The organism is Serratia sp. ID 25-353 (assembly GCF_054792795.1).
Map to the genome: position 1 here is coordinate 2380528 of NZ_CM139236.1, position 115343 is coordinate 2495870.

Consider the following 115343-nt stretch of genomic DNA (forward strand, 5'->3'; position numbering starts at 1 on the left):
TGAACCAGACCGGTTCCTTCTATCTGGCGGCGCGCCCCTATGTTGAAGCCAACGGCGCCTTTATCAGCCAGGTCTTGACGGTGCTGACCCAGGCCGATGCGCTCACCCGCAGCGACCGGGCGCAAAGCGTGGCCCTGTTGGCCAACGCCATGGGGCTGCCGGAGCCAGTGATCGCCAGCTATCTGGATCACCGCCCGCCGACCGCCATCACACCGCTCGATGCGCAGACGATCGCCGCGCAGCAGCAAACCGCCGACCTGTTTTACGCCAACCGGCTGGTGCCGGTGAAGGTCGACATCTCGCAACGCATCTGGCGCCCAAGCGCGCAATAAATCATGGGAGAGCATTGACGATGAGCCTGAACGTTTTCTGGTTTTTACCCACCCACGGCGACGGCCACTATCTTGGCAGCGCACAGGGGGCGCGCAGCGTCGATCACGGTTATTTGCAACAGATTGCCCAGGCAGCGGATCGGCTGGGATTCGGCGGGGTACTGATCCCCACCGGCCGCTCGTGCGAAGACTCTTGGCTGGTGGCCGCCTCGCTGATCCCGGTCACCCAGCGGCTGAAGTTTTTGGTCGCGCTGCGGCCGGGCATCATCTCTCCTACGCTGGCGGCGCGCCAGGCGGCGACGCTGGATCGCCTGTCCAACGGGCGCGCGCTGTTCAATCTGGTCACCGGCGGCGATCCGGAAGAGCTGGCGGCAGAGGGGCTGCACCTTAACCATGAAGAGCGCTACGAAGCCTCAACCGAGTTCACCCACATCTGGCGCCGGGTGCTCGAAGGCGAAACTGTCGATTTCGACGGCAAGCATATTCAGGTGAAAGGCGCCAAACTGCTGTTTCCACCCGTGCAGCAGCCGCGCCCGCCGCTCTATTTCGGCGGATCCTCCGCCGCCGCGCAGGATCTGGCCGCCGAGCAGGTAGAAATGTATCTCACCTGGGGAGAGCCGCCCGCGCAGGTTAAAGAGAAAATCGAAGAGGTGCGCGCCAAAGCGGCGGCGAAAGGCCGCCAGGTACGCTTCGGTATCCGCCTGCATGTCATCGTGCGGGAAACCACCGAAGAGGCCTGGCGCGCCGCCGACCGGCTGATCGCGCACCTCGATGAGGAAACCATCGCCAACGCGCAGCAGGCCTTTGCGCGCTTCGACTCCGTCGGCCAACGGCGCATGGCGGCGCTGCACGGCGGCAAAAAGGATAACCTGGAGATCAGCCCGAACCTGTGGGCCGGCATTGGCCTGGTACGCGGCGGCGCCGGCACCGCGCTGGTGGGCGATGGTCCGACGGTCGCGGCGCGCATGCAGGAATATGCCGATCTGGGCATCGATACCTTTATTCTCTCCGGCTATCCGCATCTGGAAGAGGCCTACCGCGTCGGCGAACTGCTGTTCCCGCACCTCGATCTGGCGCAGGAGGAAACGCCCGTGCGCCTTCAGCCAGTGCGCCCGCAGGGCGAAGTGGTGGCCAACATCTATGTTCCGCAAAAAGTGTCGCAGAGCTGAGGAGCGCCCCGATGGCAAAGAACGCGCAACGCATCCTGTACCGGCTGGCCCCCTGGGCGCTGCCGCTGGCGCTGGTGATCCTCTGGCAGATCGCCGTCGAAACCGGCTGGCTATCCAACCGCATTTTGCCAGCGCCGAGCGCGGTGCTGGCCGCCTTCTGGAGCCTGAGCCAAAGCGGCGAACTGTGGCAGCACCTGAGCATCAGCAGCCAGCGCGCGTTGATCGGCTTTGGCATCGGCGGCAGCATCGGACTGATCCTCGGATTTATTACCGGGCTGTCGCGCTGGGGCGAACGCCTGCTGGACAGCTCGGTGCAAATGATTCGCAACGTGCCGCACCTGGCGCTGATCCCGTTGGTGATCCTGTGGTTCGGCATCGATGAATCCGCCAAGATCTTTCTGGTGGCGCTCGGTACGCTGTTCCCGATTTATCTCAATACCTATCACGGCATCAAGAACATCGATCGCGGCCTGTTGGAGATGGCCCGCAGCTACGGCCTGAGCGGTTTCCGCCTGTTTACACAGGTGGTGCTGCCGGGCGCGCTGCCGTCGATTATGGTCGGCGTGCGTTTCGCTCTCGGCTTCATGTGGCTGACGCTGATCGTCGCCGAAACCATCTCGGCCAATTCGGGCATCGGCTACCTGGCGATGAACGCACGTGAATTTCTGCAAACCGATGTGGTAGTGGTAGCAATCGTGCTGTACGCCCTGCTCGGCAAGCTGGCGGACGTGGGCGCGCAGCTGCTGGAGCGCGTCTGGTTGCGCTGGCATCCGGCCTATCAACTGAAACAGGGAGAAGCGCTATGACCCTTCCCGCTCGCCTTGCGCAAGGCACGCCGGTGACGCTGGAGTCCATCGGCAAAGGTTACGGCAACCGCACGGTACTGGACAATATTCAGCTGCATATCTCCGCCGGGCAGTTCGTGGCGGTGGTCGGCCGTAGCGGCTGCGGCAAAAGCACCCTGCTGCGCCTGTTGGCCGGCCTGGAACAGGCCAGCAGCGGCGCGCTGCTCAGCGGCAACGCGCCGCTTGCCGCCGCTAAAGAGGATACCCGGCTGATGTTTCAGGATGCACGCCTGCTGCCGTGGAAAACGGTGATCGACAACGTGGGCCTGGGGCTACGCGGCCAGTGGCGCGATGCGGCACTGCAGGCGCTGGACGCGGTCGGCTTGGCGGATCGCGCCCGCGACTGGCCGGCGGCGCTGTCCGGCGGGCAAAAGCAACGGGTCGCCCTGGCGCGCGCGCTGATCCATCGCCCTCGCCTGCTGCTGCTGGACGAACCGCTCGGGGCGCTGGATGCCCTGACGCGCATTGAGATGCAGGGGCTGATAGAAACGCTGTGGCAACAGCACGGTTTTACCGTACTGCTGGTCACGCACGACGTCAGCGAAGCCATCACGCTGGCGGATCGGGTGATCCTGATCGAAGAGGGGCGCATCGGGTTGGATCTCACCCTCGATCTGCCGCGGCCGCGCCGCAAGGGTTCTACCCGGCTGGCGGAACTGGAGGCCGAAGTGCTGGAACGGGTGTTATCGCCGCCGGTTACCGGGGCCAGCCCGCGCCAGGCGGCAAATTGAACGGATAAAAAAAGGGACGGCGCAGGCCGTCCCTTATCTATATCAGCGCGAAAAGATCAGGCGTCGAGCGCCTTGCTGATCTTCTCGTACAGATCGCCGGACAGGTTTTCCAACCCTTTCAGCTGTTCCAGCGCCTTGCGCATCAGCGCCTGGCGGCCCGCGTCGTAACGCTTCAGGCGAATCAGCGGTTCAATCAGGCGCGCGGCGATCTGCGGGTTGCGCTGGTTGAGATCGCTGAGGATTTCCGCCAGGAACTGATAGCCGCTGCCGTCCGCCGCATGGAACGCCGCCGGGTTGCCGGAAGCGAAGCCGCCGATCAACGAACGGGTGCGGTTCGGGTTGCTCAGGCTGAACGAACGGTGTTGCAACAGCGCGCGAACCTTGCTCAGCACGTCTGCCGCCGGGCTGCTGCCCTGCAGCACGAACCATTTGTCCATCACCAGGCCATCCTGATGCCAGCGCTCGTCGAACGCCGCCAGCAGCGCATCGCGACACGGCAGCTGGGCCGCGACCGCGGCAGACATCGCCGCCAGCGAGTCGGTCATGTTGTCCGCCTGGCGATACTGTTCGCTCACCAGTTGGTCAGCCAGCGCCACATCTTCGCCGAACGCCAGATAGCCCAGGCACACATTGCGCAAGGCGCGCTTGGCGATCTCGGCGTGCTCTACGCGGTAGCCGTCGGTCTTGTTGGCGTGATACACCGCCAGCCACTCATCGGCCAACTCCCGCGCCAGGCAGCGTACGATCGCTTCGTGCACCGCAGCGATCGCTTCCGGATCGATGGTGGTGAACAGCTCGGCGATTTCGTTCTCCGACGGCAGCGTCAGGATCTGCGCCGCCAGCGCCGGATCCAGTTTTTCGTCCAGCAGCACCGCGCGGAACGCATCGGCCACGTGCAGCGGCAGCGACAGCGGCTGCCTCTGCTGGTGCCGCGCCACGTTCAGCTTGATATAGGTCGCCAGCAGGCTCTGCGCCGCATCCCAACGCGCAAATTCATTGCGCGCGTGCTGCATCAGGAAGGTCAGCTGCTGATCGCTGTACGGATAGTCCAGCTTCACCGGTGCGGAGAATTCACGCAGCAGTGACGGCACCGGCTTGTGCGCCACGCCGTCGAACACGAAGGTCTGCTCCGCTTCGGTGACGTTCAGCACGTTGTTGACCGGCAGGCCGCCCTTTTGCAATGGAATGACGTTGCCTTCACTGTCGTACAGTTCGATATCCAGCGGGATATGCAGCGGCAACTTCTCCGGCTGATCGGCGGTCGGCGCGGTTTTCTGGCTGACATGCAGGCGATACTGCTGAGTTTCCGCGTCGTATTCGTCGCGCACCGTCAACAGCGGCGTGCCGGACTGGCTATACCAACGGCGGAAGCGCGACAGATCGACATTGGACGCGTCCTCCATCGCCTGCACGAAATCGTCGCAGGTAGCGGCGCTGCCGTCGTGGCGCTCAAAATAGAGCTGCATCCCTTTCTGGAAGTTCGCTTCCCCCAGCAAGGTATGCATCATGCGGATCACTTCGGAACCCTTTTCATACACCGTCAGGGTGTAGAAGTTGTTCATCTCGATCACTTTGTCCGGACGGATGGCGTGCGCCATCGGGCTGGCGTCTTCGGCGAACTGCGCGCCGCGCATCACGCGCACGTTATCGATGCGGTTGACCGAACGCGATCCCAGATCGGAACTGAACTCCTGATCGCGGAACACCGTCAGCCCCTCTTTCAGGCTGAGCTGGAACCAGTCGCGGCAGGTCACGCGGTTACCGGTCCAGTTATGGAAATATTCGTGGCCGATCACCGCTTCGATGTTCAGGTAGTCCTTGTCGGTGGCGGTTTCCGCCTTCGCCAGCACATATTTGGAGTTAAAGATATTTAACCCTTTGTTCTCCATCGCACCCATATTGAAGAAATCGACCGCCACAATCATATAAATGTCGAGATCGTATTCCAGGCCGAAGCGGGTCTCATCCCACTTCATCGAGTTCTTCAGCGAAGTCATCGCCCAGTCGGCGCGATCCAGGTTGCCACGATCGACGAACAGCTCCAGCGCGACCTTACGGCCGGAACGGGTGGTGAAGCTGTCGCGCAGCACGTCGAAGTCCCCCGCCACCAGCGCAAACAGGTAGCAAGGTTTCGGGAACGGATCCTGCCATTGCACCCAGTGGCGGCCATCGGCCAATTCGCCCTGGCCGATGCGGTTGCCGTTCGACAGCAGGAACGGATAGCGCGCCTTGTCGGCCACGATGCGGGTGGTAAAGCGCGCCAGCACGTCCGGGCGATCCTGGTAATAGGTAATGTGGTGGAAGCCCTCGGCTTCGCATTGCGTGCACAGCGCATCGCCGGACAGGTACAGCCCTTCCAGCGCGGTGTTTTTCGCTGGGTGAATGTCGTTGACGATGGTAAGAGTGAATTGTGCCGGCAACTCTTCGATGATCAGCTGGTTATCCTGCTGACGGTAGGCGCTCCACGGTTGCCCGTCGACCTGAATGCTCACCAGCGTCAGATCTTCGCCATCCAGCACCAGCGGGGCGCCGGCCGCGCCCTGACGTTTGATTTTACTGACGGCAGTCACGCGCGTGGTTTCCGCGTCCAGACTGAAGTCCAAATCGATATCGGTCGTGATGTAATCGGGCGCGCGATAATCGTGGCGGTATTTTGCCTGTGGCTGTTGTGTCATAAAAACCCTTAAACGTCTCAGTGAGTTATAGGAGCCAGGCCGCTTTTCTCCTTCGTACCGCAGGTGTGTTCCCCCTGCGGCGCGCGGCGGGCCTGAATTGTGAATAAACTGTATCACAGCTGGCCGAAAAGCCCAGAGCCGCCGGGCGACCACGAGAGAGAAATCAGAGGCAAATCATAAATCGCCCGCCAGGCGATAGCGCGGGTGACCAATGGCTAAATAAAAATCAGCATTTAATGCTAAAAAACCGCCATCGCGGCGCGCCGGCATAGTTGAGGCGACACCGGTGGCATGGTGGTATAATTGCGACATCAGGCTCAGGGATGACTCGCACTATGAAAATTAAATACGCAATCTATTTTTTTACCCTGTGCCTGATGACTTCCTTCTCGCTGTTCATCGTCGATGAGCTGCTCGAAGCCCATACCGACTACCGCGACAACCAGCTCAACCTGTACAAAATTGATCGCGCCAAAGAAATCTCCGAAGCCTTTCAGGCTGCGTTGCTGGCTCACCGCCTCAAACGATTGAGCCTGATCGATCCGCAAATCACCCGCGCCCAATGTTTGGCCGCCGATCGGGTGGCGCGCGAGAAAATCACCCGGATCCGCGAACATCTGGACGATGAAGTCGCCAGACAGCTCGGGGTTCGGCAAAAAATCGCTGCGCTGTCGATGATCGCTTTGATGAAACAACTGCTGGATAATGACAACCTGCAGCTTTCGCAGGTCAATAACACCAACGCCAATCTGTTCAACATCAATAGCGCCTATTACATCTCGCAAACCAGCAAGAGTTATTACCGTTACACCTACGATACCCGGATGGTGGATACCGACTCCTTTATGTTTCTCGAGGCCATCCGCCTCAATAACCGGCTGAATATGTCATTGACCGAATTGAGCGATCAGATTATCGACGTCAACGTCAGCCCGCTCGTTCGCAAAGACGCCTATCTGAAGTCCATTCAGCTGACCGGCGTGCTGAACGCGCTGAGCACCCGATTGATCTTCATGAAGATCAACTACGACGATGTACAAATCAACAACATCGTCAATCCGTTGCTCGCCCAAGTGTCCGCTGAGCGCCTCCAGCAGATTACCGATGGGCTGTACACCGCTATCGATACCCATAAGCCCTACCCCACAGCGCTTATTTCGGGCTATGTCAACGATGTGAGCGGGCTTTCGCAGGCGCTGTATCAACGCAGCTTCGAATTGGAAACTCTCGCCTCGCGCCACAAGATTTACGACAGCCAGACGACCATTTACGGCATGATCGCACTCGCCGGCCTGGTCGTGTTGCTGTTCATTTTGCCGGCGCTGGTGTTCTGCACCAGCATCAACCGCTGGCTGACCAAGACCCACAATAATATCGTGCGGCTGTCGCGCGGTGAGATGAATATCGATCGAAACGACGCCTTCTACAGCCAGGAATTGATCGCCATCAGCGACGCCATTCAGCAGCTCAGGCAATACCAGTTGGACAAGGTCTCGCTGGAAAGTGAGAAGCAACTGCTGATTAAAGAGCTCGAGGCCTCTTCCTTCCTCGATCCGCTCACCAATATTTACAACCGCCGTAAATTCTTCCTTGAATGTCAGCTGCTGGGCGACGGCAGCTACCCGCAGGCCTTTTGCCTGATCGACATCGACAACTTCAAACAGCTCAACGACAGCTACGGCCACGACGTGGGCGACCGGGCGCTGGTGGCCTTTGGCCACCTGCTGCAACGCGCGTTCCGCGCCAGCGACATTTTCTGCCGCTATGGCGGCGAAGAATTCGCGGTGCTGCTGGGCAACTGTTCGTTGGACAACGCGCGGGACATCATGGAGCAATTGCGCGCCCGCACTCATCGCCTCACGCTACATCTGGCCGACGGACGACAAGTGCGTTTCACCACCAGTTGCGGCATCGCGCCGGTCAACGCGTTCACCGCGCTGCAGGCGGCGATCAAACAGGCGGACGAAGCGCTCTATTTTTGCAAAAAGAACGGCAAGGATCGGGTCAGCGTGCATACCCAGGCCGGCTTTATCTGATTCGCTGTTTAAAATAATTAACATTATAATTTTTATGACTAATTAGGCTAAGTCATTCACCTTACAGGCATATCTGGCTTTTTTTCTTCCCCGTCGCCATCAGGCCGCCATAAAGGCACGTTTAATCCTCGACCCGCTTTGGTGATTTATGGTGTGATGCAGCTTCAATAACAGGATAATCCGGGTATACTCCACCCCCACTTTTATGATTATCCGGATTTGGACACGCGCCTGACGAGGATGCTGTAACGCGCTATGACTCAATACGCTTCCCCGATTTTGACATCACTGCTTGATACCGATGCTTATAAGCTTCATATGCAGCAAGCAGTGTTCCATCGCTATCCCGCGATCAGCGTGGCGGCGGAATTCCGCTGCCGCGGCGACGAACTGCTGGGCGAATATGCCGACGAGATCCGCGCGCAGGTGGCGCTGATGAGCCGGCTGGCGCTGACCGATGCCGAATTCGCTTATCTTTCGGGCCTGCCCTTCTTCCGTCAAGATTACCTGAACTGGCTGCGAACGTTCCGCTACGATCCGCAGCAGGTCACTATCGACAATCGCGACGGCAAGCTGCAAATCCGCATCGCCGGCCCCTGGCGTGAAGTGATCATGTGGGAAGTGCCGTTGCTGGCGGTGATCAGCGAAGTGGTGCACCGTCGGCGCTCTCCGCTGGCGACGCCGGAACAGGCGGTGGCACACCTGCAAACCAAGCTGGCGCAGTTCAAGACGTTGGCGGGCGATCTGGATCTTTCGCGCTTCAAGCTGATGGACTTCGGCACCCGTCGCCGTTTCTCTCAAGGCGTGCAACAGGCCATTGTCAGCACCTTGCAGGCCGAATTCCCGTACCTGTCGGGCACCAGCAATTACGATCTGGCGCACCAACTGGGCCTGGCGCCGGTCGGCACTCAGGCGCATGAGTGGTTCCAGGCGCATCAGCAGATAAGCCCGGTGCTGGCCAACAGCCAGCGTGCCGCATTGCAAGCCTGGTTGGATGAATACCCCGACCAGCTTGGCATCGCGCTCACCGACTGCATCACCATGGATGCCTTCCTGCGCGACTTCGGCCCGCAGTTCGCCGAGCGTTATCAGGGGCTGCGCCATGATTCGGGCGATCCCGTCGAATGGGGTGAAAAGGCCATTGCCCACTATCAGAAACTGGGCATAGACCCAATGAGCAAAACGCTGGTGTTCTCGGACAACCTGGATCTGGAAAAAGCGCTGGCGCTCTATCGCCATTTCTACCAGCGCATCAATCTCGGCTTCGGCATCGGCACGCGCCTGACCTGCGATATTCCCGGCGTCAAACCGCTGAATATCGTGATCAAGCTGGTCGAGTGCAAAGGCAAGCCGGTGGCCAAGCTCTCCGACAGCCCCGGCAAAACCATTTGTCAGGATCAGGCGTTCGTCAGAGCCCTGCGCAAGGCCTTCGATCTGCCGCTGGTGAAGAAAGCCAGCTGAGCCTTCTATATATAGAGAGAAAGCCGGCCCGGTCCACGCGTCGGCTTTTTTGTTTTTATCCCGACCGCCCTCTTTTCAGCCAGCCACGATAAATGTTGCGCCAATCCGATGATTTCTGCTTGTGCTCTGCACCGCGGCAAGTAACATAGCCATTACCCCCATATTCTTGGGTTGTAAGCTATTTCTAAACCAAATTATTAAAGAGAGAAATCTATGAGCGTAGTGCCTGTAGTCGACGTACTGCAAGGTCGTGCTGCGGTTGACAGTGAAGTCACCGTACGCGGCTGGGTACGTACCCGGAGAGATTCAAAAGCTGGTATCTCCTTCCTGGCCGTCTATGACGGTTCCTGCTTTGATCCGTTACAGGCCGTCGTTAATAATTCTCTGCCGAATTATCAGGATGAAGTGCTGCACCTGACCACCGGCTGTTCGATTGAAGTTACCGGCAAGGTCGTCGCCTCACCGGGCGAAGGCCAGAGCTTCGAACTGCAGGCCACCGCGATCAAAGTGGTCGGCTGGGTCGACGATCCGGACACCTACCCGATGGCGGCCAAACGTCACAGCATCGAATACCTGCGCGAAGTGGCCCACCTGCGCCCGCGCACCAACCTGATCGGCGCCGTGGCGCGCGTGCGCCATACCCTGGCGCAGGCGATCCACCGCTTCTTCCATGAAAATGGCTATTTCTGGGTCTCTACCCCGCTGATCACCGCCTCCGACACTGAAGGCGCCGGCGAGATGTTCCGCGTGTCCACGCTGGATCTGGAAAACCTGCCGCGCACCGACAAGGGCGCCGTCGATTTCAGCCAGGACTTCTTCGGTAAGGAAGCCTTCCTCACCGTATCCGGCCAGCTGAACGGCGAAACCTACGCCTGTGCGCTGTCCAAGGTATACACCTTCGGCCCAACCTTCCGCGCTGAAAACTCCAACACCAGCCGCCATTTGGCGGAATTCTGGATGATCGAGCCGGAAGTGGCCTTCGCGACGCTGGACGATGTCGCCGGCCTGGCCGAAAGCATGCTGAAGTATGTGTTCCAGGCGGTGCTGGATGAACGAGCAGACGATCTGAAATTCTTCGCCGAGCGCGTGGATAAAGACGCAATCTCTCGTCTGGAGCGCTTCGTCTCTTCCGATTTCGCTCAGGTGGACTACACCGACGCCATTGAGATCCTGCTGGCCTCGGGCCAAACCTTCGAAAACCCGGTTTCCTGGGGCATCGATCTCTCTTCCGAACATGAGCGTTATCTGGCGGAGAAACACTTCCAGGCACCGGTGGTGGTGAAAAACTACCCGAAAGACATCAAAGCATTCTATATGCGTATGAACGAAGACGGCAAAACCGTTGCAGCCATGGACGTACTGGCGCCGGGCATCGGTGAAATCATCGGGGGTTCTCAGCGTGAAGAACGTCTCGACGTGCTCGATCAACGTCTGGAAGAGATGGGTCTGAATAAAGAAGACTACTGGTGGTATCGCGATCTGCGCCGTTACGGTACCGTGCCGCATTCCGGTTTCGGCCTGGGCTTTGAACGTTTAATCGCCTATGTCACCGGCGTGCAAAACGTGCGCGATGTAATCCCGTTCCCACGCACACCACGTAACGCAAGCTTCTAATTCATACGATCAAACGTTTTTTAAACGATTTCGTTACAAAACAAAGGCCAGCCTCGCTGGCCTTTCGCATTTTTTAATATTGACGCACGTCACAAAGTTCCCGAAAAATTACATTTGGTTACACATACTTTCCTTTTGCAACCTGATTGGGACATTGGTATCATTTTCGTCCTAGATTAACCCGCCTGTGAATGGAACACTGCGTTCAGACACAGGACGACACCAATCTATCAACAATAGTTCCCAAAGAATTATTGGCGGCAGTGGCAAAGGTGTCCGAATAACACCAATGAGGGTAATAATGATGAAGCGCAACATTCTTGCAGTGGTTATCCCGGCTCTGTTGGCTGCTGGTGCAGCAAACGCAGCTGAAATCTACAACAAAGACGGCAACAAGCTGGATCTGTACGGCAAAGTTGACGGTCTGCACTACTTCTCCGACGACAAAGGTAACGACGGCGATCAGACCTATGTTCGTTTCGGCTTCAAAGGTGAAACTCAGATTACTGACCAACTGACCGGTTACGGCCAGTGGGAATACAACGTCCAGGCTAACCACTCCGAGTCTCAGGGCACCGAAGGCACCAAAACCCGTCTGGGCTTCGCTGGTCTGAAATTCGCTGACTACGGCTCCTTCGACTACGGCCGTAACTACGGCGTACTGTACGACGTAGAAGGCTGGACCGATATGCTGCCAGAGTTCGGTGGCGATACTTACACCTACTCCGACAACTTCATGACCGGCCGTACCAACGGCGTTGCGACCTATCGTAACAACAACTTCTTCGGTCTGGTTGACGGTCTGAACTTCGCTCTGCAATACCAGGGCAAAAACCAGAACGACGGTCGTAACGTTAAGAAACAAAACGGCGACGGCTGGGGTATCTCCTCTACTTATGACATCGGCGAAGGCGTAAGCTTCGGCGCTGCATACGCTTCTTCCAACCGTACCGACGACCAGAAACTGCGTTCCAACGAGCGTGGCGACAAGGCTGACGCATGGACCGTGGGCGCGAAATACGACGCCAACAACGTTTACCTGGCGGCGATGTACGCAGAAACCCGTAACATGACTCCGTTCGGCGGCGGTAACTTCGGTGCAGGCTGTGCAGCTACCGATGACAAGTGCGGTGGCTTCGCGAGCAAAACTCAGAACTTCGAAGTGACTGCTCAGTACCAGTTCGACTTCGGTCTGCGTCCAGAAGTGTCTTACCTGCAGTCTAAAGGTAAAAACCTGAACGTCCCAGGCGTAAGTTCTGACCAGGATCTGGTTAAATATGTTTCTGTTGGTACCACTTACTACTTCAACAAAAACATGTCCACCTACGTTGATTACAAAATCAACCTGCTGGATGACAACGAGTTCACCAAAGCAACCGGCACCGCTACCGACGATATCGTCGCTGTTGGTCTGGTGTACCAGTTCTAAGTTGTCTCGCTTAACGGCGGTTTACCGTCGGCTAAGTTAAAAAACAGGGCTTCGGCCCTGTTTTTGTTTGTGTCAGCCGGTAACTTTTTATCCTGCCGATTTCTCCTTCCCCATCATTTTTTCTGCCTAATACTCCCCCTTCACAAGATCGCGGTGTTTTTGTCGCAAACGGTTGGCAAAGCCGATAACTGGCGTTACCCTGATGCTTCTGTCTGCTTAACTCCGAGATTTGGAAGCACCTGACATGTTTGAAAAAATCACCGCCGCACCCGCCGACCCGATCCTGGGCCTGACCGACATTTTCCGCGCAGACGCCCGCCCGAATAAAATCAATTTAGGGATTGGCGTTTATAAAGACGAAACCGGTAAAACCCCGGTGCTGACCAGCGTAAAAAAAGCTGAGCAGTATCTGCTGGAAAATGAGACCACCAAAAACTATCTCGGTATTGAAGGCATCCCGGCGTTCGCCAGTTGCACGCAAGCGCTGCTGTTCGGTAAAGAGAGCCCGATCGTCGCCGATCGTCGCGCGCGCACCGCACAGACGCCAGGCGGCACCGGCGGCCTGCGCGTGGCGGCAGACTTCATCGCTAACCAGACCAGCGCCAAACGCATCTGGATCAGCAACCCAAGTTGGCCGAACCACAAGAACGTCTTTAGCGCCGTGGGCCTGGAAGTGCTGGAATACGCCTACTACGACGCCACCAACCACGCGTTGGATTTCGACGGCCTGCTGAACAGCCTGAAACTGGCCCAGGCCGGTGATGTCGTACTGTTCCACGGCTGCTGCCATAACCCGACCGGTATCGATCCAACGGCGGAGCAGTGGGCACAACTGGCTGAGCTTTCCGTGGCCAATGGCTGGCTGCCGCTGTTCGACTTCGCCTACCAGGGCTTCGCCAACGGTCTGGAAGAGGATGCGCAGGGCCTGCGTATTTTCGCCGCCAAACATCAAGAGCTGATCGTCGCCAGCTCCTACTCGAAAAACTTCGGTCTGTACAATGAGCGCGTCGGCGCTTGCACCATTGTGGCTGCCGATGCCGAAACCGCCGATCGCGCCTTCAGCCAGGTGAAAGCGGCGATTCGCGCCAACTACTCCAACCCGCCGTCGCACGGCGCGGCCGTGGTCGCCACCATTCTGGGCAACGACGCTCTGCGCGCAATGTGGGAACAGGAGCTGACCGACATGCGCCAGCGTATTCACCGCATGCGTCAGCTGTTCGTGAACACCCTGCAGGAGAAAGGCGCGCAACAGGACTTCAGCTTCATTATCCAGCAGAACGGCATGTTCTCGTTCAGCGGCCTGACCAAAGAACAGGTGCTGCGTCTGCGCGAAGAGTTCGGCGTATACGCCGTGAACTCGGGCCGGGTGAACGTGGCCGGCATGACGCCGGACAACATGGCACCGCTATGTGAAGCCATCGTCGCCGTGCTCTAAAAGCATCGACGCAGGCCATAAATCATAAAAAAAGGGCGCTCTATGCGCCCTTGATTATTTCTGCCGGGAAATAATCGCTACCACACCGCCGGCTCTTAGCGCAGGAACGGGTTGGTCTGGCGCTCGTGGCCAAAGGTCGACATCGGGCCGTGGCCAGGAATAAAGCGCATATCGTCGCCCAACGGCAGCAGCTTGGTGCGAATAGAGGTAATCAGCGCCTGATGGTCACCGCGCGGGAAGTCGCTGCGCCCCACGCCACCGTTAAACAGCACGTCGCCCACCAGCGCCAAACGCGCTTGCTCATTGATAAAGACGATGTGGCCCGGCGTATGCCCGGGGCAATGCAGCACCTTGAGCGTCATTTCGCCCACCTGCATCTCATCGCCTTCCGACAGCCAGCGAGTCGGCGTCAGCGGCGCGCACTCTTCCAGCCCGAACATCCGGCTCTGCGCCGGCAAACCATCCAGCCAAAACGCGTCTTCTTTATCCGGGCCGTAGATTGGCACCTGATAATGGTCCGCCAGCTCCGCCGCCGCACCGACGTGATCCAAATGGCCGTGCGTCAGCAAAATTTGGGTGATCGCCACCCCCTGCTGCGCGACTTCCGCTTTGATTTTTTCCGCTTCACCGCCGGGATCGACCAACGCCGCCTGCTGCGTGTTTTCGCACCAGATCAGGCTGCAATTCTGGCTAAAGGCGGTAACGGGAATAAGATGGTATTTCATAAGGCTCCAACGACAATAACGCCGCTTCCGCAAGGGGCGGCGTTATTCACTGACGGCACAGCGATTACCAAGTCCGAACCGGGCCGGTATCGATGTGTACGAAGTTGCTACGTGGGTAATATCCTACACCACCGGCGCGCATTTTTAACGCCGCTTTGCGGATATTACTCAATTGGATGCCTTCGATGTGGAAGTCCATCGCCTGGCCCTTGGTGTGGTAGCTGTGCTTGGCCACGCCGCGGCTGTGTGCGCGCAATTCGTTGTTGGTATCTACGGAGCGGTAACCGGAGATCAGCTGCACCGGCTTGCTGGTGCCCAGCAGCCCCTGCAGACGATAAAGGTGATCAAACAAGCGGGGATCGATCGATTTAACCTTGTTGGCGCGATAATCGCGGAACAGATGATTTAACCGCACCAGCTCTTCTTTATTGTACCCTTTGCCGTCAAAGAACTCGGCTTTAATAGATTCACCGGTATTCAGGTTATTCAGCACTAAAATACGCGGTCGAGCGGTGGAAAGACTGGCAAACGCCTGCCCTGGGAGCAGCGCTATGCCCATAGCGGCGCCACCTAGCGCCAGCCATTTACGGCGGTGATGATCAATTTTGTCCATGACTCTGTTAAACCCGGCAAGAATGTCAAAATAAATGCACAAAGCAGCGCACTGTCCGAACCATAACCGCCTGCGTATGCTGAGTCAACCCGCGATACGCCTAGGTTTACAGGCCCCCGGCGACGGGAGCCTGCGGTATAGCCAAACATTCTGACCGTTATTTATTTATAATTACTGCATTTACTGCATTAATTTTTTGGCCTGAGCCAAAATTTGTGCGCCCGATCGCACCGTATTATCATAATTGTAAATATCTGTACGGAATTGCGGTTGGCCGTCATCCGAAACCCAGGCGGTCAGATAATACAGTTTTACGGGAATGCGCTGGCGAATATTCACATAAGTGGTATTCCCCTCTTTCAGCGTGGAAGACACGCGGCTGTTGTTCCAGCCGGCGTCCTGCAGCAGCATATTCGCCAAATCGGAAGCCTTATTCACCCGCACGCAGCCGGAGCTGAGCGCGCGGATGTCTTTCTGGAACAGGCTGTGGTTCGGGGTATCGTGCAGGTAGATGGCGTCCGAGCTCGGCATATTGAACTTGAAGCGCCCCAGCGAGTTGGTCGCCCCCGGCGCCTGACGGACGCGATACGGGAAGTTGCGCGCAGAAACCATGCTCCAGTCGATCATCGCCGGGTTGATCACTTCCGCATCGTTGCTCCAGCCCGACAGTACCGTATAGCCGTGTTTCTGGAAGTAGTTACCGTCACGCATCGCTTTCGGCACAATGTCCTCACGCACCAGGGTAGTCGGTACGTTCCACGGCGGGTTGACCACCACGTTGTTCAACGCGCTGCTCATCAGCGGCGTCTTACGACTCGGCCGCCCGACGATAACGCGGGAAGACAGCACCTCATTGCCGTTCTGGTAGTAGGTCAGCGAATAGTTGGGAATGTTCACCATAATGCCGGTGCCGACATGCCCCGGTAAAATTCGCAGGCGTTGGATATTCAACGCCAACAGCGCGGCGCGGGTTTTCGGTGACACGTTGAGCCACTCGCGGGTGCGCACGCCGATCACGCCGTCCGCCGTCAGCCCCTGCCATTTCTGGAAGCGCTTGACGCCTTCCACCAGCTCGTCGGTATAGAGGTTGTCGCTCACCACGCTGCCAATCTGCGGCGGCGTCTGTTCCGCGGTCAGCTCCGTCACCGGCGCCGCCGATGGGCTGACCGTCACGCGGCTTTTCTCTTCGTCTACCGTCAGCCCGCCGTCGTCGGGCTCATTGATCTTCGCCGAGACCACCGCCGGTTCCGCTTCCGCTTCCGGCGCCGAGGCGGCCAGCATACCGGTGCGCGTCAGGATCTCACGCAGCGCCGGGATATCATTGCTCATTTGGCCTGGACGCAGGCTCGGTCCGCTGCCCACCTGGGGCCAGGGACGATTGTCCGCCAGCATGTCGCGCAGTGCCTGATGCATCTTGGCGTATTGCGGATGCTGCGGCGCGAGCGAATTCACGTAGCTCAGAGTACGCGCCTGACGCACCGCCAGCTGCCATTGGTTGATCACCGCGGTGGGCGGCAAGCCAAGCTTGTAGGGAATATTGCTGTACAGCCAGTTGTTGCCGTTGGCACCGATGGCGGAGACGAACTGCAAATAGCCCAGCATCGCATCGGACAGCACCGCATCGCGGCCCGCTTCACTGAGCGCCGGATCGGTCAACATCTTCACCCATTGGGTGAACTGCGGCTGCACGCCGGACATCGCCAGCTCGGCCAACTGCTGCTGAAACTGCTGAACGGCCTCGCGATCCTGCCACATCGGCTGCATGTGGTTCGCCGCATACAGCGGCGCCAGCGTGGACAGGTAGTGCAAATCCATGCCACGCGGCAACGCGGCCAGCAGTTCAGAACGGCTCTGCGCAACGGACATGCCTGCTGATGCCACCGGCAATGCCGTGACGGTGGCCGATGCGGAAAACGACGACACAAGACTACAGGCGATAGCGCCACTCAGCGCCAAACGTCGTAGAGAGTTTCCCTTTTTAAGCAACATCCCTTGCCCCCTGTATGCTCACAAAAAAAACGTCAAAAACTGCATATAGTTTCAGTATACAAACAGAAAGGCCGTTTCGCCCTGCGGGCGTCGAATAACTGTTTATGTGATTAAACTAACCGCTTTTCAACGGATAAAAAAGCAGGACTATCATCCACGCATACAAAAAAATAGCCACCCTGCGGCGGCTATTTTCGGATTTTTAGGGCGTTTTTCTGCCTTACGGCGTTTCAACCGGCGCAGTGCCCAGCGCCGGTGGCTCGCCGGCGAAACCGCGCAGCCCCACCACGTGCACATGCTCGTGGTTCTGGAACACCTTGCGCACCAGTTTATAGGTGGTGCCCTTCTCCGGACTGATGTTTTCCGGCGCCGCGATGATCAGCTGCATCTCCAGACGATCGCACAGTTCGAACAGCGTGGCGATCGACTTGGCATCCAAACGCGCCGCTTCATCGAGGAACAGCAGGCGGCATGGCGAGATGTCTTTACCGCGCAGGCGGCGGGATTCTTCTTCCCAGCTCTGCACCACCATCACCAGGATTGACATCCCGGTACCGATGGCTTCACCGGTAGACAACGCGCCGCTTTCCGCACGCAGCCAGCCATCGGAGCCACGGTACACTTCCACTTCCATCTCCAGGTAGTTGCGGTAATCCAGCAACTCCTCACCGATGGTCTGCGGCGTGCGCTGCCCCATGTCGATCTGCGGGTTCAGGCGCTGATACAGTTTGGCCAACGCTTCGGAGAAGGTCAGGCGGTTGCTGTTGAACAGATCCTGATGTTGCTCCTGCTGCTCGGAGAGCACGTCCAGCAGGGTGGCATGCGCTTCGCGCACATTGACGTTCAGCCGTACGCTCTTCACCTGGCCGAAGGAAACGGCCTGCAGCCCCTGATTCAACATGCGAATGCGGTTCTGCTCGCGCTGAATGGTTTTGCGAATGATGTTGGCCACGCTTTTCGAACTGATCGCCAGCTTCTGCTCACGCGCGGTCAGCTCTTCGGTCAGACGGCCCAGCTCAATTTCCATCTGCTCAATGGCCTCGACCGGATCGTCGGTGCGGATGATGTCCTGACGGATACGTTCGCGCAGATGCTGGTAGACCGCGATATAGAACTGAATCTTACGCTCCGGCCGCTTCGGATCTTCCGACAGGCGCAGCACGTCGCGCAGGTGTTCGTTGTCCGCCACGGCCAGACGCAGCGCGCCGAGCGCCTTATCCGACATCGAACGCAGTTCGTCGCCATCCATATACGCCAGCTCGCGGCGATGCAGGCGGCGTTCCACGCCGTTGTCTTTCACCAGGCGCATTACCGCACACCAGCCCGCCTTGGCGGTCACCACCTGCTCGCGCAGCTGATGATAATCGCGTTCCAGCTTGCGCAGTTTCTTCTGCAGGCCGTCCATTTCGGCTTCGCAGAAGGTCAGCTGTTTCTCCAACTGATTGCGGCGAGCGCGGTTGTTGCTTAGCGCCGCATGCAGCTCGTCGCGACGCGCGCGGGCGCGCGCTTCGGCGTTGGCGTCGGCCTGCACGCCGATGTCCACCAGCTCCTGGCTCAGCTCTTTCAGCATGTCGCGCTTGGCGTCATACGAACTTTTCAGCGAGGCCAGCACCTGGCTGTACTGGGTGAACTGGGTTTGATACTGACGCAGCTGCTCGCGGGCGCGGGCGCGTTCGGCTTCCGCCTGCTCCAGGCGCTGGCGCAGCTTGTCGTTGAGATCGTTGTTGGCATTCTGCATGCCGGCAGAGTCGGTGTAGCTGAAGTGCGCGCGACGCTGCACCACTTCAGTCAGCGCGAACGCCTGCTGTTTAGCCTGACGCTGCACGCTTTGCGCCTGCGCGTAGTCCTGCTGCAACTGTTCATGCTGCTGCGGATCGCTCTGCAGCACCGACAGCAGCGGTTCCAGCTTGGTCAGCGACACACCGTGCTGCTGAATATGACGCGCGGCGTCCTGCGCTTCTTCCAACTCTTCGCGGATCTCGTCGACGCGGTCCTGCAACGTTTCATCGTTCAGCAACGACACCAGCGGCATCAGGCGGTTGAGCGCGGAAATGCCCTCTTTGGCCTGATCGTACTGCTGACGCTGCTGCTGGTTCTGCGCTTCATGATTGTTCAGCGCGCGTTCGATCTCGCCACGACGGGCGTTCAGGCCGCGGATCTCCGCTTCCGGGTCGGCGTCGAACGCCACCGCCAGATGGGTACCGATAAAGCGGCTGAAAGCCTGGTGAGAGCGTTGGGTTTTCTGCACGTCGAACGACAGCGTGGCATAGCGCTCCGCCAGCGTTTCACGCTCGGCATGCAGCACTTCCAGGCGGTTTTCGCGCGCCGCGCGGCCGAACAACGGCACTTCCGGGTAGCGGGAATAACGCCACTGGCGATCGGCGATCTTCACCACCACCGCTTTGTCCTGCTCTTCGACGGCGAACACGCTGTCATCGAACGACTGCGGATCCCCTTCGATCAGGTACAGATCTTCCGGGCAATCTTCCAGCCCTTCGAGCATCTCGCGCACCAGCGACAGATCCGGCACCACGATAGCGTGGCGCGAAGGGCCGTACAGCGCCGAGAAGTAAGGCGCGTCGTCGATGGTGACGTCATCGTAAATTTCCGACAGCAGCACGCCGCCGAAACGTTCGGCCAGCGTGACCAGGCGCTGATCTTCCGCGCCGCCCGGCTGGCTGAGACGTTCGATCTGCGCTTCCACTTCACGTTTGCGGGCCGCCACTTCGTCGCGCTCGACGGTGGTTTCACGCTCGCGCTCCAGCAGTTGCTGCATGTATTCGGTCACCTGCTGGCTGTTTTCCAGCGGCTCTCCGCTCTGATCGCTGAGCTGGCCCAGGGCGTCCTGCGCCGCCAGCCACACCGGCGCGCGCGCCGTCAGCTCACGGATGCGCTGCTGGATCTGCTCCAGCTCCTGGCGCATCTCCATGCGGCGTTCACCGGCTTCGCTGACGTTCTGCGACAGCGCTTCCAGGCGCTCTTCCAGCTCCTGCTGCAGCATATCGAGATCGTCAGGCTGGTACTCTTGGCCATGGCGTTTGCAAAACTCTTGCAGCAGGCGCTCGGCATCCTGCTGCGAACGCAGGCGCTGTTCCAGTTCGCTCAGGCGCAGTCGCAGGGGCTGAACGCGCTCGGCGAGGTGTTGCTGCGAAGGCCAGTCGCGCAGCAATTCGCGCGCGCACTGCCAGGCTTCGCTGCGGCTGACCTGGCCGGCGATTTTCCCCACCAGCTGATAGGCCTGTTCAAACTGGCCATGCGCGGCGTCGGCCACGCTCAGCTTCTGTTCCAGCATCAGCAACGCTTCGGTCGCTTCCTGTTCGCGGGCCTGGAAGGTGTCCAGCCACTGTTCGGCGTTATCGGCGGTCAGATCCGGCAGTTGGCACAGGGCGCGTGCGCGCTCCAACGCCTGCAGCGCCTGTTGGTACTGAATGGCGCGGGTCTGCTGCACGTCGAGCGCCTGCTGGTAGTCGGCCAGTTGGCTCTTCAGTTCGTCCACTTCCAGCTCGGCCGCTTCGGCGCGCGCTTCGTTTTCGGCCTGTTGCTCGCTCGCCTCGGCCACCACTTCGTTCTGCTCTTCCAGACGGTAGGTCAGCTCTTCCAGATCGGCTTCATAGCGTTCGATCTTCTCCTGCTGACGCATCGCCGTTTGCACCAGATTCAGGTGGTCGCTGGCGGCCTGGTAATCGGTTTCCAGATCGGATTCGGCACCGCTCTGTTCGCTCAGCTCACGCGCCATTTCCACGTGGCGATACTGTTCGGCGGCCAGCTGCTTGCGGCTGCCCAACAGATCGCTGCGCAGCGCCAGCGCGCCGTCCAGGTGGATGCGGCGTTCGTTGGCGTGGCGCATATAGTCCGCCGCCACATAGGAAGTGGCCTCGGAGATCAGATGCTTGAACAAGTCGCGGTCCGACTGGGTGACGCGGATCGCCTCCAGCGTCATGCGGTTTTCGCGCAGCGCCGCTTCCATGTCCTGGAACGCCTTGCGCACGCCGCTGTTTTCCGGCAGCAGATAGTCGCGCAGCGAGCGGGTGATGGCGCTGGAGATACCGCCGTACAGCGACGCTTCAATCAGACGGTAGAACTTGCTGCGATCGGCAGACGAACGCAGGCGTTTCGGGATCACGCCCAGATCAAACATCAGCGAGTGGTAATCGGTGATGGAGTTGAACTGCTTGAACTGCACGCCCTCCATCTCTTCCACGCGATCCTTCAGCTCCTGTAGCGACAGCACGCGCGCCTGGCGCTCACCCACGGTCTGGGTCAGCAGCTCGGTCGGCTGCACCGCGGTCGGCAGGCCCTGGATGGTGAAGGGTTTGATGTCGACCTTGCGATCGCGCCCCGCCACCTGCTGCAGACGCACGCCCACCACCACGCGCTGGTGGCGCGAGTTGACGACGTCGAGGGTCGAATAACACACACCGGCGCGCAGCTTGCCGTGCAGGCCTTTATCGCGCGAGCCGCTGGTGGCGCCCGCCTCGGTGGTGTTACGAAAGTGCAGCAGCGTCAGATCGGGGATCAGTGCGGTGACGAAGGCCGCCATGGTGGTGGATTTCCCTGCCCCGTTACCGCCGGACAGCGTGGTCACCAGCTCATCCAGATCAAAGGTGCGGGCGAAGAAGCCGTTCCAGTTAACCAGCGTCAGCGAGCGAAATTTACCGCGTTCAATCATTCCTGTTCATCCTCTGCACCGTCAGGAGCGTTATCAACCTGCTGATCCTCAGCCTCATTCTCATCGTTCAGCGACAGGCTGGTTTCAACCGGCATCGCCTCGCCGTCGCGAATCATGCGCAGCTGCGCTTCACGCGGATCGTCGCCGCTGCGCACGTCGGCGCCGAAGCGGAACACCGCCTCGGTAATGCGGAACTTGCTGCTGTCATTGCCCATGAAGTAGACCATGCCGAGGCGGCGCAGGCGGTTCAGCGAGGTGCGCACCTTTTCGTGCAGCTTCTGCCGATCGAGATCCGAGCCGGTGGAGCGCTGGTTGACGAACTTCAGCAGCTTGTTCTCATCGGCCAGGCTCAGCAGCTCGTCGTACAGCTCCTGATGGCTGAAAATGCCCTCATGCGCCAGGCGCTCGGGGCTGAGATACAGGTAGCACAAGATTTTACCGACCATCATATCCAGTTCGGACAGCACCGAGCGCGGGATCAGCGTGGTGGAGCGCGGGCGCAAATAGAAGAAACCTTCCGGCGCCCGAATCAGCTCGACGCTGTAACGGGTGTAAAATTCTTCCAGCTCATCCTGGAAATCCATTAAAAAGGCGTGGTTGTCCAGCTCATCGATACCGATGTGACGACCCGCGCGCAGTTGGCTATCCAGCGCCGGGAACAGCGAGTTGGACAGTGCCTTGGCCAGTTTGACTGGCATTACTTGTTCAATATTTGTCGATGACATGGGCCTGGACCTTGGCTCCGTAATCATTGATTGCCTGCCATTCCGCCGGCAACCCTGAGAAATCTGCTTCAGCCACACCGAGGCGCACTGCCTGGTCGACCACTAAACGTGCCACGTCGAAATGACGCGCACGCGGATATTGCGCCAGATAATCGCGCATCACCGCTGCAAGGTTGAGCGGCATCTGCTGTTCCTGATACACCTTCAGCGCCTCTTCGATCATTGCCGCCAGCTGTTCGCGAATTTCGCTGAACTCTTCGAACTCCAGATCCGGCGGCAGTTCCCCGGTCACTTCCTCGCTGCGCAGCGCCAGTTCTTCGTCGCGCATGTCCAGCAGACGATCGGCATTGGCATGGGTCAGCGCCCACGGGTGGTCGAAATAGGTTTGCACCGACTGGCGCAGGCGTTGGGCGAACACGCGGTTTTTATCCATATCGATAGCGGTACGGATAAATTTATGTACGTGACGATCGTAACCGATCCACAGGTCGATCGCCTGCTGGCCCCAGCTGATGATGCGATCCAGCTTGCTTTGCAGATCGAACACCAGTTTGTCGACGAAGCCCAGCTCCACGTTGCCGAGGGTCGCATCCTGGATGCGCAGCAGGTTGGCCTGCAGCTTATCGCCCGCCGCATCCAGCGTATCCTGCAGCTCGCGCAGGGTGCCCGAGGTTTCCGACAGCAGCATTTCACAGCTGGAGATCGCCGCCCGCCAGTCTTTGCTCAGTAGCGCCGCAATGTCGTTTTTCACGCTCTGCTGCTGCTCGTCCATCACGCGTTGGGTCATGTCGATGCTGTCGAAAATTTCCGCCACCGAATATTTCAACGGCGCGAACACGTTGCGGTGCCAATGGAAATCGTCGCCGCCCTCGTCGGCGGCGTCGGCGGCGCGCTTGAGCTCCTGCGCCACGATCGACAGCTGCATCGACAGGCGCAGCGTGGAGAATTCGCGTTGGCGAATATAGTAATCGGTAATGCCGATACCCAGCGGCGTGAGGCGGTAAATCGCGTTGCCGTCCGCCAGTTCGCTGGTAAAGCGGTTCAACAGGCGCTGGCGCACCATGTCGTTGATCGCATTGTTGGCGCGCATCGCCACCGTTTCATGCGTCTGTTCAAAACCCTTGCTGACATGGCGAAATGCATCAACCAGCTCACCTTCGCTCATCTCGCCGTCCAGCCGTTCGCCGTTCAGGGTGGCGATGGCGAGCAGAAATGCGAGACGCTCCGTAGGGAGCGAAATAGAGAAATCATTTTTCCGTGCCCAGGCGACCAGTTCGGGTACTGTCTGGGAAAATTCACTCATAGTTCGTCCTTCAGGTTTGGTTTATGCGCCATGACGTGAATGTAGCGCCCCAAACTCACGTACGGCTCCTGCCGGCAATAGTGCTGTTCAAGCGCCAGTAACTCTTCAAATTTTTGTGTTTGCAGCTGTCTGCTCTGCAGATAGTCGTGGAACACCCGCACGCCGGTTTTGCCGCTGATACGCATGCCCAGCTGTTCCAGCCAACCGTAGACCAATAGCGGATCGTGCGGGTATTGCGGCGACAGCGAACGCTTGCGGCGGCGTCTGACCTCGGGCTCCACCAGTTGGAAATTACCCAACACCACGTTGCGCATCAAGAGGCCATTGGCGTTGAAGAACATCAGCGACAGCGCGCCGCCCGGCGTCAGGCAGTTATACAACGCCTGCAGCGCCGCTTCGGGCTCGGCGATCCATTCAAGCACTGCATGAAACAATATCAGATCAACCGGCTGTTCCAAATGTTGAGCGATATCCTGCGCAGAACTTTGTACGAATTGCATGTTCTGGCTCACACCTTTCTGCTCCGCCAGCTGCGCGGCGCGCTGGATCATCTCACCAGAAAGATCGCACAACAACACCTGATGTCCTAATTCTGCCAGCTGGCAGGCCATATGGCCTTCACCGCCCCCGGCGTCGAGGATGCGCAGCGGCCGCTGCGGCAACTGCGCCAGCAGCCCGGTCAGATCCTGCCAAACCACCGCCTGGCGGATTTTTCCTTTCGTGGTGCCGTAAATATTACGCGCAAATTTTTCAGCAATATCGTCAAAATTGCGATCCTGCATGGACAACGGCTCCGCTGAACTCATTATTGTCGGCGGCAAAGCGCACGCCTATTCAAACCTGCTATTTTGGCACAGACTGGCTTAGAATGTATCTTCTTGCGGCCTGTTTATGCCTGGATGCCGCTTTTTCACCCAAAAGGATCTGATTTTCGATGCTGTTCAACCTGAAAAAGTTCTTTGGCGCCCTGCTGATGCCGCTGCCGTTGTTGATGCTGCTGATGGGGTTGGCGCTGCTGCTGCTGTGGTTCACCCGCTGGCAAAAAAGCGGTAAGACGATTTTCACGCTGAGCTGGCTGTTTTTATTGCTTTTCAGCCTGCAACCGGTGGCCGACCGACTGCTGCGGCCGATCGAAGCCCAATACCAGACTTATCGCGGCAGCGATCCGGTCAGCTACATCGTGGTATTGGGCGGGGGCTATACCTACAATCCCGATTGGGCACCCAGCTCGAATTTGCTCGGCAACAGCCTGCCGCGCGTGACGGAAGGCGTGCGGCTTTACCTTGCACATCCCGGCGCCAGGATGGTGTTTACCGGCGCGTCCGCCGGAAGCATGCAAAGCAACGCAGCCACGGCGGCGCTGGTGGCCGAAAGCCTGGGCGTGCCGCGCAGCGATATGGTGATCCTGGGGGAACCGCGCGATACCGAGGAAGAAGCCGCTCAGGTCGCCAAGCTGGTCGGCGAGCAACCGTTCATTCTGGTGACCTCCGCCAACCATTTGCCGCGCGCCATGCGCTTCTTCGAGGCGAAAGGCCTGCACCCGATCCCGGCGCCGGCCAACCAGTTGGCGATCGACTCGCCGCTCAATATCTGGGACCGCGCCACACCGTCGTCGATGTTCCTCGGCCATACCGAACGTGCCTGGTATGAAACGCTGGGCAGCCTGTGGCAATGGCTGAAAGGCGCGGATCGCGCCGGCGCAGAGTAAGGCCCGTTCAACCGGCCAGCCAGGGCAGCAGCTGTTGCGACGCATAGTCGAACGGCCGCCGCTCCAGCTTGCCGGTATGAACCAAACGCCCTACCGCTTCCCACACCACATACAGCCAGCGCCGCGCCAGGAAAGCGTCGGCGACCGGCGCGCGCTGCAGATAGCGGAACAGCAGCTGGCTGGGCATACCCGCCTCGCACAGGCGGAAAAGATCGTATTCGCGCGGCGCCCACAGCACCACGCCGGGATTGAGCATCGCCAACAGCTGATCGCTTTTGGGATCCTTCAGCATGCTGCGCAGCGACAGATTACCGTGCACCAGAACACAGGGATCGTCGAAGCCGACGAAGAAATGGGTCAGCGCTTCGCGCGTGCGGTACAGCAAACGCCGATCCGCCATGGTCAGCTGCGGGGTAGTAAGATTGACGACCGTCGCCCACAGCACTTCGACCCGCTGTTGATACCAGCAAAACCAGTCGTTCTCCTGCGTGCTGTCAACGCTGCCGACGCTGCCGTGGCTGTCGATGCGGTGCCAGGCCAATACCCCGTCGACGATCTGCTCCATCAGCATGTTCCAGCGATCCGGCGAACGCGTTGGCGCTTCGGCCGACACGCCGCGCAGGCGCTCGATCAGCAGGATTTCCGTATACGGCGCCTGGTGGGTGCACACCACGCCGTACACCGTAGGCAGCCGAATATCCCCGTCGCGCGCCAGCATCGACAGCTTGTAAGCCTCCTGCTGGGCGATACCCTGACAGATAAAGCTTTTCGCCATCAGCGGGATCGCGTTGCCCTGCCGATCGTACAGCGAATACATATGCGCATAAGGCTGCTCGCTCACCCGCTCCAGCCGGCTGATGGACTCACCCAACACAATGCTCAGTTCAGCGCGTAACTGCTCCATAAGGCATTCACCTCAGGCTAATAAGGGGATACGTAACATCATCGAACGGTGAGCGGAAAAATTCTTCAACGCAGATCAACAAAACGGGGAACAATCATGGGGGGTGTTGCATCGTCGGCGCGTTGCGAGGCGCGCCGACGAACTCAGGCTCAGGGTTGGATGCTGTCGCGCACGCGCTGGAGATCTTCCGGCGTATCGACCCCCACGCTCGGGATCGCTTTCGCGACCGCCACGTGGATTTTTTCACCGTACCACAGCACGCGCAGCTGTTCCAACAGCTCGATCTGCTCCAGCTGGCTCGGCGCCCAGCTGACGTAGCGGCGCACAAAGCCGGCGCGGTACGCGTAGATGCCGATATGACGCAGCAGGCTGTCGCCGATGCTCTCTTTCGACGCGGCGAAACGCTCGCGATCCCACGGAATGGTGGCGCGTGAGAAATAGAGCGCGTAGCCCTGAGCGTCCATCACGACCTTCACCGCGTTGGGGTTGAAAGCCTCTTCGGCGCTCTCGATCGGCACCGCCAGCGTCGCCATACCGGCCTGGCTGCCCGCCAGGTTCTCCGCCACCTGACGCACGATCACCGGTGGGATCAGCGGTTCGTCGCCCTGCACGTTAACGATAATCTGATCGTCGGCAAAGCCGTAGTGCGCGATCACTTCCGCCAGACGTTCGGTGCCGGAATGGTGATCCGGGCTGGTCATGCACACTTCGCCGCCGGCGGCTTCCACCGCTTTGGCGACTTCAGGATGATCGGTCGCCACGATGACGCGGCTGGCGCCGGACTCGCGGGCGCGCTCCATCACGTGTACCACCATCGGCTTGCCGTGAATATCGGCCAGCGGTTTACCCGGCAAACGGGTCGAGGCGTAGCGGGCGGGAATTATAGCGATAAAACTCATGCGTGCTTCTCATCCAGCGACAGCGCGCGCGCTTCATTTTCCAACAGCACCGGAATGCCGTCGCGCAGCGGGTAAGCCAATCCGTCCGCTTTGCACACCAGTTCCTGGTTTTCTTTATTGAAATAGAGTTTGCCGTTGCATACCGGGCAGGCAACGATTTCGAGTAAACGGTGGTCCATGCATCCTCCGTAAGGGGATAGGTCATCTGGGAAAGGCTGTGAGGATAGCATAACGCCCGGCCTCAGGTTAATCACCGGTGGCACCAACCCACCGATATTTCCTCACCGCGCGGGGGCAACCGCTTGAACTGGGGCGCATCCCGGCGTAGAATTTTGTGATACAAATCACAAAAAGGCCGTAATACGTGATCAAACGTCTGCATAAAATCATCGCTCTGTTCGCTAACTTCAGCCACTGAGCCCCTTTGTAACGAGCGGCGCTGAACTTCGTTTTACCCCATCGACGGCGTCGCTCGTTATCCCACTTCCCAGCCGTCCCCCCATTCAGCGGCCAACGCCGCCGGAATGTCGCCCAGCGCAACGCGTTGCGCACCGTGCCATTTGGCCGTACGCGCGATGGCCAGCCGGATATCCTGGGCCCGCTGTTGGCCGAAGCGCACCCGCGGCTCCGCATGGAAGCTGATGATCTCAAACACTCCCTGGCGGCGGTGCGCCTTGGCGTCAATACGCCCCACCAGCTCACCGCGATGCAGCACCGGCAAGGTGAAGTAGCCATAGCGACGTTTTTCTTTCGGCGTATAACATTCCAGCCGATAGTCAAAGTTGAACAGCTCGAGCGCCCGACGCCGATCCCAAACCACGGGATCAAAAGGCGACAGCAGGCTGGTGACCGTCGATTTCAGTTTGCCCTGCTCCGCCAACGGCAGCAGTTCCGCCAGTGATTCATGCACATAGAACGGCCCTTCCAGCCCCTCTACCTGCAGCGGCGTAATCTCCCCCTGCTCCTGCAGCTCTACCAGCAAGGCTTTTGGCGCCACGCGTTTCAGCCGATAGTAGTCCGCCAACCACTCGGCGCGAAAAATGCCCAGATAGCGGCAGGTGCGGCGCAGCATCTGCCTGCGCGCCTGCTCCACAGGCAGCGTATGGCGCGCATCGTCCCAGGCCGGCAACAGCCTTTCGGTCAGATCGTAAACCCGGTGGAAGTTGCGACGCTCGGCCACCATCAGCTTGCCGGCAGTAAACAGGATCTCCAGATGTCGTTTCTCCGGTTTCCAGTCCCACCATCCGCTGTTGCCCTTTTTCTCGGCGCTGAAATCGGCGGAGCGCACCGGCCCCTGTTGTTCGATGTGCCGCAGCAGGCTGTCCATCGCCGCCTGGTGTTGCTGCACCCAGTCGGCGGAATATTTCCAGCCCATATCATGAGGCGCCAGCATGCGGTGCCGCAGCAGACCAAAATCCTCGATCGGCAGGAAACAGGCTTCGTGCGCCCAATACTCGAACAGCTTGCGGCCGGCGAGCGCCTGCTCCAGCCATTCCGGCTGATAGGCCCCCAAACGGCTGAACAACACCAGATACGGGCTGCGGGCGACGACGCTAATGGTATCGATTTGTAACAGCCCCATGCGCTGGATCGCGTTCACGACGTCATCGGGCCGAGCCTGGCGCTTAAGCCGAGAAAGCAGCCCCTGGGCGGCAAGGTGCAGCGCGCGAGCGGCGGTAAGGGAAATTATCGGGGTGGTCATCCTGATATCCGTGGCAAGTAGGCAATGGCCTGATAATAGTGGATATCGAGAGATTTATCTTCGCCAGTGCTTGCGGGTGGCGACACCGGCACTGGCGAGGAAGGAGGGTGCGATCAGAACGCGATAACGTCTGCCGCGGACAGCCCATGTGAGCTGCGATAGATCGAGAACTCTACGTTCTGACCTTCGTTCAACGACTTATTTTTGGTGTTGGCGATAGCGTTGCGATTGACATAGATTTCGTCGCTGCCATCGACCGGTGAAATAAAACCATAGCCTTCGGCCTGATTAAACCATTTCACGCGGCCCATTTTTAACACAGTATTTTTAAACATAACTTATATCCTTTTACTTGAGCATCCTTGACAACGTCATTTTTTATATTGTCTGGACGCTACCAGCCCATCCTAAAGTTTTTCGTAACAAACCTCTCGTGAGCAAAAAATAAAAAACCCGCACGAAGGCGGGCTTGTTGAACTTAATATCTTCCGCATGACTCAGCGCTGAGGCGTCACCATGGTTGTATTAAGATCTCTTATACGCGTTCCCTGTCTTCTTACAGAGCAACTACGTTGGCGGCAGCCGGCCCGCGCGGGCTGTCCTGGATGGTGTACTCGACACGCTGGCCTTCAGCCAGGGTCTTGAAACCGTCGGTCATGATAGCGGAGAAGTGTACGAATACATCTTTGCCACCGTCGTGCTGCTCAATGAAACCAAAACCTTTGCTTTCGTTGAACCACTTAACCTGACCCGTCTTCTTAGACATTACTTTTACCTTTAAATATATTTACAAAACCTGCCATAAGAGGCAATTGAGGCCATTTCAGAAACATTACTTATGGGAGGTACTTAGAAGGTTCGTCTTTGAAGCGGAATCGAATGATAACGTTTTTGGAGGAACTGCTTAACTCTAAACTCGAACATAAATAGGTCTGGATTACAGGCCGACTTGCATTTACTCATAAAACTGGCGAATGCACAAGAGGTTTATTGCATTAAATTCGCTATTACGCCCGATTTATTTTTATCCCCCTGAATACACATGACTTAATTTAACGGTCGCCGCGTCCGAACCACCGCGCCCCTCCGCTCACCAGGGCATCGTTTGCCCGCCTGTGCGCTGCAAATGAGAGCTAACGCATAAAACTCTAATATGCTTGCCGCGTCTATAACAAATCCCAAATCAGATGGCTAAACTTGAGGGGAAAACAAGGCAGACGGCTTTTTCGCCAGCACTTTTGCCGCTAAAAACACGATTTTTCAGATTATGCTGAATCAAGGAGCTATGCGCATGACCGCCCAGCAGTTCGTTTCACCTAATGAAATCCGCGCCAGATTCTCTCACGCGATGTCGGACATGTATCAAAAAGAGGTACCGCTGTACGGCGATCTGCTGGAGCTGGTGGCGGAAACCAACCGGCAGGTTCTGCGCGAAGACGCCGCACTGGCTCATCAACTGCAAATCACCGGCGAGATAGAACGCCTGGCCATGGAGCGCCACGGCGCAATCCGGGTCGGCACTGCAGGCGAGCTGACCACCCTGCGCCGCCTGTTTCGGGTGATGGGCATGGCGCCGGTCGGTTACTATGACCTGTCGGTAGCAGGCGTTCCGGTGCACTCCACCGCTTTTCGCGCCGTACACGAAGACGCTCTGCAGATCAGTCCTTTCCGCGTGTTCACCTCCCTGCTGCGCCTGGAACTGATAGAGGATCCCGCGCTGCGTGCGCTGGCCGAGCGCTTGCTGGCACGCCGCCGCATCTTTACCGATCGCTCGCTGGAGCTGATCGCGCTGCAGGAAGCGCAAGGCGGATTGAATGAAGTGCAGGCGCAGGAATTTGTCGAGCAAGCACTGGAAACTTTCCGCTGGCACAACCAAGCGACGGTCAGCGCCGAAGAATACCGGCAACTGCACGATCAGCATCGCCTGATCGCTGACGTGGTAGCGTTTAAAGGGCCACATATCAACCACCTGACACCACGCACGCTGGATATCGATCGCGTTCAGCAGGCGATGCCCGGCCGCGGTATTACGCCCAAAGCAGTCATCGAGGGCCCACCGCGCCGCCGCCGCGCGATCCTGCTGCGCCAAACCAGCTTCAAAGCGCTGGAAGAAAGCGTCGATTTCGTTGAGCACGACGGCCACGCCATCGCCGGTCATCACACCGCACGCTTCGGCGAGATCGAACAACGCGGCGTGGCGCTGACGCCTAAAGGACGCGAACTTTACGACCGTTTGCTGCAGGCGACCAACGATGCGCTACAGGCGCCGCCGAGCGAGAAGAATGCCGAGCGCTACTATCAATTGCTGGAGGAAAACTTCCGGGCGTTTCCGGACGATTACGCTACGCTGCGTGAGCAACAGCTGGCCTGGTTCCGCTATTTCCCGACCGAATGCGGCCTGGCGGCCAAAGAGTCGCTGGATAAGCACAGCACCCTGGAACAACTGATCGAGAAAGAACACGTTCGCTTCCAGCCGCTGGTGTATGAAGATTTTCTGCCGGTCAGCGCGGCGGGGATTTTCCAGTCGAATCTGGGGGACAGCCGCCACGCGCAATACAACGCGACTTCCAGCCGCGCAGCGTTTGAACAAGCGTTGGGCAGTGAGGTGATCGATGAGCTGGCACTGTATCAGCAAACCCAGCAGCGTTCGCTGGAAGCCTGCGCGCAAGCCCTGGGGCTTATCACGCTGGCGTCCTGAGATTATTTAGTCAGTAGAGATTCGATATCCTGCAGCAGTTGCTCAGCCTGAGCGGACGGTAGCACCGCATCAACCGGCAAATACCACCAATTAGGCTGGGCAAAGGCGCGACACTTCACCGCGTCCTTCTCCGTCATCAGCAGCGTCTGATCGGCTGCAGCCAGCGCCGCCAGCTGCGGCTGCTGATATTCCTGATGATCGGCAAACGCCACTTCCTGCACCACCTCGACGTTCAGTTTTTCCAACGTCGCGAAGAAACGCGGCGGATGACCGATACCCGCCATAGCCACCACGCGCGGCAGCTCGGCCACCGGGCGACGTTCACCGCTCAGCAGGTTCACCGCGTCACGCGCCTGCAGGCGCATGGCAATCTCTCCCGCCTGCGCCACGCCGCCATTGGCGACGCGCGCATCGACGCTGCCAAGCCGCGCGGCACGCTCGCGCATCGGCCCGGCCGGTAACCACCAGCCATTGCCGAAACGGCGCACGCCGTCGATGACCACCAGCTCGAAGTCACGCTGTAAGGCATAGTGCTGCAAGCCGTCGTCGGTGATGATCGCATCCAGCGGCTGGTGTTGCAGCAAGGCCTGCACCGCCTCGGCTCGCTTGGGCGCAATCGCCACGGGCGCGCCGGTGCGCTGATAAATCAGCACCGGCTCATCCCCCGCTTCGCGGGTTGAGGTATTCTGATTGAGCACCAGGGGATAGACCGCCGACTTGCCGCCGTAACCGCGCGAGACCACGCCAATGCGATAGCCCCGCTGCTGCAGGTGTTCCACCAGCCAGATCACCATCGGCGTTTTGCCGTTGCCGCCGGCAGTGAGGTTGCCCACCACCACCACCGGCACCGGTGCGCGCCAGCTTTTGCGCAGGCCGCAGCGATAGCTGAGGCGAATCAGCCAACTAAACAGGCCATACAGCCAAGAGAGCGGCAGCAGCGCCAGATAAAGCAGCGAACCGCCGGACCAGATGCGCTCAATCATTATTGACCAAACTGCATGCGGTGCAGCTGCGCATAGGCGCCCTGCCGTTCTAGCAATTCGGCGTGCTCGCCGCGTTCGACGATGCGGCCGTCCTCCACCACCAGGATCTCGTCCGCCTTCTCAATCGTCGACAGACGGTGCGCGATCACCAGCGAAGTACGGTCTTTCTGCAACTCGTCAAGCGCAGCTTGAATAGCACGTTCGGACTCGGTATCCAGCGCAGAAGTCGCCTCATCCAGGATCAGGATCGGACAGTCACGCAGTAACGCACGCGCGATGGCGATACGCTGACGTTGGCCGCCGGACAGCATTACGCCGTTCTCACCGATCACCGTATCCAAGCCGTTCTCCATCTTGTTGATGAAGTCCATCGCGTACGCCATTTCTGCCGCTTTCTCAATCTGCTCGCGGCTGTATTCGCTCTCGCGCGCATAGGCGATGTTATTGGCGATGGTGTCGTTGAACAGATGCACGTTTTGCGAGACCAGCGCCACCTGATTACGCAGTGAGGCCAGGGTATATTCGCGCAGATCGTGGCCATCCATCAGAATTTCGCCTTCCTGGATATCGTAGAAACGCGTCAACAGGTTGGCGATGGTGGATTTCCCCGAACCGGAACGGCCCACCAATGCAACGGTCTTGCCTTCAGCGATTTTCAGGTTGATATCACGCAGCGCCGGCGTTTCCTTGGATGGGTAGTAGAAGGTAACGTTACGGAATTCGATATCGCCTTTCGCACGCTTCACTTCGCGGGTACCGGTGTCTTTTTCCTGTTCCATATCCAAAATGGAGAACAGCGTCTGACAGGCCGCCATCCCGCGTTGGAACTGGGCATTGACATTGGTCAGCGACTTCAGCGGGCGCATCAGCGCGATCATCGACGAGAACACCACAGTAATAGTACCGGCGGTCAGGGTTGCCATCACGCTTGGGAAGCTGGCGGCAAACAGTACGAACGCCAGGGCCAGCGAAGCGATCAGCTGTATGATCGGATCGGAAATCGAAGACGCGGAGACCAGTTTCATGCCCTGTTGACGCATGCGGTTGCTGACCGAGTTAAAGCGCTCGGTTTCCACCTGCTGGCCACCGAAGATCAGCACTTCCTTATGGCCTTTCAGCATCTGCTCGGCGCTGGTGGTCACCTGCCCCATGGTGTTCTGCATGTTCTTGCTGATGTTACGGAAACGCTTGGACACCAGGCGAATGGCGATGGAAACGATCGGCGCCAGCACGATCAGGATCACCGACAGCTGCCAGCTGTAGTAGAACATCATGATGAACAGGCCAATGATCGAGGCCCCTTCACGCACCACGGTCACCAGCGCACTGGAAGAGGAGGAAGCCACCTGCTCGGAATCATAGGTAATGCGCGACAGCAAAGTCCCGGTAGACTGCTGATCGAAGAAGGCCACCGGCATTCTCATCATGTGGCCAAACAGGCGGCGGCGCATCTGCATCACCACCATGCCGGAAACCCAGGAAATGCAGTAGCTTGAAACAAAGCTGGTCACGCCGCGCATCAGCATCAGCGCAATCACCGCCAGCGGCATCCACACCAGCACGCTGCTGTCGGTTTTTCCAAACCCATCGTCCAATAGCGGTTTAAGCAGAGACAGCATCAGCGTGTCACCCGCTGCGTTCATAATCAACGCAATGGCGGCCACAATCAGCCCGGTCTTAAAAGGAGTGATCATCGGCCAGAGTCGACGGAAAGTCTGCCAGGTCGAGAGATCTTTATCATTCATCATGCAAATACCAGCATCGGAAGAAATAGCGGCCTATTTTACTCATTATCACCCTCTACGCCAAACCGCTGATGGTACCAACGGGGCATTAATTGTTCGCGAAAGCCTTTAATTTGCCAATCGTTGTCGAAAAAAAGTACCGATAACTGGCCAGAGCGCGTCGTATCACGCCATATAATGCCATTTGCCCGGTATCTGGCGACCACTTTACGCGCAGGCAAACGCCATTTGTTGTAACGAGATGCAGACGCCAGCGCCGCCTCAGGATTGACCGCGCGCAGAAACGGCGGTGTGGAAGAGGTTCTGCTGCCATGGTGCCCCACCTGCAATATCGTGGCCGCTAGACGGTCGCGCCGCAATCGAATCAGCTGTGCCTCCGCTTTCTTTTCCGCGTCGCCGGTAAGCAGCAGGCTGTATTGCCCGTCGTCGATACGAATCACGCAGGAGTCGTCATTGACCGGCCTTTTGAGCGTTCTCGGCGGCCACAGCACCTCGAATTGCAACGACTGCCAACGCCAACGCTCACCGGCGACGCAGGGCAAGTGCCCCACCCCGCGTATCGGGCTACGCACCGTCGCCTGTGGAAACGCACTCTGTACCGTCGGCAGCCCGCCGATATGATCGAGATGATCATGGCTGATAATGATCTGTTCCAATTCAATTCCTCGCCAGTTCAACATCGGCAAAATATGTCGTTCGGCGGCGCTGCCGCCCGGCCAACGATCGCCGGTATCGTACAGTATTCCCTTGCCGTTTTGCTCAATGACCACCGCCAAGCCGTGCCCGACATCGAGCATATCGACTCGCCAGCGGTATCCCGGCTCTTTTTCCCGCCACAGCACACAGCATATCGCTATCGTCGCCAGCCCCGGGGCATAACGCCGCCACCAATGAAAGCGCCAACAGATAACGATAAGCCATCCCGCTATGCTGGCCAGCAGCGAGGCAGCCCCCAAATCCACCCAACCGCGTTGCAGGTAATTCAGCGGCACAAACACCCAGCTCAACGTGAAATCGGCCAACCACCAAAGCCCGTAACTTAGCGAGGGGAAGACGCCGCCGATCACCGCCAGCAAAATCAACGGCACCGTCACCAATGAGACGATCGGCACCGCCCAAAGATTGGCCGGCAACGAGGTCAGCGTCAGGCCTAAAAACAGTGCGACCTGCATCGGCACCAGTAGCAGCGTCATGCCGAGCTGAATATGCAGCCAGCGTACCGGCGCCCAATACCACGCCGACCGGAATCGCTCACCGATCGGCGCCCATTCAAACCAAAAAATCAGGCAACCTACCGCCAGCACCGACAGCCAGAAACTGTCTGACAATACCGCCAGCGGATCGCACAGCAAAATCAGCCCGATACACCATAGCCACACCTGCCAGGAAGAACAATGAACGCCGCGCAAGCGCAGCAGCATCCACAGGGTCATCGCCAACGCGGTGCGTACCGCCGGCGGCTGGGCGCCCACCAACCAGACATAGATCAGCGTCGCCACCCAGCCTGCGACCAGCGGAAAGCGATAGCCAATCAGATGGGCGGGAAGAAAAAACTGCAGCGCACGCAGCACCGCCCAAAACAAAATGGCGACCATCGCCACATGAAGCCCTGAAATGGCCATTAAGTGCGCAATGCCGGTTTTCAGCATCAGCGTGCGCAAAGCCTGTTCAAGTGCGGTTCGTTCCCCAAAAGCCAGCGCCAGCAATACCGCCTTGTAACGCAATTCACCGATGTTGGTTTCCGCATGGCTGATTATGCGCTGGCGCAGGCCGCAATCGCCATCCAGCAAACGAGCCTGCCTGACCTGCGCGGTCAAGGGTTGGCGCTGCGCGATTGCCCAACGCTGGCTGTCAAAGCCGCCTTCATTGAGCTTACCGTGCACCGGCCGCAAACGCAGTTTCAACTGCCAACGCTGCCCGGCGCACAGCCGCTGCCGTTCTGGGGCCCACGTCGTGGTAAACGCCAGCGCAGGCACCAACCAATGGCCGTCGACTCGTTCGATGCGCATCAGCGTCTGCTTACTGGCGGCAGGCTCCAGTGCGACGCTGCTCACCTGTACCACCGCCGTTACATCCGGCATGCGGCTTAGGTGCTCCATTTGCCCAAGCAGGCTTCCGGCGTTGAAAACCGCCCATATGAATCCCAAACCCAGGCAGGCCAAATAGCGGCAGATCGGCCAACGGGTGCGCAGCAGTAAACAGGCGACAAACAGCATCGGCCACAGCAGCCATGGCTCTGGCAACCGCGGTAAAACCAGCAGCGGCAGGATGCCGCAGATGACGGCGAATATCGCCAGATCCAGCGAAATTTTGATCGCTCTTCTCCCTTCGGCTCCACCATGAGCAAAAACGCGTCACGGTAAGCAAGCAGGATCGTTGAGGCGATATGTCGCCGCCAGCGGGCTTTAACGAAGATGCGGTGAGCATGGCAGGATAAGAGAGGCCTATGCAGCAGCCACACCGCAAATGCGGCGCAGTACGCAATTCACGAGCGTATCATGGAGAATCGCAGGCGAAAAAAAACGGCGCCTTAAAGGCACCGTTTTATATTCTTTACAAGCAACAACGCTATGAGCAGTCAGCGACTAGCCATAGATATTGGCGCGGTCACGCAACTCTTTGCCGGGTTTGAAGTGAGGAACGTACTTGCCGTCCAGCTCAACTTTGTCACCGGTTTTCGGATTGCGGCCTACACGCGGGGCACGGTAGTGAAGAGAAAAACTGCCGAATCCGCGGATCTCAATGCGTTCGCCCTCGGCCAGCGTTGCGGCCATGTGCTCAAGCATCTCTTTCACTGCATCCTCAACGGCCTTCGCCGGAATATGAGATTGCTGGCCAGCAAGTCTTTCAATAAGTTCAGACTTGGTCATAGTACCTCCAAGCTTTGCAGCTAAACTACCGTATCGGGGCGGTCAAAAACCGCCCCCCGTCATTACTCGCCTTTAGCCGCTTTGAAAGCTTCAGCCATTGCGTTAGAGAAGTTGCCTTCTTCCTGTTTGTTGTTAACAGTAGCGATGGCGTCTTTCTCGTCAGCTTCGTCCTTAGCACGTACGGACAGGCTTACAACGCGGTTCTTACGGTCAACGCCGGTGAATTTGGCTTCAACTTCGTCACCTACGTTCAGAACCAGAGTTGCATCTTCAATGCGGTCGCGAGAGGCTTCAGATGCACGCAGGTAACCTTCTACGCCGCCTGCCAATTCAACTGTAGCACCTTTGGCGTCAACTGCAGTGACTTTACCAGTAACAATAGCACCTTTCTTGTTCATAGACAGGTAGTTATTGAACGGGTCTTCAGCCAGCTGCTTCACGCCCAGGGAGATACGCTCGCGCTCTGCGTCAACTTGCAGAACAACCGCTGCGATTTCGTCGCCTTTCTTGTATTCACGTACTGCTTCTTCGCCTGCAACGTTCCAGGAGATGTCAGACAGGTGAACCAGGCCGTCGATGCCGCCGTCCAGGCCGATGAAGATACCGAAGTCAGTGATAGACTTGATTTTACCTTCAACGCGGTCGCCCTTGTTGTGGGTTTCTGCGAACTGCTGCCATGGGTTGGATTTGCACTGCTTCAGGCCCAGGGAGATACGACGACGTTCTTCATCGATGTCCAGAACCATCACTTCCACTACGTCGCCCACGTTAACAACTTTGGACGGATGGATGTTTTTGTTGGTCCAATCCATTTCAGAAACGTGTACCAGACCTTCAACACCTTCTTCGATTTCTACGAAGCAGCCGTAATCAGTCAGGTTGGTTACACGACCAGTCAGCTTGGTGCCTTCTGGGTAACGTTTCGCGATAGCAACCCATGGATCTTCGCCCAGCTGTTTCAGGCCCAGGGATACACGAGTACGCTCGCGGTCGAACTTCAGCACTTTAACAGTGATTTCATCGCCAACATTGACGATTTCGCTTGGGTGCTTAACGCGTTTCCAAGCCATGTCAGTGATGTGCAGCAGGCCGTCTACGCCGCCCAGATCAACGAATGCACCGTAGTCAGTGAGGTTCTTAACGATACCTTTAACTTCCATGCCTTCCTGCAGGTTTTCCAGCAGTTGATCGCGCTCAGCGCTGTTCTCGGATTCGATAACCGCACGGCGAGAAACGACAACGTTGTTGCGCTTCTGATCCAGCTTGATGACTTTGAACTCAAGCTCTTTGCCTTCCAGGTGCAGAGTGTCACGTACCGGACGCACGTCAACCAGGGAACCTGGCAGGAACGCGCGGATGCCGTTCAGCTCGACGGTGAAGCCACCCTTCACTTTGCCGTTGATAACACCGGTTACAGTCTCAGCTTCTTCGTAGGCTTTTTCCAGCGTGATCCAAGCTTCGTGACGCTTAGCTTTCTCACGGGACAGCAGGGTTTCACCGAAGCCGTCTTCAACAGCATCCAGAGCAACGTCAACTTCGTCACCAACCTGGATTTCCAGCTCGCCCTGGGCGTTTTTGAATTGCTCAGCCGGGATGGCAGACTCAGATTTCAGACCGGCGTCAACCAGTACGATATCTTTGTCGATAGCAACAACGACGCCACGAACGATGGAACCCGGGCGGGTTTCGATTTCTTTTAAGGATTCTTCAAAGAGTTGAGCGAAAGATTCAGTCATGTTGTTAATCTTCAGGGTTCTTTAGTTTAACGTCCATTTAGCGTCCCGCCGAATGGGGTTGTTTCACATACCCCGCCATTGGCTCCATGCCGACAGGGTTTAAGGTTACAGGGGTAAAATTTTACCCGATATATTGCGATACCGCTATGACAAATATGACAAAAAGCCAATAGCGCCGCCGCGCTTATTGCTGCGGCAACGCCAACACTTTCTGTGCATACGTCAACGCCTGCCGGATCACTTCTTCGATCGACATGCTGGTAGAATCCAGCACGAGGGCGTCAGAAGCGGGCACCAGAGGCGCGATAGGCCGATTACGGTCACGGTCGTCCCGTTCCTTTATCTCGGCTAAAAGACGTTCAAAGTTAACATTAAAGCCCTTCTCCTGCAACTGCAGCATGCGGCGGTGCGCGCGCTCCTCCGAGCTGGCGTCGAGGAAAATCTTGACCGGCGCGTCCGGGAACACCACCGTGCCCATATCGCGACCATCGGCAATCAGGCCGGGCGCTTCGCGGAATGCGCGCTGGCGACGCAGCAACGCCTCGCGCACGCGCGGAAACGCCGCCGCTTGCGACGCGGTGTTGCCGACGGTTTCGGTGCGGATCTCATTGCTGACGTCCTCACCTTCCAAAATCACCTGCAGCTTGCCGTCCTGGGCAACGAAGCGAACATCGAGATGTGCGGCCAGCGGAACCAGCGCTTCCTCAGAAGTGATATCCACCTGATGATGCAACGCCGCCAGCGCCAGCACGCGATAGATCGCGCCGGAGTCCAGCAAACGCCAACCAAGGGACTCGGCCAACGCTTTACACAGCGTGCCTTTGCCTGCGCCACTTGGTCCATCAACGGTTATCACCGGGGCTGTAGCCGTCATTTCTCTCTCCTTCAGGTAGAAAACCTCACAGAGGCACGGTGAGCTTCGACGCGAAGCCCGTGCGCCCTGTCACCTGCCCAATCAGGGGCAAATACGGTGGCGTATTATACGCTGCCCTACGGCGATCTGTTACCCTGGAACTGTCCGGTTGTTGAAAATAAGCGCACAACCGCGAAAAAGTATAGAAGAAACGCCGGTCGCCAAAGGTTAAAAACGATAAAGGCCCACAAAGGGGCCTTAAAATAAACGATTTGACGGGTTACGCCGGCTGGCTGATGCGCGCCAGCTGTTCGAAATAGTCCGGGAAGGTTTTCGCGGTGCATTTCGGATCGAGAATGGTGACCGGAGTATCCGACAGCGCCACCAGCGAGAAACACATCGCCATGCGGTGATCGTTGTAGGTGCCGATCTCGGCAAACTGCAGTTTGGCCGGCGGCACAACGTGAATATAGTCTTCGCCTTCGTCCACTTCCGCCCCCACTTTACGCAGCTCGGTCGCCATCGCCGCCAGACGGTCGGTCTCCTTCACCCGCCAGTTGTAGATATTGCGAATGGTGGTCGGCCCCTCGGCGAACAGCGCCGCGGTGGCGATGGTCATCGCCGCGTCCGGAATGTGGTTCATGTCCATGTCGATGCCGCGCAGTTCACCGCGGCTGCACTCGATGAAATCGTCGCCCCAGGTAATGCGCGCGCCCATTTTCTCCAGCACGTCGGCAAACTTGGTGTCACCCTGCACGCTTTTGCGGCCGATGCCGGTCACGCGCACGGTGCCGCCCTTGATCGCCGCCGCTGCCAGGAAGTAGGAGGCGGAAGAGGCGTCCCCCTCAACCAGGTAATCGCCCGGCGCGATATACGTCTGGCGCCCCTGGATATGGAACACCCGGTAGTTGTCGTGGCTCACCGATACGCCGAAGGTGCGCATCAGATGCAGCGTGATGTCGATGTACGGCTTGGAAACCAGCTCGCCCTTGATGTGGATCTGCGTATCCTGCGGCGCCAGCGGCGCGGTCATCAGCAACGCAGTCAGGAACTGGCTGGAGACGCTGCCGTCAACGGTGACGTCGCCGCCCTGGAAGCCGCCGCGCAGGCGAATCGGTGGGTAATCGGTCTGCTCGAGGTAATCAATCTGCGCCCCGCCCTGGCGCAACGCGTCCACCAGATGGCCGATCGGGCGCTCTTTCATGCGCGGTTCGCCGGTCAACACCACGTCGCCCTCGCCGAGGCACAGCGCCGCCGCCAATGGGCGCATCGCCGTCCCGGCGTTGCCGAGGAACAGTTCCAGCGGCCGATCGGCCACCAGCGGCCCGGCCACGCCGGTCACTTCGCACACGGTGCGATCGGCGGAAAGCTGATAGTTCACGCCCAACGCCTGCAGCGCGTTCAGCATATGACGCACGTCGTCGCTGTCCAGCAGGTTGGTCAGCCGGGTCGAGCCTTTCGCCAGCGCCGCCAGCAGCAGAGCGCGGTTAGAAACGCTCTTGGAGCCGGGTAAGTTGACGGTGCCATTGACCAGGGCGACCGGGTGTAACGTCAGGGAATCCACCATGTGAACAAAACTCTCCAATTCTGATAAACGAAACGGCTCCGGAATAATGCCGGAGCCGCTTTAATGCAAAAGGACAACAGCCTGAGCAGCCCGCGCCTGGCGGGCTGACGGAATCAACCGTGACGACGTTCGAAGTCGGTCATGAAGTCGGTCAGCGCCTGCACGCCGGCCAGCGGCATGGCATTGTAAATAGAAGCGCGCATGCCGCCAACTACCCGGTGGCCTTTCAGCGCCTGCAGGCCGATGGCCTCGGCTTCGCTGAGGAACACCTTGTCCAGCGCCGCATCGGCCAACTGGAACGGCACGTTCATCCAGGAACGGTTGGCGATCGCCACCTGGCTGCGGTAGAAGTCGGATTTATCGATGGTCGCGTACAGCAGTTCGGCCTTGGCCTGATTGCGTTTCTGCATCTCCACCAGGCCGCCCTGCTCTTTCAGCCATTTGAACACCAGCCCGGACAGATACCAAGCGAAGGTCGGTGGGGTGTTGAACATCGAGTCGTTCTCGGCCAGCACGGTGTAATCGAGGATCGACGGCACTTCTTTGCGCGCCTTGCCCAGCAGATCGTCGCGCACGATCACCAGCGTCAGGCCGGCCGGGCCGATATTTTTCTGCGCGCCGGCGTAAATCACGCCAAAACGGCTGACGTCGAGCGGGCGGGACAGAATGGTCGAGGAGTAATCGCCGATCACCACCTTGTCGCCGAAGTCCGGCGTTTCATCGATGGCCACGCCGTCGATGGTCTCATTCGGGCAATAGTGCACATAAGCCGCGTCGGCGTTGAGTTGCCACTCTTTCATCGGCTTGATGCCGCTCAGGCCGTCGATGCGGGTTTTCACGTCGATGACGTTCGGGGTGCAATACTTCTCCGCTTCCTTGATGGCGCTGTGCGCCCAATAACCGCCGTCGATATAGTCGGCGGTGGTCTTGTCGCCCAGCAGGTTCAGCGGCAGCGCGGCAAACTGCCCGCGGGCGCCGCCGTGGCAAAACAGCACTTTATAGTTGGAGGGGACTTTCAGCAGATCGCGCAGATCCTGTTCCGCCTGCTCAGCAACGGCGATGAACTCTTTGCTGCGGTGACTGATCTCCATCACTGACGTGCCCAGCCCGTGCCAGTTGCACAGTTCCTGTTCCGCACGACGCAACACTTCCACCGGCAGCATCGCCGGGCCAGAGCTAAAATTATAAACCTGAGTCATTTCCCCTCACCACATTCACTGTTCGCCGCAGAAAAGCGACCTGTCGAAAAGACGCCCGAAGTTAACGCTCGCGTTAACCAACCCATCGGTTTTATCACTCACGCCCCATGGCTGCAACGCTTATTCGCCCGTCGGCGGCAAACGGCCGCGCCGGGTGATGACAGGCTCTGCGGCCGTCGCGATTGTTTGGACGATAAAACCCTGCGACATGGGGAAATTCAGCGGGTTAACGCGGTGTTTTATGCTGTATTCAGCCAAGATGGCTGCGGGAGTCCGGTCGGCCCCCGCAGAGAAGAAAACGATCAGTATTGATTGAACATCTGCTGGATCTGCTTCGCGTCTTTGGTTTGCGTCAGCGCCAGCTGCAGCAGTATGCGCGCTTTTTGCGGATTCAGCGTGCCGGCGGCCACAAAGCCGTACTTGGCGTCGTCCACTTCCGCATCTTCGGTGGTGGCGCCGGTCGGCACGCGCGATGAACGCACTACCGCCACACCGTGGTGCGCCGCCGTCGCCAGGGTGTCGAACACCGTTTTATACAGATTGCCGTTGCCGACCCCGGCGCTGACGATGCCCTGGTAGCCTTCGGCGATCAGCGCCTTGGCCGGCGCATCGGAGGCGTTGGCATAGTTGTAGACGATGCCGACCTTCGGCAGTTCGCTCAGCTTGCTGACGTCGAACGGCGTATCCCGGGTATGCTTACGCTGCGGCGAGCGCTGGTAATCGACCTTGCCGTTATGGATATAGCCCAGCGGGCCGTAGTTCGGCGACTGGAAGGTCTGCACGGCGGTGGTGTTGGTCTTGGTGACGTCGCGCGCATCCAGCACCGTGTCATTCATCGCCACCAGCACCCCGCGGTTGGCCGATTGCGGATCCGCCGCCGTCACCACCGCGTTATACAGGTTGAACGGGCCGTCAGCGCTCATCGCCGTCGCCGGGCGCATCGCCCCCACCAGCACCACCGGCTTGTCGCACTTCACCGTCAGATCGAGGAAATAGGCCGTCTCTTCCAGCGTATCGGTGCCGTGGGTGATGACGAAGCCGTCGGTTTTGCCGCAGTCGGCGTCAAGTTTCTTCGCCAGCGTCAGCCAAACCTGATCGTTCATGTCCTGCGAGCCGATGTTCACCACCTGCTCCCCCTGCACGTTGGCGATGTTTTTCAGCGCCGGCACCGCATCGACCAATGCCTCGACGCCCAGCTTGCCCGCCGTATAGTTGGATTTCGTCGCCGAATCGCCGCCGCCGGCGATGGTGCCGCCGGTCGCCAGCAGAGTGATGCTGGGCAGCGCCAGCGCCGAGGCGCTGAAGCCGGTCAACAGGAGGGTTAACACGCTGAGTTTCACTGATTTCATTAGATTTCTCCGTGACAGATAACTCGCTGAATTATGGCCTTTATCCTTAAAAAAACTGTGACTTTGCCACCGCTTTAGGAATACGTGGAGCTCCAGCGTAAAACCCCGTATCATTGCGCGTTTTTAGTACGCGCAAAAAGTGAAGACAATGACGCAAACTTTTATCCCCGGTAAAGACGCCGCCCTGGAAGACTCCATCGCCCGTTTCCAGCAGAAATTGAGCGATCTCGGTTTCAACATCGAAGAAGCCTCCTGGCTGAACCCGGTGCCGCACGTGTGGTCGGTGCACATTCGCGATCGCGATTGCCCGCTGTGCTTCACCAACGGCAAAGGCGCCAGCAAAAAAGCCGCGCTGGCCTCCGCGCTGGGTGAATATTTCGAGCGCCTGTCCACCAACTACTTCTTCGCCGATTTCTATCTGGGCAAGCAGATCGCCGAAGGCGACTTCGTGCACTACCCGAATGAGAAATGGTTCCCGATCCCTGAAGACGACGCGCTGCCGGCCGGCATCCTCGACGAACGCCTGCACGCCTTCTACGATCCGCAGCAAGAGCTGAGCGCCAGCGATCTTGTCGATCTGCAATCCGGCAACGCCGATCGCGGCGTGTGTGCGCTGCCGTTTACCCGTCAGTCCGATCAGCAAACCGTGTACATCCCGATGAACATCATCGGCAACCTGTATGTTTCCAACGGCATGTCCGCCGGCAACACCGCCAACGAAGCGCGGGTGCAGGGCCTGTCGGAAGTGTTCGAGCGCTATGTGAAAAACCGCATCATCGCCGAATCCATCAGCCTGCCGGCGATCCCGGACGAAGTGCTGAACCGCTACCCGGGCGTGGTGGAAGCCATCGCCAAGCTGGAAGAGGAAGGTTTCCCGATCCTCTCCTACGACGCCTCGCTGGGCGGCAACTATCCGGTGATCTGCGTGGTGCTGTTCAACCCGACCAACGGCACCTGCTTCGCCTCGTTCGGCGCGCACCCGGACTTCGGCGTGGCGCTGGAGCGCACGGTGACCGAACTGCTGCAGGGCCGCAGCCTGAAAGATCTCGACGTGTTCACCGCGCCGACCTTCGATGACGAAGAAGTGGCGGAACACACCAACCTGGAAACGCACTTCATCGACTCCAGCGGCCTGATCTCCTGGGATCTGTTCAAGCAGGATGCGGACTATCCGTTCGTTGACTGGAGCTTCAGCGGCAGCACCCAGGAAGAGTTCGCCACCCTGATGAGCATCTTCGACAAAGAAGACGCGGAAGTGTACATCGCCGACTACGAGCACCTGGGCGTCTATGCTTGCCGCATCATCGTGCCGGGCATGTCCGATATCTACCCGGCAGAAGACCTGCTGCTGGCCAACAACAGCATGGGCGCGCACCTGCGCGATACGCTGCTGGCGCTGCCGGGCAGCGAGTGGGAACCGGAAGAATACCTGGCGCTGATCGAGCAGTTGGACGACGAAGGGCTGGACGACTTCACCCGCGTACGCGAACTGCTGGGCATTGCCAGCGGCAAAGACAACGCCTGGCATACCCTGCGCGTGGGCGAGTTGAAGTCGATGCTGGCGCTGGCGGGCGGCGATCTGGATCAGGCGCTGATCTGGACCGAATGGACGCAGGATTTCAACGCCTCGGTGCTGAACCCGGCGCGCAGCAACTACTACCGCTGCCTGCAAACGTTGCTGCTGCTGGCGCAGGAGCCTGAACGCGAAGCGGCGCAGTACTACACCGCGTTCGTGAAGATGTACGGCCAGGAAGCGGTCGACGCCGCCTCCGCCGCCATCAGCGGTGAAGAGCGCTTCAACGGGCTGTTCACCGTCGATGCCGATCTGGAGGCGCTGCCGGCCCATCAGGCGCTGCTGGCGGCCTACGAGAAGCTGCAGGCTGCCAAACGCCGCCACTGGGCCAAGGCCTAAGCATCATCAGGGGATACTGCCACTTTGGGAGTACCCCTGCTGCCAAACGCCGCACTTCGTTGCGGCGTTTTCATTTTTGCGGTGTATTTCAACGCATTCGGTTTTATTTTCTCGCCGTAAAATTGGCGGTTAAACGACCATAAAAATAAATAAACCGTCAATTGTTGCCGGACGGTGAAATAATAATTAACCGATAATTAAACTTTCAGCGCTGCGCGGCGACAAAACGCCTAAAAATTTAACTTTACCCTACGCCGTCCACCCGGTGAATTCAAAAAATTTTGCAAACATTAAAAAAATGTTTTTACTTAAAAATCAATAAGTTAACCATAAAAACCACACAAAAAACACGCCATTTTGCCGCTCTACTTCCCCGCCTTATGATCCAAATCAAATTTTCCCCTATACTGCTTTGCTAGTATCTCATTGCGTTGTTTTAACCCTTAAGAGCGAGAGTTAGTTTGAAAACTGACAGCCCCTTCGATCTGATTTTACCTGCGGCCACGGCGAAAATCGCTGAAGATGCCGGCGTGTATAAAGCCACCAAACATCCGCTGAAAACGTTTTATTTGGCGATCACCGCCGGTGTCTTCATTTCCATCGCCTTCGTCTTCTACATCACGGCGACCACCGGCACCGCCGGCGTGCCTTTCGGGCTGGCGAAACTGGTCGGCGGCATCTGCTTCTCTCTCGGGTTAATGCTGGTGGTGGTATCGGGCGCCGACCTGTTCACCTCTACCGTACTTATCGTCATCGCCAAGGCCAGCGGCCGCATCAGCTGGGGCCAGTTGGGTGCCAACTGGCTGAACGTTTATCTCGGCAACCTGGTCGGCGCGCTGTTTTTCGTGGCGCTGATCTGGTTCTCCGGTGAATATATGGTCGCCAACGGCCAGTGGGGCCTGAATGTCCTGCAAACCGCAGACCACAAGCTACATCACACCTTTATCGAAGCCGTGTGCCTCGGCATTCTGGCTAACCTGATGGTCTGCCTGGCGGTCTGGATGAGCTACTCCGGCCGCACCCTGACCGACAAGATGTTCGCCATGGTGCTGCCGGTCGGGATGTTTGTCGCCAGCGGCTTCGAGCACAGCATCGCCAACATGTTTATGATCCCTATGGGCATCGTGGTCAAACACTTCGCCACGCCGGAGTTCTGGCAAGCCGTAGGGGCGGTACCTGAGCAATTCGCTCATCTGACAGTAAGCAACTTCATCATCGACAACCTGATTCCGGTCACCATCGGCAACATCATCGGCGGCGGCCTGCTGGTTGGGTTGACTTACTGGGTAATTTATCTGCGCGGGGGTCGCGAACAGCACTAAGCTGTGAGTTACCGCGCGCAGAGTTAGAAATCCACAATCAAAGGTAGGTGTACAATGACCGAACTTAACGAGAAATTAGCCAACGCTTGGGAAGGTTTCAGCAAGGGTGACTGGCAGAATGAAGTCAACGTTCGTGACTTCATCCAGAAAAACTACACGCCTTATGAAGGTGACGAATCCTTCCTGGCTGGCGCCACTCAGGCCACCACCACCTTGTGGGACAAGGTTATGGAAGGGATCAAACTGGAAAACCGCACTCACGCGCCGGTTGATTTCGACACCAACGTTGCTGCAACCATCATTTCTCACGACGCGGGTTACATCGCCAAAGAGCTGGAAACCATCGTAGGCCTGCAGACCGACGCGCCTCTGAAACGCGCGCTGATCCCGTTCGGCGGCATCAAAATGGTCGAAGGTTCGTGCAAAGTGTACGGCCGCGAGCTGGATCCGCAGCTGAAAAAAGTGTTCACCGAATACCGTAAAACCCACAACCAGGGTGTATTCGACGTTTACACCAAAGACATCCTGAACTGCCGTAAGTCCGGCGTGCTGACCGGTCTGCCAGATGCCTACGGCCGCGGCCGCATCATCGGCGACTACCGCCGCGTGGCGCTGTACGGTATCGACTTCCTGATGGCCGACAAGCTGAACCAGTTCAAATCGCTGCAGGAAAAACTGGAAAACGGCGAAGACCTGGAAATGACCATCCAGCTGCGCGAAGAGATCGCTGAACAGCATCGCGCTCTGGCTCAGATCAAAGAGATGGCCGCCAAATACGGTTACGACATCTCCGGCCCGGCCACCAGCGCGCAAGAAGCGGTGCAGTGGACCTACTTCGGCTACCTGGCCGCGGTAAAATCCCAGAACGGCGCCGCCATGTCCTTCGGCCGCGTGTCCACCTTCCTCGACGTGTTCATCGAGCGCGACATCAAGGCGGGCAAACTGACCGAAGAGCAAGCGCAGGAACTGATCGACCATCTGGTGATGAAACTGCGTATGGTGCGCTTCCTGCGTACCCCTGAGTACGATGAGCTGTTCTCCGGCGACCCAATCTGGGCGACTGAATCCCTGGCCGGTATGGGCGTCGACGGCCGCACCCTGGTCACCAAAAACAGCTTCCGCTTCCTGAACACCCTGTACACCATGGGGCCGTCTCCGGAGCCGAACATGACCATCCTGTGGTCTGAGAAGCTGCCGCTGAACTTCAAGAAATTCGCGGCGAAAGTGTCCATCGACACCTCTTCCGTTCAGTACGAAAACGACGACCTGATGCGCCCTGACTTCAACAACGATGACTACGCCATCGCTTGCTGCGTCAGCCCGATGATCGTCGGCAAACAAATGCAGTTCTTCGGCGCCCGCGCCAACCTGGCGAAAACCATGCTGTACGCCATCAACGGCGGCGTTGACGAAAAACTGAAAATGCAGGTCGGCCCGAAAGAAGCGCCGATGATGGACGAAGTGCTGGACTATGACAAAGTCATGGCCCGCATGGACCACTTTATGGATTGGCTGGCCAAGCAGTACGTGACCGCGCTGAACATCATTCACTACATGCACGACAAGTACAGCTACGAAGCTGCGCTGATGGCCCTGCATGACCGTGACGTTTATCGCACCATGGCTTGCGGCATCGCCGGCCTGTCCGTTGCAGCCGACTCCCTGTCCGCCATCAAGTATGCGAAAGTCACCACCATTCGCGACGAAGACGGCCTGGCTATCGACTTCAAAGTGGAAGGCGAGTATCCGCAGTTCGGTAACAACGACGCCCGCGTCGATGACATCGCTTGTGACCTGGTGGAACGTTTCATGAAGAAAATTCAGAAACTGCGCACCTACCGCAACGCGGTACCGACCCAGTCCGTACTGACCATCACCTCCAACGTGGTGTACGGTAAGAAAACCGGTAACACCCCGGATGGCCGCCGCGCAGGCGCACCATTCGGCCCAGGTGCCAACCCGATGCACGGCCGCGACCAGAAAGGCGCAGTAGCCTCCCTGACCTCGGTAGCCAAACTGCCGTTTGCCTATGCGAAAGACGGGATCTCCTACACCTTCTCCATCGTGCCTAACGCGCTGGGTAAAGACGACGACGTGCGTAAAGCCAACCTGGCGGGCCTGATGGATGGTTACTTCCACCATGAAGCCTCCATCGAAGGCGGCCAGCACCTGAACGTCAACGTGATGAACCGCGAAATGCTGCTGGATGCGATGGAAAACCCTGAGAAATACCCTCAGCTGACCATCCGCGTTTCCGGTTACGCCGTGCGCTTCAACTCGCTGACCAAAGAGCAACAGCAGGACGTGATTACTCGTACCTTCACTCAAACGATGTAATACGCCAACCGGGCGGGAAACCGCCCGGTGCCAACGTCGGGGCCGGCTCTGCCGGCCCTTTTCTCCCACCGCTCTCCCCTGACTCTGTACGAGTCTGTTTTGCCGGACATCTATACTGAATGGATAGCCGGCAAAACAGTTATCCGGCAACTGACCGGCCGACAGGCATCATTACCCCCGGTGGCGGGCTCACCCCGCCACTGCATCGCAGATACCTGGCCGGCGGCCACGCGCCTATTTTTAGACTGCGTTTGACAGTCAATATTGGAGAAAACCCCGCAATGTCAGTAACTGGTCGCATCCACTCCTTCGAATCCTGCGGCACCGTCGACGGGCCAGGGATCCGCTTTATCGTCTTCTTCCAGGGCTGCCTGATGCGCTGCCTCTATTGCCATAACCGCGATACCTGGGATACCCACGGCGGCAAAGAAGTGACCGTCGAAGAGCTGATGAAAGACGCGGTGGCCTACCGCCACTTCATGAACGCCTCCGGCGGCGGCGTGACCGCGTCCGGCGGCGAGGCGATCCTGCAGGCTGAATTCGTGCGCGACTGGTTCCGCGCCTGCCACGCCGAAGGCATCAATACCTGCCTGGACACCAATGGCTTCGTGCGCCGCTACGATCCGGTGATTGACGAGCTGCTGGACACCACCGATCTGGTGATGCTGGACCTGAAACAGATGAACGACGAGATCCACCAGAACCTGGTCGGCGTCTCCAACCACCGCACGCTGGAATTCGCCCGCTATCTGGCGAAACGCAACCAGCGCACCTGGATCCGCTACGTGGTGGTGCCGGGTTGGTCAGACGACGATAAGTCGGCGCACCTGCTGGGCGAGTTCACCAAAGACATGAGCAACATCGAGAAAATCGAGCTGCTGCCCTACCACGAGCTGGGCAAGCACAAATGGATAGCGATGGGGGAAGAGTACAAGCTGGACGGCGTTCATCCGCCGAAGGCCGAGACCATGGATCGCGTCAAAGGTATCCTGGAAAGCTACGGCCACAAAGTCATTTACTGATTGGCGCGGCGCCAAAGAAAAACCGGCTCATGGCCGGTTTTTTTATGCTCAGGCGGCGGCGAACGGCGTGTGATGGTGATCCGGCTTCTGCTTTTTCAACAGCATCAGCAGGTAAACCAGCGCCACGGCGGCGATCATCACGAACAGCACGCGGTCGGAGTAGTTTTGCATCAGCAGCGCCGTCATCGACGGGCCCAGCAGGCTGCCGATGGTGTAGCTCATCAACAGCGCCTGGTTCATCGCCACCAACTCGTGCGGCAGCGCCTTCTCGCAGGCCCAGGACATCGCCACCGGGTACAGGGTAAAGCCGGCGCAGCCGAGGATGAACAGCGAAGGCGCCATGGCGTAGTTGCCGAGCATCGCCACGCTGGCCAGGATCACCACGAACACCTGAATGCGCAGCACCAGCAGGCGCCCGTATCGATCGGCCAGGCGACCGACCGGCCATTGGCCGACGATGCCGGAGCTGACCAGCAGCGCCATCCAGTAACCGACGTTGGCATCGCTCATGCCCTGATGGGAGAGGTACAGCGGCATCAGGCCGTACAGCGAACCGAGCACGATGCCGGAGATGATGCAGCCATTGATGCCGAGACGCGCGCTGCGGCGTCTCAGCATTGTCCACACCGCCGCCTGCTGCGGCTCGTCTTCATGGCGGTTGACCCGCGCAAACAGCATCGGCAGCATGGCGCTGATCACAATGGCGGTCACCCACGGCACCACGTGCAGCAATTCGGTCGAGGTCATGCTCAACAGCAATTGGCCGGTCACCGTACCGAGGTAATAAACGATCATATAGGCCGCCAGCAGCTGGCCGCGGTTGCTCAGATTGCCGCTGCGCAACAGCGCGCTCTCCACGATCACCCAGATCCAAGCGCAACCGACGCCGGCGAAGAAGCGCCAGCCCAGCCAGCTCCAAAAATCGATCGACAGCACCATGCCGGCGGTCGCGGCGGCGAACACCAGACAAGAAAGATGATAGCTGCGGGTAAAGCCGACGCGCTGGATCAGTTTGCCCGCCACCAGCGTGCCCAATAGGTTGCCGCTGAAATAAGAGGAGCTGACCATTCCCACCTGCCAGGTCGACAGCTGAGCATGGGTTAACCAAAGAGGCACTAACGTATTCAAAACGGCAATGGATACCGTGAGCAGCAAGAGGCCGCAGAGCAATAAGAGCACTGGGCGGGAGTATGCGGACATAGTGAAATTGTGACCGAACGCGCAATGAGAGTGCGCGCATCATGCCACTGGCGATAAAAAAGTCAATCGCCTCTTATCGTTCCACCGCACGATTTGTTTCCGGCTAACCGGCTGAAAAAGCGCTATGCTCAGCGCAGAGCGAATTTGACGACAGAGAGGCAAGATGAGTCAGGCAAATGATGCGGCGGTAGAGGCCCTGCTGGCGGACATCGGCAGCACGCACGGTGAGCTGCTGGCCATCGTGCAGCAGGTGCGCAGGATCGCTGCGGCGAGCGGCAACGGCGTCACCGAATCGGTCAAATACGGCGGTATCATGTTCTCGCATGGCCAATTTTTCTGCGGCGTTTTCGCCTACCGCCACCACGCCACGGTGGAGTTCGGCCACGGCTACCGGCTGGCAGACAGTCATCACCAGCTCGAAGGCAGCGGCCAATATCGGCGGCACATCAAGCTCCACTCGCCCGCCGAGGTGAAAAGCAAGCATCTGGCGGACTACATTCAACAGGCTTATGCGCTGACTACGGGCTGAATTCTCGACATAAAAAAAGCGCCCGTAGGCGCTTTTTTCGTGGTTTGCCGTTTAGCCGATATATTCCAGGCCGCCCATATAAGGACGCAGCACTTCAGGCACCTGAATGCGGCCGTCGGCCTGCTGGTAGTTTTCCAGCACCGCCACCAGCGTACGACCAACCGCTAGGCCGGAGCCGTTCAGGGTGTGAACCAGACGCGGTTTCTTGTCGGCTTTGCTGCGGCAGCGCGCCTGCATGCGACGCGCCTGGAAATCCCACATGTTGGAGCAGGACGAGATCTCGCGGTAGGTATCCTGCGCCGGCAGCCACACTTCCAGATCGTAAGTTTTGCACGCACCGAAGCCCATGTCGCCGGTGCACAGCAGCACCTTGCGGTAAGGCAGGTTCAGCAGCTGCAGCACTTTTTCCGCGTGGCCGGTCAGCTCTTCCAGGGCATCCATCGAATCTTCCGGACGAACGATCTGCACCATCTCGACCTTGTCGAACTGGTGCATGCGGATCAAACCACGGGTGTCGCGGCCGTAAGAACCGGCTTCCGCACGGAAGCATGGCGTGTGTGCGGTCATCTTCAGCGGCAGAGTTTCCTCTTCCACGATCTCGTCGCGCACCAGGTTGGTCAGCGGCACTTCCGCCGTTGGGATCAGCGCGTAGTTGCTGCTGTCGGCTTCTTCTTCCAGCGGACGGGTATGGAACAGGTCTTCACCGAACTTCGGCAGCTGGCCGGTGCCATACAGCGTGGCGTGGTTGACCAGATAAGGCACGTAGGCCTCCAGGTAGCCGTGCTGCTCGGTGTGCAGATCCAGCATGAACTGAGACAGCGCGCGGTGCATGCGGGCGATTTGCCCTTTCATCACTACGAAGCGCGAACCGGTCAGCTTAACCGCGGCGGCAAAATCCAGCCCGCCGGCCATTTCGCCCAGGTCGACGTGATCGCGCACCGCGAAGTCGTACTGGCGCGGTTCGCCCCAGCGGGTCACTTCCAGGTTTTCACTGTCGTCTTTACCATCCGGCACGGCGTCGTCCGGCAGGTTAGGCAGCGTCAGGGCGTAATCGCGGATCTCGCTCTGCAGCGCATCCAACGCCGCCTTGGCGGCATCCAGCTTGTCACCCAGCTCGTTCACTTCGCGACGCAGCGGCTCGATATCTTCCCCACGCGCTTTGGCCGCGCCGATGGATTTCGATCGGGAGTTGCGTTCCGCTTGCAGCGTTTCAGTTTCTACCTGCAGAACTTTGCGACGTTCTTCCTGCGAACGCAGCAGATCCAGATCGAGTTTAAAGCCTCGGCGAGCCAGTTTGACGGCGACTGCGTCTAGCTCATTACGCAGCAGATTGGGATCGAGCATGCTAATCCTGTGCTTGTTGTTATTGAAAGAAGTGTTGTTGTTCTATGCGGCTGATTTATAGCCGCATAAAAGAAGAGTGATACCCGCTAACCTTACCGCAACGGCCTCGCTAGCGGTAGCGTTTTGTCGGGCTATTTTGATCCTGCTCAGCCAGCCATGCCAACTTTTCGCCGATTTTCCCTTCCAGCCCGCGCGAGGTGGGTTGATAGTAGCGCGTATGGGCCATTTCAGGCGGGAAATAGTTCTCGCCGGCGGCGTAGGCGTTGGGTTCGTCGTGGGCGTAACGGTACTCCGCTCCCAGCCCCATCTCCTTCATCAGCTTGGTCGGCGCGTTGCGCAGGTGCTCCGGTACGTCATAATCGGCCTGCTCTTTGGCGTCGCGCATGGCAGCCTTGAACGCGGTGTAAACCGCGTTGCTCTTCGGCGCGCAGGCCAGGTAGACGATCGCCTGCGCGATGGCGCGCTCGCCCTCCGCCGGCCCCACGCGAGTGAAGCAATCCCAGGCGGCGATCGCCACCTGCATGCCGCGCGGATCGGCGTTGCCCACGTCTTCAGAGGCAATCGCCAACAGACGGCGCGCCACGTAGAGCGGATCGCCGCCGGCGGTAATGATGCGCGCATACCAATACAGCGCCGCGTCCGGTGCCGAGCCGCGCACCGATTTATGCAGCGCGGAAATCAGGTCGTAATAACGGTCGCCCTTGTTGTCGAATCGCGCGCTGCGTTCGCCCGACACCTCTTTCAGCAGCTCCGGTGTCAGCACCCGCACGCCTTTGGCGTCTAACTCCGCCATGTCCGCCATCATTTCCAGGCTGTTCAGCGCCCGGCGCGCGTCGCCGCCCACCAGCTCCGACAGCAGGCGGCGCGTTTCCGCCGGCAGCTCGACGTTCTGATTGCCAAAGCCGCGCGCCTTGTCGCCCATCGCCTGATCCAGCACCTGGCCGATATCCTCGGCGGTCAGCGCCTTCAGCAGGTAAACGCGGGCACGGGACAACAGCGCCGAGTTCAACTCGAACGACGGGTTTTCGGTGGTGGCGCCGATAAAGGTGATGGTACCGTCTTCAATGTGCGGCAGGAAAGCGTCCTGCTGACTTTTGTTGAAGCGGTGCACTTCGTCGACGAACAGAATAGTGCGGCGGCCGGCGTCGCGGTTTTGTCGCGCCCGCTCGATCGCCTCGCGGATCTCCTTGATACCGGAGGTCACGGCGGAGATCCGTTCGACATCCGCCTGACCGTAACGGCCGATCAGCTCTGCCAGCGTCGTCTTCCCGGTGCCCGGCGGCCCCCATAAAATCATCGAGTGCAGCTGCCCGGCCTCGATGGCACGCGGCAGCGGCTTGCCGGCGGCCAGCAGGTGCTGCTGGCCGATATACTGCGCCAGCGTGGTTGGCCGCATACGCGCGGCCAATGGCTGGAACTCGTTCTGGGAAAAATCGAGCGACAGATTATTACTCACTTGCACCTCACTGGCGCTGGTCGTCCAGCGTCACCCCCTTCGGCGGGGTAAATTTGAATTTGGCCGGATCGGCGGCAACGTTCTGCTGGCTTTTCAGCGCGTAGGAACTACGCTGGCCATCCTGCTCCACCGCAGCGAAGCTGCGAATGGTACCGCTGTTGGTCACGCTGATGGCGAACTGCTTCAGGTTGCCGCTGGCGGACTTCGGCGTCAGCTCGAAATCATCGCCCTTTTGCTTCACGTTGTACTGTTTCCAGTCGCTGGCATTATTGCGGGTGATCAGCATAAACGGCGTATTGCCGGTGGCGTTCTTCAGCCAGGTCGCCGTCACCTGCTCGACGAACGGGTTATAGAACCACAGAGTCTGGCCATCGGAGACCAGCACGCTCTCATCGGGCGACGTCATGTGCCAGTTGAAGAGGTTTGGCCGCTTCACCCACAGCTCGCCTTCCCCCTGTTGCACCGCTGCACCGTCGGCGCTGGTCACGGTTTGCGAGAAGCTGGCGTGGAAACTGTTCACCTTCGCCAGGCGACTTTGCAGATCCTGTGCGGCATCGGCCAGCACGGAGGTAGACGCGAATCCCGAAAGCAGACAGCAGGCAACTAACAGTTTTTTCATTATTCCAGATACCTTATGAAATGCGTTAACCGCAGGGCGACGCCGTGCGGGTCAAATCAACCCTCTACCCGGTTACTTTACCCGAAGCCGGCGATCGGCCGGTAGGCCAATGTTCCGAGAAGAAACGGGTTTACGCTTCTTTGCACAAGGGCCGCTTAAGCGGCCCTTTCTTATTGAATTGCAATGGCTAAACGACCATCAATCGTGCCGTGGCGGCGCCAGCACCTCACGGTTGCCGTTGTGCCCCTGCTCGCTGACGATGCCTTGCGCTTCCATCTGTTCGATGATGCGCGCCGCGCGGTTATAGCCGATACGGAACTGGCGCTGCACGCCGGAGATGGAGGCACGGCGTTTATCCACCACGAAATCCACCGCCTGATCAAACAGCGGATCCAGCTCTTCGTCGCCATCCATACCGCCGCCGGCACCGCCCTCGCCGTCTTCACCGCCGCTGAGAATACCCTCTTTATATTGGGGCCGCTCGCGCGCTTTCCAATCCTTGACCACCGCATGCACTTCCTGATCGCGCACGAATGCGCCATGTACACGCACCGGAATGGAAGAGTTCGGCGCCAGATAGAGCATGTCGCCCATACCCAGCAAGGACTCGGCGCCCCCCTGATCGAGGATGGTGCGGGAGTCGATCTTGCTCGACACGGTAAAGGCGATACGCGTCGGGATGTTGGCCTTGATAAGACCCGTGATCACATCCACCGACGGACGCTGGGTCGCCAGCACCAGGTGGATACCCGCCGCACGCGCTTTCTGCGCCAGGCGGGCGATCAACTCTTCGACCTTCTTGCCGACCGTCATGATCAGATCGGCGAACTCGTCGACCATCACCACGATGTACGGCTCTTTCTCCAGCACCGGCGGCGTGATATCCATGCTGTCGGTCGGCTTCCAGAACGGATCCGGGATCGGCCGCCCCATCGCTTCGGCCTGATCGACGCGTTCGTTGTAGCCGGCCAGGTTACGCACGCCCAGGGCAGACATCAGCTTGTAGCGGCGTTCCATTTCACCCACGCACCAACGCAGCGCATTGGCGGCGTCTTTCATGTCGGTCACCACATCGGTCAACAGGTGCGGAATGCCTTCATAGACCGACAGCTCCAGCATTTTCGGGTCGATCATGATAAAGCGCACTTCTTTCGGCGTGGCTTTATACAGGATGCTCAGGATCATGGCGTTGACCCCGACCGACTTACCGGAACCGGTGGTACCGGCGACCAGCAAGTGCGGCATTTTGCCCAGATCGGCCACCACCGGTTCACCGGAGATGTCTTTACCCAATACGATGGACAACGGCGACGGGTTGTCACGGAAGGCCGGGCAATCCAGCACTTCGCGCAGATACACCGTTTGCCGCTTGGCGTTCGGCAGCTCCAGACCGACATAAGGCTTACCGGGGATCACTTCCACCACGCGCACCGCCGAAGTCGACAGCGACCGCGCCAGATCGCGCGACAGGTTGGAAATGCGCGCCGCTTTAACGCCCGGCGCCAGATCCAGCTCGAAGCGGGTGATGACCGGCCCCGGCAGGATATCCACCACGTCGGCTTTTACGCGGTAATCGGCCAAACTGGCCTCCACCAGGCGCGCCTTCTGTTCCAGCGCGAAGGAATCGACCGGCTCCACCTCTTTCGGCGCTTCGGTCAGCAGATCCAGCGTCGGCAGCGGCGTGGTCGGCTTCTGCAGCGGCTGATCGTTGCGCATCAGGAACGGGTGAATCAAGCTGTCCATCGCCGGATGTTGCTCGGCCGGTGCTTGCTGAGACTGCGGCTGCACCGGTTGCTGTGGCTGCTGATATTGCTGCGGCGACGGCTGTTGATACTGCTGTTGCGGCTGCTGGTATTGTTGAGGCTGTGAGTGCGATTGCTGAGGTTGAACAGCCGGTGCCACAGGCTCAAACTGGACGAATGGCACGTCATCCTCTTGCTCGCTTTGCTGTTCAATGCGCTCTTCAAGCTGCGGGGACAGCGTGAACATCGGCTCGCTCGGGCCATCGTCCACCAGATCCGCCATCGGCGAGAAGCTGAAAGCATTGCGGGTATCGACCGGGCTGGCGGCAGGCGCCTGCGGGGCAGTCTCTTGCTGACCATAACGCGCCTGCTGCTGCTCGGCGAACGCCTGGCGCAGCGCAGCCTCTTGCCGCGCCTCTTCATCGTCTTGTTGGATTTCACCGTAACGTTGGTTCTGTTGTTCGGCGAACGCCTTGCTCAGCTCGGCTTCCTGCTGAGCATTTTCATCATCCTGCTCCGGCTCGTAGCTTTCGCCATAGCGCTGGCTTTGCTGCGTGGCGAACGCCTGGCGCAGCGCGGCTTCTTGCTGCGCCTCTTCTTCCTGCGGATTCACCGCCGTCGGCTGTTGAGGCTCCGCCTGGCGCTGTTCCTGCTCGGCCGCACGCTGCGAAGGCAGCTTGATGCCGTATGAGGCCAGCTCACGACGGGTCGGAATACGTACCGGATTCGGCCGCGGCAGCTCAGGGCCGATGCCCTGTTTAACCTGCGAATTGCTGTCGCTGGTCGCCGTGAAGGCCGGCATAAAGGTCGCCGCCGCGGTACCTGCAGCAGCAGCGGCTGCCGTATCCAGCTGTGGCTTGGCACCGGTAGCGCTGAAACCGTCCGAACCACCGATGTCGACGCTATCGCGCTGCGCGGCGGTAAAATCAAAGGGAGAACGCGCCGGCGGCTGCGGTGCAGCCGGCTCTTGCCAATTGCCCAGGCGCGGCTCATCGTCATCCTGATAAGGATCGACAGGGCGCGTCGCCTTAGGTACAGGCGTTTCTTCCGGGATCTCGAAGGAATACAGCGGCGGCGTGGCGTCTTGCGCCGGGGCGCTCACCGGGTGCTGATTGACCGAGGCCGGCGCGGCCGGCGCCACCGTTACCGACGGCGCCTGTGTGGCGATCGGTGCGGCAACGGGCTCGTGGATCTCTGCCTTTACCGCTGGTGCAGGCGAAGCCGCCGGCGTGATTGGCGCGGCGTCGGTTTCAACCTCACCATCGTCGGCACGCAGGCCGCTGAGCAACGGATCGGCGGCGTCTTCCGCCGCCTCTTTGGCGCTTTCGGTGACCGAAGGCGCGGAGAACAGCACGTCGTCATCGGCAACCGCGGCGCCGGCGGCGGTCGCGGCAACCGCGGCTGCGGCGCCCTTCCCTGCCTGCTCAGGCTCGTCGTCAACGTAACGCTCGTCATCCTCGAAATAGCGCTCTTCGCGGCGTGAGCGGTTGGTCATCACTGTCGCGACGCCCAGCACCGCCCCGCCTATCTTCTCGGCGATGACCAGCCAGGACCAGCCGGTAAACAGCGTCAACCCCGCCGCCCACACGCACAGCAGCGCCAGCGTGGCGCCGATGCCGTTGAACCACGGCAACATGGCGTTGCTCAGCAGGCTGCCGATCACGCCGCCGGAAGCGAAGTAATAGAGATCGTCAACGTTCAGCGCCGCCAGCCCGCAGGAGGTGAGCACTAACGCCAGGGTGCCGATCAGGCGCAGGGAGAGCGCGAAATAGTCGATGTAGTCTCTGTTGCCGCGCTGGCGATAGGCCGCCCAGCACAGGATCAGCATGATCGGTGGTATCGCGTAAGCGAGCACCCCGAAGGTGAAGAACAGCGTGTCGGCCAACCAGGCCCCGACACCGCCGCCCAAATTGTGAATCGGCTCATGCCACGCGGTCTGCGACCAGCTTGGGTCAGACGGGTTGAAACTGACCAGCGCAGCCATGAGGTAAACGGCAAAAATCGCTACCACGATAAGCACAGCCTCCAGCAAACGCCGGCCACTGCTGAGTCTTTTCAGGGTAACTTCTTTATCTTCTGTATATTCCTGGCTCAAGAAAGGCTCTCCAGGTTCCTGTTAGCTGACATAGCAACAGCGCCGAGAAGCTTCCCCGGCGCCGAAACTGTATGAATAAACAGGAGTGTAACCAATTTAATCAGGTTTTGCACCTGCACCTTACCGTGTTTTGATAACCAGACGGTTACTCTGTTTCACTTCTTCCATCACTACATAGGTACGGGTGTCGTTGACCCCCGGCAAACGCAGCAAGGTTTCGCCCAGCAATTTGCGGTAAGCCGACATGTCCGGTACGCGGGTTTTCAACAGGTAGTCGAAATCACCGGAAACCAGATGACACTCCTGAATCTCTTCAAGCTTCTGCACTGCCGAGTTGAATTGCTCAAACACATCCGGCGCGCCGCGGTTCAGCGTGATTTCCACGAAAACCAACAGGGACGCATCCAGATAATGCGGGTTAAGCAATGCGGTATAGCCATGAATGAAACCCTGGCGCTCGAGACGGCGCACGCGTTCTAAACATGGTGTCGGGGATAACCCCACGCGCTTCGAAAGCTCGACGTTCGAAATACGCCCATCCTTCTGCAGCTCATTCAGGATGTTGCGGTCGATACGGTCAAGATCTTTACCCGGGCGTTTCTTGTTGTCTGCCATTATTATTGTCTCTCTTATTTTCTTCCGTGCACTTGCCACACCCTAGCCAACGTCAATGTGTAAGGGTTCGTTCCAAGCGAAGACCCGATGCCTGTCATATGCTTCTTCACTACCATCATTCCACGCCGCACAGCCTGTCTGTCCAACCCCGCGCGACGCCGGTAACGACGTTTAGGTCGAGAAAAAATCAGCAAACGCTTGCGCGCCCTGCTCCGCAAACCCACCGCGCATTGCCGCCTCGCGGCGCAAATACGTACGATTTGCTGGTGTTACGGGGATAATTTCTTCTTCCTATGATGTTTTCGCAAATGCGCAGCGGATTGTCAAAGTAAAAGAAGCAAAATCAGAACAACGTACCGTCACGAAAAGTCTGCATCCCATTTTTGGTTATGAATCGCTGGTTGGTAAACCCCAGCCAGGAGCGGCTCAAGTCGCAGAATGCGCCGTTTTTGCGCGGTTGGTGATTCAGTGGCCGAATGCGGCTTTGATAAGGTAAATTTCTGCGTTTGGCGTGCGATTTGCCAACAGCGGGTGCATTAATAGGCGACAACTATCATACAAATCGTTAACAACGTCGCCCGGCGCTTTTTTTACTGCGCCATTTTCCCTACAATCGGTTCCATTGTCCGCCATTGTGGAATAAAGAGGTTATTCATGGGCACGGCTAAACATAGCAAATTACTGATTCTGGGCTCCGGCCCGGCCGGTTACACCGCCGCCGTTTACGCGGCGCGCGCCAACCTGAGCCCGGTGCTGATCACCGGTATGGAACAAGGCGGCCAGCTGACCACCACCACCGAAGTGGAAAACTGGCCGGGCGACGCCGAAGGCCTGACCGGCCCGGCGCTGATGGAGCGCATGCGCGAGCATGCGGAGAAGTTCCAGACTGAAATCGTCTTCGATCACATCAACAGCGTCGATCTGCAGCAGCGTCCGTTCCGCCTGTTCGGCGACAGCGGTGAATACAGCTGCGACGCGCTGATCATCGCGACCGGCGCCTCCGCCCGCTACCTTGGCCTGCCTTCCGAAGACGCGTTCAAGGGCAAAGGCGTTTCCGCCTGTGCGACCTGCGACGGTTTCTTCTACCGCAACCAGAAAGTCGCAGTGGTCGGCGGCGGCAACACCGCCGTTGAAGAAGCGCTGTACCTGTCCAACATCGCCGCCGAAGTTCACCTGATCCACCGCCGCGACAGCTTCCGCTCGGAGAAGATCCTGATCGACCGGCTGATGGAAAAAGTGAAAAGCGGCAACATCGTGCTGCACACCGACCATACGCTGGACGAAGTGCTGGGCGATGAAATGGGCGTGACCGGCGTGCGTATCCGCAGCACCAAAGCGGAAAACGAAACCCGTGAACTGGAGCTGGCCGGCGTGTTCATCGCTATCGGCCACAGCCCGAACACCGGCATCTTCGGCGGCCAGCTGGAGCTGGAAAACGGCTACATCAAGGTGCAGTCCGGCATTCACGGCAATGCGACCCAAACCACTATCCCCGGCGTCTTCGCCGCAGGCGACGTGATGGATCACATTTACCGCCAGGCGATCACCTCCGCCGGCACCGGCTGTATGGCGGCGCTGGACGCAGAGCGTTACCTGGACGGCATCGCCGGCGCAGAAGTCTGCTAAGGCTTTCTCACCACCAGCAAAAAGCGGCTCTCGGGCCGCTTTTTTTGTCTTCGCTCCTCAAGAGGATGCACGCCGATGCATAATCTTCTTCACTGGCGCCTGCTGGTTGCCGTCGCCGACAGCGGCACCATCACTCAGGCTGCGGCGCTCTGCGGTATGACGCAGTCTGCCGCCAGCCAGGCCATCGCTCAACTGGAGACAATGCTGAGCACCCGGCTTTTGGTTCGCCAACCGCACAATGTCGTCCTGACCCAAAGCGGCCTGCAGATCGTCGCCCATGCCCGCACGATGTTGGAAGCACTGCGGGCCATTCAGCAATGTGCGCAACAAGCCGGCAACGCGCACGCGGGCAAAATACGCCTGGCCAGTTTCCCGTCGGCATTCAGCAAACTGTTGCCGCCGCTGCTGCGCAAATTTCGCCGTCTGTACCCCGACATTGAGCTGATTACGCTCGAGGGCACCGACCACGAAGTGGAGAGCTGGTTAGCATCGGCGACGGCTGACATCGGCGTGGTGCTCAATCCGGCGCCGGAGCGGCTGTGCTTCCCTTTGGGGGAGGATGCCTGGCTGGCGGTCGTGCCCAGCGCGCACCCGCTGGCGCGAGCGCGGCGGCCGGTGGCGCTGGATGCCCTGTTCCGGCTGCCTTTTATCCTGGCGACCGGCGGCTGTGATGTGAATGCGCTACGCTTGGCGCAGCAGTCAGGTTTGGCGCTGGCCGATATCCGCGCCACCGTCAGCGATTGGCAAACGGCATTGACGCTGGTCAGGGAAGGCACGGGCGTCACGCTGATGCCCGCGTCCGTGATCCCGCCCGACGCGCTTGGGGTTTGCACTCTGCCGCTCGTTGCGCCGATTTATCGCCGTTTCGGCCTCGCGTACTCATCCGAGGCGGCGGCCCTGCCCCCCGTCCAAACCCTGCTGAGTTACCTGCGAGAACAGGAGCAAACTCTGGCCAGTCGCTGAGCTAATAGCGGCTTTCTGAAATTTCCATTTTCCCACCGGCATCGGTGTCGGCATGCTGTGGCGAGCGTTCTCATTAACCCACAAGGAAATAGCATGAAGCTGTATTTTGCTCCCGATGCGTGCTCGCTTGCCCCACATATCGTCCTGCGCGAATTAGCGCTCCCCTTCACCCTGGTCAGGGTGAACAATCGCAGCAAGCGCTGCGCCGACGGTGAGGACTTCTATCGCATCAACCCCAAAGGTTACGTCGCCGCCCTGCAACTGGATGACGGTAACGTGATCACCGAAGGCCCCGCTATCGTTCAATACCTCGCCGACCTGCGCCCAGAGCGCCGGCTTGCGCCGCCACCGACGGCCTTTGAGCGGGTACGGCTGCAGGAATGGCTTAATTTCATCACCAGCGAGATCCATGCCGGTGCCGCCCCTTTATTCAATGACGCTCTGCCCGACGTCGCCAAGGCATTGCTGCGCGATAAGTTGAGGCGGCGATTGAGTTACCTCGCGCAAGCTTTGGCACCACAAACCTATCTGCTGGAAGCGCATTTCAGCGTCGCTGACGCTTATCTGTTTACCGTGTTGCGCTGGATGGCGCGCTTCGAGATTTCGCTGAGCGAGTGGCCGCCGCTCCAGCATTATATGGCGCGGATCGCAGAGCGAGCGTCGGTGCGCGCCGCTCTGGAAGCCGAGGCCGTGAGTGAGGAAGTCAAATAGTCGGTAACGCGTCTGTTATAGCCACATTTGGCCGCTTTATTATTTTCAGTCTGCCGGGTGACGAGGTAACATGGGACCTCGCTTGTTTGTCGCCGATTGCGCCAAACACTATTATTTAACAGTACGTTAACCCAGCCCGTAACAAACGGGCGCCGGCGACGCAGACGCATATCTGATGAAAAAAACCAGACAGCAACAGTTAACCCGTTGGCTTAAAACCCAGAGTTCGTTAGCGCAGCGTTGGCTGCGCCTTTCCATGCTGTTGGGGCTGTTCAGCGGCCTGCTGATCGTGGCGCAGGCCTGGCTGCTGGCCAGCCTGCTGCACGCCCTGATCATCGAGCATACCCCGCGCGAACAGCTAATCCCTTCGTTCATCTGGCTGGCCGCCGCGTTCGCGTTGCGGGCACTGTTGAGCTGGCTGCGGGAACGGATCGGCTTCCTGTGTGGCCAGGTGATCCGCCAGCGCATGCGCCAACAGGTACTGGATAAGCTGCAGCAGCTCGGCCCGGCCTGGATCCAAGGCAAACCGGCGGGCAGCTGGGCCAGCATCATCGTCGAGCAGATCGAGGATATGCAGGATTATTACTCGCGCTATCTGCCGCAGATGTATCTGGCGGTCTTCATCCCGCTGCTGATCCTGATCGCCGTCTTCCCGATCAATTGGGCCGCAGGCATCATTCTGCTGGCGACCGCGCCGCTGATCCCGCTGTTTATGGCGCTGGTCGGCATGGGAGCCGCCGATGCCAACCGCCGCAACTTCGTGGCGCTGGCGCGATTGAGCGGCAATTTCCTCGACCGCCTGCGCGGCCTAGATACCCTGCGACTGTTCGACCGCGCGCAGGCCGAAACCGCGCAGATCGCCAAATCCTCCGAAGACTTCCGCAGCCGCACCATGGAAGTGCTGCGCCTGGCCTTCCTCTCTTCCGGCGTGCTGGAGTTCTTCGCCTCGATCTCCATCGCCGTGGTGGCGGTGTACTTCGGCTTTTCCTACCTCGGCGAACTCAACTTCGGCAGCTACGGCCTCGGCGTGACGCTGTTTTCCGGTTTTCTGGTGTTGATTCTGGCGCCGGAGTTTTTCCAACCGCTGCGCGATCTCGGCACCTTCTACCATGCCAAAGCGCAGGCAATCGGCGCGGCGGAAGCGTTGGAAACCTTCCTCAGCGCCGAAGGCGAGCAGATGGGCAACGGCACGCGGCAACTGCCCGCCGATCAACCGCTGACGCTGCAGGCGAACGCGTTGGAAATCCTGTCGCCGAACGGCGTGCTGCTGGCCGGGCCGCTGAGCTTCACCCTACAACCGCAGCAGCGCGTGGCGCTGGTCGGGCTAAGCGGCGCCGGCAAAAGCTCGCTGCTGAATCTGCTGCTCGGCTTCCTGCCCTATCGCGGGTCATTGAGCGTCAACGGCATTGAGCTGCGTGAACTGTCCGCCGAAACCTGGCGCCAGCAGCTGAGCTGGGTCGGCCAGAACCCGCACCTGCCGGCGCAAACCCTGCGCGCCAATATCCTACTGGGCTGCCCGCAGGCCGACGAAGTGCAGCTGCAGCAGGCGGTGGAACACGCCTACGTCAGCGAACTGCTCCCTTATCTGCCGCAGGGGCTCGACACCGAAGTGGGCGACAACGCCGCCCGCCTGTCGGTCGGTCAGGCGCAGCGCGTGGCGGTCGCCCGGGCGCTGATCGGCCCGCGCCGCCTGCTGCTGCTGGATGAACCGGCCGCCAGCCTCGATGCCCACAGTGAACAGCGGGTGATGCAGGCGTTGAACGCCGCTTCGCATCAGCAAACCACCCTGCTGGTAACGCACCAGCTGGAAGACACCGAAGACTACGATCAGATTTGGGTGATGGATAACGGGCGCATCGTGCAACAGGGCGATTACGCCACCCTCAGCGCCCAGCCGGGCCTGTTTGCCACTCTGATCGCCCATCGCCGCGGGGAGCTTTAATCATGCGCGTTTTGCTGCCGTTTTTGGCGTTGTATCGCCGCCATAGCCTGCTGATTAGCCTGGGCATCCTTTTGGCGATCGTCACTCTGCTGGCCAGCATCGGCCTGCTGGCACTCTCCGGCTGGTTCCTGGCCGCCTCGTCGCTGGCCGGATTGGCAGGCCTGTTGACCTTCAACTACATGCTGCCGGCCGCCGGCGTGCGCGGCGCGGCAATCTTCCGCACTGCCGGGCGCTATGCCGAGCGAGTCGTCAGCCACGACGCCACCTTCCGCGTGCTGTCGCATCTGCGGGTGTTCACCTTCAGCAAGATCCTGCCGCTGACGCCGGGGGGTATCGCCCGCTTCCGCCAGGCCGAGTTGCTCAACCGCCTGGTGGCGGACGTGGACACGCTGGATCATCTTTATCTGCGGGTGATCTCGCCGTTGATCAGCGCGGCGGTGGTGATCCTGGTAGTCACCTACGGCCTGAGCTGGCTCGATCCTGCGCTCGCCCTGACGCTGGGCGGCATTCTGTTGCTGCTGTTGCTGCTGGTGCCACCGGTGTTCTATCGCGCCGGTAAACCGATCGGCGGCCAACTCACCGCGCTGCGCGGCCAATACCGTACCGATCTGACCGCCTGGCTGCAGGGGCAGGCGGAGCTGGTGGTGTTCGGCGCCGTCAACGACTTCCGCCAGACGCTGAACGCCACCGAACAGCGGTGGCAACGCCGCCAGTGGCAGCAGGCCTCGCTGAGCGGCAAGGCGCAGGCGCTGATGATCCTCGCCAGCGGGCTGACGGTGACGCTGCTGCTGTGGCTGACCGCCGCCGGCATCGGCGGCGATACCCAGCCCGGCGCGCTGATCGCGCTGTTCGTCTTCGCCGCGCTGGCGTCGTTCGAAGCGCTGATGCCGGTCGCCGGCGCCTTCCAACACCTCGGCCAGGTCATTGCCTCCGCCACACGGGTCAAACAGATCATCGATCGTCAGCCGGAGGTCACCTTCCCGGCCGCTGGCCCGGCCGCCGCCGATCGGGCACAGCTTAGTCTGCAGCAGCTGAGCTTCACCTACCCCGATCAGCCGCAGCCGGTATTGCGCGACGTCACGCTCGAGATCGCGGCCGGCGAACACATCGCCTTGCTCGGCCGCACCGGCTGCGGCAAGTCCACCCTGCTGCAGCTGCTGACCCGCGCCTGGCGCCCCGACGGCGGCAACATTCTGCTCAACGGCGAACCGCTGGAGGATTATGATGAAACCACGCTGCGTCGGATGACCACGGTCGTCAGCCAGCGGGTGCATATCTTCAGCGACACCCTGCGGGAAAACCTGCGGCTGGCCGCGCCGGATGCCGACGACGCTCGCCTGAGCGACGTACTGCAGCAAGTGGGGCTGGGCAAATTGCTGGACAGCGACGGCGGGCTGAACGCCTGGCTGGGCGAAGGCGGCCGGCAGCTGTCCGGCGGCGAACAGCGCCGTCTGGGCATCGCCCGCGCGCTGCTGCACCCTGCCCCGCTGCTGCTGCTCGACGAACCGACCGAAGGGCTGGACGCCGAAACCGAGCAGCAGATCCTGGCGCTGCTGCGCCGGCATTGTCAGGGTAAGACGCTGATCCTGGTGACGCACCGTCTGTACGGCCTGGAGCATCTCGACCGCATTTGCGTGATGGACGATGGCCGGATTGTCGAACAGGGCGATCACGCCACCCTGATGCGCATGCAGGGCCGCTATGCCCGCTTTCGCAACCGTATCAGCAACCTGGCGCCGTAATCGGCCCGTAGAGGACGCAGAGAGCCTGTATGCGCATCGTTAAGCTTTCCCCCCAATCGCTGGCGTTTCCCTCGCCTGAGGGCGCCCTGCGCGATCCCAACGGCCTGCTGGCGATCGGCGGCGACCTGACGGCGCCGCGGCTGCTGGCGGCCTACGAGCGCGGCATTTTCCCGTGGTATTCGCCGGGTGAAGCGATTCTGTGGTGGTCACCCGATCCGCGTGCGGTGCTGTTCCCGGCCGAGTTTCATCTCAACCGCAGTCTGAAGCGCTTTTTACGCCACGATCCGTTTCGCATCACGCTCAATCACGATTTCGCCGCGGTGATCGCCGCCTGCGCCCATCGGCCGGATGAAGGCACCTGGATCGGCCCGGAGGTGCAGCGCGCCTATCAGCATCTGCACCGTCTCGGCTACGCGCACTCGGTGGAGGTATGGCAGGATGATCAACTGGTCGGCGGCATGTACGGCGTGGCGCAGGGCGCGTTGTTCTGCGGCGAATCGATGTTCAGCCGCGTCACCAACGCCTCAAAATGCGCATTGATGGCCTTTTGCCGCCATTTTGCCGCTTATGGCGGGGAATTGATTGACTGCCAGGTGCTGAACGCTCACACTGCCCGCCTTGGCGCGCGTGAAATTCCGCGCCGTCAATTTTTGCAGCAGCTCAGCACCCTTCAACGGCGGCCTTTGGCGCCGGCGTGCTGGGAGCAGCAAGTCATATCCCCACAGCCGGTTGAACCGCCCTCTCCAGTAAACTAATTGATGGAAACGGTGCAATGTTCACCGACACATCTTTACATAATGGGGGTTTTTCGGCATTATCTTGCCGGTTAAAAACTAAGGTAGTTAGACCTAGAGGATTCGATGGCCAAAGAAGACAATATTGAAATGCAGGGCACCGTTCTTGATACGCTGCCGAACACCATGTTCCGCGTTGAATTGGAAAACGGGCACGTGGTAACCGCACACATCTCCGGTAAAATGCGTAAAAACTATATCCGCATCCTGACGGGCGACAAAGTCACTGTAGAGCTGACCCCGTACGACCTGAGCAAAGGCCGCATTGTCTTCCGTAGCCGTTAATCGGCTCACCGCGCGCCACATGCTGGCGGCATCGAGGATGTAATCCCTCGGGAGCCCTTTCCGTTTACCCCCGCAGCGACGTTATACAACGGGTTGCAGGTGCGCAGGTAAACTGAGAGGGCTCACTCGTTTCTGTTGTACGGTGAATCTCACCCATAAAAAAAGCGATGCCAAAGCATCGCTTTTTCTTTGCCTGAAGCCGGCCTTCTTAGTGCACCGCGCCCTCGTCCGCCTTGCGCTTGGCGGCGCTGAGGAAGTGGTAGGTCAGCTGTTTCTTGTCCTTGTCCAGCTCGACCTTCACGGAACCGCCGTCCACCAGCGAGCCGAACAGCAGTTCGTTGGCCAACGGTTTCTTCAGGTTCTCCTGCATGACGCGCGCCATCGGGCGAGCACCCATCGCACGGTCGTAGCCCTTCACCGACAGCCAGTCGCGCGCTTCGTCGCTCACTTCCAGCGAGACGCCCTTCGCATCCAGCTGCGCCTGCAGTTCGACGATAAACTTGTCGACCACCTGCTGGATCACCTCGGTAGACAGATGGTTGAACCAGATGATGTTGTCCAGACGGTTGCGGAATTCCGGCGTAAACACCTTCTTGATCTCTTCCATCGCGTCGGTGCTGTTGTCCTGCTGCACCAGGCCGATCGATTTGCGTTCGGTTTCCCGCACCCCGGCGTTGGTGGTCATCACCAGGATCACATTGCGGAAGTCCGCCTTGCGGCCGTTGTTGTCGGTCAGCGTGCCGTTGTCCATCACCTGCAGCAGCAGGTTGAACACGTCCGGGTGCGCCTTCTCGATCTCATCGAGCAGCACCACCGCATGCGGATGCTTGATCACCGCATCGGTCAGCAGCCCGCCCTGATCGTAACCGACATAGCCCGGAGGCGCGCCGATCAGACGGCTGACGGTATGCCGCTCCATATACTCGGACATGTCGAAACGCAGCAGCTCGATATCCATCGCCTTGGCCAACTGTACGGTGACCTCGGTTTTCCCGACCCCGGTCGGCCCGGCGAACAGGAAAGAACCGACCGGCTTGCGCTCGTGGCCCAGACCGGCGCGGCTCATCTTGATCGCTTCGGTCAACGCTTCGATCGCCTGATCCTGGCCGAACACCAGCATCTTCAAACGATCGCCCAGGTTTCTCAGCACGTCGCGATCGCTGGCCGACACGGTTTTCTCCGGGATGCGCGCGATGCGCGCCACCACGGATTCGATATCAGCCACGTTGACGGTTTTCTTGCGCTTGCTGGCCGGCATCAGCCGGCTGCGGGCACCCGCCTCGTCGATCACGTCGATCGCCTTGTCCGGCAGATGACGATCGTTGATGTATTTCACCGACAGCTCCACCGCGGCGCGGATCGCCTTGGCGGTATAACGCACGTCGTGGTGCGCTTCATACTTGGCCTTCAGGCCGTTGATGATCTGAACGGTTTCTTCCGCCGTCGGTTCAGTGATGTCGATCTTCTGGAAACGGCGCGCCAGGGCGCGATCCTTTTCGAAGATGTTGCTGAACTCCTGGTAGGTGGTCGAGCCGATCACCCGGATTTTGCCGCTCGACAGCAGCGGTTTGATCAGGTTGGCGGCATCCACCTGCCCACCCGAAGCCGCACCGGCGCCGATGATGGTGTGAATTTCATCGATGAACAGGATGCTGTTCTGATCCTGCTCCAGCTGCTTGAGCAGCGCCTTGAAGCGCTTCTCGAAGTCGCCGCGGTATTTGGTGCCGGCCAGCAGTGAACCAATATCCAGCGAATACAGCGTGCAGTCCGCCATCACTTCCGGCACGTCGCCCTGCACGATACGCCAGGCCAGGCCTTCGGCGATGGCGGTCTTGCCGACGCCGGATTCGCCGACCAGCAGCGGGTTGTTTTTACGACGACGGCACAGCACCTGAATCGCGCGCTCCAGCTCACGATCGCGGCCGATCAACGGATCGATGCCGCCCACACGGGCCAACTGATTGAGGTTGGTGGTGAAGTTTTCCATACGGTCTTCCCCTCCGGACTGCTCTTCGTTCACCGGGTTTTCCGCATTCGGCGCTTGGCCCGGCTCGTCTTTACGCGTGCCATGTGAAATGAAGTTCACCACGTCGAGACGGCTGACGTCGTGTTTGCGCAGCAGATAGGCCGCCTGCGACTCCTGCTCGCTGAAGATGGCCACCAACACGTTGGCGCCGGACACTTCGCTGCGGCCGGAAGATTGCACATGGAAGACCGCACGCTGCAGCACGCGCTGGAAGCTGAGCGTCGGCTGAGTGTCGCGCTCTTCTTCGCCGGCGGGCAGCGTCGGTGTGGTTTGTTCGATGAAGGCTTCCAGCTCCTGGCGCAACGCGGCCAGATCCACCGTACATGCCTCAAGCGCTTCTCGCGCGGCAGGGTTGCTCAGCAACGCCAGCAACAGGTGCTCCACGGTCATAAACTCGTGTCTGTGCTCACGCGCCCTGGCGAAAGCCATGTTGAGACTGAGTTCCAGTTCTTGATTGAGCATAAGCACCTCCCCAATAGATTGCCTTATTCAGGCTTTTTCCAGCGTACAAAGCAACGGATGCTCGTTCTCCCTTGCGTACCGGTTCACATGGACGACTTTGGTTTCCGCCACCTCGGCGGTAAAAACACCACAGATCGCCTTGCCTTGATAGTGGACCGTGAGCATCAGTTGCGTTGCGCGTTCAATATCATAAGAAAAGAACTTTTGCAGAACGTCAATCACAAATTCCATCGGTGTGTAATCGTCGTTGTTAAGTATAACTTTATACATAGACGGCGGTTTTACCGCATCGATTTGTTTTTCTTCGGCCAAGTGTTCAAAGTTTAGCCAGTCGTTGTTATTGCCCATCGCTGCTCATCTTCTCTGCTCTGCCCTCTGATATGGGGGCAGGTTTCGGTTATTCAAAGTGGGGATAGTTACTATTTTATCATCTTCGGCCTCGTCCCGCCGCACTGTAACGTGCGCAAAAAAACGGGCCAATTGTGACTGAATCGTGGCAATAGCGTTACCTGCTTCAAACTTTGGTGAACTGCTCCCCGCCGACAAAAGCCGATCCCTTGACGCCCCGATCATTTGCTCTAGAGTGTAAATTCGTGGCTGGTGGTCTTTTAACCACCCCTTGTCCACCCTGCTACCCGCCCACGGCGGGTGCGAATTCAGTTATTCATCTCACTTAAAATAGCGTTGCGAGGGATGTAAAAGCATGGAGACGGGTACTGTTAAATGGTTTAACAACGCCAAAGGCTTTGGCTTCATCTGCCCAGCCGGCGGTGGCGAAGATATTTTCGCGCATTATTCCACCATCAAGATGGATGGTTACAGAACGTTGAAGGCGGGCCAGCAGGTCAGCTTCGACGTGCATCAAGGGCCAAAAGGGAACCATGCCAGTCTTATTGTGCCGGTGGAAAGCGAGGCGCTGTCCTAAACGCTTCCGGCAGCGTCGCGCTGCATTGACCGTGACTGCGATAAAAATGCCAGCCGCCGTGTGACTGGCATTTTTTATGCCTTTTGCTTACTCGCGCGCCAGCGCATCGATCGGATTCAGCCGCGCGGCATTGCGCGCCGGCAGGTAGCCGAACACCACGCCGATGCCGGTGGAACAGAGGAACGCGCTCAGCAACGCCGCCGGCGGGAAGCTGATCTGCCAGCCCGGCAATACCAGCTGCACCGCCAGGCCGATGGCGAACGACAACGTAATCCCCAGCGCGCCCCCCACCAGGCAGACCAATACCGCCTCGATCAGAAACTGCTGCAACACGTCGCCGGAACGGGCACCCACCGCCATGCGGATGCCAATCTCACGCGTACGTTCGGTCACCGACACCAGCATGATGTTCATCACGCCGATGCCGCCGACCACCAGCGAAATCACCGCCACCAGCGTCAGGAACAGCTGCAGCGTGCGGGTGGTTTTCTCGGCGGTTTGCACCAGGCTGTCCATGTTATAGGTGAAGAAGTCCTTCTTGCCGTGACGCAGCGTCAACAGGCGCGACAGCTGCTGTTCCGCTTCCTTGCTGTCGTAGCCGTCGCGGATGCGCACGGTAATCGAGTCAAAATAATTGTTGCCCATCAGCCGGTTGGCCATGGTGCTGTAAGGCACCCACACGTTCAGCGTCTTGCTGCTGCCGAACATCGACTGCTTCTCCTTGGCCACGCCAACCACCGTCGCCGGCATGTTGCCTACCAGGATCACCTCGCCCACCACGTTCTTCTGGTGCGGGAACAGCCGCCGCTGGGTATTGGCGTCGATCACCACCGTCTGCGCCTGCGACTGCACCTGCAGCGGATCGATGCCGACGCCCTGGGTAAAGCTCATGCCGTACACGCGGAAGAACTGCTCGCTGACGCCGTTGACGTTGGCCGCCGCGTCGACGTTGCCCAAGCGCAGCCGCATGCTGCTGCTGATGCTCGGCGACAGCGCGCTGATGTAAGGCTGTTCGCGCAGCGCATCGAGATCGCCGTATTTCAACGATTGCCGGTAGGTCGGATCGTCATCGCCGAAGTCCTTGCCGGGATAGATATCGACGGTGTTGGTGCCGATAGATTTAATGTCCGCCAGCACCATCTGCTTGGCGGCGTCGCCGATCACCAGGATCGACACCACCGAGGCGATGCCGATAATGATGCCGAGCATGGTCAGCGCGGTGCGCATCTTGTTGGCCGCCATCGCACGCCAGGCCATCACCAGCGCCTCGCGGAAACGGCCGCCCACCTGCCGCCAGGAAGGTGCCGCAGTGGCCAGCGCCAGCGGCTTGGCCTGCGCGTTCTCCTGCGGTGCCGGGCGCGAATCGGCGATGATCTCGCCGTCGCGGATCTCGATGATCCGCTCCGCCTGGCGCGCTACCGCCGGATCGTGGGTCACCAGGATCACCGTGTGGCCCTGGGCGCACAGCTGTTTGAGGATCGCCATCACCTCTTCGCCGGAGTGGCTGTCGAGCGCACCGGTCGGTTCATCCGCCAGGATCACCTGCCCGCCGTTCATCAGCGCACGGGCGATGCTGACGCGCTGCTGCTGGCCGCCGGAAAGCTGGCTTGGCCGGTAATTGACGCGCTCCCCCAGCCCCAGACGCCGCAACAACGCCACCGCCCGTTCGCGCCGCGCCGCTTTGCCCAGCCCCGCGTACACCGCCGGCACTTCGACGTTGTGCGCCGCACTCAGGTGCGGCAGCAGATGATAGCGCTGAAAGATAAAGCCGAAATGCTCGCGCCGCAGCTGCGCCAGCGCATCGTCGCTCAGCGTCGCCACATCCTGCCCGGCCACCCGATATACCCCGGCGCTCGGCTTGTCCAGACAGCCGAGAATGTTCATCAGCGTCGATTTTCCGGAGCCGGAGGCCCCCATGATCGCCACCATTTCACCGGCGTCGATGCTCAGGCTGATCCCCTTCAGCACCTCCACCGTCTGCTCGCCCGAACGGTAGCTGCGGCGAATGCCGCTCAGCTGCAACAGCGCCGCCATCAGCCGGCCTCCACGCCGCCGCGGCTGACGATCACCTCATCGCCCGCCTCGAGGCCGCTGAGGATCTGTACGTCGATATTGTTACGCAGGCCGATAGCCACCTCGCGCTTCTCTTCCTTGCCCTGCTTCAGCACCGAGACGTGGTAGCGGTTGTCGGCGATCTGATCGCCCAGCGCCGCCAGCGGGATCACCAGCGCCTGCTCGACGCCGGCCAGCTGGATATGCACCTGCGCCGTCATTTGCAAGCGCAACAACCTTTCCGGGTTGGGCACTTCGAAACGCGCATAATAGAAGATGGCGTTGTTGACCTTTTCCGGCGTCGGCTGAATGTCTTTCAGCACGCCGTCGAAGCGCCGGGTCGGATCGCCCAGCACCGTGAACCAGGCCTTCTGACCCGGCTTGAGGTTAATGACGTCGGCCTCCGACACCTGCGCCTTCACCAGCATAGTGCCGAGATCCGCCAGCGTCAGAATGTTCGGCGCCTGTTGCGCCGCGATCACCGTCTGGCCCTGCAGCGTGGTGATCTGCACCACGTCGCCATCCATCGGCGCCTCGATGCGGGTATAGGCCAGGTTGATCTTGGCGGTATCCAGGCTGGCCTGGTTCCGCGCGATCTGCGCCTTGATGGTGCCCACCTGCGCTTTCTTCACCGCCAGCTGCGTCGCAGCCTGATCCAGATCCTGGCGCGACACCGCCTGCAGCTTGGCCAGCGCCTGGTTGCGCTGCAGCGTGACCGCCGCCAGCTGCTGCTCGGCCTGCGCCTGCAGCAGCTGTGCATGCAGTTCACGCAGCGTCGCCTCGCCTTCGCGGATGCTGTTCTGCGCCTGTTGCGGATCGATAACCCCCAGCAACTGGCCTTTCTTCACCTTGTCGCCGATCTCGACATACAGCTTTTCCAGCTGCCCGCTGACCTGCGCGCCGACGTCAACCTTGCGCACCGCGTCCAGCTGGCCGGTCGCCAATACGTTCTGCTGCAGATCGCGCTGGGTGACCTTTACCGTTTTGAAATCGGTTGGCGCCGGATGGCGAAAGTGCCAAACGGCCGCCGCGGCAATCGCCGCAATGACCGCCAGAACGAGTATCCAGCGGCGTTTATGTCCTTTAAACCCTGTCAAAATTGACCTGCCTGTGCTTGTGAATATCAACCGCCCATTGCGGCGGCGGAGCTAAATTAGCACGCACCGTAGGGAATAACTAAACCTTAGCTCAACACAATGTGGAGACACGCCTGGTTACAGTTCAGCATTGAACTCCCGTTTAGTGAAGCCTTGATGAAATAGCGCCATTCAATACAGTCAAGGATTTCATCATGTCACAGCTCAGCTACCCACTCGCCTCCGCCCGGCCGCTTAACGGCTGGCAACTGATGACGGCGCTGATCAATGGCGAAAAGGCGCCAAGCAACGCCTGGAAAAAAACCTCGTTTCGCCTGAAGTTTCTCGGCCGTTCGCTGCTCAACTGGCGCACCACCAGCGGCCTGCTCAGCACCCTGGCCAGCAACCCGCTGCTGGAGGAGATCCTCAGCGCGCAGCCGAACCTGCCGTGCAAACTGCATCGCCCCTACCTGGCAGCCAACATGAACAAGATCGAATGCCTGTTCGCCCTGCGCGATCATTACGATCTCATCGTGCAGCGCATGCCGCTGAAGATGCGCCTCGGCCACCTCGGCCCGCAGCCTTTCCTGCTAGCCAGCGCGATGGGCAAAAACGAAGCGCCGATCGCGCTGGAACTGGCGGCGATCGACAAACTGAATAAGGAAGGGGAAGCCACGCTGCTGCTGCGCAACGCCAACGGCGTGATGCTGGCGGAGATCACCTTTGCGCTGATGCATTATCAGCAGCAGCCGACGCTGTTTATCGGCGGCCTGCAGGGCGCAAACCATGAGGTGCCGCACGCCGAGATCCAGCACACCACCAAAGAGTGTCACGGCCTGTTCCCCAAACGGCTGGTGCTGGAAGGCATCTGCACGCTGGCGCGGCACCTCGGCATCCGCCAGATCGTAGCGGTCGGCAACGCCACCCATATCTATCAAAACTGGCGTTACCAGAGTAAGAAGAAAGACCAACTGCACGCCGATTACGATCAGTTCTGGCTGTCGATGGGCGCCAAACCGCTCGACAGCGGCTATTTCCTGCTGCCCGAGCGCATCGCTCGCAAGCCGATCGAAGAGATTGCCAGCAAGAAGCGCGCCGAGTATCGCCGCCGCTATCAGTTGCTGGACGAACTGGAACAGGGATTGGCGGCGCATTTCTGCGCCCGATAACGCCCGGCGGGCCGTCAGTCCGCCCGGCCGCGCGCCAGCCAGATCACCCGTGAGAACATTTTCTTCAGCAGCGGCGGCACCGAGTCCGTGCCCCATTCGCCGGCCTGCATCGCGACCTCGATCGCCAGATCCGGCTTGGACGAGTGGTGGACCGCTTTCAGGATCACCTTGCGCACCGGCATCTGCGCGTTGAGCGGCACCGACGCCATCCGGTGATAGACCGGGCCAAACCCTTCGCGGAACATGAAGTGCTCCATGTCCGGCGCCGGCAGCGCGGTCAGCCGATCGCGCTCGTTGTCTTCATGATTGTCCAGCAGGCTGCGCACGGTATTGGCGTACTTTTTGCCCGCCTCGTCGCCGTCCACCAGCGCATGCCACTCGATGCCCATGCGGCGGGCGAAGCGCAGCAGCGGCTTCAGGCCGCACTGGGCGAATTCGATGACCCGCACCCCTTCCGCCTCGAAATGGTAGCCGCACTGGCGCGCCAGCTCGTTCAGCAGCCACACTTCGGTCTCGCCTTCCACCAGCAGCCAGCAGCGGGCGAACAGCGACGACGGCCGGTTAAAACGGATGTGAAACGCAATGCGCCGCCCATCTTCGGCGCTCAGCCCGCGCGGCCCGAGACGGTAGGTCGCGACCCGCCCCGACTCGCGCACCAGCCGGCAGACGTGCTCCACCGGCACCAGCGACACCAGTTCGCTGGAGTTAGTGGTGGTGATGCGCTGCAGCGGCAGCTGATTGAGCAGCCCCCAGGCCACCGACAGCATGATCGGGTGCAGGCGAGTTTCCGGGTCCTCCACCAGCAGCAGCGGCCGGGCATGAGGATCCAGCTTGACGTCGCCCTTGGCCTGCAGCAGGGTGGAAAACATCCCCAGCAGGATCAGGCGCATGCTGCGGCTGTTCGGTTCAGCCACCATGCGGTTGATGCCGTCCAGCGCGCGCCAGGCATCCTGCTCCGGTTCCCCGCCGCGGCGGCGCGGCCGCGCCACCTGCGAACTCTGCTCGGCAAAATAGTGCTCCAGCAGCTGCTGCATGGCCGCCAGGCCCTGACGCAGCTCGCCGTTGGTCAGCTTCTGCGGATTGCGCACCAGCTCGCGCGTCAGCTGATCCAACTGCTGCGCCAGCGCCTGGGTATCGGGTTTACGTTCATCGCCGAGGCTGCTGGGGCGCAGGCGACGAATAAAGCGCGCGTCGCGCAGGCGCAATACCGGATGAATGCGGATAATGGCGTGGGCCAGCTGTTCGATATGGTGCAGTTGAAAGGCGTTGCCGTCAGCATCGAGAAAACCGCGCCAGGTGCACACCGTGCCGTCGTCGGCCAACTCGCCTTCACAGCGGTAATGAATGCGGCTCAGGCCATCCTCGCCCTTGACCCACAGTGGCGTCAGATGGCGATAGCGCGGCAGGTGCGCATGGCCGATATCTTTTTCGCAGAAGGTGAACACCACCTGCAGGTGGCGCTCTTTGGCCGACTCTTCACCGGGGGGGAAATGAAAGTCGTGCGCTTCAAACCGATACAGCTTCTGCTCCGGCGCCAACAGCAGCGTCAGCGCATCCAGCAGGCTGGATTTACCCCAGGCGTTTTCGCCGAGCAACAGCGTGTTGTCGTCCAGCATCAGGGACAGCCGGTTAATGCCGCGAAAACCTACAATTTCGATACGCTCCAAGAACATCCGCCGCCTCCCGTGCGCGCCGTCGCCTCTTCAATGAGGAGACCTTCACAGAGCATGGTCAAAAAACCCCTTGCAGGTCAAGCGGCCAACGTCAAATCTGCCGCTTTACTCCGGCCGGGCTTTTGGTTAGCGTGTGCTCCTCGCCGCCGTTCGGCACGCTTCAAAACTCAAGGACACAAGCTGCACCATGTACTCAGGACTGTTGATTATTCTGTTACCGCTGATTGTCGGTTACCTCATTCCCTTACGCCATCGCCCGCTGCTGGTGCTGATCAACCGGCTGCTGAGCTGGATGGTGTACGTGATCCTGTTTTTCATGGGTATCAGCCTGGCGTTCATGGAAGATCTCAGCAGCAACCTGGTGTTGATCTTCCAGTACAGCGCGGTGTTCTTCTTCTGCATTCTCTGCGCCAATCTGCTGTTGCTGGCGCTGCTGGAGCGGCGCATGCCGTGGCGCAGCAGCCATAAACAGGAAAAGCTGCCTTCGCGCGTGCACATGGCGCTGGAGTCGCTCAAGCTGTGCGGCGTGGTGCTCGGCGGCTTCCTGCTCGGCCTGACGCAGTGGCAATGGCTGCAGTTCGCCCATAAAGGCAGCGAATATGCGCTGATCTTCCTGCTGTTGCTGGTCGGTATTCAGCTGCGCAACAGCGGCATGACGCTGCGCCAGATTGTGCTCAACCGCCGCGGCACGCTGGTGGCGTTGGTGGTGACCGTCGCGTCGCTGGCCGGCGGCGCGCTGGCGGCGCAATTGCTGGGGCTGCCGGTCAAGGCCGGGCTGGCGATGGCCTCCGGCTTCGGCTGGTATTCGCTGTCGGGCATTCTGATCACCGACGCCTACGGCCCGGTAATGGGCAGCGCCGCGTTCTTCAACGATCTGGCGCGCGAGCTGGTGGCGATTATGCTGATCCCGACGCTGGTGCGCCGCAGCCGCTCCACCGCCCTCGGCCTGTGCGGCGCCACCTCGATGGATTTCACCCTGCCGGTGCTGCAGCGCAGCGGCGGGCTGGACATGGTGCCCCCCGCCATCGTGCATGGCTTCCTGCTGAGCCTGCTGGCACCGGTGCTGATCGCCCTGTTCTCCTGAGCCTTTCCCCCTGGGGGCCAGTCGGCCCCCAAAGCGTAATAATTCCCATCCGCATGGCAAAATTGCGCTAAATCAAACTTGCCCGCAGTAGTCGCACAAAAGCCTTTTGCAACCCCGATCGCCGATCTATGCTTTTAAACAAGCATTACAAATGCAACTTTAAAAATAAAAGGAAGCGACTATGTTCTGTGTGCAATGTGAACAAACCATCCGTACCCCGGCAGGCAACGGCTGCTCGTATGCTCAGGGCATGTGCGGCAAGACGGCGGAAACCTCCGATCTGCAGGATCTGCTGGTGGCGGCGCTGCAGGGCCTCTCCGCCTGGGCGCTGCAGGCGCGTTCGCTGGGCATCGTCGACCACGAGATCGACAGCTTCGCCCCGCGCGCCTTCTTCTCCACCTTGACCAACGTCAACTTCGACTCCCAGCGCATCATCGGTTACGCGCGCGAAACCCTGCTGCTGCGCGATTCGTTGGCTGCCCGTTGCCGGCTGCTGGACGCCGGCGTGCGCGTCGATCACCCGATGGCGGCGCTGCAGCTGGCCGGTGACGATATGCCTGCGTTGCTGCAACAGGCGGCGCAGTTTGCACTCAACAGCGACAAGGCCGAGGTAGGCGACGACGTACACGGGTTGCGCATGCTGTGCCTGTACGGCCTGAAAGGCGCGGCGGCCTATATGGAACACGCGCACGTGCTCGGCCAGTTCGACGAGCAGCTCTATGCCGACTACCACGCCTTCATGGCCTGGCTCGGCACCCAGCCGCGCGACGTCGACACCCTGCTGAACAACGCCATGGGCATCGGCAAGATGAACTTCAACGTGATGGCGATCCTCGATCGCGGCGAAACCCAGGCCTACGGCGATCCGCAGCCCAGCGCGGTCAACGTGCGCCCGGTGGCCGGGAAAGCCATTCTGATCTCCGGCCACGATCTGAAAGATCTGCGCATGCTGCTCGAACAAACCGAAGGGCAAAACGTCAACGTCTACACCCACGGCGAAATGCTGCCGGCGCACGGCTATCCGGAACTGAAAAAATTCAAGCATCTGGTGGGCAACTACGGCAGCGGCTGGCAGAACCAGCAGACGGAATTCGCCAAATTCCCCGGCCCGATCGTGATGACCTCCAACTGCATCATCGATCCTAACGTCGGCCACTACGGCGATCGCATCTGGACCCGCAGCATCGTCGGCTGGCCGGGCGTCAACCATCTGGAAGGCGACGACTTCGGCGCCGTGATCCGCCAGGCGCAGGGCATGAACGGCTTCCCTTATACCGAGATCGAGCATCTGATCACCGTCGGCTTCGGCCGCCAGACGCTGCTGAACGCCGCCGACACGGTGATCGATCTGGTGTCGCAGAAAAAACTGCGCCACGTCTTCCTGGTCGGCGGCTGCGACGGCAGCCGCGACGAGCGCAGCTACTTCACCGACTTCGCCCGCAGCGTGCCGCAAGACTGCCTGATCATGACGCTGGCCTGCGGCAAGTACCGTTTCAACAAGCTGGACTTCGGCACCCTGGAAGGGCTGCCGCGCCTGCTGGACGTCGGCCAGTGCAACGACGCCTACTCCGCCATCATGCTGGCGGTCAAGCTGGCCGACACGCTCGGCTGCAGCGTCAACGAGCTGCCGCTCAGCCTGGTGCTGTCGTGGTTTGAACAGAAGGCGATCGTCATTCTACTGACGCTGCTGTCGCTGGGGGTGAAAAACATCGTCACCGGCCCGACCGCGCCGGGCTTCCTGACCGACAACCTGATGGCGATCCTCAACGAGAAATTCGGCCTGCGTCCGATCACCACCGTCGAGCAGGATATCAACGCGCTGCTCGCCTGATGCCGTTACGTTATGGGGCCGCCTGCGCCGGCCCCTTTGCTTTTTGAGGTGCCCCGATGACTCAACCCACTCCGCTTTGCCCGAACCGCATGCAGGTGCATTCCATCCGGCGTGAAACCGCCGACGTCTGGACGCTGAACCTGATCTGCGACGTTTTCTACCCTTATCAGGCGGGCCAGTTTGCGCTGGTCAGCATCCGCAACAGCGACGAGACGCTGCGCGCCTATACGCTCTCCTCCTCGCCCGGCCAGAGCCGCTTTCTCAGCATCAGCGTGCGCTGCCTGCCAGACGGCGTCGGATCGCGCTGGCTGACGCAAGAGGTCAAGCCCGGCAACACGCTGTGGTTGTCCGACGCGCAGGGCGAGTTCAGCTGCGAGCGCCACCCGGCCGATCGTTATCTGATGCTGGCCGCCGGCTGCGGCGTGACGCCGATCGTCTCGATGTGCCGCTGGCTGACCGCCAACCGTCCGACCTGCGATATCGCCGTGATCTTTAACGTACGCACCCCCGCCGACACGATTTTCGCCGATCAATGGCGCACGCTGTGCACCGCCCATCCGCAGCTGCGCCTGACGCTGATGGCCGAGCAGGATCTACAACCCGGCTACCTCAGCGGCCGCATCGATGAACAGACGCTGCAGCAGGCGGCGCCGGATATCGTCGAACGCACGGTGATGACCTGCGGCCCTGCGCCCTACATGGACCACGTGGAGCAGCTGTGCCGCCGGCTCGGCGTGCCGGCCGAGCGTTTCCATAAAGAGCAGTTCCACACGCCGGCGGCGCAGGCCGAGGCCACTGAAGGGCTGACGCTGCGCGCCGCCCGCCCGCTGCGCGAATTCCGCGTGCCGGTCGGCAGCACGCTGCTGGCGGCGATGGAGGCCAATGCCCTGCCGGTCAACGCTGCCTGCCGCGCCGGGGTGTGCGGTTCATGCAAAACCCGTATCCTCGAGGGCGACTACACCACCACCAGCACCATGACGCTGAGCGCGGAAGAGGTGGCGCAAGGCTACGTGCTGGCCTGCAGTTGCCAGCTGCAGGGCGACGTCACGCTGGCGTGATCCCCTGGCCCCATCGCCGCGATGGGGCATTTATCGGCAAGTTCCCTCATCCCCGCCCGGTTACACTTTCCTCCGTCCTACGCTCTTTACCCTTCCTGACCGCATCTCGTCCACAGCCGGTAAGCTATGCTTGCAGTTGTTCTGCTGCCACTCACCGGATCGAGTACACATCGTTTTTCAAACCATGTTTGGGGGAACCATGAAGCAAACCGTAGCCACACTGATCGCCAAAACGCTGGATCAAGCCGGCGTAAAACGCATTTGGGGCGTGACCGGCGATTCGCTCAACGGCCTGAGCGACAGCCTGCACCGCATGGGCACCATCGAATGGCTGGGCACCCGCCATGAAGAGGTGGCCGCCTTCGCCGCCGGCGCCGAAGCCCAGCTCACCGGCCAGTTGGCGGTGTGCGCCGGTTCCTGCGGCCCCGGCAACCTGCACCTGATCAATGGCCTGTTCGACTGCCACCGCAACCATGTGCCGGTGCTGGCGATCGCCGCGCACATCCCTTCCAGCGAAATCGGCAGCGGCTACTTCCAGGAAACGCATCCGCAGGAGCTGTTTCGCGAATGCAGCCACTATTGCGAGCTGGTTTCCAACCCGGAACAGCTGCCGCGCGTGCTGGAGATCGCCATGCGCAAGGCGATCCTCAATCGCGGCGTCTCGGTGGTGGTCTTGCCAGGCGACGTGGCGCTGCGCATGGCGCCGGAAGACGCGACCCTGACCTGGCATACCCCAGCGCTGCCGCTGGTGCAGCCGCCGATGAGCGAGCTGAACAAGCTGGCGGAAACGCTGAATCAGGCGAAAAACATCACCCTGATGTGCGGCAGCGGCTGCGCCGGCGCGCACGATGAGGTGGTCAAGCTGGCCGAGCTGCTGCAGGCGCCGGTGGTGCACGCGCTGCGCGGCAAGGAGCATATCGAATGGGATAACCCTTACAGCGTCGGCATGACCGGGCTGATCGGCTTCTCCTCCGGCTACCACGCGATGATGAACGCCGACACGCTGGTGCTGCTCGGCACCCAGTTCCCCTACCGCGCGTTCTACCCCACCAACGCCAACATCATTCAGATCGACATCAACCCCGGCAGCATCGGCGCGCACTGCCCGGTCAACATGGCGCTGGTGGGCGATATCCACACCACCCTCGCCGCCTTGCTGCCGCAGCTGGAGCCAAAGCGCGATCGGGCGTTCCTCGACAAGGCGCTGGAGCATTACCGCAACGCGCGCAAGGATCTCGACGGGCTGGCGACCGCCAACGACGACCAGCCGATCCACCCGCAGTATCTGGCGCAACAGCTCAGCCAGTACGCCAGCGACGACGCCATCTTCACCTGCGACGTCGGCACACCGACGGTGTGGGCCGCCCGCTACGTGAAAATGAACGGCAAGCGTCGCCTGCTCGGTTCGTTCAACCACGGTTCGATGGCCAACGCCATGCCGCAGGCGATCGGCGCCCAGGCCACCGCGCCGGATAAACAGGTGATCGCCATGTGCGGCGACGGCGGCTTCACCATGCTGATGGGGGATTTTCTGTCGCTGGCACAGCTCAAGCTGCCGGTGAAAATCGTGGTGTTCAACAACAGCGTGCTGGGGTTCGTGGCGATGGAGATGAAGGCCGGCGGCTACCTGACCGACGGCACCGATCTGCATAACCCGGACTTCGCGGCGATCGCCAACGCCGCCGGCATCAAGGGCATCCGCGTAGAAAAAGCCTCGGATCTGGATGGCGCGCTGCAGGAAATGTTGGCGCACCCCGGCCCGGCGCTGCTGGACGTGGTCACCGCCAAGCAAGAGCTGGCGATGCCGCCGCAGATCAAGTTCGAACAGGCCAAAGGCTTCAGTCTGTATATGCTGCGCGCCATCATCAACGGCCGCGGTGACGAAGTGGTCGAGCTGGCGAAAACCAACTGGCTGCGCTAAGCAAGCTGCCCCCGGTGAAATAAGGGTATATGATGCCATGTACCCTTTTCCTCTCCCTTATATTCCAGGAACCCTATGCTTATCGATCTACGCAGCGACACCGTCACCCGCCCCAGCGCCGCCATGCGCCAGGCGATGGCTCAGGCAGAGGTCGGCGACGACGTCTACGGCGATGACCCGACGGTCAACGCGCTGGAGGCCGAGGCGGTGCGCCTGTCGGGCAAAGAAGCGGCGCTGTTTTTGCCCAGCGGCACCCAGGCCAACCTGGTGGCGCTGCTGAGCCACTGCCAGCGCGGCGACGAGTATCTGGTCGGCCAACAGGCGCACAACTATAAATACGAGGCCGGCGGCGCGGCGGTGCTGGGCAGCATCCAGCCGCAGCCGATCGAGGCCGACGCGGACGGCACACTGCCGCTGGACAAGCTCGCCGCCGCCATCAAACCCGACGATATCCACTTCGCCCGCACCCGGCTGCTGAGCCTGGAAAACACCATCAGCGGCCGAGTTCTGCCGCAGGCCTACCTGCAGCAGGCGTGGCAGTTTACCCGCGAGCGGCAGCTGGCGCTGCATATCGACGGCGCGCGCATCTTCAACGCCGCCGTGGCGCTGAACCTGCCGCTGAAAGAGATCGTGCAATACTGCGACACCTTCACCATTTGCCTGTCGAAAGGATTGGGCGCGCCGGTCGGATCGCTGCTGTGCGGCAGCGAGGCCTTCATTCAGCGCGCGCTGCGCTGGCGCAAGATGACCGGCGGCGGGCTGCGTCAGGCCGGCATCCTGGCGGCGGCCGGTCTTTACGCTTTGGAGCATAACGTCGCGCGGCTGCGCGAAGACCATGACAACGCGGTCTGGCTGGAGCAACAGCTGCGGCAGATCGGCGTAGAGATCGCCGAACCCGGCGCACAGACCAACGTGCTGTACCTGCGCCAATCACCGGCGCTGGCGGCCAAATTCGGCCCGTGGATGCGCGAACGCGGCGTGCTGATCAGCAGCGGCCCGCTGACGCGCATTCTGACCCACCTCGACGTCAGCCGTCAGGATCTGCAGCGGGTGGTCGAGCTGTGGCGGGAGTTCCTCCAGCAGCACGCCTGATCCCTCCTCCCCGGCGCGCCGGGGAGCCCTTCACCGCCCGCCGATGGCCTCGACAAAACGGCGAGTGATCTGCTGCGGGCGCGTAATGGCGCCGCCCACCACGACCGCATACGCCCCCAGCGCCAGGCAGCGTGCGGCCATCGCCGGCGTTTCGACATTGCCCTCGGCGATGACCGGCACCGGCACCGCCGCCAACACCGCGCGCAGAAAACCGAAATCGTCCTCCGCCAGTCGGGCGCCCCGGCTTTCGGCGGTATAGCCGTGCAGCGTGGTGCCCACGCAGTCGAACCCCAATCTGGCAGCCTCTTGCGCCTCTTCCACGGTGGCGATGTCCGCCATCAGCAGCAGCCGGGGATACCTGGCGCGGATCGCGGCAACCAACGCTGCCAGCTGCAGCTCCCCTGGCCGAGGGTGGCCGGTCGCGTCCAGCGCAATCATCTGTGGTGCCGCAGCCATCAACTCATCGATTTCACGCAGGGTCGGCGTGATATAGACATCGCTACCGGCATAATCGCGCTTGATAATGCCGATCACCGGCAGCGCCACCGTGCGCATGATGGCTTTAACGTCTTCGACGCCGTTGGCGCGAATCGCCGCCGCACCGCCTTGCTCGGCCGCCAGCGCCATGCGTGCCATGATAAAATCGCTGTGCAGCGGCTCGTCGTCCAGCGCCTGGCAAGACACCACCAGCCGGCCCTTAATCTGCTGCAAAATGGAAAGCGTCATAAATCCAACAACTCCTCGACTTCATTTTTAATAATGGTCACGTGCGGGCCATAGATCACCTGAACGCCGTTGCCGCGAACGATCACCGCCCGCGCGCCGCTGGCCTTCAGCCCGCCCTCGTCCAGCAACCGGCTCTGTTTTACCGTCACGCGCAGCCGCGTGGCGCAACAATCCAGTTCGACGATATTCTCTTTGCCGCCCAGCGCCGCCAGCACCTGCTGCGAGCGTTCGGTGCCGGTCATCACCGCTTCCGACATGGTTTCCACCTCGCGCCCTGGCGTTTTGAAATTGAAGCGCAAGATCAGGAAACGGAACGTGAAGTAGTACAGGAAGAACCAGGGCACCCCGACCAGCGGCACGTACATCCAGTGGGTTTTCGCTTCGCCCTGCAGCACGCCGAACAGCATGAAATCGATAAAACCGCCGGAGAACGTCTGGCCGATGGTGATATGCAGGATGTGCGCGATCGTGAACGCCAGGCCGTCGAACAGCGCGTGCACCACGTACAGCGCCGGCGCGATGAACAGGAACGAGAATTCGATAGGCTCGGTGATGCCGGTCAGGAAAGAGGTCAGCGCCGCCGACAGCAGCAGCCCGCCGACGCGCTTGCGATTCTCCGGGCGCGCGCTTTGGTACATCGCCAGGCAGGCGCCGATCAGGCCGAACATCATGGTGATAAAGCGGCCGGACATGAAACGCGCCGTGCCGATGTAGAACTGCTGCGTATTCGGGTCGGCCAACTGAGCGAAGAAAATACGCTGTGTGCCTTCCACCAGCTGTCCGTTGATCACTTCGCTGCCGCCGAGTGCGGTAGTCCAGAACGGCAGGTAGAAGATGTGATGCAGGCCGAACGGTCCGAGCATGCGCAGCACGAAGCCGTAGATAAAGGTACCGAGATAGCCGCTGGCATCCACCAGGCCGCCCATGCCGAAGATCAACCGTTGGCAATGCGGCCACAGCACGGTCATCAGGGCGCCGACCGCCATCGCCGCCAGCGAGCTGACGATCGGTACAAAGCGCGAACCGCCGAAAAAACCCAGGAACGGCGGCAGCGCTATCTTGTTGTAGCGGCCGTGCAGATACCAGGTCACCAAACCGATGACCACCCCGCCGAACACCCCGGTCTCCAGCGTCTGGATCCCGAGAATCGTTCCCTGCCCCACCGCGCCGGCGTTCTGCGTGGCCAACGTGCCGTTGATTTTCAACAGCGCATTGATGGTGGCGTTCATGACCAGATAGGCGATCAGCGAGGCCAGCCCCGCCGTGCCCTTGTCGCTTTTGGCCAGCCCCACCGCCACGCCGACCGCGAATAAGACCGCCAGGTTGGCGAACACGACGGCGCCGGCACTGGCCATCACGGTAAATATGCCTTGCAGCCAGCCGACGTCGAGGAAGGGATACGCCTCGACGGTATTGGGATTGGACAGCGCACCGCCGATCCCCAACAGCAGACCGGCCGCCGGCAGCACGGCGATCGGCAACATGAACGATTTGCCGAACAGCTGGGCTTTTTCGAACCAGCCGCCGGAGCGCGACAATTCTGGTGTTGACATAAATTTTTCCCCGCTATCATTTTTATGATGAAAATTTTTACCACATTAAAATTAATTTAATGAAAATTTTATTCATAACGATGATCGGCTTCACAATCCGTCGATTTCGCTGGCGAGCGGCGGCGTCTTTCCGCCACAATAGAAACGGGAATACTCAGAAAGGTAACGTGATGAATACAGGCAACTTGTTATTGCGGCTGCGGCAGGATTTGGCGGGGTACAGCCCCACGCTGCAAAAGCTCGGCAACTATCTTCTTGCGGAGCCCTCCCGCGCCGTTTACCTGACCATCACCGAACTGGCGCGTGAAAGCGCCACCAGCGAAGCCAGCGTCACGCGGCTGTGCCGCCATCTGGGCTGTAAAGGCTATACCGAATTTAAAATGGCGCTGGCCCTCAGCCTGCAGCAAAGCCAGCCGGAGGCGGCGACGCGGCAAAGCGCGGCGGAAAATTTGGTGGAAGAGAGCGTCCAGGCGCTGCGGGATACCGGCGCGCTGTTGGATCCGCAGGCGCTGCAACAGGCGGCGGACAATCTGCAGCGCTGCGCTTCGGTGCAGATTTACGGCGTCGCCGCCAGCGCCATCATCGGTGATTTCCTGCACTACAAACTGTTGCGCCTCGGCAAACCGGCGCAACTGTTCAGCGACATGCACCGGGCGGCGATGAACGCCGCCTCGCTGAGTGAGCAGGATCTGCTGATCGTCATCTCCAGCTCCGGCTCCACCAAAGACGTGCTGCATGCGGTGGCGTTGGCCAAAGGGCGCGGTGCACGCGTGATCGCAATCAGCAACACCCAACGCAGCCCGCTGGCTAAAATGGCGGATACGCTGCTGGTGGCGGCCAAACCGGAAGGGCCGCTGACCGCCGGCGCCCTGCCGGCCAAGGTCGGCGCCATGCTACTGGTGGAGTTGATGATCGCCGAACTGGCTCAGCGCGATCCCGCCTATGCTCAAGCGATGCAGGCCACCGCGAGCGCTACCCTGCCGCTGTTGTTGTAATCAGAAGATCCAGCGGCCATAAACCCAGTACCACAATCCCAGCACCGCCACCAGGTTGAGCGCCACGCTGAGGATGAACCAGGTTTTAAACGGCTGCTTCTGGGTTTTGTGGCGAAACAGCTGCTGTGCCGCCAGTGCGCCCAACCACCCGCCCAGCGCGCCGAACAGCAACAGCGTCGCCTCCGGCACCCGCCGCCACCCCTTGCGCGCCGCCAGCTTATCGCCGCCGTAGATCAGAAACGTCAGCAGGTTGGCCAACAGCAACCACATCCACACCGGATGCAGCGAGAACAGGCTGGCGATCAGCGCCAGGCCCAGCAGGGCGTAACAAATCACATTGAGCTTCATGACATCCGGTTTTTCGTTCGGTAAGGGGGCGCGTAGTGTGAACTCGCGCCGCGACGTATGCAACCGGCTTATACCCATACAAAAAGTGCATTTAAACCCGGAATTTGGCATCCTGTCGTTCAGCCAATCCTCTACCGCACAAGGCGGCCCGATGACACCCCAACGCGTACTGGTTCTTGGAGCCAGCGGCTATATAGGCCAGAACCTGATCCCGCACCTGATCGAACAGGGGCACCAGATTACCGCCGCCGCGCGGCGCATCGAGTGGCTGCAGGAGCGGAACTGGCCGCAGGTCAACTGCCTGTATGCCGATCTGTATCGCCCGGAAACCCTGAGCGCGGCGCTGTGGGAGATAGATACGCTTTACTATCTGGTGCATGCGATGGGCGACGGCGACGACTTTATCGAGAAGGAGCGCCAGGCGGCGGAAAACCTGCGCGACGCGCTGCGCAATGCCAGCGTCAAGCAGGTGATCTTTCTCGGCGCGCTGCAGCCGAACGACGACAGCTCACCGCACCTGGCGGCCCGCCGCCTGACCGGCGAGATCTTGCGCCAGAGCGGCGTGCCGGTGACCGAGTTGCGCGCCGGCATCATCGTCGGCCCCGGCTCGGCGGCGTTCGAAGTGATGCGCGACATGGTCTATAACCTGCCGGTGCTGACGCCGCCGCGCTGGGTGCGCTCGAAGTCGTCGCCGGTGGCGCTGGAGAACCTGCTGGTTTATCTGGCCGATCTGCTGGCGCACCCGGCACAGGAACACCGCATCTTCGACGTTGCCGGGCCGGAATACCTCAGCTATCAGGATATGTTCAAGCGCTTTATCGCCCTCAGCGGCAAGCGGCGCTGGCTGATCCCGATCCCTTTGCCGACGCGGCTGATTTCGGTGTGGTTCATCAGCCTGATCACCTCGGTGCCGACGCCGATCGCCCGCGCGCTGATCCAGGGGCTGAAGCACGATCTGCCCGCCGACGGCCGGCCGCTGCAGGCCCTGATCCCGCAGCGGCTGCACACCTTTGATCAGGCGGTCGCCACCACGCTGCAGCGCGAACAGGAGGTGGTCGATTCCGCCGACTGGGGCTACGATCCGGCGGCGCGGGCTCGCTGGCGCCCCGGCTACGGTTACTATCCGAAACAGGCCGGTTGTTCGCTGGACACCGCCGCCACCCGCGAGGCCCTGTGGCAAACGGTGCAGCAGCTGGGGGGCGAAGAAGGCTATTTCTACGCCAATATTCTGTGGCGGATCCGCGCCCGCATGGACGACATGATCGGCAACGGCGTGGTCTATGGCCGCCCGGCACGCGCGACCCTGGCGCTGGGCGACGAGATCGACGGCTGGAAAGTCATCACGCTGAAGCCGCTGCGGCAACTGGCGCTGCTGTTCGGCATGAAGGCGCCGGGACTGGGGCGGCTGAGCTTCACCATTACCGATCACGGCGATCGCCGCACGCTGGACGTGCGCGCCTGGTGGCATCCGGCCGGCTTCAGCGGGCTGCTGTATTGGTTCGCCATGATGCCCGCACACCTGTTCATTTTTCGCGGCATGGCGAAGCGCATCGCCGAGCTTGCCGAGAGCCTGGACCGCCAACAGCGCTGAACGGCGTTCATTTGTCGATCAACCGCACAGTTTGCCGCTGTGCTTCGGGGCTTTCCGATTGCATAGCGCACGAAATCACGGAAGAATGGCATCTTATTTGCTGGAGGCGCCGCAAGCGCCCGCCGGTATTCCGATTTTGGGTGAGAATAGAGTCCGTTATGAAGGTATTGGTCACCGGTGCCACCAGTGGGTTAGGCCGTAACGCCGTTGAATATCTGCGCCGCCAGGGCATCAAAGTGCGCGCCACCGGCCGCAACCAGGCGATGGGCGGCCTGCTGGAAAAAATGGGCGCTGAGTTCATTCATGCCGATCTCACCAATCTGATCTCTTCGCAGGCCAAGGCGATGCTGGCCGACGTCGACGTGCTGTGGCACTGCTCCAGCTTTACCTCGCCCTGGGGCACCGAAGAGGCCTTCGAGCTGGCCAACGTCCGCGCCACCCGCCGCCTCGGCGAATGGGCGGCGGCCTACGGCGTGGCGCAGTTCATCCACATCTCTTCTCCGGCGATCTATTTCGATTACCACCATCACCGCAACGTGACCGAAGATTTCCGCCCGCAGCGCTACGCCAACGAATTCGCGCGCAGCAAGGCCGCCGGCGAGCAGGTGATCCAGCAGTTGGCGCTGTCCAATCCGCAGACCCATTTCACCATTCTGCGCCCGCAGGGATTGTTCGGGCCACACGACAAGGTGATGCTGCCAAGGCTGCTACAGATGATCAAACGCTACGGCAACCTGCTGCTGCCGCGCGGCGGCGCGGCGATGGTGGACATGACCTACCTGGAGAATGCGGTGCACGCCATGTGGCTGGCGACGCTAAAAGAAGATACGCCGTCCGGCCGCGCCTACAACATCACCAACCAGCAGCCGCGCCCGCTTCGCACCGTGGTGCAGCAGCTGATCGACGATTTGGGCATGAAATGCCGCATCCGCTCCGTCCCCTATCCGATGCTCGACATGATGGCGCGCGGCATGGAACGCCTCGGCAGCAAAAGCGAGAAGGAGCCGGTGCTGACCCACTACGGCGTCGCCAAACTCAACTTCGACCTCACGCTCGATACCACCCGCGCGCAGCAAGAGCTGGGCTATCAGCCGATCGTCTCGCTGGAAGAAGGCATCGCGCGCACCGCCCGCTGGCTGAAAGATCACGGTAAGCTGCACGGCCTGTAATCAACGCGCCGCGCCGTACTTCACCAGCAGCGCATCGACAATCGCCTCACTCTCTGCATCCGGCTTGCCGCGCACATCGTCGGGTCGGAAGTGCATCTGAAACGCCGCCAGCACATTGCGCTGCTGCCGCGCATCCCATGACAGATCGATCGCATAGCCGTAACGCGCCAGCTTTTCGAGCAGTGCCGCCATCGGCACCGGCGCATGACGATCGCGCCCCGCCAGCAAGCGCAGCACGTCTCGTTCGTCCGGCCAGGCGCCAATGCCGGCCTGCGCCAGCTGCCGCCAGGGGAACAGCGGGCCGGGATCCTGTTTGCGCTGCGGCGCGATGTCGCTGTGCCCCACCACGTCCTGCGGCTGGATGCCGTAGCGTTGGATGATGTCGCGGCTCAGCGGGATCAGCACAGCGATCTGCTCCGCCGTATAGGGCTGCCAGTGGGTGAACAGCATGCTGCGGGTAAAACCCTTGTTGACGATTTCGATGCCGATCGAGGTGTCGTTGAGGTTGCTGCGCCCGCGCCAGCCGCTGGCACCGGCATGCCAGGCACGCATCGCCTCCGGCACCAGCCGGTACACCGTCGGTTTACCGTGCTCGCGCTGCGGGTGCGCCGGCAACAGGTAGTGTGCGCTGACGTGTTCATCGGTCAGCGTTTTCAGCGATGAATGGAAGTCTTCCGCCGTGTAGTGCATCACCAAAAACCGGATGCGCTGATCGGCACCCTGCGCCTGATGCAGGGTTTCGAGCTGGTAAGCGCCGCGATCGACGAGCGTGTCCTGCTGCGGATTTTGGCATCCCGCCAACAGCGCGGCGGCGATGATCCCTGGCCAAATTTTCACTTATCCTCCTGATTGACGTCCGTGAAAGCGGTAACGCCGCGCGATTAATCCGTGTCCAATCATCACGCTCATCGAGAAATGATGACAGACAACGCCGATGTGCAAGCGGGTGTTTCTCCCGACTGGCGGCCTCTCACGCCCATGATAGTCTCAAAGTATCATCTGCGCTGAAAGAGCGGAGTCGAACATGTTCACCCCACGCTATCTGTCCTGGTTGCTCTGCGCCGCCATACTGCCGCTCAGCGGCTGCGATCGGCAAAAAGTCGCCGACGCGATGGGCGCAAGCGCCCCGCCCCCGACCGCTCCCGCCGCCAATGTGAGTGCGCCGGCCTATACGCCGCTGACCGCCGATCAGCTGTACCAGCTGGTCAGCCCGGTGGCGCTGTTCCCCGACAAGCTGCTGGCGCAGGTGTTGGCCGGCGCAGGTTATCCCGACCAAATCAGCGCCGCAGATGCCTGGCTGGTGCAAAACCGCGGCCTGCAGCCGGAGGCACTCAGCTCGGCAGCCGACGCTCAACCCTGGGATCCCAGCGTGCGCGGCCTGGTGCAATTCCCCGACGTACTCGATCAGATGGCGAAAAACATCCCCTGGACCACGGCTCTGGGCAGCGCCTACCTCAACGATCCCACCGACGTGATGAACGCCATTCAGGTGATGCGCCAGCGGGCGGCCAGACAGGGCACGCTGAAAAACAGCCCGCAGCAGCGCATCGTCGTAGCGCCGACGACGCGTTATGTCGAACAGCAGCCCTATCGTCAGAGCGTGGTGGCGGCGCCGGGCGAAACCATCGTCATCGAACCCAGCCAGCCGGATACGGTTTACGTCCCGCATTACGACCCTTGGGTGGCCTACGGCACGCCGATCCCCGCCTATCCGAGCTATCGGTATCAACCTTCAGGCTACAGCGGCGGCGACATGTTGGCAGCCGGCGCGATCAGCTTCGGCGTCGGCATCGCGGTCGCCTCATTGTTCAATCAGCACAACAGCGGCTGGCATAGCTGGGATATGCGCTGGGACGATCGACGCCAACCGGTGGTCTACCGCAATGCGCCCTACGTGTCGCATTCCACCACCGTGGTAAATCGCGTCACCAACATCAATCAATATAACAACGTCAACAATGTGAATCGCAGCACCCACACGGTGAATAACTACAGCAATACGACCCCCGCGCCGACGCCGCATTTCAGCCAGCCGACGCCTGGCGCGCAGCCGCGCGTCGCGCCTGCAGCCCATGCGCCGATGACCCTGCCGAACTTTGCGCATACTCAGCCGGTAGCGGCCGCGCCGCACGTGCAACAGCCGATAAACGCGCCCCATGTGCGGCAACCGATGAGCATGCCGACGTTCACGCATACCGCGCCTGCGGCGCCCCACGCGCAGCAGCCGATGGCCGTGCATTCAGCACCGGTACAGACACATCCGATGCCGGCCGTCGCGTCGGTGCATCCATCTGCCGTGCGCCCTCTGGTTCAGGAAGCGCCGCACGTCGTTCAGCCGATGGTGCGTGAACCGGCCGCAACGCAGCATCCGGCGTTAGTCCGCCCGGCACCGGTGCCGCAAGCACGCGTCATGCCGCATCCTGCCCCGGCGCCGCAGATCCACCAGCCGTCCGCTCAGCCGATATCGCATCGCCAGACGCCGGCGCCGGTGAAACCGCAGGAACACCGCCCGATCGTCGAGCAGCACAAGGTGGGATGAACCAACAGGATGTCGCCCCGGCAGAACGGCCGGGGCGCGGAGAATGGCGTTAGCGGCTGACTTTCACCGCGGTGCCGCTGACGGTCACCATCAGCATGCTGCCGTCTTTGCCAACGGTTTCATAATCGATATCGATGCCGACCACCGCGTTGGCGCCCAGCTCTTTCGCCTGATCTTCCAGTTCTTCGAACGCAATCAAGCGCGCCTTGCGCAACTCTTTCTCATAAGCGCCCGAGCGGCCGCCGACGATATCGCGCACGCCGGCGAAGAAATCACGAAAAATGTTGGCACCGAGGATCGCTTCGCCGGTGACGACGCCACAGTATTCGGTGATGGTGAACCCTTCCAGGGTCGGGGTAGTTGAAAGCTGCATCAGAATTCCTTGTTTGATTAATTCAACGTATCTATGACCAGAAGATTGGCGTTATGTTCGCTTAATCAATGGCACGCAGTACGAATGCAAGGCCAAAAAACGCATTTATACTGTAAGCTATCGGTCTTCATGGTAGAGACTTTCACATAAGGTAATAAGATGAAAACAAAAACGATTGCGGCTGTTTTACCCTTAGCGCTGTTGCTGAGTGCCTGTACCACGGTGGAACCGGCATACAAGGATATCGGCACCCGCAGCGGCAGCTGTGTGGAAGGCGGCCCGGATACGGTCGCGCAAAAATTCTATGACCTGCGCATCCAGCAGGGTGCCGGCTTGCCGGACAGCAACCGCCTGGCGCAGCTGCAGCCCTATCTGAGCAAAGTGCTGTATCAGGATCTGGTCAGCGCCGGTCAGAACCCGGGCAAGCACCGGATAACCGGCGATCTGTTCTCCGGCAATGCGCAGGGGCCAAGCAGCGCCTCCGTCGCCAGCGCCTCGACCATTCCTAACACCGATGCGAAAAACATCCCGCTGCGCGTTGACTTGAGCTACCAAAAAGACGCCAACAGCACCGTGAACTGGCAGGACGAAGTGCTGATGGTGCGTGAAGGGACCTGCTGGGTGGTTGATGATATTCGCTACCTGAATGTTCCAGCGCACGCCACCAACGGCAGCGTGCGCCAGGTGCTGGAAAACCAGTAACCCGCAATACCCCGGCCGACGCGGGCTTGCCGCGTCGGTCATCCCCGCCGTCCGTCCACCGCTCGAATTTCGTCCAATAGAAAAAATTTCGCTACCGATCTCACAGCCTGCGCCACAAATCCCCTCCCTCGGCTTGAGTCGCGGTATCTTGTGCTAATCTTTTACTGTCCCGCCGCACACTCATAAATTTTAACGCACAAAGATTGCATAAGTATTCTGTGGAAGTTAACATTTGCGGCATCAATGTCTATTCAATTCTGGCGCATGAGTATTCAACTTAACGGTATCAATTGCTATTACGGCGCTCACCAGGCGCTGTTTGACATCACGCTGGATTGTCCAGCCGGGGAAACCCTGGTGCTGCTTGGCCCAAGCGGCGCCGGGAAAAGTTCATTGCTGCGGGTGCTGAACCTGCTGGAAATGCCGCGTTCGGGCCAACTGCAGATCGCCGGCAACCAATTCGACTTCAAGCAGGCGCCGGGCGAGAAAGCCATTCGCGAACTGCGCCAAAATGTCGGCATGGTCTTCCAGCAATACAACCTGTGGCCTCACCTCACCGTGGTTCAGAATCTGATCGAAGCGCCTTGCCGCGTGCTGGGTCTGACCAAGGCTCAGGCGATGGAGCGTGCCGACAAGCTGCTCAAGCGTCTGCGCCTGACCGACTTCGCCGATCGCTTCCCGCTTCACCTTTCCGGCGGCCAGCAGCAGCGCGTGGCGATCGCCCGTGCCCTGATGATGGAACCGCAGGTGCTGCTGTTCGATGAACCGACCGCGGCGCTGGATCCGGAAATCACCGCGCAGATCGTCAGCATCATTCGCGAACTGGCCGGCACCGGCATCACGCAGGTGATCGTCACTCACGAAGTGGAAGTGGCGCGCAAGACCGCCAGCCGCGTGGTGTACATGGAAAACGGCCACGTGGTAGAGCAAGGCGACAGCAGCCACTTCACGCAGCCGCGGACCACCGAGTTTGCCAACTACTTATCACACTAACAATTAACTTGCTGTAATTTGGGGAGTTTGCGATGAAAAAACTAATAATCGCCGCCGTTCTGGCCGGCATCAGCGTTTCCGCCTCCGCAGCCGAAACGATCCGTTTCGCTACCGAAGCCTCCTATCCTCCATTTGAATTTATTGACGCCAGCAACAAGATTCAGGGTTTTGATGTCGATCTGGCTAACGCCCTGTGCAAAGAGATGCAGGCCGAGTGCACCTTCACCAACCAGGCGTTCGACAGCCTGATCCCGAGCCTGAAGTTCAAGCGTTTCGATGCGGTGATGGCCGGTATGGACATCACGCCGGAGCGTGAAAAGCAGGTGCTGTTCACCAAGCCGTACTACGATAACTCGGCGCTGTTCATCGCGCAGAAAGGAAAAATCGCCGACGTGGCAGCGCTGAAAGGTAAGAAAGTGGGCGTGCAAAACGGCACCACCCACCAGAAATACCTGACCGACAAGCACCCGGAAATCACCACCGTGCCTTACGACAGCTACCAGAACGCCATTTTGGATCTGAAGAACGGCCGCGTTGATGCGGTGTTCGGCGATACCGCGGTGGTCAACGAATGGCTGAAGCAGAATGACGCGCTGGCGGCAGTGGGCGCCAAAGTGACGGATAAAGACTACTTCGGCACCGGCCTCGGCATCGCGGTACGCCAGAAGAACACCGATCTGCAGGGCAAGTTCAACGCCGCTCTGGACAAGATCAAGCAGGATGGGACCTATGAAACCATCTACAAAAAATGGTTCCAGCAGTAATACGCTCCGATGAATGAATTACAACCTTTAGCAAGCGCCGCCGGCATGACCGTCGGCCTTGCCGTTTGCGCCCTGATCCTCGGGCTGATTCTGGCGATGCTGTTCGCCGTATGGGAATCGTCCCGCTGGAAAGCGGTCAGCTGGCTCGGCACCGCCTGGGTGACCGTGCTGCGCGGCCTGCCGGAAATCCTGGTGGTGCTGTTTATCTATTTCGGTTCGTCGCAGCTGCTGCTGATGCTCTCCGACGGCTTTACCCTCAACCTCGGTCTGTTCCAGCTGCCGATTCAGCTGGCGATCGACAACTTCGAAGTCAGCCCGTTCCTGTGCGGGGTGATCGCTCTGGCCCTGCTCTATTCCGCCTACGCTTCGCAGACGCTGCGCGGCGCGCTCAAAGCGGTACCGCAGGGGCAGTGGGAATCCGGCCAGGCGCTGGGGCTCGGCAAGGCCGCGATCTTCTTTCGCCTGATCATGCCGCAGATGTGGCGCCACGCCCTGCCCGGCCTCGGCAACCAGTGGCTGGTGTTGCTGAAAGACACCGCGCTGGTGTCGCTGATCAGCGTGAACGATCTGATGCTGCAAACCAAGAGTATCGCCACCCGCACCCAGGAGCCTTTTACCTGGTATGTGATCGCGGCAGCCATCTACCTGCTGGTGACGCTGTTCAGCCAATACGTCATCAAACGCATTGAGCTGCGCGCCACGCGCTTTGAGCGAGGGCCGGTCTGATGATTGAGTATTTACCGGAGATCCTCAAAGGGTTGCACACCAGCCTGACGCTGACCGTTGCCGCGCTGATCGTCGCGCTGGTGCTGTCGCTGCTGCTGACGGTGATCCTGACGCTGAAAACGCCGATCCTGACGCCGCTGGTCAAGATCTACGTGACGCTGTTCACCGGCACGCCGTTGCTGGTGCAGATCTTCCTGATCTACTACGGCCCCGGTCAGTTCCCGGCAATCCGCGACTACCCGTGGCTGTGGAACCTGCTGTCGCAGCCCTGGCTGTGCGCGATGATAGCGCTGGCGCTGAACAGCGCGGCCTACACAACGCAGTTGTTCTACGGCGCGGTGCGCGCCATTCCCGCCGGGCAATGGCAGTCATGCGAAGCGCTGGGCATGTCGCGCCGGCAGACGCTGCGCATCCTGCTGCCGTTCGCCTTCAAGCGCGCGCTGTCGTCTTACTCCAACGAAGTGGTGCTGGTGTTCAAAAGCACCTCGCTGGCTTACACCATCACGCTGATGGAGGTGATGGGTTACAGCCAGCTGATGTATGGTCGCACCTACGACGTCATGGTATTCGGCGCCGCGGGCCTGGTGTACCTGTGCGTCAACGGCCTGCTGACGCTGCTGATGCGGCTGGTGGAGCGCCGCGCGCTGGCGTTTGAGCGCCGCAACTGAGGCCGCCTCTCCCCATGAGCCCCGCCATTGTGCGGGGCTTTTTTTATCCCTGCAGCAATATTTAATCATTTGCATTGCATTTTAATTCACTCAGTGGCAGGGTTATCAGCAGACGCACGCGCAAAAATCTCTGGCGATTACCAGTAAAAACAAACGATAGCGAAATAATCACTTTCAGGATCCAGACAGGAGCTCTACGCATGAAAAAACTGCTGCTTGCCGCGACGATGTTGGCCGGGATGACCTTTAACGCCACCGCGGCCGAGACTATCCGCTTCGCCGCCTCCGCCACCTACCCGCCGTTCGAATCGCTGGACGCCAACAACCAGATCGTCGGTTTCGATATCGATCTGGCCAACGCGCTGTGCAAGCAGATGCAGGCGCAGTGCACCTTCACCAACCAGGCGTTCGACAGCCTGATCGCCGCGCTGAAATTCAAGAAATACGATGCGGTGATTTCCGGGATGGACATCACGCCGGAGCGCAGCAAACAGGTCGCCTTCACCCAGCCTTACTACGCCAACTCGGCGATCGTGATCGCGCAAAAAGGCAAGTTCAGTTCGCTGGCGGATCTGAAAGGCAAAAAGCTCGGCATGGAAAACGGCACCACCCACCAGAAATACATGCAGGACAAGCATCCGGAGATTAACACCGTCTCTTACGACAGCTACCAGAACGCCATTCTGGAGCTGAAAAACGGCCGTATCGACGGCGTGTTCGGCGACACCGCCGTGGTGAACGAGTGGCTGAAAACCAACCCGCAGCTGGCGCCGGTGGGCGAGCACATCACCGATGCGCAATACTTCGGCACCGGTCTCGGCATCGCGGTGCGCCCGGACAACCAGGCGCTGCTGGCCAAGCTGAACGCCGCGCTGGACGCCATCAAGGCCGACGGCACCTACCAGGCCATCAACGACAAGTGGTTCCCGCAGTAAGCAATAAGGCCCGGTTATCCGGGCCTTATGTTTTATAAAATCCGCACCAACAACGTCAGCACTTCGTAGTGCGCGGTATGCGGGAACATGTCGAACAGCTGCACCCGTTCGATGCGGTACCCCGGCAACATCTCGATATCTTTCGCCATGCTCTCGGCGTTGCAACTGGAATAGAGAATAGAGTCCGGCGCCATCCGGCCCAAATAATCGCACAGCGCCTGGCCGATGCCGCGCCGCGGCGGGTTGACCAGCACCAGCTGCGGCACCTGGCCTTCGGCGGTGGCGAAGCGGGTGGAATCGAGCGCCTGAAAATCGACGTGCAACAGCCCTAACCGCTGCGCCGACTGGCGCGCGCAGGCGATCGCTTCCGCGCTGATTTCGATGCCAATCAGCCGCGTTTGCGGTTGCGCGCAGTGCAGGCCAAAGCCGCCGACGCCGCAGAACAGATCCCACATGCTGTCGATAGCGAGCGCGCGCACCCAGTCGCGGGCGGTAGCATACAGATCGGCGGCCACCTGCGGGTTGGTCTGGAAGAAGCTTTGCGGGCGGATGAAGAGCGGCACCTGATTGAACTGTTCCTCGAGCGCCTGCTGTTCGGTCAGCGCGATCTCGCGTTCCCCTTCCATGATCGCCATGTGCACCGGCTGAATATTGGCGGAGATCACCTTGAGCTGCGGCAACTGCTGCTGCAGCCACGGCAGCGCGGCGCGCAGCTGCGCCAGCTTGGTTTCCGAGCGCAGCACGAAACGCAGCATCACGCCGCCGTCGAGCGTGCTTTCGGTCAGCAGCAGGTATTTCAGCTCGCCGCGTTTGCGCGCCACGTTATACGGCGTCAGGCCCGCACGGGCGATGAAGCTTTTCAGCACCGCAAACATCGGCGCAAAACCGGCGGGATACAGCGGGCAGTCGCTCAGATCGACCGGCGTGCCGTCACGGTGCAGCATGCCGAGCAGCGGGCGCTCCACGCTGCCGCTGACCACCATCTTGGCTTTATTGCGAAATGCGCTCAGTTCCCCCGTCGCCGGCTGCAGCCACTGCGCGACATCGCGCCCGGCCAGCAGCGATTGCAGGTGATGCTGTTTGTCGGCCAATTGCTGCGGATAGGGCTTTTCCAGCCACTGACAGGAACGGCAGGTGCCCGCCGTATACAAAGCGCAATGCATGAAGATTACCGTGAAGTTCAGGATGACGAATTAAGGGCGCAGAGTTTACCACTCCGCGCGCCTAAAATCTCACTTGCGCGCGGTGAAGAAGCGGCGGCTGGCGGTGGGAACAAACAGCAACGCCAGGATCACCGCGTCGGGGATCTTTTGCAGGATCAGAACGTGCAGGATTTGGCCGCTGGTTTCCCCTTCCACGGTAAACACCTCGGGGAAGACGCTGCCGATGGTGGCCAACAGCAGATAAAGCACCACGATGCACTGGCAGGTCACATAGCCCCAGCGTCCCCAGTTGCGGCCGCGCATCACCGCAAAGCCGCAGCTGATCTGCAGGCACAGCAGCATCAGGCCGGCCAGAAAGATAAAGGTAGAATCCCACGCCTGCGCGCTAGTGTTGACGAACTCCTGTGCGCCGTCGACGCCCAGTTCGCCCAGCAGCAGCACCACGCTGATACACTTGATCGCCACCATGGCGGTGCCCGCCACCATCACCGGCACCGGCGCATCCGAAGTCGATCCCATTCCCTGCCCGCTTTTCAGCATGTCTGACATATCCGTGTTCCGCTACGACGCGCCACCAATACAGATGGCGCATGTAAAGTCAGGTAGTTAGTTGCAATTCTTATTGATTGCAAAAATAGCAGGTTTGTTACGATTCAGCTACGGGCCGCCCGCTGTAATTCACGCGATCGTTGTTTTTCCGAACGCGCCATAAACCACCAGGCGATCAGGCCGAGAACGCCCACCACCAGCAGGATCAGGCTGGCCAGCGCATTGATTTCCGGATTCACCCCCATGCGCACGCTGGAAAACACCAGCATCGGCAGCGTGGTGGCGCCTGGGCCGGAGACGAAGCTGGCGATCACCAGATCGTCCAGCGACAGGGTAAACGCCAGCATCCAGCCGGAGATCAGCGCCGGCGCGATCATCGGCAAGGTGATGACGAAGAACACCTTCAGCGGCGGCGCCCCCAAATCCATCGCCGCTTCCTCGATGGAGCGATCCACCTCGCGCAAGCGCGAGCTGATGACCACCGCCACATAAGCGGTACAGAAGGTGACATGCGCCAGCCAGATGGTAAACATGCCGCGCTCCGACGGCCAGCCGAAGGCATGCCCCATCGCCACGAACAACAGCAGCAGCGACAGGCCGGTGATCACGTCCGGCATCACCAGCGGCGCGGTCAGCATAAACGCGAAGCCGGTCGAACCGCGAAAGCGGCCGAAGCGCACCATCACCACGGCGGCGATGGCCCCCAGTACCACCGCGGCGGTGGCGGAGGCGGCGGCGATGGTCAGGCTGAGCCCCACCGCGCTGATCATCGCCGAATCGTGGAACAGTTCGGTATACCAGCGCGTGGACCAACCGGCCCACACCGTCACCAGCTTGGAGCTGTTGAAGGAGTAGATCACCAGCATCAGCATCGGCGCATACAGGAAGGTAAAGCCGACCGTCAGGATGGCGATGCGCCACGGTGAACGCACTACCGGCAAGTTGTTCATTCCTGCCCCCCCATTTCCTTGTTCTGGTGTTTGTGGAACCACAAAATTGGCACGATCAACAGCAGCAGCATGATGGTAGCGACCGCCGAGGCCACCGGCCAGTCGCGGTTATTGAAGAACTCCTGCCACAGCACGCGGCCGATCATGATGCTGTCCGGCCCACCGAGCAGTTCCGGGATCACGAACTCGCCCACCGCCGGAATGAACACCAGCATCGAACCGGCGATGATGCCGCCGCGCGTCAGCGGCACGATCACGCTGAAGAAGGTTTTCAGCGGCCGAGCCCCCAAATCCAGCGACGCCTCCACCAGCGAGTAATCCAGCCGGATCAGCGCCGTGTAGATCGGCAGCACCATAAACGGCAGATAGGAATAAACGATGCCGATATACACCGCCAGGTTGGTGTGCAGGATCACCAGCGGCTGGTCGATCACCCCCAGCCACATCAGAAAGTTATTCAGAATGCCGTTGTTTTTCAGAATGCCCATCCAGGCATAGACGCGGATCAGGAACGAGGTCCAAGAAGGCAGGATCACCAGCAGCAGCAGAATGTTGCGGGTTGATGCCTTGCTGTGAGCCACCGCCCAGGCCAGCGGATAGCCGATGATCAGGCAGCACAGCGTCGAGACCGCCGCCACGCGCAGCGACTGCAGGTAGGCATCGATATACAACGGATCGTCGGTCAGCTGCAGATAGTTGGCGAAGTTGAGCGCAATGTTCAGCTTACCGTCCACCCAGCTCATCAGCTCGGTGTAGGGCGGCACCGCCAGCGCCAGCTCCGCCAGGCTGATTTTGAACACGATCAGGAACGGCAGCATAAACAGCAGCGTCAGCCATAAATACGGCAATGCGATTACCAGCTTGCGGCCGTGAGCCATCAGCAGGCGATGGAACAAGGCCTTGAGGGTGGCCGGCGTTTTGGCCGGCGGTTCCGGCGTGCGTTCAGAAAGCAGGGACATACGGGTTACTCCTCACCAGCTCCACTACACCGTCAACACGACACAGCTGTCGGTTTCCCAACATAGACGCACTTCATCGCCCCAGGTGGGCATCCCCTTGCGGAAACGATGGCCGTTTTGCAGCTGGGCGCTGATGATCTGCCCGCTGTGCAGCTTCACGTGGTAGATGGACAGATCGCCCAGATAGGCAATGTGCGCCACTTCCCCCACCGCGAAGTTGCAGCCGTCTTCCGGCACCTGTTCGCACAGCAGGATCTTTTCCGGCCGCAGCGCGACCTGGATCGGCACGCCGTCCACCACCGAGGCGTCCGGATCCACTTTGATCGCATGGCGCAGCCCCGGGCTTTGCAGGATCAGCGCGTCGTCGTACCGCTCCTGCAATACGCAGTCGAAGACGTTGACCGAGCCGATAAATTCGGCGCTGAAGCGGCTGTTCGGATGCTCGTAGATCTCTTCCGGCTCGCCGATCTGTACGAACTTGCCGCGGTTCATGATGGCGATGCGCCCCGCCATGGTCATCGCCTCTTCCTGATCGTGCGTCACCATCACGCAGGTCACGCCGACGCGCTCGAGAATGTCGGTCACTTCCAGCTGCATGCGATCGCGCAGCTTCTTGTCCAGCGCGCCCATCGGTTCATCCAGCAGCAGCAACTTCGGCCGCTTGGCCAGGCTGCGCGCCAGCGCCACCCGCTGCCGCTGGCCGCCGGAAAGCTGGTGCGGTTTGCGTTTGGCGAACTCCTGCATGTGCACCAGCGCCAGCATTTCCGCCACCCGTTCGGCGATCTCCGTCCGCGGCATTTTGTCCTGCTTCAGGCCGAAGGCGATGTTCTGCTCTACCGTCATGTGCGGGAACAGCGCGTAAGACTGAAACATCATGTTGATCGGCCGCTGGTACGGCGGCACATGCGACATATCCTGCCCATCGAGCACGATCTGCCCTTCCGAGGGCTGTTCGAAGCCGGCCAGCATGCGCAGTAGGGTGGACTTGCCGCAGCCAGACGGCCCAAGCAGCGCAAAGATCTCGCCCTTGTAGATGGTGAGGCTGACGTCTTCGACCGCATTCTGCCCGTCGAAGGTTTTGGTGAGGTTACGGATTTCCAGCAGAGGGGTGAAGACCTTCTGCGACTTGGCTTGAGGACGAGGAATAGCGTCGTTCAATCGGGGTGCTCTCCGGCGTAAAGCGGCACAAAACCACGGCGAGCGCCGTGGCCCAAAACGGCAATGCAGGCGGGGGCGCCCGCCTGCCGGTTTACCGACGATCGGGGGTATCCCCCCCATCATCACTTCCCGCTTTTAACTTTAGTCCATGCGCGGGTAATGACACGGTCCAGCTTCGGCGACTGCACGTTGAGAGTAAACAGCTTGGCGCGCAGGTCGGCCGGCGGATAGACATTCGGGTTATCGCGCACCTCGGCCTTCACCAGCGGCGTGGAATCCTTCACCGCATTGGCGTAATAGACATAGTTGCTGATGCCCGCCATCACATCAGGTTTCATCAGGAAGTTCAGGAACTGGTACGCGGCGTCTTTGTTCTTGGCGTCCGCCGGCATGGCGAACATGTCAAAGTAGGTCAGCGCCCCCTCTTTCGGGATCGCGTAGGCCACGTTCACGCCGTTCTTCGCCTCTTTGGCGCGGTTGGCCGCCTGCATCACGTCGCCGGACCAGCCGATCGCCACGCAGATATCACCGTTCGCCAGATCGTTGATGTACTGAGAAGAGTGGAAGTAACGAATGTTCGGCCGCAGTTTCAGCAGCAGATCGTTGGCCGCGCCGGTGTAGTCCGCCGCATTGGTGCTGTTGGGATCCTTGCCCAGGTAGTGCAGCACGGTGGCGTAAACCTCGCTCGGCGCATCGAGGAAGGAGACGCCGCAGCTTTTCAGCTTCTCGAGGTTTTCCGGCTTGAGGATCAGATCCCAGCTGTCGACCGGCGCGTCTTTGCCCAATGCCGCCTTCACCTTGTCGACGTTATAGCCGATGCCGGTGGTCACCATCAGATATGGGATGCCGTATTTGTTGTCTTTGTCGTTGTGTGCAACCAGCTTCAGCATCTCGGGATCGAGATTCTTGTAGTTGGGCATTTTGCTCTTGTCGAGCGGTTCGAAGATGCCGGCCTGCGACTGGCGCTCGAGGAAGTTGGATGAAGGAACCACCAGATCATAACCGGTGCTGCCCGCCATCAGTTTGCCTTCCAACACTTCGTTGGAGTCAAAGACGTCGTACACCACTTTGATGCCGGTTTCTTTCTGGAAATTAGCCAAAGTATCCGGCGCGATATAATCGGACCAGTTATACACGTGCAGCGTTTTCTCTTCGGCTGACGCATTGACGGACGCGGCCATCAACAGACCGGCAACCACACCCGATAACCACGTTCTACGTTGGGTGACCATCCGTAACTTCCTCCAAAACAGGGTGAATCATAGAATTGAACTTGTATCTGCAGCGACACAAAACCTTTCCTGATTGAGCGCAATCGTTGCAACCGCGAACTGAATGGCTATGCATATGATTGCATGCGCCTTTTTTCACTGCCTGCTCGCGTGGTCACAAGGGAAATCGCAAGCCCTTTGCAGAATCAGCAGCATAGCCGCTGCTATCGCAACCCGCCAGCCCCCAGGGTAAAAAACGCCTTTTATCGATTTTTTATGCAGTATTTCTCTATGTGATGCGCCATTAACGGCACAAAAGGCGAGAAAGATCGGGCGACAAAGGCCAAAGTGCAGAATATTTTATTGCGGAGGGGAATAATGGCAGCATGCCGCCGGAGCGGCGGCATGCTTAAGGTACGGCGAGGATCAGTGCAACATCGGCTGACGCACGGCGCCAGCGGGGATCTCTTCTTCGTCCCCCATAAACAGCAGATCGTTCGCCCGCGCCTCGAGGATCACCATCGAAACCTGCTCTTCGCCCTGCTGCATGAAATGAGTGAACTGCTCGTAGGTAATGCCCACCGCCACGCTCAACGACTGGCAGACGATCAGCTTCGGCAGGTTGTCGTCCTGAATGTCGACAAACGCCTTGATGGTCAGCGAGCTGGCGTTGATCTGGCTCAGGTCCGCCACCAGCGGGATCAGCGCGGTCGGCTTCACCTCGGCCAGCGCGGAGAACAGAATGACGTTGTCCACCAGATCTATCTTGGCGTCGAACACGCCGTCGAAGTTCTGCATGTGCGGCAGGTGCAGCGCCTGGCAGGAATCGCACTCAAAGAAAGAAATGCCCGATTGATCCAGCCAGCGCCGCAACAGCGCCAAATCGGGGACAATGAGTGAATCCATAATAACCAGCCTCACAATATTCAAAACGCGAAAAGGCGCATAGCTTACGGAATATTCACCCGATACGCCACGATCAATGCGGCTTAATTCACTAATTAAGCGATTGCTCGGCGGGAAAAGCGCGCCGCCCGCCCCGTCAACCGCCAGATTTCAGGCGAAAACCCGGCCGGCCGCGCTGCTCGATGTATTCGATCATCATGCCGGCGATGTCCAGCCCGGTGGTGGTTTCCACGCCTTCGAGCCCCGGCGACGCGTTGACCTCCATCACCAGTGGGCCGCGCTCGGCGCGCAGGATATCCACCCCGGCGACGTCCAGCCCCAGCGTGCTCGCCGCTTTCACCGCGATCGCCCGCTCCCTGGCGGTGATGGTCACCTTGCGGGCGGTGCCGCCGCGGTGCAGGTTGGAGCGAAACTCACCCGGTTTGGCCTGACGCTCGATGGCGGCCACCACTCGGCCGCCGACCACCAGGCAGCGCACATCGCTGCCCTGCGCTTCGCGCACATACTCCTGTACCAGGATGTGGGCGTTCAGGCCGCGAAAGGCGTCGATCACGCTTTCCGCCGCCTGGCGGGTTTCCGCCAGCACCACGCCGATGCCCTGCGTGCCCTCCACCAGCTTGACCACCAGCGGCGCGCCGCCGACCAGCTCGATCAGGTCGCCGGTATCGTCCGGCGAATGGGCAAAGCCGGTGATCGGCAGATCGATGCCCTGCCGCGCCAGCAGCTGCAGCGAACGCAGCTTGTCGCGGGCGCGGGTAATGGCCACGGATTCGTTTAGCGGGTAGCTGCCGAGCAGCTCGAACTGGCGCAGCACCGCCGTGCCGTAAAAGGTGATAGCGGAGCCGATGCGCGGGATCACCGCATCGTAACGCTCCAGTTGGCGGCCGCGATAATGAATGGTCGGCGCCGCCGGATTGATGTTCATGTAGCAGGAGAGCGGATCGATGATATCGATGCTGTGCCCGCGATCTTCCGCCGCTTCACGCAGCCGCTTGCATGAGTAGAGCGTTCCGTCGCGAGAAAGAATGGCAATTTTCACTCGTCACCCCAAAAGCCAACGCCTGCCCGGCAGGCGGGTTAGCGGCCGCGGCGCTCAGGCGCGCGGATCGCTGTCCTGATTATCTTTCGATTGCGGTTTGCGGCGATCGTTTTCCGGCGGCAACCCGCCGCGCATCAGCGGCCCGAAGCCCTGCACCACGCGCCACACCAGAAATGCCGCCGCCGGCACCATCAGCGCCACGCCGAGGAAAATCATGCCGACCGCCGCCTGCTGCGACGCCAGCCAGCCCGGCAGCTGCAGGTGGCCGTGAATGCTGAGGTAGGCCAACACCAGCATCACGATGCCCAGCCCTTCCAACACCAGCACCGGGCGCGGTAAGTCACCGAATGAACGCATATTTTTCTTCTCCAGAAGGTCTGCCCCCAGTGTAGTGAATTCCCATCGGCGGCGACAGCCCCGGCAGACTAATTGGTTACATGAATCAGATTAACAGGTAATTCCTGCTTTTTTTTCACCGCCTCAACGGGCATAGTAGGCGCCATCTGACGCAGGTAATGACTTTTTCGGTGACGGGATGTCGTTGCGGTAGCGAACAATTTATTGAAAATCCAATTAAGGAGCGTTGCATGTTTGCAGTAATCTTCGGGCGTCCTGGCTGTCCTTATTGTGTCCGCGCTAAAGAACTGGCGGAAAAACTGACTGAAGAACGCGACGATTTCAACTTCCGTTACGTTGACATCCACGCGGAAGGCATCACCAAGGCCGATCTGGAAAAAACCGTCGGCAAACCGGTTGAAACCGTGCCGCAGATCTTCCTGGATGAGAAGCACATCGGCGGTTGCACCGATTTCGAAGCTTACGCTAAAGAACACCTGAACCTGTTCCAGTAAGCTTTTGAAAAAAAGATAAAAAGGCGCTTAACGCGCCTTTTTTTATTGCCGCTGCCGCCGGTGCAGCTGCTGCAGCGTCTGCAACAGGCCGAGGGCGAACAACATCAGCATCGCGCCGAACACGCACCAGAACACCGCGCTGGTGGCGTACGCCAGCTCCTGCCAGAACGAAGAGGAAGGCGTCAGCCAGAAGTGGCGGATCAGCAAGCACAGCGGCAGCGCATACAGCGCGCCGAGCAGCGGGCAAAGCAGCCGCTTGCGGCTCGACAGATAGCTGGCTATCGCACCGGGGATCACAAACAGCAGCAGGCCGGTTTCGCCATGGTGCTCATGATCCGTACTGCCGAACAGGCCGGTTTGCTGGCCGAGAAACACCAGGCTGAACAACAGAAAACAGCTGAGAATGCCCAGCCAATATCTATAACTCGTCATGCGAATTCTCCCCCGCCCAATTACTGCATCAATAGAAATCGGCCCGGCCCCCGCGCGGAGACGCTGAACCGAATTTTTTCCTTGGTCAAAAGAGAGTTAAATGCGCACGGCGGCGCAGGAAATCAGCTTTCTGTGCTGGCTGTCATCGGTCATAGCGTCTAGAATGAACGCCGCCGAACGATGGTTCGCTTCGCCTTACGCTGGTGGTGATTTATGACGTCGTTTTAAGGCTAAATTTATCTCTTATAGTTATCTATATCAAGCACTTACTGGTAAACAATAAGTTATCCTCCGTGAACATAAACGTCGCTAGTTTGTTAAACGGTAACTACATTCTGTTACTGTTCGTGGTACTCGCACTGGGGCTGTGCCTCGGTAAACTCCGTCTGGGCTCCGTCCAACTCGGTAATTCCATTGGCGTTTTGGTGGTTTCGCTGCTGCTCGGCCAACAACACTTCGCCATTAACACCGAGGCGCTGAATCTCGGCTTTATGCTGTTTATTTTCTGCGTCGGCGTGGAGGCCGGGCCCAACTTTTTCTCGATTTTCTTCCGCGACGGCAAAAACTACCTGATGCTGGCGCTGGTGATGGTCGGCTCGGCGATGGTGCTCGCCATCGGTCTCGGCAAACTGTTCCACTGGGACATCGGCCTGACCGCCGGCATGCTGGCCGGCTCGATGACTTCGACGCCGGTGCTGGTGGGCGCCGGCGACACGCTGCGCAACACCATCGTCAACGGCCCGGCGCTGCTGGCGGCGCAGGATCATCTGAGCCTCGGCTACGCCCTCACCTACCTGATCGGTCTGGTCAGCCTGATCTTCGGCGCGCGCTACCTGCCGAAGCTGCAGCACCAGGACCTGTCCACCTCTGCCCAGCAGATCGCCCGCGAACGCGGCCTGGACACCGACAGCCAGCGCAAGGTCTACCTGCCGGTGATCCGCGCCTATCGCGTCGGCCCCGAGCTGGTGGCCTGGGCCGACGGCAAGAACCTGCGTGAACTGGGCATCTACCGCCAGACCGGCTGTTACATCGAACGCATCCGCCGCAATGGCATTCTGGCCAACCCGGACGGTGACGCGGTGCTGCAGGTGGGCGACGAGATCTCGCTGGTCGGCTACCCGGACGCCCACGCGCGGCTGGACCCGAGCTTCCGCAACGGCAAGGAAGTGTTCGATCGCGACCTGCTCGACATGCGCATCGTGACCGAAGAGATCGTGGTGAAGAACAGCAACGCGGTGAACAAGCGCCTGAGCCAGCTGAAGCTGACCGACCACGGCTGCTTCCTCAACCGCGTGATCCGCAGCCAGATCGAAATGCCGATCGACGACAGCATCGTGCTCAACAAGGGCGACGTGCTGCAGGTGAGCGGCGACGCGCGCCGGGTGAAGAGCGTGGCGGAGAAGATTGGCTTTATCTCGATCCATAGCCAGGTGACCGACCTGCTGGCGTTCTGCGCCTTCTTCATCATCGGCCTGCTGATCGGCCAGATCACCATTCAGTTCAGTAACTTCTCGTTCGGCATCGGCAACGCCGCCGGCCTGCTGATGTCCGGCATCATGCTCGGCTTCCTGCGCGCCAACCACCCGACCTTCGGCTACATTCCGCAGGGCGCGCTGAACATGGTGAAAGAATTCGGCCTGATGGTGTTTATGGCGGGCGTGGGCCTGAGCGCCGGCGCCGGCATCGGCCACAGCCTGGGCGCGGTCGGCGGCCAGATGCTGATTGCCGGGCTGATCGTCAGCCTGGTGCCAGTGGTTATCTGCTTCCTGTTCGGCGCCTACGTGCTGCGCATGAACCGCGCCCTGCTGTTCGGTGCGATTATGGGCGCCCGCACCTGTGCGCCGGCGATGGAAATCATCAGTGACACCGCACGCAGCAACATCCCGGCGTTGGGCTATGCCGGCACCTACGCCATCGCTAACGTGCTGTTAACGCTGGCGGGTTCACTCATCGTGGTGCTATGGCCGGGCATACTCGGCTGATCGATTAGCGGGAGAGATGGATCGGCGATAAAAATATTTTGATTTTTTTGTCGCTGACCAGAACTTTCGTTGGGGGCCGCAGTCTGAATTAGTGCCACTGCTTTTCTTTGATGTCCCCATTTTGTGGAGCCCGATAATCCCGCCTTTTAGGTTCAAGATTATCGGGTTTTTTGTTGCCTTGGAAAAATATCCTTATAAAACAATGCTTCGCAAAACACATAACTACCCTGTGGCGACAAAGTGGCGACAGCCATTTTACGGACATAAAAAAACCTGCTTTCGCAGGCTTCTTGTTAAATCCAAAGTGTTCCCTGATTGCTTCGGGTTGGGTGTGGCGGCGCGATATCAACTTTGCCCGGTGATACGATCTGCCGCTGAATAGATTCCAACGTCACAAAAGTACAACTGCAATTTATGTTTTGGCATTGATGATAACGCTCTTTAGTGTTCTCACTTAGATAGCGGCTTGTGCGGGCATGGGCGGCAGTTCGGCAAAGCGGGCAATGCATCATGTTGATATTCCCTTCTCAATCTCTCATTTGTCGCGATAATACTCCGCCCGATCGAGAACAAAACTACCTTTAAGTGAATTTACAAAACATCAATTCACATTACGAGACTTCATAAATCACATCCGACAGCAAAACCTCAAACTCCAGCGCCGTCGTAAAGCCGCTATTGCTGAGATTGTGCGTAACTTTGCTCACTATCCAGTCTTGCGCATCGATCGCCGCTTTAAACCCGCTGACGCGTACCGGCGTTTCCGGGGTGATGTTGGCACGCCCCATGGCGAGCGACAGCGAGAACTCAGCCACACCGCGCTGAAGCTTTTCCCACTTTGCCTGTGCTGCCCGCATCGCGGCGGCCTTTGTGGCGTAAATTTTGGTGATCGCAAACACGTTATCGTCAGCCCCCACCAGATAGTCGCCTTTCGCCGCCTCCGCCGGTTTCCCCGGTTTTTTACTGCTGCCCGGCTTCGCTTTCGGGTGTTGCAGCGCGCGCAAATGCTGCTCTTTTGGCTTGCGCTGCAGCTTCACTTTCTTTGGCTTCGGCTGTTTGGTATTGAGCCAGCTCGCCGTCACGCCGGTGTAGGCATCCCGATCGGCAATGCTGAAACTGTGCTGATCGCCATCCTGCCGGGTGATGGTATACACCGGCAACGGCTTCCCGCCTACCGTGGCGCCGTTCCCCGGTCGCAACAACAGCAGAGCGCCATTTTTCACCGCCGCCACCGCGCCGTTGAGCGTTGCCAGCCGGGTAATAAATGCCGCGTCCGTCTCCTGCGTCTGGTCGATATGGCTGATTTTGATGGTGCCCAGACCGGCGGCCAGCGAAGCTTTCAGCTTATTGCGCGCAGCCACCTTCTGCACAATGTCGCCCAGGGTGGTGTCGTGGTAGGACTCATCGCGCCGGGTGTTCAGCGAGCCGCGAAAATCCGCACTACGCGCGCGAATAGTCAGCGTGTCCGGCGCGCCCCGGTGTTCGACCTCATCGACCGTAAACTGGCCCTTTGGCGTCAATGGCGAGCCTTGCCAGCCGAGCGCAAGCGACAGCACCGCATTGCGCTGAGGCATCGCCATAAGTCCGTCGCTGTCGTCCAGCTCGATGTCGAGCTGGTCGGCCTCAAAGCCCCGGTTATCCGTCAGCGACAGCGAAATCAGCCGCTTGCGTATGTTCTGCGTGATGTTGTTATCCTGCAGCAACAGCGAAAAATCCGGGGCAACTCGCGCCCCCGCTGGCAGGCTTACGCCGGTGATCATGATAACAATCCTCCCATAGTACCGGCGGCCTTCCCGGCCATCTCTCCGGCTTTATCGTACAGTTCCCCGGCCTGCTGGCGCAGATCGCCAAACATCGCAGACAGGGATTCATCGACTCGCTTCAGGTTGAGCGTGAACTCTGTGCGGCGCGGGCTGCCGTCGGCGAAAAACTCGGAGTGCGTTGCAGAAATCGACTCGATCACAAACATGCCGTAAATCGTGCCAGTGCCTTCAATGAGCGGCCACGCCCGGCCCTGCTCTGCCATCAGTTGCAGCGTCAGCAGTGACCAGCGGCCGCCGGTGATCTCCGGCAGCAGCACCCCGGAGAGCGTGATTTTTTCCTCATCCATCCCCAGAAATTGCGCCGCCGGGCGCAGGCCAACGCGGCCGTTGCTCGGCCAGCGATATTCCGCGTTGCGGCTCATGGATTGATACGGCAGCGTCTGCAGCATAAAAACAAACAGCCCCAGCGTTAACATCATCATGAATCTCCGTAAATCATGCGGCTACGCGCGGCGGCCGCGTGTTTGCGTCGTTCGGCCTCGAGCTGGCGCGATACTTCTCGCGCAATGGAGGCCGCGTCTTGGCCGGGGGCGCCGTACACCTTAATCGTGATCGGGGCTGGCGCCGTGGCAGGTGCAGCAGCCGGGGCCGACGCCATCACCGGCGTTGACAGCGATAACATCGCCGCCGACAGTGCCGCCGTTTTCCGGCGCCCGGTGACGTTGGCCGGGCCGTTGACAATCTCCGGGCCACGCTCGCCGACGATGCCGAACTGGCCGCGCGGGATGATGCCGCCCGTGTCGAATGCCCCCGCATAGCCCGGCCCCAGCATCAGCTCAGGCGCAGGGCGATTGTATGAAATCGCCGGGTTAACCTCGGCCTCATCGTCGCCAAACTTCATCCAGTCCGGCAGCATATCCGTGAGGCTGGAAAACTTGTCTTTCAGCGCCTGCCAGCGCTCGCTAATGCCGTCAATGACCCCGTTAATCATGTTCATCCCGGCTTCTTTGAACTGCCCCGGCAGCGCTTTAGCGCCGTTTACCAGCCCCTCCCATTTGCCATTAAGCCAACCGGTCAGCCGATCCCATGCCTGAACCGTGGCGGCGCTCAGCGCCAGCCATGCCGCGTTAACACGCTCGCCGATGGTGTCCCAGACGGCGGCGGCACGCTCTGCAATGCCGCTCGCAACGCCCCAAATGCCGGTCAGCAGGCCGGGCAATCCGCCCAACAGCTGCAGCGGCAGGCTCAATCCGGCCGCGATCCATTCACCGAACATGCGCCCATAGCGCGCGGCCGTCTGGAGTTCGGCCTGTGAAGATTTCACCGGCTCGATCAGCTTGCCGAACCACTGCCACACGTTGCGCACCATGCTCAGCAGCGGCGTAAACGCACCGGCCAGCGGGACAAGCGCGGCGCTGAAGCTTTCGCCAATACCCGTTAAAAAGGCGCTGATAGGTTCCCAATATTTACGGATAGTCAACGCCACACCGGCAATCACCGCCGCCGCCGCAACCACCGGCAGGGTGATCACACTGAATGCGGCCGCAATCCCGGCGCCGACGGTGGTAAAGACCGTTCCCAGCAGCCCGGCCCCGGCGATCAACATATTGACCCCGGCCATCACCGGCCATGCAATAAGGCCCAGCGCAGCGAGGCCACCGATCAGGGCCGTAACGCCCGCCGTGACTTTCACCAGCGTGCCGACCAGCTCAGGATTAGCCTTCACCCATGCCCCGGCCTTGGTCAGCCATTCAGTGGCGGAAACCGTGAGTTTGCGCAGCGCTGAATTCTGGCCGTCGAACACCTCAATGCGAACATCTTCCCACGCCGAAAACAGGTTTTTCAGGTCGCCGTCGAGGTTGTCCACCTTCACTCGGGCAATCTGGGCCGTAGCCCCTTTTGACTGGGTGACGGTGCTGTGTTTTTCGCTCAGCTTGCCGTTACCGGCGGCATCAATCAGCTTGATAGCGCCTTTCATCGCCTCTTCGCCGAAAATGACTTTCAGGTATTCGGCCTGCTGCGCGGTGCCGAGCTTGTTGGTTTTAAACGAGCCGTTAATTTTCTTGAGGATGTTCGCGATCGGCAGCATGTTCCCTTTGCCGTCCTTGGTTTTTACGCCCAATTCTGACAACGCATCAGCCGCCTGCCCGACGGGCGCCTGTAACCGCGTAAACATCGCACTGGCCGCCGTACCGGCCATAGACCCCTTGATGCCGTTATCAGCCAACACGCCCAGCAAGGCGGTGGTGTCCTCGATACTGGCCCCGGCAGCCTCGGCGATCGGCGCGACGTACTTCATCGCTTCGCCAAAATCCATCAGGTTGCTGTTCGAGCTGGTGAAGCCCTTGGTCATCACGTCCGCGACGCGCTGGATCTCGTCTATCGGCATGTTAAACGCCGATTGCATGTTGGTGATGATGTCGGCCGCGTCGGCGATGTCCAGATCAGAGGCCAGCGCCAGATTTACCGTTGATTCGGTCGATTTCAGAATGGCATCGCCGTTAAAGCCGGATTTTGCCAATACGGATTGCGTGCGGGCGACGTCCGTCGGCGAAAACGCAGTGGTGGCGCCAATATCCCGCGCCTGCTGGCGAATGGCGGCCAGTTGCTGGTCATCCTTCGCCAGCCCTAACGTGGCTTGCGTGTCTGACATCTGCCTGTCGAACTGCACCCCCGGCGCAATAAACGCCCCTTCAGCGACCAGCCCGGCGGTAGCGATACCCAGCCCGGCCGCGCTGGTATTACGGACAGCCGCGGTTGCCGATTGCCCGGCACGGTAACGCGCGCTGACGCGGTTAACCTGCTCTTGCTTCTTGCTCAGGCGATCCAGCTCGCCGCGCTGGCGGCCCAGCGCTGTCGTGGCTTCGCTGGCGCTGGCCTTCAACCGGCGCTGTTCGGCGCTCAGGTTCCGGGTAGCGATGCCGTCAGCGTTGAGCGCGTCACGCTGGCGCTGCACCGACTGGCGCAGACCGTTGTATTTCGTCTGCAGCTCGGCGGCGGCGCGCTTTGATGCTTCCAGCAAGCGCGCTTGCTGCGCTGTGGGCTTTTCCGTAGCCTTGAACTGGACGGCCAGCGCCGCCGCTTCAGCCTTGGCGTTTTTCAGGGCCCGTCCGGTAACAGCGAGCTGGCCCTGCGCCTTGCGAAACCCGTCAATCCGGGCGCTTTGCGCGTCCAGAGCCTTGAGGGTTTGCTGCGTGGTTTTGATGTCACCGGCAAGCTGTTTGCTTGCCTGTTGGATACTCTTTAGCGGGCGGGTGGCTTGGTCTACGGCCTTCAGCAGCACCTGTAGCTGCAGGCTTTTACTCATCGTGATTAACTCCGCTGCGTTGCAGTGCCAAATGGCGCCAGTTCAACAGCTCCGTGAGCGTCATTCCGGCCATTTCAGACGGCGGCCAGTGGAAGATCACCGCGATGTCCGCCATCAGGTCATCAACGCCCAGCCGGGCGTCGGGGATTACACCGCCGAGTTCGGCGACAAAAAACCGACCACTTTCCCGGCCAGCGCTACCAAGTCCGGCAATTCCAGGCGCGCGCATTCTTCTTTGGTCAGGTTCGGCACGGTCACACGCGGCAGCACAACCAGCAGCGCGTCAACATCGGCGTTGGCGATCGCCGCCAGCCCGACGCCGCGCAGCGCGCCCGCGTTCGGTTTAATCACCTGCACCTCGGTGATGGTGGTTTCACCGCGCTGGATCGGGGTGTCGAGGGT

Annotated in this window: 98 protein-coding genes (2 of these 98 only partly in view); 42 read left to right on the forward strand and 56 right to left on the reverse strand. The window is 60.0% G+C overall.

Annotation, left to right across the window (positions count from 1 at the left end):
- The 4 genes in view from ACYF6X_RS11520 to ssuB are tightly spaced (at most 20 nt apart) and all read left to right on the forward strand, a layout consistent with a single transcriptional unit that may run on beyond the window.
- A protein-coding gene (locus ACYF6X_RS11520; RefSeq protein ID WP_063989444.1) for a sulfonate ABC transporter substrate-binding protein crosses the window boundary here: on the forward strand, positions 1-332 show its 3' portion. Its footprint begins 634 nt before the window's first position; the window shows 332 of its 966 coding nt (coding positions 635-966); its start codon lies off the left edge, out of view; it ends in the stop codon at positions 330-332.
- Between the two features lie 20 nt (positions 333-352).
- Positions 353-1501 (forward strand): FMNH2-dependent alkanesulfonate monooxygenase, encoded by a 1149-nt coding sequence (gene ssuD / locus ACYF6X_RS11525; RefSeq protein WP_130017644.1) that lies wholly within the window; start codon positions 353-355, stop codon positions 1499-1501.
- Between the two features lie 11 nt (positions 1502-1512).
- Positions 1513-2307, forward strand: a complete 795-nt coding sequence (gene ssuC, locus ACYF6X_RS11530) for an aliphatic sulfonate ABC transporter permease SsuC (RefSeq protein WP_063989442.1) — start codon at positions 1513-1515, stop codon at positions 2305-2307.
- A complete protein-coding gene (ssuB, locus tag ACYF6X_RS11535; RefSeq protein ID WP_063989441.1) occupies positions 2304-3077 on the forward strand; it encodes an aliphatic sulfonates ABC transporter ATP-binding protein in 774 nt (257 codons plus the stop codon). The genes ssuC and ssuB overlap by 4 nt, the downstream gene beginning before the upstream one ends.
- A gap of 56 nt (positions 3078-3133) precedes the next feature.
- On the opposite strand, the gene pepN is transcribed toward ssuB, so the two are convergent.
- Positions 3134-5752 (reverse strand): aminopeptidase N, encoded by a 2619-nt coding sequence (gene pepN / locus ACYF6X_RS11540; RefSeq protein ID WP_107227725.1) that lies wholly within the window; start codon positions 5750-5752, stop codon positions 3134-3136.
- 174 nt (positions 5753-5926) lie between these two features.
- Positions 5927-6064, reverse strand: a complete 138-nt coding sequence (locus tag ACYF6X_RS11545) for a hypothetical protein (protein WP_154805958.1) — start codon at positions 6062-6064, stop codon at positions 5927-5929.
- 23 nt (positions 6065-6087) lie between these two features.
- On the opposite strand from ACYF6X_RS11545, the gene ACYF6X_RS11550 reads away from it, so the two are divergent.
- The 5 genes from ACYF6X_RS11550 to ACYF6X_RS11570 all read left to right on the forward strand — a co-directional run bounded on the left by ACYF6X_RS11550 (position 6088) and on the right by ACYF6X_RS11570 (position 13727).
- Positions 6088-7788, forward strand: a complete 1701-nt coding sequence (locus ACYF6X_RS11550; RefSeq protein WP_107227724.1) for a GGDEF domain-containing protein — start codon at positions 6088-6090, stop codon at positions 7786-7788.
- A gap of 255 nt (positions 7789-8043) precedes the next feature.
- Entirely contained in the window at positions 8044-9249 is a 1206-nt protein-coding gene (pncB, locus tag ACYF6X_RS11555) for a nicotinate phosphoribosyltransferase (RefSeq protein WP_049213672.1), read from the forward strand.
- A 213-nt stretch (positions 9250-9462) separates the two neighbouring features.
- Positions 9463-10863 (forward strand): asparagine--tRNA ligase, encoded by a 1401-nt coding sequence (gene asnS, locus ACYF6X_RS11560; RefSeq protein ID WP_063989437.1) that lies wholly within the window; start codon positions 9463-9465, stop codon positions 10861-10863.
- A gap of 301 nt (positions 10864-11164) precedes the next feature.
- Positions 11165-12292, forward strand: a complete 1128-nt coding sequence (gene ompC / locus ACYF6X_RS11565; RefSeq protein WP_063989436.1) for a porin OmpC — start codon at positions 11165-11167, stop codon at positions 12290-12292.
- 244 nt (positions 12293-12536) lie between these two features.
- Entirely contained in the window at positions 12537-13727 is a 1191-nt protein-coding gene (locus ACYF6X_RS11570) for an amino acid aminotransferase (protein WP_063989435.1), read from the forward strand.
- 95 nt (positions 13728-13822) lie between these two features.
- On the opposite strand, the gene ACYF6X_RS11575 is transcribed toward ACYF6X_RS11570, so the two are convergent.
- The 7 genes from ACYF6X_RS11575 to cmoM all read right to left on the reverse strand — a co-directional run bounded on the left by ACYF6X_RS11575 (position 13823) and on the right by cmoM (position 24533).
- Positions 13823-14452 (reverse strand): MBL fold metallo-hydrolase, encoded by a 630-nt coding sequence (locus ACYF6X_RS11575; protein WP_130017643.1) that lies wholly within the window; start codon positions 14450-14452, stop codon positions 13823-13825.
- A gap of 64 nt (positions 14453-14516) precedes the next feature.
- A complete protein-coding gene (locus ACYF6X_RS11580) occupies positions 14517-15065 on the reverse strand; it encodes a YcbK family protein (protein WP_025302289.1) in 549 nt (182 codons plus the stop codon).
- A 180-nt stretch (positions 15066-15245) separates the two neighbouring features.
- The gene (gene ldtD, locus ACYF6X_RS11585; RefSeq protein WP_074181186.1) at positions 15246-17054 is read right to left on the reverse strand and encodes a L,D-transpeptidase; all 1809 of its coding nucleotides are present in this window, start codon (positions 17052-17054) and stop codon (positions 15246-15248) included.
- 220 nt (positions 17055-17274) lie between these two features.
- Entirely contained in the window at positions 17275-21723 is a 4449-nt protein-coding gene (gene mukB, locus ACYF6X_RS11590; RefSeq protein WP_107227723.1) for a chromosome partition protein MukB, read from the reverse strand.
- The gene (gene mukE, locus ACYF6X_RS11595) at positions 21720-22448 is read right to left on the reverse strand and encodes a chromosome partition protein MukE (protein ID WP_033637863.1); all 729 of its coding nucleotides are present in this window, start codon (positions 22446-22448) and stop codon (positions 21720-21722) included. Before mukE ends, mukB begins: the two co-directional genes overlap by 4 nt.
- Positions 22429-23751, reverse strand: coding sequence for a chromosome partition protein MukF (gene mukF, locus ACYF6X_RS11600; RefSeq protein WP_004928228.1), 1323 nt, complete (start codon positions 23749-23751; stop codon positions 22429-22431). The genes mukE and mukF overlap by 20 nt, the downstream gene beginning before the upstream one ends.
- Complete coding sequence (gene cmoM, locus ACYF6X_RS11605; protein ID WP_063989431.1) at positions 23748-24533, reverse strand: tRNA uridine 5-oxyacetic acid(34) methyltransferase CmoM; 786 nt, start codon at positions 24531-24533, stop codon at positions 23748-23750. The genes mukF and cmoM overlap by 4 nt, the downstream gene beginning before the upstream one ends.
- A gap of 152 nt (positions 24534-24685) precedes the next feature.
- On the opposite strand from cmoM, the gene elyC reads away from it, so the two are divergent.
- On the forward strand, positions 24686-25459 hold the full coding sequence (gene elyC, locus ACYF6X_RS11610) for an envelope biogenesis factor ElyC (RefSeq protein WP_107227722.1): 774 nt from the start codon (positions 24686-24688) through the stop codon (positions 25457-25459).
- Between the two features lie 7 nt (positions 25460-25466).
- Here elyC and ACYF6X_RS11615 read toward each other — a convergent pair whose 3' ends face one another.
- From ACYF6X_RS11615 to cspE, 6 genes are all read right to left on the reverse strand, one after another.
- Positions 25467-26363, reverse strand: coding sequence for a YcbJ family phosphotransferase (locus ACYF6X_RS11615; RefSeq protein WP_063989429.1), 897 nt, complete (start codon positions 26361-26363; stop codon positions 25467-25469).
- 149 nt (positions 26364-26512) lie between these two features.
- A complete protein-coding gene (gene kdsB / locus ACYF6X_RS11620; RefSeq protein WP_004928235.1) occupies positions 26513-27262 on the reverse strand; it encodes a 3-deoxy-manno-octulosonate cytidylyltransferase in 750 nt (249 codons plus the stop codon).
- Positions 27259-27441 carry a Trm112 family protein gene (locus tag ACYF6X_RS11625; protein ID WP_004928237.1) on the reverse strand — a complete coding sequence of 61 codons (183 nt, stop codon included), beginning with the start codon at positions 27439-27441 and terminating at the stop codon, positions 27259-27261. Before ACYF6X_RS11625 ends, kdsB begins: the two co-directional genes overlap by 4 nt.
- 296 nt (positions 27442-27737) lie before the next feature.
- The gene (locus ACYF6X_RS11630) at positions 27738-28964 is read right to left on the reverse strand and encodes a winged helix-turn-helix domain-containing protein (protein WP_130017642.1); all 1227 of its coding nucleotides are present in this window, start codon (positions 28962-28964) and stop codon (positions 27738-27740) included.
- 113 nt (positions 28965-29077) lie between these two features.
- Positions 29078-29299: a cold-shock protein gene (locus tag ACYF6X_RS11635; protein ID WP_004928241.1), complete on the reverse strand. Its 222-nt coding sequence runs from the start codon at positions 29297-29299 to the stop codon at positions 29078-29080.
- 221 nt (positions 29300-29520) lie between these two features.
- Positions 29521-29730 (reverse strand): transcription antiterminator/RNA stability regulator CspE, encoded by a 210-nt coding sequence (cspE, locus tag ACYF6X_RS11640; RefSeq protein ID WP_004928244.1) that lies wholly within the window; start codon positions 29728-29730, stop codon positions 29521-29523.
- A gap of 525 nt (positions 29731-30255) precedes the next feature.
- On the opposite strand from cspE, the gene hglS reads away from it, so the two are divergent.
- Positions 30256-31662, forward strand: coding sequence for a 2-oxoadipate dioxygenase/decarboxylase HglS (gene hglS / locus ACYF6X_RS11645; protein ID WP_130017641.1), 1407 nt, complete (start codon positions 30256-30258; stop codon positions 31660-31662).
- Positions 31663-31664: 2 nt separating this feature from the next.
- On the opposite strand, the gene lpxK is transcribed toward hglS, so the two are convergent.
- The 9 genes from lpxK to ansB all read right to left on the reverse strand — a co-directional run bounded on the left by lpxK (position 31665) and on the right by ansB (position 43964).
- Positions 31665-32645 (reverse strand): tetraacyldisaccharide 4'-kinase, encoded by a 981-nt coding sequence (gene lpxK, locus ACYF6X_RS11650; RefSeq protein ID WP_130017640.1) that lies wholly within the window; start codon positions 32643-32645, stop codon positions 31665-31667.
- Positions 32645-34393 (reverse strand): lipid A ABC transporter ATP-binding protein/permease MsbA, encoded by a 1749-nt coding sequence (gene msbA, locus ACYF6X_RS11655; RefSeq protein ID WP_063989425.1) that lies wholly within the window; start codon positions 34391-34393, stop codon positions 32645-32647. The genes lpxK and msbA overlap by 1 nt, the downstream gene beginning before the upstream one ends.
- 35 nt (positions 34394-34428) lie before the next feature.
- Positions 34429-36660: a ComEC family protein gene (locus ACYF6X_RS11660; RefSeq protein ID WP_460925788.1), complete on the reverse strand. Its 2232-nt coding sequence runs from the start codon at positions 36658-36660 to the stop codon at positions 34429-34431.
- 315 nt (positions 36661-36975) lie between these two features.
- The gene (gene ihfB, locus ACYF6X_RS11665; RefSeq protein ID WP_004928264.1) at positions 36976-37260 is read right to left on the reverse strand and encodes an integration host factor subunit beta; all 285 of its coding nucleotides are present in this window, start codon (positions 37258-37260) and stop codon (positions 36976-36978) included.
- Between the two features lie 62 nt (positions 37261-37322).
- Positions 37323-38996 (reverse strand): 30S ribosomal protein S1, encoded by a 1674-nt coding sequence (gene rpsA / locus ACYF6X_RS11670; RefSeq protein ID WP_004928267.1) that lies wholly within the window; start codon positions 38994-38996, stop codon positions 37323-37325.
- Between the two features lie 184 nt (positions 38997-39180).
- Positions 39181-39870 carry a (d)CMP kinase gene (gene cmk / locus ACYF6X_RS11675; RefSeq protein WP_004928270.1) on the reverse strand — a complete coding sequence of 230 codons (690 nt, stop codon included), beginning with the start codon at positions 39868-39870 and terminating at the stop codon, positions 39181-39183.
- 259 nt (positions 39871-40129) lie between these two features.
- A complete protein-coding gene (gene aroA / locus ACYF6X_RS11680) occupies positions 40130-41416 on the reverse strand; it encodes a 3-phosphoshikimate 1-carboxyvinyltransferase (protein ID WP_130017638.1) in 1287 nt (428 codons plus the stop codon).
- Between the two features lie 113 nt (positions 41417-41529).
- A complete protein-coding gene (gene serC / locus ACYF6X_RS11685; protein ID WP_107227719.1) occupies positions 41530-42615 on the reverse strand; it encodes a 3-phosphoserine/phosphohydroxythreonine transaminase in 1086 nt (361 codons plus the stop codon).
- 302 nt (positions 42616-42917) lie between these two features.
- Positions 42918-43964, reverse strand: coding sequence for an L-asparaginase 2 (gene ansB, locus ACYF6X_RS11690; protein ID WP_130017637.1), 1047 nt, complete (start codon positions 43962-43964; stop codon positions 42918-42920).
- A gap of 148 nt (positions 43965-44112) precedes the next feature.
- On the opposite strand from ansB, the gene ycaO reads away from it, so the two are divergent.
- The 4 genes from ycaO to pflA all read left to right on the forward strand — a co-directional run bounded on the left by ycaO (position 44113) and on the right by pflA (position 50557).
- Positions 44113-45876 carry a 30S ribosomal protein S12 methylthiotransferase accessory factor YcaO gene (gene ycaO, locus ACYF6X_RS11695; RefSeq protein ID WP_130017636.1) on the forward strand — a complete coding sequence of 588 codons (1764 nt, stop codon included), beginning with the start codon at positions 44113-44115 and terminating at the stop codon, positions 45874-45876.
- A gap of 461 nt (positions 45877-46337) precedes the next feature.
- Positions 46338-47198, forward strand: a complete 861-nt coding sequence (focA, locus tag ACYF6X_RS11700; RefSeq protein WP_107227716.1) for a formate transporter FocA — start codon at positions 46338-46340, stop codon at positions 47196-47198.
- 54 nt (positions 47199-47252) lie between these two features.
- A complete protein-coding gene (pflB, locus tag ACYF6X_RS11705; RefSeq protein WP_063989418.1) occupies positions 47253-49535 on the forward strand; it encodes a formate C-acetyltransferase in 2283 nt (760 codons plus the stop codon).
- Between the two features lie 281 nt (positions 49536-49816).
- On the forward strand, positions 49817-50557 hold the full coding sequence (pflA, locus tag ACYF6X_RS11710; RefSeq protein ID WP_063989417.1) for a pyruvate formate lyase 1-activating protein: 741 nt from the start codon (positions 49817-49819) through the stop codon (positions 50555-50557).
- Between the two features lie 48 nt (positions 50558-50605).
- Here pflA and ACYF6X_RS11715 read toward each other — a convergent pair whose 3' ends face one another.
- Positions 50606-51757, reverse strand: a complete 1152-nt coding sequence (locus ACYF6X_RS11715; protein ID WP_033637849.1) for an MFS transporter — start codon at positions 51755-51757, stop codon at positions 50606-50608.
- 163 nt (positions 51758-51920) lie between these two features.
- Between ACYF6X_RS11715 and ACYF6X_RS11720 the strand changes: the two genes are divergently transcribed.
- The gene (locus ACYF6X_RS11720; RefSeq protein WP_107227714.1) at positions 51921-52286 is read left to right on the forward strand and encodes a DUF1801 domain-containing protein; all 366 of its coding nucleotides are present in this window, start codon (positions 51921-51923) and stop codon (positions 52284-52286) included.
- 51 nt (positions 52287-52337) lie between these two features.
- On the opposite strand, the gene serS is transcribed toward ACYF6X_RS11720, so the two are convergent.
- The 5 genes from serS to lrp all read right to left on the reverse strand — a co-directional run bounded on the left by serS (position 52338) and on the right by lrp (position 60157).
- A complete protein-coding gene (serS, locus tag ACYF6X_RS11725) occupies positions 52338-53630 on the reverse strand; it encodes a serine--tRNA ligase (protein ID WP_015377321.1) in 1293 nt (430 codons plus the stop codon).
- Between the two features lie 109 nt (positions 53631-53739).
- The gene (locus tag ACYF6X_RS11730; protein WP_060421860.1) at positions 53740-55026 is read right to left on the reverse strand and encodes a replication-associated recombination protein A; all 1287 of its coding nucleotides are present in this window, start codon (positions 55024-55026) and stop codon (positions 53740-53742) included.
- Between the two features lie 67 nt (positions 55027-55093).
- Positions 55094-55705, reverse strand: a complete 612-nt coding sequence (lolA, locus tag ACYF6X_RS11735; protein ID WP_063989414.1) for an outer membrane lipoprotein chaperone LolA — start codon at positions 55703-55705, stop codon at positions 55094-55096.
- A gap of 198 nt (positions 55706-55903) precedes the next feature.
- Positions 55904-59542: a DNA translocase FtsK 4TM domain-containing protein gene (locus ACYF6X_RS11740; RefSeq protein WP_130017635.1), complete on the reverse strand. Its 3639-nt coding sequence runs from the start codon at positions 59540-59542 to the stop codon at positions 55904-55906.
- A 120-nt stretch (positions 59543-59662) separates the two neighbouring features.
- Entirely contained in the window at positions 59663-60157 is a 495-nt protein-coding gene (lrp, locus tag ACYF6X_RS11745; RefSeq protein WP_004928318.1) for a leucine-responsive transcriptional regulator Lrp, read from the reverse strand.
- A gap of 654 nt (positions 60158-60811) precedes the next feature.
- Here lrp and trxB point away from each other — a divergent pair.
- The 7 genes from trxB to infA all read left to right on the forward strand — a co-directional run bounded on the left by trxB (position 60812) and on the right by infA (position 68220).
- Positions 60812-61783 carry a thioredoxin-disulfide reductase gene (gene trxB, locus ACYF6X_RS11750; protein ID WP_047727946.1) on the forward strand — a complete coding sequence of 324 codons (972 nt, stop codon included), beginning with the start codon at positions 60812-60814 and terminating at the stop codon, positions 61781-61783.
- Positions 61784-61858: 75 nt separating this feature from the next.
- Complete coding sequence (locus tag ACYF6X_RS11755; protein ID WP_063989412.1) at positions 61859-62746, forward strand: LysR family transcriptional regulator; 888 nt, start codon at positions 61859-61861, stop codon at positions 62744-62746.
- A 93-nt stretch (positions 62747-62839) separates the two neighbouring features.
- A complete protein-coding gene (gene gstA, locus ACYF6X_RS11760) occupies positions 62840-63457 on the forward strand; it encodes a glutathione transferase GstA (RefSeq protein WP_063989411.1) in 618 nt (205 codons plus the stop codon).
- 175 nt (positions 63458-63632) lie between these two features.
- The gene (gene cydD / locus ACYF6X_RS11765) at positions 63633-65399 is read left to right on the forward strand and encodes a heme ABC transporter permease/ATP-binding protein CydD (protein ID WP_107227712.1); all 1767 of its coding nucleotides are present in this window, start codon (positions 63633-63635) and stop codon (positions 65397-65399) included.
- Between the two features lie 2 nt (positions 65400-65401).
- A complete protein-coding gene (gene cydC / locus ACYF6X_RS11770; protein WP_406880046.1) occupies positions 65402-67141 on the forward strand; it encodes a heme ABC transporter ATP-binding protein/permease CydC in 1740 nt (579 codons plus the stop codon).
- A 29-nt stretch (positions 67142-67170) separates the two neighbouring features.
- On the forward strand, positions 67171-67896 hold the full coding sequence (gene aat / locus ACYF6X_RS11775) for a leucyl/phenylalanyl-tRNA--protein transferase (protein ID WP_063989408.1): 726 nt from the start codon (positions 67171-67173) through the stop codon (positions 67894-67896).
- Between the two features lie 105 nt (positions 67897-68001).
- Positions 68002-68220, forward strand: a complete 219-nt coding sequence (gene infA, locus ACYF6X_RS11780) for a translation initiation factor IF-1 (protein ID WP_002211347.1) — start codon at positions 68002-68004, stop codon at positions 68218-68220.
- 208 nt (positions 68221-68428) lie between these two features.
- Here the strand turns inward: infA and clpA are convergent, their stop codons facing one another.
- Positions 68429-70708, reverse strand: coding sequence for an ATP-dependent Clp protease ATP-binding subunit ClpA (gene clpA, locus ACYF6X_RS11785; RefSeq protein ID WP_004928343.1), 2280 nt, complete (start codon positions 70706-70708; stop codon positions 68429-68431).
- 27 nt (positions 70709-70735) lie between these two features.
- The gene (gene clpS, locus ACYF6X_RS11790) at positions 70736-71056 is read right to left on the reverse strand and encodes an ATP-dependent Clp protease adapter ClpS (RefSeq protein ID WP_004928347.1); all 321 of its coding nucleotides are present in this window, start codon (positions 71054-71056) and stop codon (positions 70736-70738) included.
- A gap of 355 nt (positions 71057-71411) precedes the next feature.
- Between clpS and cspD the strand changes: the two genes are divergently transcribed.
- On the forward strand, positions 71412-71633 hold the full coding sequence (cspD, locus tag ACYF6X_RS11795) for a cold shock-like protein CspD (RefSeq protein WP_004928349.1): 222 nt from the start codon (positions 71412-71414) through the stop codon (positions 71631-71633).
- A gap of 87 nt (positions 71634-71720) precedes the next feature.
- On the opposite strand, the gene macB is transcribed toward cspD, so the two are convergent.
- Together macB and macA are read right to left on the reverse strand one after the other, a co-directional pair.
- Positions 71721-73667, reverse strand: a complete 1947-nt coding sequence (gene macB / locus ACYF6X_RS11800) for a macrolide ABC transporter ATP-binding protein/permease MacB (protein WP_107227710.1) — start codon at positions 73665-73667, stop codon at positions 71721-71723.
- A complete protein-coding gene (gene macA, locus ACYF6X_RS11805) occupies positions 73667-74731 on the reverse strand; it encodes a macrolide transporter subunit MacA (protein ID WP_242512534.1) in 1065 nt (354 codons plus the stop codon). The genes macB and macA overlap by 1 nt, the downstream gene beginning before the upstream one ends.
- Positions 74732-74976: 245 nt before the next feature.
- Between macA and ACYF6X_RS11810 the strand changes: the two genes are divergently transcribed.
- Entirely contained in the window at positions 74977-75930 is a 954-nt protein-coding gene (locus tag ACYF6X_RS11810) for a VirK/YbjX family protein (RefSeq protein ID WP_063989405.1), read from the forward strand.
- A 14-nt stretch (positions 75931-75944) separates the two neighbouring features.
- Here ACYF6X_RS11810 and ACYF6X_RS11815 read toward each other — a convergent pair whose 3' ends face one another.
- Positions 75945-77603, reverse strand: coding sequence for an ATP-dependent endonuclease (locus tag ACYF6X_RS11815; protein ID WP_038880734.1), 1659 nt, complete (start codon positions 77601-77603; stop codon positions 75945-75947).
- 187 nt (positions 77604-77790) lie between these two features.
- On the opposite strand from ACYF6X_RS11815, the gene ACYF6X_RS11820 reads away from it, so the two are divergent.
- From ACYF6X_RS11820 to ltaE, 5 genes are all read left to right on the forward strand, one after another.
- The gene (locus tag ACYF6X_RS11820; protein ID WP_004928363.1) at positions 77791-78687 is read left to right on the forward strand and encodes a LysO family transporter; all 897 of its coding nucleotides are present in this window, start codon (positions 77791-77793) and stop codon (positions 78685-78687) included.
- Positions 78688-78868: 181 nt separating this feature from the next.
- Complete coding sequence (gene hcp / locus ACYF6X_RS11825; RefSeq protein WP_130017631.1) at positions 78869-80518, forward strand: hydroxylamine reductase; 1650 nt, start codon at positions 78869-78871, stop codon at positions 80516-80518.
- Between the two features lie 56 nt (positions 80519-80574).
- Positions 80575-81576, forward strand: coding sequence for an NADH oxidoreductase (gene hcr, locus ACYF6X_RS11830; protein ID WP_063989402.1), 1002 nt, complete (start codon positions 80575-80577; stop codon positions 81574-81576).
- A gap of 199 nt (positions 81577-81775) precedes the next feature.
- Positions 81776-83497, forward strand: a complete 1722-nt coding sequence (poxB, locus tag ACYF6X_RS11835; RefSeq protein ID WP_063989401.1) for a ubiquinone-dependent pyruvate dehydrogenase — start codon at positions 81776-81778, stop codon at positions 83495-83497.
- 75 nt (positions 83498-83572) lie between these two features.
- Positions 83573-84589: a low-specificity L-threonine aldolase gene (gene ltaE / locus ACYF6X_RS11840; RefSeq protein WP_049202201.1), complete on the forward strand. Its 1017-nt coding sequence runs from the start codon at positions 83573-83575 to the stop codon at positions 84587-84589.
- A gap of 30 nt (positions 84590-84619) precedes the next feature.
- Here ltaE and ACYF6X_RS11845 read toward each other — a convergent pair whose 3' ends face one another.
- Complete coding sequence (locus ACYF6X_RS11845) at positions 84620-85315, reverse strand: N-acetylmannosamine-6-phosphate 2-epimerase (protein WP_130017630.1); 696 nt, start codon at positions 85313-85315, stop codon at positions 84620-84622.
- A complete protein-coding gene (locus tag ACYF6X_RS11850; RefSeq protein ID WP_130017629.1) occupies positions 85312-86868 on the reverse strand; it encodes a PTS transporter subunit EIIC in 1557 nt (518 codons plus the stop codon). Before ACYF6X_RS11850 ends, ACYF6X_RS11845 begins: the two co-directional genes overlap by 4 nt.
- A 167-nt stretch (positions 86869-87035) precedes the next feature.
- Between ACYF6X_RS11850 and ACYF6X_RS11855 the strand changes: the two genes are divergently transcribed.
- Positions 87036-87863 carry a MurR/RpiR family transcriptional regulator gene (locus ACYF6X_RS11855; RefSeq protein ID WP_130017628.1) on the forward strand — a complete coding sequence of 276 codons (828 nt, stop codon included), beginning with the start codon at positions 87036-87038 and terminating at the stop codon, positions 87861-87863.
- On the opposite strand, the gene ACYF6X_RS11860 is transcribed toward ACYF6X_RS11855, so the two are convergent.
- Positions 87864-88211, reverse strand: a complete 348-nt coding sequence (locus ACYF6X_RS11860) for a DUF1294 domain-containing protein (RefSeq protein WP_130017627.1) — start codon at positions 88209-88211, stop codon at positions 87864-87866.
- Between the two features lie 151 nt (positions 88212-88362).
- On the opposite strand from ACYF6X_RS11860, the gene ACYF6X_RS11865 reads away from it, so the two are divergent.
- Both ACYF6X_RS11865 and ACYF6X_RS11870 read left to right on the forward strand, forming a co-directional pair.
- Complete coding sequence (locus ACYF6X_RS11865; RefSeq protein WP_130017626.1) at positions 88363-89802, forward strand: DUF2867 domain-containing protein; 1440 nt, start codon at positions 88363-88365, stop codon at positions 89800-89802.
- A 158-nt stretch (positions 89803-89960) separates the two neighbouring features.
- Positions 89961-90971 carry an NAD-dependent epimerase/dehydratase family protein gene (locus ACYF6X_RS11870; protein ID WP_004928393.1) on the forward strand — a complete coding sequence of 337 codons (1011 nt, stop codon included), beginning with the start codon at positions 89961-89963 and terminating at the stop codon, positions 90969-90971.
- Here ACYF6X_RS11870 and ACYF6X_RS11875 read toward each other — a convergent pair whose 3' ends face one another.
- Positions 90972-91808 carry an N-acetylmuramoyl-L-alanine amidase gene (locus tag ACYF6X_RS11875; protein ID WP_130017625.1) on the reverse strand — a complete coding sequence of 279 codons (837 nt, stop codon included), beginning with the start codon at positions 91806-91808 and terminating at the stop codon, positions 90972-90974.
- Positions 91809-91995: 187 nt separating this feature from the next.
- On the opposite strand from ACYF6X_RS11875, the gene ACYF6X_RS11880 reads away from it, so the two are divergent.
- The gene (locus tag ACYF6X_RS11880) at positions 91996-93510 is read left to right on the forward strand and encodes a DUF3300 domain-containing protein (RefSeq protein WP_130017624.1); all 1515 of its coding nucleotides are present in this window, start codon (positions 91996-91998) and stop codon (positions 93508-93510) included.
- A 49-nt stretch (positions 93511-93559) separates the two neighbouring features.
- Here the strand turns inward: ACYF6X_RS11880 and ACYF6X_RS11885 are convergent, their stop codons facing one another.
- A complete protein-coding gene (locus tag ACYF6X_RS11885; protein ID WP_004928400.1) occupies positions 93560-93883 on the reverse strand; it encodes a heavy metal-binding domain-containing protein in 324 nt (107 codons plus the stop codon).
- A 159-nt stretch (positions 93884-94042) separates the two neighbouring features.
- On the opposite strand from ACYF6X_RS11885, the gene ACYF6X_RS11890 reads away from it, so the two are divergent.
- From ACYF6X_RS11890 to artJ (ACYF6X_RS11915), 6 genes are all read left to right on the forward strand, one after another.
- Positions 94043-94585, forward strand: coding sequence for a lipoprotein (locus ACYF6X_RS11890; RefSeq protein ID WP_049202208.1), 543 nt, complete (start codon positions 94043-94045; stop codon positions 94583-94585).
- Between the two features lie 264 nt (positions 94586-94849).
- Positions 94850-95578 (forward strand): arginine ABC transporter ATP-binding protein ArtP, encoded by a 729-nt coding sequence (gene artP, locus ACYF6X_RS11895; RefSeq protein ID WP_038884338.1) that lies wholly within the window; start codon positions 94850-94852, stop codon positions 95576-95578.
- Between the two features lie 32 nt (positions 95579-95610).
- Positions 95611-96342 (forward strand): arginine ABC transporter substrate-binding protein, encoded by a 732-nt coding sequence (artJ, locus tag ACYF6X_RS11900; protein ID WP_025302242.1) that lies wholly within the window; start codon positions 95611-95613, stop codon positions 96340-96342.
- Positions 96343-96351: 9 nt separating this feature from the next.
- Positions 96352-97068: an arginine ABC transporter permease ArtQ gene (gene artQ, locus ACYF6X_RS11905; RefSeq protein ID WP_025159684.1), complete on the forward strand. Its 717-nt coding sequence runs from the start codon at positions 96352-96354 to the stop codon at positions 97066-97068.
- Positions 97068-97736: an arginine ABC transporter permease ArtM gene (gene artM / locus ACYF6X_RS11910; RefSeq protein ID WP_033637817.1), complete on the forward strand. Its 669-nt coding sequence runs from the start codon at positions 97068-97070 to the stop codon at positions 97734-97736. The genes artQ and artM overlap by 1 nt, the downstream gene beginning before the upstream one ends.
- A 200-nt stretch (positions 97737-97936) precedes the next feature.
- The gene (artJ, locus tag ACYF6X_RS11915; protein ID WP_063989393.1) at positions 97937-98671 is read left to right on the forward strand and encodes an arginine ABC transporter substrate-binding protein; all 735 of its coding nucleotides are present in this window, start codon (positions 97937-97939) and stop codon (positions 98669-98671) included.
- 32 nt (positions 98672-98703) lie between these two features.
- On the opposite strand, the gene rlmC is transcribed toward artJ (ACYF6X_RS11915), so the two are convergent.
- From rlmC to ACYF6X_RS11960, 9 genes are all read right to left on the reverse strand, one after another.
- Positions 98704-99834, reverse strand: coding sequence for a 23S rRNA (uracil(747)-C(5))-methyltransferase RlmC (gene rlmC, locus ACYF6X_RS11920; protein WP_130017623.1), 1131 nt, complete (start codon positions 99832-99834; stop codon positions 98704-98706).
- Positions 99835-99903: 69 nt separating this feature from the next.
- A complete protein-coding gene (locus ACYF6X_RS11925) occupies positions 99904-100383 on the reverse strand; it encodes a YbjO family protein (protein ID WP_130017622.1) in 480 nt (159 codons plus the stop codon).
- Positions 100384-100487: 104 nt separating this feature from the next.
- Positions 100488-101333 (reverse strand): putrescine ABC transporter permease PotI, encoded by an 846-nt coding sequence (gene potI / locus ACYF6X_RS11930; protein ID WP_130017621.1) that lies wholly within the window; start codon positions 101331-101333, stop codon positions 100488-100490.
- On the reverse strand, positions 101330-102292 hold the full coding sequence (potH, locus tag ACYF6X_RS11935; protein WP_130017620.1) for a putrescine ABC transporter permease PotH: 963 nt from the start codon (positions 102290-102292) through the stop codon (positions 101330-101332). Before potH ends, potI begins: the two co-directional genes overlap by 4 nt.
- Positions 102293-102316: 24 nt before the next feature.
- Positions 102317-103450, reverse strand: a complete 1134-nt coding sequence (gene potG, locus ACYF6X_RS11940; RefSeq protein WP_130017619.1) for a putrescine ABC transporter ATP-binding subunit PotG — start codon at positions 103448-103450, stop codon at positions 102317-102319.
- Between the two features lie 122 nt (positions 103451-103572).
- Complete coding sequence (gene potF, locus ACYF6X_RS11945) at positions 103573-104682, reverse strand: spermidine/putrescine ABC transporter substrate-binding protein PotF (protein WP_130017618.1); 1110 nt, start codon at positions 104680-104682, stop codon at positions 103573-103575.
- A gap of 405 nt (positions 104683-105087) precedes the next feature.
- Positions 105088-105567: a type III secretion system chaperone family protein gene (locus tag ACYF6X_RS11950; RefSeq protein ID WP_004938666.1), complete on the reverse strand. Its 480-nt coding sequence runs from the start codon at positions 105565-105567 to the stop codon at positions 105088-105090.
- 136 nt (positions 105568-105703) lie between these two features.
- Positions 105704-106606: a 30S ribosomal protein S6--L-glutamate ligase gene (rimK, locus tag ACYF6X_RS11955; protein WP_038880682.1), complete on the reverse strand. Its 903-nt coding sequence runs from the start codon at positions 106604-106606 to the stop codon at positions 105704-105706.
- Between the two features lie 54 nt (positions 106607-106660).
- Positions 106661-106963 carry a YbjC family protein gene (locus ACYF6X_RS11960; protein WP_033646672.1) on the reverse strand — a complete coding sequence of 101 codons (303 nt, stop codon included), beginning with the start codon at positions 106961-106963 and terminating at the stop codon, positions 106661-106663.
- A 230-nt stretch (positions 106964-107193) separates the two neighbouring features.
- Here ACYF6X_RS11960 and ACYF6X_RS11965 point away from each other — a divergent pair, with 230 nt between their 5' ends.
- Positions 107194-107457, forward strand: a complete 264-nt coding sequence (locus ACYF6X_RS11965; protein WP_004938676.1) for a GrxA family glutaredoxin — start codon at positions 107194-107196, stop codon at positions 107455-107457.
- Between the two features lie 42 nt (positions 107458-107499).
- On the opposite strand, the gene ACYF6X_RS11970 is transcribed toward ACYF6X_RS11965, so the two are convergent.
- Positions 107500-107889 (reverse strand): inner membrane protein YbjM, encoded by a 390-nt coding sequence (locus tag ACYF6X_RS11970; RefSeq protein ID WP_033637808.1) that lies wholly within the window; start codon positions 107887-107889, stop codon positions 107500-107502.
- 293 nt (positions 107890-108182) lie between these two features.
- On the opposite strand from ACYF6X_RS11970, the gene ACYF6X_RS11975 reads away from it, so the two are divergent.
- Positions 108183-109871 (forward strand): aspartate:alanine antiporter, encoded by a 1689-nt coding sequence (locus tag ACYF6X_RS11975; RefSeq protein ID WP_047728000.1) that lies wholly within the window; start codon positions 108183-108185, stop codon positions 109869-109871.
- 293 nt (positions 109872-110164) lie between these two features.
- Here the strand turns inward: ACYF6X_RS11975 and ACYF6X_RS11980 are convergent, their stop codons facing one another.
- The 6 genes from ACYF6X_RS11980 to ACYF6X_RS12005 form a co-directional block, all read right to left on the reverse strand.
- Complete coding sequence (locus tag ACYF6X_RS11980) at positions 110165-110383, reverse strand: DNA-binding transcriptional regulator (protein WP_072265518.1); 219 nt, start codon at positions 110381-110383, stop codon at positions 110165-110167.
- Between the two features lie 99 nt (positions 110384-110482).
- Entirely contained in the window at positions 110483-111631 is a 1149-nt protein-coding gene (locus tag ACYF6X_RS11985) for a phage late control D family protein (protein WP_406880045.1), read from the reverse strand.
- Positions 111628-112113, reverse strand: a complete 486-nt coding sequence (locus ACYF6X_RS11990; protein WP_406880051.1) for a phage tail protein — start codon at positions 112111-112113, stop codon at positions 111628-111630. Before ACYF6X_RS11990 ends, ACYF6X_RS11985 begins: the two co-directional genes overlap by 4 nt.
- Positions 112113-114941 carry a phage tail tape measure protein gene (locus ACYF6X_RS11995; RefSeq protein WP_406880044.1) on the reverse strand — a complete coding sequence of 943 codons (2829 nt, stop codon included), beginning with the start codon at positions 114939-114941 and terminating at the stop codon, positions 112113-112115. The genes ACYF6X_RS11990 and ACYF6X_RS11995 overlap by 1 nt, the downstream gene beginning before the upstream one ends.
- Positions 114934-115056, reverse strand: a complete 123-nt coding sequence (locus tag ACYF6X_RS12000) for a GpE family phage tail protein (RefSeq protein ID WP_023456045.1) — start codon at positions 115054-115056, stop codon at positions 114934-114936. Before ACYF6X_RS12000 ends, ACYF6X_RS11995 begins: the two co-directional genes overlap by 8 nt.
- A gap of 32 nt (positions 115057-115088) precedes the next feature.
- On the reverse strand, positions 115089-115343 hold the 3' portion of the coding sequence (locus ACYF6X_RS12005) for a phage tail assembly protein (RefSeq protein WP_406880043.1). 27 nt of this gene lie beyond the right edge of the window; only the last 255 of its 282 coding nucleotides appear in the window; its start codon lies beyond the right edge, outside the window — the gene reads right to left on this strand; it ends in the stop codon at positions 115089-115091.

Bases quoted from the DNA above. Each gene is read 5' to 3' on its own strand.
- ACYF6X_RS11815 (WP_038880734.1), bottom strand. From the start codon at position 77,603: ATGTTCTTGGAGCGTATCGAAATTGTAGGTTTTCGCGGCATTAACCGG.
- mukF (WP_004928228.1), bottom strand. From the start codon at position 23,751: ATGAGTGAATTTTCCCAGACAGTACCCGAACTGGTCGCCTGGGCACGG.
- rlmC (WP_130017623.1), bottom strand. From the start codon at position 99,834: ATGCATTGCGCTTTGTATACGGCGGGCACCTGCCGTTCCTGTCAGTGG.
- ssuD (WP_130017644.1), top strand. From the start codon at position 353: ATGAGCCTGAACGTTTTCTGGTTTTTACCCACCCACGGCGACGGCCAC.
- ACYF6X_RS11545 (WP_154805958.1), bottom strand. From the start codon at position 6,064: ATGTCGCAATTATACCACCATGCCACCGGTGTCGCCTCAACTATGCCG.
- macB (WP_107227710.1), bottom strand. From the start codon at position 73,667: ATGGCGGCGCTGTTGCAGCTGAGCGGCATTCGCCGCAGCTACCGTTCG.
- ACYF6X_RS11625 (WP_004928237.1), bottom strand. From the start codon at position 27,441: ATGGACCACCGTTTACTCGAAATCGTTGCCTGCCCGGTATGCAACGGC.
- ACYF6X_RS11630 (WP_130017642.1), bottom strand. From the start codon at position 28,964: ATGACCACCCCGATAATTTCCCTTACCGCCGCTCGCGCGCTGCACCTT.
- clpS (WP_004928347.1), bottom strand. From the start codon at position 71,056: ATGGGCAATAACAACGACTGGCTAAACTTTGAACACTTGGCCGAAGAA.
- ACYF6X_RS11870 (WP_004928393.1), top strand. From the start codon at position 89,961: ATGAAGGTATTGGTCACCGGTGCCACCAGTGGGTTAGGCCGTAACGCC.
- ssuB (WP_063989441.1), top strand. From the start codon at position 2,304: ATGACCCTTCCCGCTCGCCTTGCGCAAGGCACGCCGGTGACGCTGGAG.
- ACYF6X_RS11570 (WP_063989435.1), top strand. From the start codon at position 12,537: ATGTTTGAAAAAATCACCGCCGCACCCGCCGACCCGATCCTGGGCCTG.
- ACYF6X_RS12000 (WP_023456045.1), bottom strand. From the start codon at position 115,056: ATGGCGGACATCGCGGTGATCTTCCACTGGCCGCCGTCTGAAATGGCC.
- ACYF6X_RS11550 (WP_107227724.1), top strand. From the start codon at position 6,088: ATGAAAATTAAATACGCAATCTATTTTTTTACCCTGTGCCTGATGACT.
- msbA (WP_063989425.1), bottom strand. From the start codon at position 34,393: ATGATGAATGATAAAGATCTCTCGACCTGGCAGACTTTCCGTCGACTC.
- hglS (WP_130017641.1), top strand. From the start codon at position 30,256: ATGACCGCCCAGCAGTTCGTTTCACCTAATGAAATCCGCGCCAGATTC.
- ACYF6X_RS11970 (WP_033637808.1), bottom strand. From the start codon at position 107,889: ATGACGAGTTATAGATATTGGCTGGGCATTCTCAGCTGTTTTCTGTTG.
- cydC (WP_406880046.1), top strand. From the start codon at position 65,402: ATGCGCGTTTTGCTGCCGTTTTTGGCGTTGTATCGCCGCCATAGCCTG.
- aat (WP_063989408.1), top strand. From the start codon at position 67,171: ATGCGCATCGTTAAGCTTTCCCCCCAATCGCTGGCGTTTCCCTCGCCT.
- hcp (WP_130017631.1), top strand. From the start codon at position 78,869: ATGTTCTGTGTGCAATGTGAACAAACCATCCGTACCCCGGCAGGCAAC.
- ltaE (WP_049202201.1), top strand. From the start codon at position 83,573: ATGCTTATCGATCTACGCAGCGACACCGTCACCCGCCCCAGCGCCGCC.
- ACYF6X_RS11755 (WP_063989412.1), top strand. From the start codon at position 61,859: ATGCATAATCTTCTTCACTGGCGCCTGCTGGTTGCCGTCGCCGACAGC.
- artJ (WP_025302242.1), top strand. From the start codon at position 95,611: ATGAAAAAACTAATAATCGCCGCCGTTCTGGCCGGCATCAGCGTTTCC.
- ACYF6X_RS11960 (WP_033646672.1), bottom strand. From the start codon at position 106,963: ATGCGTTCATTCGGTGACTTACCGCGCCCGGTGCTGGTGTTGGAAGGG.
- ACYF6X_RS11865 (WP_130017626.1), top strand. From the start codon at position 88,363: ATGACACCCCAACGCGTACTGGTTCTTGGAGCCAGCGGCTATATAGGC.
- ACYF6X_RS11925 (WP_130017622.1), bottom strand. From the start codon at position 100,383: ATGTCAGACATGCTGAAAAGCGGGCAGGGAATGGGATCGACTTCGGAT.
- asnS (WP_063989437.1), top strand. From the start codon at position 9,463: ATGAGCGTAGTGCCTGTAGTCGACGTACTGCAAGGTCGTGCTGCGGTT.
- artQ (WP_025159684.1), top strand. From the start codon at position 96,352: ATGAATGAATTACAACCTTTAGCAAGCGCCGCCGGCATGACCGTCGGC.
- clpA (WP_004928343.1), bottom strand. From the start codon at position 70,708: ATGCTCAATCAAGAACTGGAACTCAGTCTCAACATGGCTTTCGCCAGG.
- ACYF6X_RS11635 (WP_004928241.1), bottom strand. From the start codon at position 29,299: ATGTTTAAAAATACTGTGTTAAAAATGGGCCGCGTGAAATGGTTTAAT.
- ssuC (WP_063989442.1), top strand. From the start codon at position 1,513: ATGGCAAAGAACGCGCAACGCATCCTGTACCGGCTGGCCCCCTGGGCG.
- kdsB (WP_004928235.1), bottom strand. From the start codon at position 27,262: ATGAGTTTTATCGCTATAATTCCCGCCCGCTACGCCTCGACCCGTTTG.
- ACYF6X_RS11810 (WP_063989405.1), top strand. From the start codon at position 74,977: ATGTCACAGCTCAGCTACCCACTCGCCTCCGCCCGGCCGCTTAACGGC.
- artM (WP_033637817.1), top strand. From the start codon at position 97,068: ATGATTGAGTATTTACCGGAGATCCTCAAAGGGTTGCACACCAGCCTG.
- ompC (WP_063989436.1), top strand. From the start codon at position 11,165: ATGATGAAGCGCAACATTCTTGCAGTGGTTATCCCGGCTCTGTTGGCT.
- potI (WP_130017621.1), bottom strand. From the start codon at position 101,333: ATGAACAACTTGCCGGTAGTGCGTTCACCGTGGCGCATCGCCATCCTG.
- lolA (WP_063989414.1), bottom strand. From the start codon at position 55,705: ATGAAAAAACTGTTAGTTGCCTGCTGTCTGCTTTCGGGATTCGCGTCT.
- ACYF6X_RS11575 (WP_130017643.1), bottom strand. From the start codon at position 14,452: ATGAAATACCATCTTATTCCCGTTACCGCCTTTAGCCAGAATTGCAGC.
- potF (WP_130017618.1), bottom strand. From the start codon at position 104,682: ATGGTCACCCAACGTAGAACGTGGTTATCGGGTGTGGTTGCCGGTCTG.
- cmk (WP_004928270.1), bottom strand. From the start codon at position 39,870: ATGACGGCTACAGCCCCGGTGATAACCGTTGATGGACCAAGTGGCGCA.
- cmoM (WP_063989431.1), bottom strand. From the start codon at position 24,533: ATGCAGGATCGCAATTTTGACGATATTGCTGAAAAATTTGCGCGTAAT.
- hcr (WP_063989402.1), top strand. From the start codon at position 80,575: ATGACTCAACCCACTCCGCTTTGCCCGAACCGCATGCAGGTGCATTCC.
- cspE (WP_004928244.1), bottom strand. From the start codon at position 29,730: ATGTCTAAGAAGACGGGTCAGGTTAAGTGGTTCAACGAAAGCAAAGGT.
- ACYF6X_RS11820 (WP_004928363.1), top strand. From the start codon at position 77,791: ATGTACTCAGGACTGTTGATTATTCTGTTACCGCTGATTGTCGGTTAC.
- ACYF6X_RS11845 (WP_130017630.1), bottom strand. From the start codon at position 85,315: ATGACGCTTTCCATTTTGCAGCAGATTAAGGGCCGGCTGGTGGTGTCT.
- artJ (WP_063989393.1), top strand. From the start codon at position 97,937: ATGAAAAAACTGCTGCTTGCCGCGACGATGTTGGCCGGGATGACCTTT.
- mukE (WP_033637863.1), bottom strand. From the start codon at position 22,448: ATGTCATCGACAAATATTGAACAAGTAATGCCAGTCAAACTGGCCAAG.
- potH (WP_130017620.1), bottom strand. From the start codon at position 102,292: ATGTCCCTGCTTTCTGAACGCACGCCGGAACCGCCGGCCAAAACGCCG.
- ycaO (WP_130017636.1), top strand. From the start codon at position 44,113: ATGACGCAAACTTTTATCCCCGGTAAAGACGCCGCCCTGGAAGACTCC.
- rpsA (WP_004928267.1), bottom strand. From the start codon at position 38,996: ATGACTGAATCTTTCGCTCAACTCTTTGAAGAATCCTTAAAAGAAATC.
- ACYF6X_RS11995 (WP_406880044.1), bottom strand. From the start codon at position 114,941: ATGAGTAAAAGCCTGCAGCTACAGGTGCTGCTGAAGGCCGTAGACCAA.
- serC (WP_107227719.1), bottom strand. From the start codon at position 42,615: ATGACTCAGGTTTATAATTTTAGCTCTGGCCCGGCGATGCTGCCGGTG.
- lrp (WP_004928318.1), bottom strand. From the start codon at position 60,157: ATGGCAGACAACAAGAAACGCCCGGGTAAAGATCTTGACCGTATCGAC.
- gstA (WP_063989411.1), top strand. From the start codon at position 62,840: ATGAAGCTGTATTTTGCTCCCGATGCGTGCTCGCTTGCCCCACATATC.
- ACYF6X_RS11715 (WP_033637849.1), bottom strand. From the start codon at position 51,757: ATGTCCGCATACTCCCGCCCAGTGCTCTTATTGCTCTGCGGCCTCTTG.
- ldtD (WP_074181186.1), bottom strand. From the start codon at position 17,054: ATGTTGCTTAAAAAGGGAAACTCTCTACGACGTTTGGCGCTGAGTGGC.
- pflB (WP_063989418.1), top strand. From the start codon at position 47,253: ATGACCGAACTTAACGAGAAATTAGCCAACGCTTGGGAAGGTTTCAGC.
- ansB (WP_130017637.1), bottom strand. From the start codon at position 43,964: ATGAAATCAGTGAAACTCAGCGTGTTAACCCTCCTGTTGACCGGCTTC.
- poxB (WP_063989401.1), top strand. From the start codon at position 81,776: ATGAAGCAAACCGTAGCCACACTGATCGCCAAAACGCTGGATCAAGCC.
- ACYF6X_RS11890 (WP_049202208.1), top strand. From the start codon at position 94,043: ATGAAAACAAAAACGATTGCGGCTGTTTTACCCTTAGCGCTGTTGCTG.
- ACYF6X_RS11985 (WP_406880045.1), bottom strand. From the start codon at position 111,631: ATGATCACCGGCGTAAGCCTGCCAGCGGGGGCGCGAGTTGCCCCGGAT.
- ACYF6X_RS11980 (WP_072265518.1), bottom strand. From the start codon at position 110,383: ATGATGCATTGCCCGCTTTGCCGAACTGCCGCCCATGCCCGCACAAGC.
- ACYF6X_RS11885 (WP_004928400.1), bottom strand. From the start codon at position 93,883: ATGCAGCTTTCAACTACCCCGACCCTGGAAGGGTTCACCATCACCGAA.
- ACYF6X_RS11580 (WP_025302289.1), bottom strand. From the start codon at position 15,065: ATGGACAAAATTGATCATCACCGCCGTAAATGGCTGGCGCTAGGTGGC.
- pflA (WP_063989417.1), top strand. From the start codon at position 49,817: ATGTCAGTAACTGGTCGCATCCACTCCTTCGAATCCTGCGGCACCGTC.
- ACYF6X_RS11860 (WP_130017627.1), bottom strand. From the start codon at position 88,211: ATGAAGCTCAATGTGATTTGTTACGCCCTGCTGGGCCTGGCGCTGATC.
- ACYF6X_RS11730 (WP_060421860.1), bottom strand. From the start codon at position 55,026: ATGCGGCCAACCACGCTGGCGCAGTATATCGGCCAGCAGCACCTGCTG.
- ACYF6X_RS11965 (WP_004938676.1), top strand. From the start codon at position 107,194: ATGTTTGCAGTAATCTTCGGGCGTCCTGGCTGTCCTTATTGTGTCCGC.
- ACYF6X_RS11990 (WP_406880051.1), bottom strand. From the start codon at position 112,113: ATGATGTTAACGCTGGGGCTGTTTGTTTTTATGCTGCAGACGCTGCCG.
- mukB (WP_107227723.1), bottom strand. From the start codon at position 21,723: ATGATTGAACGCGGTAAATTTCGCTCGCTGACGCTGGTTAACTGGAAC.
- cspD (WP_004928349.1), top strand. From the start codon at position 71,412: ATGGAGACGGGTACTGTTAAATGGTTTAACAACGCCAAAGGCTTTGGC.
- ACYF6X_RS11950 (WP_004938666.1), bottom strand. From the start codon at position 105,567: ATGGATTCACTCATTGTCCCCGATTTGGCGCTGTTGCGGCGCTGGCTG.
- trxB (WP_047727946.1), top strand. From the start codon at position 60,812: ATGGGCACGGCTAAACATAGCAAATTACTGATTCTGGGCTCCGGCCCG.
- ACYF6X_RS11850 (WP_130017629.1), bottom strand. From the start codon at position 86,868: ATGTCAACACCAGAATTGTCGCGCTCCGGCGGCTGGTTCGAAAAAGCC.
- aroA (WP_130017638.1), bottom strand. From the start codon at position 41,416: ATGGTGGATTCCCTGACGTTACACCCGGTCGCCCTGGTCAATGGCACC.
- cydD (WP_107227712.1), top strand. From the start codon at position 63,633: ATGAAAAAAACCAGACAGCAACAGTTAACCCGTTGGCTTAAAACCCAG.
- ACYF6X_RS11880 (WP_130017624.1), top strand. From the start codon at position 91,996: ATGTTCACCCCACGCTATCTGTCCTGGTTGCTCTGCGCCGCCATACTG.
- ihfB (WP_004928264.1), bottom strand. From the start codon at position 37,260: ATGACCAAGTCTGAACTTATTGAAAGACTTGCTGGCCAGCAATCTCAT.
- artP (WP_038884338.1), top strand. From the start codon at position 94,850: ATGAGTATTCAACTTAACGGTATCAATTGCTATTACGGCGCTCACCAG.
- ACYF6X_RS11615 (WP_063989429.1), bottom strand. From the start codon at position 26,363: ATGGAGCAGTTACGCGCTGAACTGAGCATTGTGTTGGGTGAGTCCATC.
- infA (WP_002211347.1), top strand. From the start codon at position 68,002: ATGGCCAAAGAAGACAATATTGAAATGCAGGGCACCGTTCTTGATACG.
- pncB (WP_049213672.1), top strand. From the start codon at position 8,044: ATGACTCAATACGCTTCCCCGATTTTGACATCACTGCTTGATACCGAT.
- lpxK (WP_130017640.1), bottom strand. From the start codon at position 32,645: ATGATTGAGCGCATCTGGTCCGGCGGTTCGCTGCTTTATCTGGCGCTG.
- serS (WP_015377321.1), bottom strand. From the start codon at position 53,630: ATGCTCGATCCCAATCTGCTGCGTAATGAGCTAGACGCAGTCGCCGTC.
- ACYF6X_RS11720 (WP_107227714.1), top strand. From the start codon at position 51,921: ATGAGTCAGGCAAATGATGCGGCGGTAGAGGCCCTGCTGGCGGACATC.
- elyC (WP_107227722.1), top strand. From the start codon at position 24,686: ATGCTGTTCAACCTGAAAAAGTTCTTTGGCGCCCTGCTGATGCCGCTG.
- pepN (WP_107227725.1), bottom strand. From the start codon at position 5,752: ATGACACAACAGCCACAGGCAAAATACCGCCACGATTATCGCGCGCCC.